At 64.9% G+C, this 113,040-nt stretch carries 101 protein-coding genes and 1 tRNA gene (2 of these 102 only partly in view); 58 read left to right on the top strand and 44 right to left on the bottom strand.

Features of this window, described 5'->3' with window-relative positions; genetic code table 11:
• The 4 genes from ileS to ACG0Z6_RS16100 all read left to right on the top strand — a co-directional run.
• On the top strand, positions 1-1,869 hold the 3' portion of the coding sequence (gene ileS, locus ACG0Z6_RS16115) for an isoleucine--tRNA ligase (RefSeq protein ID WP_394463275.1). 981 nt of this gene lie to the left of the window's left edge; only the last 1,869 of its 2,850 coding nucleotides appear in the window; the start codon falls outside the window, past its left edge; its stop codon occupies positions 1,867-1,869.
• Positions 1,869-2,363: a signal peptidase II gene (lspA, locus tag ACG0Z6_RS16110; protein ID WP_394463273.1), complete on the top strand. Its 495-nt coding sequence runs from the start codon at positions 1,869-1,871 to the stop codon at positions 2,361-2,363. The genes ileS and lspA overlap by 1 nt, the downstream gene beginning before the upstream one ends.
• A gap of 84 nt (positions 2,364-2,447) precedes the next feature.
• Positions 2,448-3,302: a DUF2189 domain-containing protein gene (locus ACG0Z6_RS16105; protein ID WP_394463272.1), complete on the top strand. Its 855-nt coding sequence runs from the start codon at positions 2,448-2,450 to the stop codon at positions 3,300-3,302.
• Between the two features lie 46 nt (positions 3,303-3,348).
• A complete protein-coding gene (locus tag ACG0Z6_RS16100) occupies positions 3,349-4,893 on the top strand; it encodes a hybrid sensor histidine kinase/response regulator (RefSeq protein WP_394463270.1) in 1,545 nt (514 codons plus the stop codon).
• On the opposite strand, the gene ACG0Z6_RS16095 is transcribed toward ACG0Z6_RS16100, so the two are convergent.
• Positions 4,873-5,859: a quinone oxidoreductase family protein gene (locus tag ACG0Z6_RS16095; RefSeq protein WP_394463268.1), complete on the bottom strand. Its 987-nt coding sequence runs from the start codon at positions 5,857-5,859 to the stop codon at positions 4,873-4,875. The genes ACG0Z6_RS16100 and ACG0Z6_RS16095 overlap by 21 nt on opposite strands.
• 250 nt (positions 5,860-6,109) lie before the next feature.
• On the opposite strand from ACG0Z6_RS16095, the gene ACG0Z6_RS16090 reads away from it, so the two are divergent.
• Both ACG0Z6_RS16090 and ACG0Z6_RS16085 read left to right on the top strand, forming a co-directional pair.
• Entirely contained in the window at positions 6,110-7,129 is a 1,020-nt protein-coding gene (locus ACG0Z6_RS16090; RefSeq protein WP_394463266.1) for a GGDEF domain-containing protein, read from the top strand.
• A 141-nt stretch (positions 7,130-7,270) separates the two neighbouring features.
• Positions 7,271-8,839 carry a sensor histidine kinase gene (locus ACG0Z6_RS16085; RefSeq protein ID WP_394463264.1) on the top strand — a complete coding sequence of 523 codons (1,569 nt, stop codon included), beginning with the start codon at positions 7,271-7,273 and terminating at the stop codon, positions 8,837-8,839.
• A gap of 87 nt (positions 8,840-8,926) precedes the next feature.
• On the opposite strand, the gene ACG0Z6_RS16080 is transcribed toward ACG0Z6_RS16085, so the two are convergent.
• The 4 genes from ACG0Z6_RS16080 to ACG0Z6_RS16065 all read right to left on the bottom strand — a co-directional run bounded on the left by ACG0Z6_RS16080 (position 8,927) and on the right by ACG0Z6_RS16065 (position 13,225).
• Positions 8,927-9,142, bottom strand: coding sequence for a hypothetical protein (locus ACG0Z6_RS16080; RefSeq protein WP_394463263.1), 216 nt, complete (start codon positions 9,140-9,142; stop codon positions 8,927-8,929).
• Positions 9,143-9,309: 167 nt separating this feature from the next.
• A complete protein-coding gene (locus ACG0Z6_RS16075) occupies positions 9,310-11,079 on the bottom strand; it encodes an MFS transporter (protein WP_394463261.1) in 1,770 nt (589 codons plus the stop codon).
• Between the two features lie 170 nt (positions 11,080-11,249).
• Positions 11,250-12,800 (bottom strand): methyl-accepting chemotaxis protein, encoded by a 1,551-nt coding sequence (locus ACG0Z6_RS16070; protein ID WP_394463260.1) that lies wholly within the window; start codon positions 12,798-12,800, stop codon positions 11,250-11,252.
• Positions 12,801-12,973: 173 nt separating this feature from the next.
• On the bottom strand, positions 12,974-13,225 hold the full coding sequence (locus tag ACG0Z6_RS16065; RefSeq protein WP_394463258.1) for a DUF1289 domain-containing protein: 252 nt from the start codon (positions 13,223-13,225) through the stop codon (positions 12,974-12,976).
• 58 nt (positions 13,226-13,283) lie between these two features.
• On the opposite strand from ACG0Z6_RS16065, the gene ACG0Z6_RS16060 reads away from it, so the two are divergent.
• The gene (locus ACG0Z6_RS16060) at positions 13,284-13,760 is read left to right on the top strand and encodes a protein-tyrosine phosphatase family protein (protein WP_394463256.1); all 477 of its coding nucleotides are present in this window, start codon (positions 13,284-13,286) and stop codon (positions 13,758-13,760) included.
• 12 nt (positions 13,761-13,772) lie between these two features.
• Here ACG0Z6_RS16060 and ACG0Z6_RS16055 read toward each other — a convergent pair whose 3' ends face one another.
• Positions 13,773-15,137, bottom strand: coding sequence for a Gfo/Idh/MocA family protein (locus tag ACG0Z6_RS16055; RefSeq protein ID WP_394463254.1), 1,365 nt, complete (start codon positions 15,135-15,137; stop codon positions 13,773-13,775).
• Positions 15,138-15,361: 224 nt separating this feature from the next.
• On the opposite strand from ACG0Z6_RS16055, the gene ACG0Z6_RS16050 reads away from it, so the two are divergent.
• On the top strand, positions 15,362-16,006 hold the full coding sequence (locus tag ACG0Z6_RS16050; RefSeq protein WP_394463252.1) for an RluA family pseudouridine synthase: 645 nt from the start codon (positions 15,362-15,364) through the stop codon (positions 16,004-16,006).
• An 18-nt stretch (positions 16,007-16,024) separates the two neighbouring features.
• Positions 16,025-16,795, top strand: a complete 771-nt coding sequence (locus ACG0Z6_RS16045; RefSeq protein ID WP_394463249.1) for an SDR family NAD(P)-dependent oxidoreductase — start codon at positions 16,025-16,027, stop codon at positions 16,793-16,795.
• A gap of 21 nt (positions 16,796-16,816) precedes the next feature.
• On the opposite strand, the gene ACG0Z6_RS16040 is transcribed toward ACG0Z6_RS16045, so the two are convergent.
• The 6 genes from ACG0Z6_RS16040 to rpsP form a co-directional block, all read right to left on the bottom strand.
• Positions 16,817-17,806: a CobD/CbiB family protein gene (locus ACG0Z6_RS16040; RefSeq protein ID WP_394463247.1), complete on the bottom strand. Its 990-nt coding sequence runs from the start codon at positions 17,804-17,806 to the stop codon at positions 16,817-16,819.
• 34 nt (positions 17,807-17,840) lie between these two features.
• A complete protein-coding gene (locus ACG0Z6_RS16035) occupies positions 17,841-18,560 on the bottom strand; it encodes a CoA pyrophosphatase (protein WP_394463245.1) in 720 nt (239 codons plus the stop codon).
• Between the two features lie 162 nt (positions 18,561-18,722).
• Positions 18,723-19,076, bottom strand: a complete 354-nt coding sequence (rplS, locus tag ACG0Z6_RS16030; protein WP_394463243.1) for a 50S ribosomal protein L19 — start codon at positions 19,074-19,076, stop codon at positions 18,723-18,725.
• A gap of 71 nt (positions 19,077-19,147) precedes the next feature.
• Positions 19,148-19,933 (bottom strand): tRNA (guanosine(37)-N1)-methyltransferase TrmD, encoded by a 786-nt coding sequence (gene trmD, locus ACG0Z6_RS16025; protein WP_394463241.1) that lies wholly within the window; start codon positions 19,931-19,933, stop codon positions 19,148-19,150.
• 50 nt (positions 19,934-19,983) lie between these two features.
• Positions 19,984-20,589, bottom strand: a complete 606-nt coding sequence (gene rimM / locus ACG0Z6_RS16020) for a ribosome maturation factor RimM (RefSeq protein ID WP_394463239.1) — start codon at positions 20,587-20,589, stop codon at positions 19,984-19,986.
• Between the two features lie 13 nt (positions 20,590-20,602).
• On the bottom strand, positions 20,603-20,854 hold the full coding sequence (gene rpsP, locus ACG0Z6_RS16015) for a 30S ribosomal protein S16 (protein WP_394463237.1): 252 nt from the start codon (positions 20,852-20,854) through the stop codon (positions 20,603-20,605).
• Positions 20,855-21,159: 305 nt separating this feature from the next.
• Between rpsP and ACG0Z6_RS16010 the strand changes: the two genes are divergently transcribed.
• The 17 genes from ACG0Z6_RS16010 (at position 21,160) to ACG0Z6_RS15930 (ending at position 41,959) form a co-directional block, all read left to right on the top strand.
• Positions 21,160-21,588 carry an NINE protein gene (locus tag ACG0Z6_RS16010; protein WP_394463235.1) on the top strand — a complete coding sequence of 143 codons (429 nt, stop codon included), beginning with the start codon at positions 21,160-21,162 and terminating at the stop codon, positions 21,586-21,588.
• A 204-nt stretch (positions 21,589-21,792) separates the two neighbouring features.
• On the top strand, positions 21,793-23,067 hold the full coding sequence (locus tag ACG0Z6_RS16005; RefSeq protein WP_394463233.1) for a capsule biosynthesis protein: 1,275 nt from the start codon (positions 21,793-21,795) through the stop codon (positions 23,065-23,067).
• Positions 23,064-23,876 (top strand): ABC transporter permease, encoded by an 813-nt coding sequence (locus ACG0Z6_RS16000; RefSeq protein ID WP_394463231.1) that lies wholly within the window; start codon positions 23,064-23,066, stop codon positions 23,874-23,876. The genes ACG0Z6_RS16005 and ACG0Z6_RS16000 overlap by 4 nt, the downstream gene beginning before the upstream one ends.
• 7 nt (positions 23,877-23,883) lie before the next feature.
• Positions 23,884-24,549 carry an ABC transporter ATP-binding protein gene (locus ACG0Z6_RS15995; protein WP_394463229.1) on the top strand — a complete coding sequence of 222 codons (666 nt, stop codon included), beginning with the start codon at positions 23,884-23,886 and terminating at the stop codon, positions 24,547-24,549.
• Positions 24,546-25,658, top strand: coding sequence for a KpsE/RkpR family capsule polysaccharide export protein (locus ACG0Z6_RS15990; RefSeq protein WP_394463227.1), 1,113 nt, complete (start codon positions 24,546-24,548; stop codon positions 25,656-25,658). The genes ACG0Z6_RS15995 and ACG0Z6_RS15990 overlap by 4 nt, the downstream gene beginning before the upstream one ends.
• A gap of 189 nt (positions 25,659-25,847) precedes the next feature.
• On the top strand, positions 25,848-27,332 hold the full coding sequence (locus tag ACG0Z6_RS15985) for a polysaccharide biosynthesis/export family protein (protein ID WP_394463225.1): 1,485 nt from the start codon (positions 25,848-25,850) through the stop codon (positions 27,330-27,332).
• 54 nt (positions 27,333-27,386) lie between these two features.
• Complete coding sequence (locus ACG0Z6_RS15980; protein ID WP_394463224.1) at positions 27,387-29,669, top strand: glycosyltransferase family 2 protein; 2,283 nt, start codon at positions 27,387-27,389, stop codon at positions 29,667-29,669.
• 459 nt (positions 29,670-30,128) lie between these two features.
• Positions 30,129-31,193 carry a dTDP-glucose 4,6-dehydratase gene (gene rfbB / locus ACG0Z6_RS15975; protein ID WP_394463223.1) on the top strand — a complete coding sequence of 355 codons (1,065 nt, stop codon included), beginning with the start codon at positions 30,129-30,131 and terminating at the stop codon, positions 31,191-31,193.
• Between the two features lie 8 nt (positions 31,194-31,201).
• Positions 31,202-32,101 (top strand): dTDP-4-dehydrorhamnose reductase, encoded by a 900-nt coding sequence (rfbD, locus tag ACG0Z6_RS15970; RefSeq protein ID WP_394463221.1) that lies wholly within the window; start codon positions 31,202-31,204, stop codon positions 32,099-32,101.
• Between the two features lie 65 nt (positions 32,102-32,166).
• Positions 32,167-33,054: a glucose-1-phosphate thymidylyltransferase RfbA gene (gene rfbA, locus ACG0Z6_RS15965; RefSeq protein WP_394463219.1), complete on the top strand. Its 888-nt coding sequence runs from the start codon at positions 32,167-32,169 to the stop codon at positions 33,052-33,054.
• 20 nt (positions 33,055-33,074) lie between these two features.
• Complete coding sequence (gene rfbC / locus ACG0Z6_RS15960) at positions 33,075-33,635, top strand: dTDP-4-dehydrorhamnose 3,5-epimerase (protein ID WP_394463217.1); 561 nt, start codon at positions 33,075-33,077, stop codon at positions 33,633-33,635.
• Positions 33,628-34,884 carry a glycosyltransferase family 2 protein gene (locus ACG0Z6_RS15955; RefSeq protein WP_394463215.1) on the top strand — a complete coding sequence of 419 codons (1,257 nt, stop codon included), beginning with the start codon at positions 33,628-33,630 and terminating at the stop codon, positions 34,882-34,884. Before rfbC ends, ACG0Z6_RS15955 begins: the two co-directional genes overlap by 8 nt.
• A 21-nt stretch (positions 34,885-34,905) precedes the next feature.
• Positions 34,906-35,925: a UDP-glucose 4-epimerase GalE gene (gene galE, locus ACG0Z6_RS15950; protein WP_394463213.1), complete on the top strand. Its 1,020-nt coding sequence runs from the start codon at positions 34,906-34,908 to the stop codon at positions 35,923-35,925.
• Between the two features lie 8 nt (positions 35,926-35,933).
• The gene (locus ACG0Z6_RS15945) at positions 35,934-38,348 is read left to right on the top strand and encodes an alginate O-acetyltransferase AlgX-related protein (RefSeq protein WP_394463211.1); all 2,415 of its coding nucleotides are present in this window, start codon (positions 35,934-35,936) and stop codon (positions 38,346-38,348) included.
• 39 nt (positions 38,349-38,387) lie between these two features.
• Positions 38,388-39,185, top strand: coding sequence for an SGNH/GDSL hydrolase family protein (locus ACG0Z6_RS15940; protein ID WP_394463209.1), 798 nt, complete (start codon positions 38,388-38,390; stop codon positions 39,183-39,185).
• A gap of 17 nt (positions 39,186-39,202) precedes the next feature.
• Positions 39,203-41,227 (top strand): capsular polysaccharide biosynthesis protein, encoded by a 2,025-nt coding sequence (locus ACG0Z6_RS15935; protein ID WP_394463207.1) that lies wholly within the window; start codon positions 39,203-39,205, stop codon positions 41,225-41,227.
• A gap of 228 nt (positions 41,228-41,455) precedes the next feature.
• A complete protein-coding gene (locus tag ACG0Z6_RS15930) occupies positions 41,456-41,959 on the top strand; it encodes a hypothetical protein (protein ID WP_394463204.1) in 504 nt (167 codons plus the stop codon).
• Positions 41,960-41,971: 12 nt separating this feature from the next.
• Here the strand turns inward: ACG0Z6_RS15930 and pcp are convergent, their stop codons facing one another.
• Positions 41,972-42,628: a pyroglutamyl-peptidase I gene (gene pcp / locus ACG0Z6_RS15925; RefSeq protein ID WP_394463202.1), complete on the bottom strand. Its 657-nt coding sequence runs from the start codon at positions 42,626-42,628 to the stop codon at positions 41,972-41,974.
• Positions 42,629-42,857: 229 nt separating this feature from the next.
• On the opposite strand from pcp, the gene ACG0Z6_RS15920 reads away from it, so the two are divergent.
• From ACG0Z6_RS15920 to ACG0Z6_RS15910, 3 genes are all read left to right on the top strand, one after another.
• Positions 42,858-45,371: a GspE/PulE family protein gene (locus ACG0Z6_RS15920; protein WP_394463200.1), complete on the top strand. Its 2,514-nt coding sequence runs from the start codon at positions 42,858-42,860 to the stop codon at positions 45,369-45,371.
• A gap of 106 nt (positions 45,372-45,477) precedes the next feature.
• The gene (gene mfd, locus ACG0Z6_RS15915; protein WP_394463198.1) at positions 45,478-48,942 is read left to right on the top strand and encodes a transcription-repair coupling factor; all 3,465 of its coding nucleotides are present in this window, start codon (positions 45,478-45,480) and stop codon (positions 48,940-48,942) included.
• 26 nt (positions 48,943-48,968) lie between these two features.
• Positions 48,969-49,193 (top strand): nitroreductase family protein, encoded by a 225-nt coding sequence (locus ACG0Z6_RS15910; RefSeq protein ID WP_394463195.1) that lies wholly within the window; start codon positions 48,969-48,971, stop codon positions 49,191-49,193.
• 93 nt (positions 49,194-49,286) lie between these two features.
• Here ACG0Z6_RS15910 and ACG0Z6_RS15905 read toward each other — a convergent pair whose 3' ends face one another.
• From ACG0Z6_RS15905 to ACG0Z6_RS15875, 7 genes are all read right to left on the bottom strand, one after another.
• The gene (locus ACG0Z6_RS15905) at positions 49,287-49,964 is read right to left on the bottom strand and encodes an OmpW/AlkL family protein (protein ID WP_394463193.1); all 678 of its coding nucleotides are present in this window, start codon (positions 49,962-49,964) and stop codon (positions 49,287-49,289) included.
• A gap of 23 nt (positions 49,965-49,987) precedes the next feature.
• Positions 49,988-51,136: an SGNH/GDSL hydrolase family protein gene (locus tag ACG0Z6_RS15900; protein WP_394463191.1), complete on the bottom strand. Its 1,149-nt coding sequence runs from the start codon at positions 51,134-51,136 to the stop codon at positions 49,988-49,990.
• 143 nt (positions 51,137-51,279) lie between these two features.
• Positions 51,280-52,320 carry a patatin-like phospholipase family protein gene (locus ACG0Z6_RS15895; protein WP_394463190.1) on the bottom strand — a complete coding sequence of 347 codons (1,041 nt, stop codon included), beginning with the start codon at positions 52,318-52,320 and terminating at the stop codon, positions 51,280-51,282.
• 20 nt (positions 52,321-52,340) lie between these two features.
• A complete protein-coding gene (locus ACG0Z6_RS15890) occupies positions 52,341-55,550 on the bottom strand; it encodes an efflux RND transporter permease subunit (protein WP_394463188.1) in 3,210 nt (1,069 codons plus the stop codon).
• A 17-nt stretch (positions 55,551-55,567) separates the two neighbouring features.
• Positions 55,568-56,761 (bottom strand): efflux RND transporter periplasmic adaptor subunit, encoded by a 1,194-nt coding sequence (locus ACG0Z6_RS15885; protein WP_394463186.1) that lies wholly within the window; start codon positions 56,759-56,761, stop codon positions 55,568-55,570.
• Positions 56,762-56,894: 133 nt separating this feature from the next.
• A complete protein-coding gene (gene aroC, locus ACG0Z6_RS15880) occupies positions 56,895-57,995 on the bottom strand; it encodes a chorismate synthase (protein WP_394463184.1) in 1,101 nt (366 codons plus the stop codon).
• 160 nt (positions 57,996-58,155) lie between these two features.
• The gene (locus ACG0Z6_RS15875) at positions 58,156-58,611 is read right to left on the bottom strand and encodes a CBS domain-containing protein (protein ID WP_394463182.1); all 456 of its coding nucleotides are present in this window, start codon (positions 58,609-58,611) and stop codon (positions 58,156-58,158) included.
• A gap of 185 nt (positions 58,612-58,796) precedes the next feature.
• Between ACG0Z6_RS15875 and ACG0Z6_RS15870 the strand changes: the two genes are divergently transcribed.
• Positions 58,797-59,645, top strand: coding sequence for an alpha/beta fold hydrolase (locus ACG0Z6_RS15870; protein ID WP_394463179.1), 849 nt, complete (start codon positions 58,797-58,799; stop codon positions 59,643-59,645).
• Here the strand turns inward: ACG0Z6_RS15870 and ACG0Z6_RS15865 are convergent.
• From ACG0Z6_RS15865 to kbl, 3 genes are all read right to left on the bottom strand, one after another.
• Positions 59,639-60,505, bottom strand: coding sequence for a MipA/OmpV family protein (locus ACG0Z6_RS15865; RefSeq protein ID WP_394463177.1), 867 nt, complete (start codon positions 60,503-60,505; stop codon positions 59,639-59,641). The genes ACG0Z6_RS15870 and ACG0Z6_RS15865 overlap by 7 nt on opposite strands.
• Positions 60,506-60,643: 138 nt before the next feature.
• Complete coding sequence (locus tag ACG0Z6_RS15860) at positions 60,644-61,594, bottom strand: NAD-dependent epimerase/dehydratase family protein (RefSeq protein ID WP_394463175.1); 951 nt, start codon at positions 61,592-61,594, stop codon at positions 60,644-60,646.
• A gap of 40 nt (positions 61,595-61,634) precedes the next feature.
• A complete protein-coding gene (gene kbl / locus ACG0Z6_RS15855) occupies positions 61,635-62,840 on the bottom strand; it encodes a glycine C-acetyltransferase (protein ID WP_394463173.1) in 1,206 nt (401 codons plus the stop codon).
• A 96-nt stretch (positions 62,841-62,936) separates the two neighbouring features.
• Between kbl and ACG0Z6_RS15850 the strand changes: the two genes are divergently transcribed.
• Positions 62,937-63,515 (top strand): helix-turn-helix domain-containing protein, encoded by a 579-nt coding sequence (locus ACG0Z6_RS15850; protein WP_394463171.1) that lies wholly within the window; start codon positions 62,937-62,939, stop codon positions 63,513-63,515.
• A 26-nt stretch (positions 63,516-63,541) separates the two neighbouring features.
• On the opposite strand, the gene ACG0Z6_RS15845 is transcribed toward ACG0Z6_RS15850, so the two are convergent.
• On the bottom strand, positions 63,542-64,705 hold the full coding sequence (locus ACG0Z6_RS15845; RefSeq protein ID WP_394463168.1) for a YihY family inner membrane protein: 1,164 nt from the start codon (positions 64,703-64,705) through the stop codon (positions 63,542-63,544).
• Positions 64,706-64,909: 204 nt separating this feature from the next.
• Here ACG0Z6_RS15845 and ACG0Z6_RS15840 point away from each other — a divergent pair, with 204 nt between their 5' ends.
• Positions 64,910-65,281, top strand: a complete 372-nt coding sequence (locus ACG0Z6_RS15840) for a DUF2069 domain-containing protein (RefSeq protein ID WP_394463166.1) — start codon at positions 64,910-64,912, stop codon at positions 65,279-65,281.
• A gap of 59 nt (positions 65,282-65,340) precedes the next feature.
• Complete coding sequence (locus ACG0Z6_RS15835) at positions 65,341-66,753, top strand: FAD-binding oxidoreductase (RefSeq protein ID WP_394463164.1); 1,413 nt, start codon at positions 65,341-65,343, stop codon at positions 66,751-66,753.
• Here the strand turns inward: ACG0Z6_RS15835 and ACG0Z6_RS15830 are convergent.
• The gene (locus tag ACG0Z6_RS15830) at positions 66,731-67,693 is read right to left on the bottom strand and encodes a LysR substrate-binding domain-containing protein (RefSeq protein WP_394463162.1); all 963 of its coding nucleotides are present in this window, start codon (positions 67,691-67,693) and stop codon (positions 66,731-66,733) included. The genes ACG0Z6_RS15835 and ACG0Z6_RS15830 overlap by 23 nt on opposite strands.
• Before the next feature lie 89 nt (positions 67,694-67,782).
• On the bottom strand, positions 67,783-70,146 hold the full coding sequence (locus ACG0Z6_RS15825; protein ID WP_394463160.1) for a GH92 family glycosyl hydrolase: 2,364 nt from the start codon (positions 70,144-70,146) through the stop codon (positions 67,783-67,785).
• Between the two features lie 136 nt (positions 70,147-70,282).
• Here ACG0Z6_RS15825 and ACG0Z6_RS15820 point away from each other — a divergent pair, with 136 nt between their 5' ends.
• The 3 genes from ACG0Z6_RS15820 to ACG0Z6_RS15810 are packed head-to-tail and all read left to right on the top strand — an operon-like array spanning position 70,283 to position 74,096.
• Complete coding sequence (locus ACG0Z6_RS15820) at positions 70,283-71,065, top strand: basic secretory protein-like protein (protein ID WP_394463158.1); 783 nt, start codon at positions 70,283-70,285, stop codon at positions 71,063-71,065.
• Positions 71,065-72,867, top strand: a complete 1,803-nt coding sequence (locus tag ACG0Z6_RS15815; RefSeq protein WP_394463156.1) for an ABC transporter substrate-binding protein — start codon at positions 71,065-71,067, stop codon at positions 72,865-72,867. The genes ACG0Z6_RS15820 and ACG0Z6_RS15815 overlap by 1 nt, the downstream gene beginning before the upstream one ends.
• A gap of 59 nt (positions 72,868-72,926) precedes the next feature.
• Positions 72,927-74,096 carry an ATP-binding protein gene (locus tag ACG0Z6_RS15810; RefSeq protein WP_394463154.1) on the top strand — a complete coding sequence of 390 codons (1,170 nt, stop codon included), beginning with the start codon at positions 72,927-72,929 and terminating at the stop codon, positions 74,094-74,096.
• Between the two features lie 8 nt (positions 74,097-74,104).
• Here the strand turns inward: ACG0Z6_RS15810 and ACG0Z6_RS15805 are convergent, their stop codons facing one another.
• The 6 genes from ACG0Z6_RS15805 to ACG0Z6_RS15780 all read right to left on the bottom strand — a co-directional run bounded on the left by ACG0Z6_RS15805 (position 74,105) and on the right by ACG0Z6_RS15780 (position 81,757).
• The gene (locus tag ACG0Z6_RS15805) at positions 74,105-74,422 is read right to left on the bottom strand and encodes a type II toxin-antitoxin system RelE/ParE family toxin (protein ID WP_394463152.1); all 318 of its coding nucleotides are present in this window, start codon (positions 74,420-74,422) and stop codon (positions 74,105-74,107) included.
• Positions 74,419-74,670, bottom strand: a complete 252-nt coding sequence (locus ACG0Z6_RS15800) for a type II toxin-antitoxin system ParD family antitoxin (protein WP_394463150.1) — start codon at positions 74,668-74,670, stop codon at positions 74,419-74,421. Before ACG0Z6_RS15800 ends, ACG0Z6_RS15805 begins: the two co-directional genes overlap by 4 nt.
• 63 nt (positions 74,671-74,733) lie before the next feature.
• Positions 74,734-76,134: a TolC family protein gene (locus ACG0Z6_RS15795; protein WP_394463148.1), complete on the bottom strand. Its 1,401-nt coding sequence runs from the start codon at positions 76,132-76,134 to the stop codon at positions 74,734-74,736.
• Between the two features lie 106 nt (positions 76,135-76,240).
• Positions 76,241-77,449 (bottom strand): HlyD family type I secretion periplasmic adaptor subunit, encoded by a 1,209-nt coding sequence (locus ACG0Z6_RS15790; protein WP_394463146.1) that lies wholly within the window; start codon positions 77,447-77,449, stop codon positions 76,241-76,243.
• Between the two features lie 33 nt (positions 77,450-77,482).
• On the bottom strand, positions 77,483-79,852 hold the full coding sequence (locus tag ACG0Z6_RS15785) for a type I secretion system permease/ATPase (protein WP_394463144.1): 2,370 nt from the start codon (positions 79,850-79,852) through the stop codon (positions 77,483-77,485).
• Between the two features lie 18 nt (positions 79,853-79,870).
• Entirely contained in the window at positions 79,871-81,757 is a 1,887-nt protein-coding gene (locus tag ACG0Z6_RS15780; protein ID WP_394463141.1) for an O-linked N-acetylglucosamine transferase, SPINDLY family protein, read from the bottom strand.
• 438 nt (positions 81,758-82,195) lie between these two features.
• Between ACG0Z6_RS15780 and ACG0Z6_RS15775 the strand changes: the two genes are divergently transcribed.
• The 4 genes from ACG0Z6_RS15775 to ACG0Z6_RS15760 all read left to right on the top strand — a co-directional run bounded on the left by ACG0Z6_RS15775 (position 82,196) and on the right by ACG0Z6_RS15760 (position 85,047).
• Positions 82,196-82,711, top strand: coding sequence for a hypothetical protein (locus ACG0Z6_RS15775; RefSeq protein ID WP_394463139.1), 516 nt, complete (start codon positions 82,196-82,198; stop codon positions 82,709-82,711).
• A gap of 118 nt (positions 82,712-82,829) precedes the next feature.
• Positions 82,830-83,837 (top strand): D-2-hydroxyacid dehydrogenase family protein, encoded by a 1,008-nt coding sequence (locus tag ACG0Z6_RS15770; RefSeq protein ID WP_394463137.1) that lies wholly within the window; start codon positions 82,830-82,832, stop codon positions 83,835-83,837.
• A 44-nt stretch (positions 83,838-83,881) separates the two neighbouring features.
• The gene (locus ACG0Z6_RS15765; RefSeq protein WP_394463135.1) at positions 83,882-84,433 is read left to right on the top strand and encodes a chromate transporter; all 552 of its coding nucleotides are present in this window, start codon (positions 83,882-83,884) and stop codon (positions 84,431-84,433) included.
• Complete coding sequence (locus ACG0Z6_RS15760; protein ID WP_394463133.1) at positions 84,430-85,047, top strand: chromate transporter; 618 nt, start codon at positions 84,430-84,432, stop codon at positions 85,045-85,047. The genes ACG0Z6_RS15765 and ACG0Z6_RS15760 overlap by 4 nt, the downstream gene beginning before the upstream one ends.
• A gap of 12 nt (positions 85,048-85,059) precedes the next feature.
• On the opposite strand, the gene upp is transcribed toward ACG0Z6_RS15760, so the two are convergent.
• The 7 genes from upp to ACG0Z6_RS15725 all read right to left on the bottom strand — a co-directional run bounded on the left by upp (position 85,060) and on the right by ACG0Z6_RS15725 (position 90,482).
• Positions 85,060-85,692, bottom strand: coding sequence for a uracil phosphoribosyltransferase (gene upp, locus ACG0Z6_RS15755; RefSeq protein ID WP_394463131.1), 633 nt, complete (start codon positions 85,690-85,692; stop codon positions 85,060-85,062).
• 44 nt (positions 85,693-85,736) lie between these two features.
• A complete protein-coding gene (gene rlmB / locus ACG0Z6_RS15750) occupies positions 85,737-86,474 on the bottom strand; it encodes a 23S rRNA (guanosine(2251)-2'-O)-methyltransferase RlmB (protein WP_394463129.1) in 738 nt (245 codons plus the stop codon).
• 72 nt (positions 86,475-86,546) lie between these two features.
• The gene (locus ACG0Z6_RS15745) at positions 86,547-87,275 is read right to left on the bottom strand and encodes a heparan-alpha-glucosaminide N-acetyltransferase (protein ID WP_394463126.1); all 729 of its coding nucleotides are present in this window, start codon (positions 87,273-87,275) and stop codon (positions 86,547-86,549) included.
• 159 nt (positions 87,276-87,434) lie between these two features.
• Positions 87,435-87,525 (bottom strand) — tRNA-Ser (locus ACG0Z6_RS15740).
• A gap of 115 nt (positions 87,526-87,640) precedes the next feature.
• A complete protein-coding gene (gene serS, locus ACG0Z6_RS15735) occupies positions 87,641-88,936 on the bottom strand; it encodes a serine--tRNA ligase (protein WP_394463124.1) in 1,296 nt (431 codons plus the stop codon).
• A gap of 122 nt (positions 88,937-89,058) precedes the next feature.
• Positions 89,059-90,030 (bottom strand): 4-hydroxy-3-methylbut-2-enyl diphosphate reductase, encoded by a 972-nt coding sequence (gene ispH, locus ACG0Z6_RS15730; RefSeq protein ID WP_394463122.1) that lies wholly within the window; start codon positions 90,028-90,030, stop codon positions 89,059-89,061.
• Positions 90,030-90,482: an FKBP-type peptidyl-prolyl cis-trans isomerase gene (locus tag ACG0Z6_RS15725; RefSeq protein ID WP_394463120.1), complete on the bottom strand. Its 453-nt coding sequence runs from the start codon at positions 90,480-90,482 to the stop codon at positions 90,030-90,032. Before ACG0Z6_RS15725 ends, ispH begins: the two co-directional genes overlap by 1 nt.
• A 93-nt stretch (positions 90,483-90,575) precedes the next feature.
• Here ACG0Z6_RS15725 and radC point away from each other — a divergent pair, with 93 nt between their 5' ends.
• Positions 90,576-91,250, top strand: coding sequence for a RadC family protein (radC, locus tag ACG0Z6_RS15720; protein WP_394463118.1), 675 nt, complete (start codon positions 90,576-90,578; stop codon positions 91,248-91,250).
• Positions 91,247-91,948, top strand: coding sequence for a Smr/MutS family protein (locus ACG0Z6_RS15715; RefSeq protein WP_394463116.1), 702 nt, complete (start codon positions 91,247-91,249; stop codon positions 91,946-91,948). The genes radC and ACG0Z6_RS15715 overlap by 4 nt, the downstream gene beginning before the upstream one ends.
• 3 nt (positions 91,949-91,951) lie before the next feature.
• On the opposite strand, the gene ACG0Z6_RS15710 is transcribed toward ACG0Z6_RS15715, so the two are convergent.
• Together ACG0Z6_RS15710 and ACG0Z6_RS15705 are read right to left on the bottom strand one after the other, a co-directional pair.
• Positions 91,952-92,734 (bottom strand): MinD/ParA family protein, encoded by a 783-nt coding sequence (locus tag ACG0Z6_RS15710; protein WP_394463114.1) that lies wholly within the window; start codon positions 92,732-92,734, stop codon positions 91,952-91,954.
• On the bottom strand, positions 92,731-93,441 hold the full coding sequence (locus tag ACG0Z6_RS15705) for a GGDEF domain-containing protein (RefSeq protein WP_394463112.1): 711 nt from the start codon (positions 93,439-93,441) through the stop codon (positions 92,731-92,733). Before ACG0Z6_RS15705 ends, ACG0Z6_RS15710 begins: the two co-directional genes overlap by 4 nt.
• Before the next feature lie 235 nt (positions 93,442-93,676).
• Here ACG0Z6_RS15705 and ACG0Z6_RS15700 point away from each other — a divergent pair, with 235 nt between their 5' ends.
• The 3 genes from ACG0Z6_RS15700 to ACG0Z6_RS15690 are packed head-to-tail and all read left to right on the top strand — an operon-like array spanning position 93,677 to position 96,346.
• The gene (locus ACG0Z6_RS15700) at positions 93,677-94,525 is read left to right on the top strand and encodes a CheR family methyltransferase (protein WP_394463110.1); all 849 of its coding nucleotides are present in this window, start codon (positions 93,677-93,679) and stop codon (positions 94,523-94,525) included.
• Positions 94,526-94,567: 42 nt separating this feature from the next.
• Positions 94,568-95,233, top strand: coding sequence for a chemoreceptor glutamine deamidase CheD (gene cheD / locus ACG0Z6_RS15695; RefSeq protein WP_394463108.1), 666 nt, complete (start codon positions 94,568-94,570; stop codon positions 95,231-95,233).
• A gap of 30 nt (positions 95,234-95,263) precedes the next feature.
• Positions 95,264-96,346 carry a protein-glutamate methylesterase/protein-glutamine glutaminase gene (locus tag ACG0Z6_RS15690; protein ID WP_394463106.1) on the top strand — a complete coding sequence of 361 codons (1,083 nt, stop codon included), beginning with the start codon at positions 95,264-95,266 and terminating at the stop codon, positions 96,344-96,346.
• A 31-nt stretch (positions 96,347-96,377) separates the two neighbouring features.
• Here ACG0Z6_RS15690 and hslO read toward each other — a convergent pair whose 3' ends face one another.
• Both hslO and ACG0Z6_RS15680 read right to left on the bottom strand, forming a co-directional pair.
• Entirely contained in the window at positions 96,378-97,337 is a 960-nt protein-coding gene (gene hslO, locus ACG0Z6_RS15685) for an Hsp33 family molecular chaperone HslO (RefSeq protein ID WP_394463104.1), read from the bottom strand.
• Between the two features lie 6 nt (positions 97,338-97,343).
• A complete protein-coding gene (locus ACG0Z6_RS15680; protein ID WP_394463102.1) occupies positions 97,344-97,889 on the bottom strand; it encodes a gamma carbonic anhydrase family protein in 546 nt (181 codons plus the stop codon).
• A gap of 75 nt (positions 97,890-97,964) precedes the next feature.
• Here ACG0Z6_RS15680 and ACG0Z6_RS15675 point away from each other — a divergent pair, with 75 nt between their 5' ends.
• Both ACG0Z6_RS15675 and ACG0Z6_RS15670 read left to right on the top strand, forming a co-directional pair.
• A complete protein-coding gene (locus ACG0Z6_RS15675) occupies positions 97,965-98,762 on the top strand; it encodes a ferritin-like domain-containing protein (protein WP_394463100.1) in 798 nt (265 codons plus the stop codon).
• A 68-nt stretch (positions 98,763-98,830) separates the two neighbouring features.
• On the top strand, positions 98,831-99,739 hold the full coding sequence (locus tag ACG0Z6_RS15670) for a DMT family transporter (RefSeq protein ID WP_394463099.1): 909 nt from the start codon (positions 98,831-98,833) through the stop codon (positions 99,737-99,739).
• A gap of 7 nt (positions 99,740-99,746) precedes the next feature.
• On the opposite strand, the gene ACG0Z6_RS15665 is transcribed toward ACG0Z6_RS15670, so the two are convergent.
• A complete protein-coding gene (locus ACG0Z6_RS15665) occupies positions 99,747-100,205 on the bottom strand; it encodes an Lrp/AsnC family transcriptional regulator (RefSeq protein ID WP_394463097.1) in 459 nt (152 codons plus the stop codon).
• A gap of 146 nt (positions 100,206-100,351) precedes the next feature.
• On the opposite strand from ACG0Z6_RS15665, the gene aptA reads away from it, so the two are divergent.
• The 11 genes from aptA to ACG0Z6_RS15610 all read left to right on the top strand — a co-directional run.
• The gene (aptA, locus tag ACG0Z6_RS15660; RefSeq protein WP_394463095.1) at positions 100,352-101,677 is read left to right on the top strand and encodes an omega-aminotransferase AptA; all 1,326 of its coding nucleotides are present in this window, start codon (positions 100,352-100,354) and stop codon (positions 101,675-101,677) included.
• Between the two features lie 26 nt (positions 101,678-101,703).
• Complete coding sequence (locus ACG0Z6_RS15655; RefSeq protein ID WP_394463093.1) at positions 101,704-103,014, top strand: NAD(P)/FAD-dependent oxidoreductase; 1,311 nt, start codon at positions 101,704-101,706, stop codon at positions 103,012-103,014.
• A complete protein-coding gene (locus ACG0Z6_RS15650; protein WP_394463091.1) occupies positions 103,011-103,841 on the top strand; it encodes a gamma-glutamyl-gamma-aminobutyrate hydrolase family protein in 831 nt (276 codons plus the stop codon). The genes ACG0Z6_RS15655 and ACG0Z6_RS15650 overlap by 4 nt, the downstream gene beginning before the upstream one ends.
• Complete coding sequence (locus ACG0Z6_RS15645; protein WP_394463089.1) at positions 103,825-105,192, top strand: glutamine synthetase family protein; 1,368 nt, start codon at positions 103,825-103,827, stop codon at positions 105,190-105,192. The genes ACG0Z6_RS15650 and ACG0Z6_RS15645 overlap by 17 nt, the downstream gene beginning before the upstream one ends.
• A gap of 46 nt (positions 105,193-105,238) precedes the next feature.
• Positions 105,239-106,660 (top strand): aspartate aminotransferase family protein, encoded by a 1,422-nt coding sequence (locus ACG0Z6_RS15640; protein WP_394463087.1) that lies wholly within the window; start codon positions 105,239-105,241, stop codon positions 106,658-106,660.
• 122 nt (positions 106,661-106,782) lie between these two features.
• Positions 106,783-107,910 (top strand): polyamine ABC transporter substrate-binding protein, encoded by a 1,128-nt coding sequence (locus tag ACG0Z6_RS15635; protein WP_394463085.1) that lies wholly within the window; start codon positions 106,783-106,785, stop codon positions 107,908-107,910.
• A 47-nt stretch (positions 107,911-107,957) separates the two neighbouring features.
• Complete coding sequence (locus ACG0Z6_RS15630; RefSeq protein ID WP_394463083.1) at positions 107,958-109,061, top strand: ABC transporter ATP-binding protein; 1,104 nt, start codon at positions 107,958-107,960, stop codon at positions 109,059-109,061.
• 11 nt (positions 109,062-109,072) lie between these two features.
• Positions 109,073-110,023, top strand: coding sequence for an ABC transporter permease (locus ACG0Z6_RS15625; RefSeq protein WP_394463081.1), 951 nt, complete (start codon positions 109,073-109,075; stop codon positions 110,021-110,023).
• The gene (locus ACG0Z6_RS15620; RefSeq protein ID WP_394463079.1) at positions 110,023-110,877 is read left to right on the top strand and encodes an ABC transporter permease subunit; all 855 of its coding nucleotides are present in this window, start codon (positions 110,023-110,025) and stop codon (positions 110,875-110,877) included. The genes ACG0Z6_RS15625 and ACG0Z6_RS15620 overlap by 1 nt, the downstream gene beginning before the upstream one ends.
• A 36-nt stretch (positions 110,878-110,913) precedes the next feature.
• Complete coding sequence (locus ACG0Z6_RS15615; RefSeq protein ID WP_394463077.1) at positions 110,914-112,296, top strand: DUF3138 family protein; 1,383 nt, start codon at positions 110,914-110,916, stop codon at positions 112,294-112,296.
• A 9-nt stretch (positions 112,297-112,305) separates the two neighbouring features.
• Positions 112,306-113,040 carry the 5' end (the start) of an aldehyde dehydrogenase gene (locus tag ACG0Z6_RS15610; protein ID WP_394463075.1) on the top strand. Its footprint extends 771 nt past the window's final position, so only the first 735 of its 1,506 coding nucleotides appear in the window; the start codon lies at positions 112,306-112,308; its stop codon lies beyond the right edge, outside the window.

Raw genomic sequence — 113,040 nt, 5'->3', positions numbered from 1 at the left:
TATCTTGCCGATTACGCCACCGCCGACGACGGCACGGGCGTGGTGCACTCGGCCCCGGCCTATGGCCTGGACGACTTCCAAAGCTGCGTGGCTCACGGCCTGGCCTTCAAGGACATCCTGAACCCGGTGCAAGGCAATGGCACGTATGAGGCCAGCCTGCCCCTGTTCGGCGGCATGCACATCTGGAAGGCCAACCCGGTCATTGCCGAGACTCTGCAAAACGCCGGCCGCCTGCTGGCCCACAGCAAGATCACCCACAGCTACCCGCACTGCTGGCGCCACAAGAGCCCGGTGATCTACCGCGCCGCAGCGCAGTGGTTTGTGCGCATGGACGAAGGCGATGGCGTCTTCACCGTGGACAAGGCCGAACAGACGCTGCGCCAGACCGCGCTGCAAGCCATTGAGCAAACCAGCTTCTACCCCGAGAACGGCCAGGCGCGGCTGCGCGACATGATTGCCGGGCGCCCGGACTGGTGCATCTCGCGCCAGCGCAGCTGGGGCGTGCCGCTGCCCATCTTCCTGCACAAGGACACGGGCCAGCCCCACCCCAACACGCTCGAGTTCATTGAACGCGCCGCACAGCTGGTGGAGGCCCGGGGCATCGAAGCCTGGGCCAAGCTGGACCCGGCCGAGTGGCTGGGCGCCGAAGCTGAGTTCTACAGCAAAGGCCAAGACATTCTGGACGTGTGGTTCGATTCCGGCTCCACCTTTGAGCATGTGCTCAAGGGCAGCCACGCCGGTGCTGCCCACGACAGCGGCCCCGAAGCCGACCTCTATCTGGAAGGCCACGACCAGCACCGCGGCTGGTTCCACTCCTCGCTGCTGATTTCCTGCGCGCTCAACGGCCGTGCGCCCTACAAGGGACTCTTGACCCACGGCTTCACCGTGGACAGCAAGGGCCACAAGATGAGCAAGTCCAAGGGCAATGGCGTGGACCCGCAGGACACCAGCAAAAAGCTCGGTGCCGAGATCATCCGCCTGTGGGTGGCAGCCTCGGACTACTCGGGCGATATCGCGGGCGACGACAAAATTCTGGCGCGCGTGGTGGACGGCTACCGCCGCATCCGCAACACCTTGCGCTTTCTGCTGGCCAACACCTCGGACTTTGACGCTGCCAGCGACGCCGTGCCGCTGGATCAGCTGCTCGAAGCCGACCGCTACGCGCTGGCGCGTGCGGCCCAGTTCCAGGCCGATGTGCTGGCCCATTACGAGCGCTACGAGTTCCACCCCGTGGTGGCCAAGCTGCAGGTGTATTGCTCCGAGGACCTGGGCGCCTTCTACCTGGATGTGCTCAAAGACCGCCTCTACACCACCGCGCCCAAGAGCCTGGCGCGCCGCTCGGCCCAAACCGCGCTGTGGCACATCACGAACGCCATGCTGCGCTGGATGGCGCCTTTCCTGAGCTTCACGGCAGAGGAAGCGTGGAAGGTGTTTGCGAACAAGAGCGCCGCTGACACCCTCTTCACCGAAACCTTCTGGGCCCTGCCCGAGGCCGATGGCGCGCTCATCGCCAAGTGGGAGCGCATCCACGAGATCCGCGACGCGGTGAACAAGGCCATTGAAGCGGTGCGCGTCACGGGCGCCATCGGTTCCTCGCTGCAGGCCGAAGTGGCGCTGGGCGTCAACGCCGAGGACTTGGCCCTGCTGCAAAGCCTGGGCGAGGACTTGAAGTTTGTGCTCATCACCTCCGCGGCCAGCATCAGTGCGGCCGAAGCTTTCAGCGTGCAGGTCAGCCCCTCCAGCCACGCCAAGTGCGAGCGCTGCTGGCACTACCGCGCTGACGTGGGCGCCAACGCCGAGCACCCGGGTCTGTGCGGTCGCTGCGACAGCAATCTGCATGGGGCCGGTGAAACCCGGAAGGTGGCCTGATGGCACGCGCGCGCAACAACGGCGGCTCCCGCCTGGGCTTGTGGCTGGGCATTGCTCTGCTCATCGTGCTGGCTGACCAGCTCACCAAGACGCTGATCATCAAGACCTTTGCCTACGGCGACAGCCACACGGTGACGAGCTTTTTCAACATCGTGCGCATGCACAACACCGGCGCGGCCTTCAACTTTTTGGCGGGCGCTTCCGGGTGGCAGCGCTGGTTCTTCACCGCCATTGGCCTGGCGGCAACGGTGTTCATCACCTGGATGCTCAAGCGCCACGGCCACCAAACGCTGTTCTCCTGGGCGCTGACGCTGATCCTGGGTGGCGCGGTGGGCAATGTGGTGGACCGCCTCATGCACGGCTATGTGGTGGACTTCATCCAGGTGCATTGGGCCGGCTGGTACTTCCCCTCCTTCAACATCGCGGACTCGGCCATCACTCTGGGCGCAGCGCTGCTGATTTGGGACGAACTGCGCCGCGTGCGCAAGGGCTGAGCGTTTGTCTGTCGCCGCCGCACGGTGTCGCTACAGGCAAACACCGAAACCATGCAGGCCCGGGCTGACTTAGCCTAGGCCTCCATGGACACAGCCACCGACACCCCACCTCCCGGCGGCGCTCCCCGTCCGCTCACAGAAACCCCACCGAACCCCGCGCCAACGCCGCAAGCCGCTGCCGAGCAGGAGCTGCGCGCGCTCACCCCAGAGTTGGCGCAGCTGCGCTGGTCCTCGCCCTTTCGCTGGTTGCGCCTGGGCTGGCAGGACTTCCGGCGCGAGCCCGGCATTGGCTTGTTCTTCGGCGCCTGCTTTGTGCTGATGGGCTGGTTGCTGCTGGTGGTGTTTCGCCATGCGCCGGCTTACACGCTGGCTTTATCGGCGGGCTTTTTGCTGATGGGCCCGTTTCTGTGCCTGGGCCTTTACGAAGTGAGCCGCCAGCTGCAGTTTGGCCGCTCACCGCGCATTGAAGACGCGCTGGGGGCGTGGACGTCCCACCGCGGACAGCTGGCCATATTTGGCGGCGCTTTGCTGGTGCTGGAACTCATTTGGGGACGGGCCTCGCTGGTGGTGTTTGCCGTCAGCTTTGAAGGCGTGCCCGATTTCTCAGGCTCGCCGCTGGCCCTCTTCAGCGAAGAGAACTTGGGCTTTTTGGTGGCCTATTCCCTGGTGGGTTCGGTGTTTGCAAGCCTGATCTTTGCCAGCTGCGTGATCTCCATTCCCATGATGCTCGACCGCGAGGTCGACGCCATCACTGCGGCCCTCACCAGCATCAAGCTCACCTTGACGCAAACCGGTGTGATGCTGCTGTGGGGCGGCATCGTGGCCTTGCTGGTGGCCCTCGCCATGCTGCCCTTCTTTCTGGGCCTGCTGTTGATTGGGCCGCTGTTGGGTCACGCCAGCTGGCATGCGTATCAAGAGGCCGTTGGGTCTGCTGAGTAAATCGCCACAGTCAGCGGCAGCTCTAAGGGAGAGAATACGCAGCGCCATGCTTGACTTTTCCTGCCTCACCCACTACGAGTGGTTGGACGTGCCCATGTGGGTTTACGACCAAGAAAACCGCCGCAATCTCTGGGCCAATGCCGCGGCCCTGCAGTTTTGGAGAGCCGAAAGCGCCGAGGAGTTTCTCGGGCAGCACGATGAATTGAACGGCGCCGTGAGCGAGCGCTTGGCCGTGGCCACGGCCGATCACGCGCAGGGCAAGGTGGTGCGCGAGCAGTGGACGCTCTACCCCAAGGGCCAGCCCGTCACGGTGATGCTGGCCTCGCGCGGGCTGCTCACCCCAGACAAGCGCCAGGTCACGCTGTTTGCGGCCGATGCCATCGTCAACGGCCTGGACAAAGACCTGCTGCGCGGTGTTGAGGCGTTGCAGCACACCTCCGTGCGCATCGCTATTTTTTCCCTGCGCGACGGCAGCACCATCATGCGCAACGCCGCTGCGGCGCTGTGTTTTGGCGGCCTGCGCCACACCCATGGCGGCAGTGATTTTTCAGCACTCTTTGCTGAACCCGATCTGGCGCGGCGTGTGCAGTCCCAGGTGCAGCGCGGCCAGACCTTCGCCGCCGAGGTGGAACTCAACACCACCGCTGGCACGCGCTGGCACGCGCTGGATGCCCGGCCCATGCGTGACCCCGTTAGCGGCCAGGTGGTGCTGCAGTTCAACGCCCGCGACGTCAGCGATTTCAAAGCCACGCAGGCGCAGCTGGAAGCCGCCAAGCTCGAGGCCGAAGCGGCCAGCCAAGCCAAGAGCGCTTTTCTGGCCAATATGAGCCACGAAATCCGCACGCCCATGAATGGCGTGCTGGGCCTCACCCAGCTGGTGCTGCAGACGGAGCTCAATGAGCGGCAGCGCAAATTCGTGGAGCTCGCGCACAACTCGGCCAAGGGTTTGATGGTCATCATCAACGACTTGCTGGACGTGGCCAAGATCGAGGCCGGGCGCGTGGTCATCGAGCTGGCCCCCTTCACGCTCAACACCGTCTTGCGCGAGGCCCTGCACCCGCTGCTGCTGCAAGCCCACGAAAAGGGCTTGTCGCTCAACGCGCGCATCCAGCCCGGCGTGCCGCAGCACCTGCTGGGCGATGCGCTGCGCCTGCGTCAGGTGCTGGTGAATTTGGTGGGCAATGCGCTGAAATTCACCGAGACGGGTGAAGTGCGCGTGGAGGTCCACAGCGTCAGCGAGGCCGAGGCGCAAGACGCTCCGCTGCGCCTGCGCTTTTCCGTGCACGACACAGGCATTGGCATGACGCGCGACCAGATCGACCACATCTTCAACCCCTTCTCGCAAGCCGACACCAGCATCACGCGGCGCTACGGCGGCACGGGCCTGGGCCTAACCATCGTCAAGCGACTGGTGGAGTTGATGGAGGGCACGGTGCTGGTCGAGAGCACGCCCGGTGTGGGTTCGTGCTTCAGCTTCGAGCTGCAGCTCACGCGCGCGCGCGGCGCCGCGCCAGAGCCCACACCCCCGGCAGTGAGCGCTGGCAGCGAGCAACCCAGCGCCGCACCCAGCTCAGACGAGCAGCACGCCTGAGCCCGTGGTGGCCCTGGCTTCCATGTCACGGTGGGCTTGCTGCACATCGGCCAGTGCATAGCGCTGGCCCATGGGAATGCGCACACTGCCAGAGAGCACCATGCTGAACAAATCCTCAGCCATGGCTGCTGCGGCGCCCGCTTGGTTCAAATGGGTGAACAAGGTCGGGCGGGTCAGGTAGACCGAGCCCGCGGCTGCCAGCTGGCCCAAGGCCACGGGCGGCACAGGCCCTGAGGCATTGCCAAAGCTCACCAACAAGCCCAGCGGTGCAAGGCTGCGCAGCGAGCCCTCCCAGGTGCTGGCCCCTACGGAGTCGTACACCACCTTCACGCCACGGCCGTCGGTGAGTTCGCGCACGCGCTGGGCGAAGTCTTGCTGGCTGTAGAGAATCATCTCGCTGGCGCCGTGCTCCAGGGCCAGCGCGCATTTGGCCTCGGTGCTGGCCGTGCCAATCAGGCGCAGACCCATGGCTTTGGCCCATTGGCAGGCCATCAAACCCACGCCTCCTGCCGCCGCGTGGAACAACACCGCGTCCCCGGCTTGCAGCCCGCCTTGGGGCTGGGTGCGGCGCAGCAGGTACTGCACGGTCAAGCCTTTGAGCATCATGGCCGCACCTTGCTCAAAGCTCAGCGCATCAGGCAGGCGCACCAGCTCGCGCGCGGCCAACACGCGCGCCGTGGCATAGGCCCCGGTGGCAGCGCTGACATAGGCCACGCGGTCGCCCACCTTCAGGTGCGTCACGCCCTCGCCCACGGTTTCCACCACGCCGGCTGCTTCCAAACCCAGCCCGCTGGGCAGCGGCAGGGGGTACAAGCCACTGCGGTGGTAGATGTCGATGTAGTTCAGGCCACACGCGTGCTGGCGCACCCTCACCTGCCCAGCTCCGGGAGCTTCCAGGCTGATGGAGTTCAGCGTCATCACCTCAACACCACCCACTTCTGACATGCGCACCGCTTGCTCGCTCATGGCTCCATCCTCTGGCTCTGATCGATGTGACGGGTGAGTCTACTGGCGCATGCGCACCGGTGCTTGACTGGGGCTTGTGCAGTTGCGGCATGTGAATTTCTGCCCAGCTTCCAGGCCTGCATTGCCTCACCCCTCATTCAAGCGGGTTCGCCCTCAGTCCTGAAGGCCGAACTAGCTGACAGGACTGCGAGGAGGAGCCCAGCGCCGCCCCAGCAAGAGGGCGGCGCTGTGGGCCGAAAGGGGGATAGAGATGACTTACGAACACACCATTGCACAAACCGCGCAGTACTTGCGCGAGGCCTTGCCGCTGATGTCGCGCCAACAAGCAGGCTTGCACCCGTGGAGCTACGCCATTTGGTACGAGCATGTGGCGGGCTGCAATTCGGCCTTGAGCCGAGACTTGGCTGAACACACGCGCGACGGGGCGCGGCTGGACGAGGCAGCGACTCAGAAGCTCTACCGCAAGCACATTGCAGAATTGGATGTCGATCAGTCCCAGCGCCTGCACGACGGCTTGGTTCAAACGTTGGAAACGCTGGGCGAAGGCAGCCAGTGCGCCACCACCGAGGCCAGTCAGTTCGAACGCTCGCTGGGGCGCTGGCAACAAGAGCTGACGCAGGCTGCGCCGGGCGAGCATGCCAAAGTGCTCAGCGCCATGGAGCAAGGGGCCAAAGCGATGCAGCACAGCATGCAGGCGCTCAGCCACAAGCTTGCGCATTGCCGTCAAACGCTCGCCGCCTTGCATGATGAAGTCAACCGCGCACGCGCCGACACCCTGCAAGACGCCTTGACCGGGCTGCTCAACCGGCGTGGCTTCGAACAGGCGCTGGGCCAATGCCTGGCCAGCAACCCCATAGGCACGCCAGTCAGCCCTTGCTTGCTGTTGGGGAATCTCGATGAATTCGAATCCTTGCGCGAGCACCTTGGTGCAGCGGGTTTGAGTGATTTGATCAGCATGCTTGGCAATGCCCTGCGCCAAGTGGCTCAAAGCCACCACGTCACTGCACGGCTGAACGACCACGAATTTGCTCTGCTCATGCCCGAAGCAGGTTTGCATGAGGCCAATATGGTGGCCGAGCAATTGCGCATGAGTGCAGCCTCACTGGCCCCGGCAAACATGGGCTGGAGTTTGTCGATTGGCGTCACCCAGGCCGGTATCAGCGACAACCCAGCCGCACTGCTCATGCGCGCCAATCAAGCCCTGCTGGCCTCGCGGCGCCAGGGGCGCAACAGGGTCACTGTGCTGGCTGCAGATGACGCCGCAGCGTAAAGCGCTAGACATGCAAAACACCACCCGCGCGATCCGAATGCTCCCATAATCACCGCCAGTGCTCGGCCCAGCTGCTGCGCCTCAGTTGCGCCCGCCTTTGGGCGGCCGCTGTGTCGCAATCCCAGCCCATCAAGCGGTACGGTGTTGGTTCAACGATCCCTACGCTATGCAGTTGTCACAGCCCTCACCGTAGGGCTGGCACTGCCTACGTCGGTAGCTCTGGTGCTGGACTGGAGCAACAGCCGACGCGAAGCCATGGCGGACTTGCGTGCCGAGCTCGACCGCACCAGCGAGGTCATGGCCTATTCCCTGGCTGAGCCCATCTGGCTGTATGCGCCCGAGTTGGCTGCCCCACTGATCAAGGCGCAGGTCAAAGACCCCCGTTTCATTGCGGTGCGCATCGTCGAAGAGGCTCAAAACCAGCTGTTCTTCGAGTTCAAACGCCCCGACCCTAACCCTCAGTGGACGCTGACGCGAACCCGTGTGGTGCAGCGCGATGGCCGCGACATCGCCAAGCTCGAGGTGATGATGAGCGCCGAGCCTCATCTGCAGCGCAAACGCGACGAGCTGCTCGCCAGCGTGTGGCGCAGCCTGGCCACGCTGACGGTGTCGCTGGTGCTGATTTTGTTCGTGCTGCGCAGGCGCATCTTGCAGCCCATGGAGCAGCTCAGCCGTACAGCGGCCAAGTTGGCTGACGGCGATCTGATCCACCCACTGACGCCCAGCGGAGATGACGAAATCGCCCATGTGGGCCAAGCCATGGAACATATGCGCCGCGCGCTGCTCAAAGCCTTTGACGAATTGCGCAGCCATGCCCAGATGCTGGAGCATCAAGTCGGTGCGCGCACCCAGCAGCTCACCGATACCAACCAGGAACTCAGCCAAACGCTGGACCGCCTACGACTCGCACAACGTGAGTTGGTTGAGTCAGAAAAGCTAGCTTCGCTGGGACGGCTGGTTGCGGGCGTAGCCCATGAGCTCAACACACCGCTGGGCAACGCCATGACGGTGGTGACGGCGTTGGATGACCGATGGCGTGACCTCGACCGCATGTTGCGAGACAACATCCCCATGCGCCGCAGCATGCTCGACGAGTTGGTGCGCGATACGCGGCGCGGCCAAGACATTTTGCTGCGCAATGTGCAAAAGGCAGCCAATCTGGTGCGGGACTTCAAGCAAGTCGCCATTGATCAAACCAACGATGTGCGGCGCGACTTTGACTTGGCCCATGTGATTGAAGACGTACTGGTCATGGTCGAACCCAGCTTCAAGCACAGCCCTTACCGCATCGACACTGAGCTAGAACCTGGCCTTGCCATGAACAGCTTTCCCGGTGCACTGGGTCAGGTGCTGACGAATCTGCTCATGAACTGCTTGCTCCACGCCTTTGACGGGCGCGACCACGGCGTGGTGAACCTGCGCTGCGCACGCACTGGCGCGGATTGGGTTCACCTCAAAGTCAGCGACGACGGCTGCGGCATGGACCCGGGCGTGGTGAAGCACATTTTTGACCCCTTCTTCACCACCAAGCTGGGCAAGGGCGGTTCGGGACTGGGCTTGCACATCGTGCACAACATCGTGTGCAATGTGCTGGGTGGCCAAATCGAAGTGGCCAGTGAGCCCGGCCGCGGCACCACCATGCTGCTGCTGCTGCCTTGCCATGCACCTGAGCGGGCCGTCAACGCGGCCAGTGAAGCCCTGGCGGGCTGAAGCCTAGGCGGTAGCTTAAGACTCATCCGTTGGCTGCAACGACAAGGGGCGCATGGCGCCCCTTGTCCGCCCACCGTGCATTGGTGCTTATTGCGATGCGCCTGACGCTGCCGCCGAAGCCGGTGCTGTGAGCACAGCGGCCGAGGCCGCCGGTGCTTCTGTGGCAGCGGCACTGGCAGCTTCGGTATGCCCGCCACTGACGTCGTGCTTCTCACCGCCTATGTCAACGGCCACATCGCTGCGCGACATCACATACAAAACCACAGCCGCGAAGGCCACAAAAGCTACCGCAAGTTTCCACATGATTGACTCCCTCTCTCCAAGGTCGAATGACGAACAGATGCCCGCATTCTCTTCAAGCTCGCTGACAGCGGCCTGATCAGATACGCGCATAAAAAAGGGCCCCGACTTGTGCAGGGCCCCTGGGCTCCAGGCTCGAACTGCCACAGGCAGTCCGAGGCCTAGCGGTTTCAGTCGTTCCCGTAGATGTCGGTGTCTTTGGTTTCTTTGACGAACAGCAGTCCGATCACCAAAGTTACACCCGCCACGATGATGGGATACCACAGGCCGTTGTACATATTGCCGGTCTGGGCCACGATGGCGAAGGCCGTGGTGGGCAGCAAGCCCCCAAACCAGCCGTTGCCAATGTGATAGGGCAAGCTCATCGAGGTGTAGCGAATGCGCGTGGGGAACATCTCCACCAGCATGGCGGCAATGGGACCATAGACCATGGTCACATAGATCACCAACACCGTCAGGATGGCAATGATCACCGGCTTGTTGATCTTGGCCGGGTCAGCCTTCTCCGGATAGCCCGCGGCCTTCAGGGCAGCCTTGAGCTTGGCAGTGAAGACGGCGTCCTTGGCCTTCTTCTCGTCGTTCAAAGCCTTGAGCTGATCCTCAGTGGCTTTGATGGCCTTGGCGTCGGGCGTTGCCGCAGCCTTCAGGCCCGCCAGCTTGGCTTCCGCAGCCACCTTGGCCGCAGCGATGTCCTCAGGCGTCACCGTCACGGGGATCACCGTCTCGCCCACCTTCACCGTTGCGGGCTGGCCTGGCGTGGCTTCGTTGTCGTAGCTCACCGAGGAAGACGACAGCTTTTGCTTGGCAATGTCGCAAGTGGTGGTGAACTTCGCAGTGCCCGTGGGGTTGAACTGGAAGGAGCACTCTTTCGGATCAGCCGTCACCACCACACTGGCGTTGGCTTGCGCCTTGGCCAAGTCGGGGTTGGCCGCCTGCGTAAGTGCCTTGAACAGAGGGAAGTAGGTGAGGATGGCCAGCAGCAGGCCGACCATGATGATGGGCTTGCGGCCAATCTTGTCGGACAGCGTGCCAAACACCACGAAGAACGGCGTGCCAATCAGCAGCGAAGCTGCCACCAGCAGGTTGGCCGTGGTGCCATCCACCTTGAGCTGCTGTGTCAGGAAGAACAGCGCGTAGAACTGCCCCGTGTACCAGACCACCGCCTGACCGGCGACCACGCCGACCAGGGCCAGGATGACGATCTTGAGGTTCTTCCATTGACCGAAAGACTCCGACAGCGGTGCCTTGGAGGTCTTGCCCTCGGACTTCATCTTCTGGAAGGCTGGCGACTCATTCATCGCCAAGCGAATCCACACGCTGATGGCCAGCAGGGCGATGGAGACGATGAAGGGAATACGCCATCCCCACTCAGCAAATGCCTCTTCGCCGGTGGCGGTGCGCACGCCCAGAATCACCAACAACGACAGGAACAAGCCCAAGGTTGCGGTGGTCTGAATCCAGGCCGTGTAAGCGCCGCGACGCCCTGCCGGTGCGTGCTCTGCCACATAGGTGGCCGCACCGCCGTACTCGCCGCCCAGCGCCAAGCCTTGCAAGAGGCGCAGGCCGATCAAGATCACCGGAGCCGCAACACCAATGCTGGCGTAGCCCGGAAGCAAGCCGACGATGAAGGTCGACAAGCCCATGATCAGGATAGTCACCAAGAAGGTGTACTTGCGCCCGATCATGTCGCCCAAGCGACCAAACACCAATGCGCCAAAAGGCCGCACGATGAAGCCTGCGGCAAACGCCAGCAGCGAGAAGATCATCTGCGACGCAGGGTCCAGCGCCGAGAAGAAGTGTTTGCCAATGAATACAGCCAAAGAGCCGTAGAGGTAAAAGTCGTACCACTCGAACACCGTGCCCAGGGAAGAGGCGAAGATCACCTTCTTCTCTTCCCGGGTCATCGGGGTGTTGGTGGCCACAGCCTGTGCAGTTGCCATGGGGTTGTCTCCGTGCAAGGTCTAAAAGAAACATCGACCGATGCTCCTTGGCCGCGACTATCTGCCCCCCCTCTGACCGTGTTCTGACGCCCAGCTTTCGCCGGACTGACGGAATCGAAAGCAACCCTTGCTCGGTATTTCATGAAGTGAAATTTGGGCAGGATCTGCCCCTAACAGCGGGTAACTCCTGACGGCCCCGAAGTGAAATAGGCCACCGTTTGCTGGAGCGTCTGCGCCTGGTCTGACAAGGCTTGGGCGGCAGCTGCGGACTGCTCCACCATGGCAACGTTGTTTTGCGTACCCTCGTCCAGGCTACCAATGGTGCTGTGCATGCCTTCGATGTCACTGCGAACTTGCTGGGCGTTTTCAGTCAACGACTGCACCAGCGACAGCACCTCGCGCATATTGCCAATCAGGTCTTGCATGCCCGCACCGGCTTTGTTGGCCTGGTCCGTACCGGTGCGCACATGTTGGGCGCTGACGGTGATCAAGTCGCGGATCTGATCCGAGGCCTGTGCGGCACGCTGGGCAAGCCCCCTGACCTCACCGGCCACCACAGCAAAACCACGCCCTTGTTCGCCAGCACGGGCTGCCTCGACCGCCGCATTCAAAGCCAGCAAATTGGTTTGAAACGCAATGGAATTGATCAAGGAAGTGATCTCGCCGATGCGCTCGCTGGACTTGAGAATGTCGCTCATGGAGCGCACCACCTCCTGCACCTGCTGGGCGTTGATCTCGACGCTTTGCTCCACGCTGCGCGCTCTGCTACGGGCCTGATCGGTGAGCGAGCTGTTGTGCGCCACCAGCTGAACCACTCTTTGCACCGCAGCGGTGGACTGCTGGAGCTGATCGGCCTGCTGCTCAGTACGCACGCTCAAATCCTGATTCCCGCGGGCAATTTCTGAGGCCGCGCCGGCCACCATGCCAGCGGCTTGGCTGATTGTGCCGATAACCTCGCGCAACTTGCCTTGCATGCGCTGCATGACGGCCATGACGCTTTGCTCAGCCATGGGCTTTGCGCTGTGTGCGGTGTCCAGGCGGCCTTGTGCTACCTCTGCGGCATGCCTTGCCACTACCTCGGGCTCGTCACCCAAAGTCCGCACCAACCAACGCACAATCCATTCCGCACAAGCGATGCCGCACAGCACGGCCAGCACCATCAACACCAGCTGCTGCTGTGACGCGCGCGCAAAGCTGTCACTGCCGCGTTGGTACTCCTGCTTGGCCACCCGCAGCTGCAAGGTCACGAGCTTGTCGATCTCATTTGACAAGGGATCGATGCGTGGGTAGAGCTCGGTGGCACGAAAGGCGTTGAGCGCGTTCATGTCCTGCGACTTCATCAGCCGCTCTAGCACTGTCAGCGCCACATCTGCGGTCTTCATGGCTTGTTCAACGCGGGTAGCCTGGGCAAGCTCTTGGTCATCCATGGCTGTGGCCCGGTAGGCCTGCCAGTTGTTTTGCACATCACGCCTTGCCTGCTCAATATCGCGCAAGTTCTCTGACGCCGACTTGGTGCCCAATGCCACTTTGTGCGCGCCATCGACCACGCGCACAGAATAGGCGTCCGCCACACTCTTGAGCTGTTGCAGGGGCACGACCCGGTCGTCGTAGACCGTTCGCAAAGCGTCTCGCAAATGGCTCATGTGCAACCAGCCCACCACCATCAAGGCTACGGTCAGGCTTGTCAGTAAGGCCACCAGGGAGCGCATACGTGCTCTCATTCCGAATTGCCGCATAGGTCCTCGCTGTGCTGGTAGTTCCAATCTGGACGCTGATCTTGATTCAAGTCAGCGCCAGCTGGTCGGCGCAAAAGCTCAGACCCAGACAGGCAAATACATGAATGATTTGGCTTGGCAAGACATGGCGCCAATGGCGCTCATGGCCAACAGCAACCTCAGCCCAGGCGAACCAGAGCCTGTCTTGCCAACAAGTCGTCCAAAATGGCTTGGCGTTGCGCGCTGGAGGCCGTGCGCCACACGGCGATTTCGTCGAGCGTGCGCACGCAGCCCTCACACCAGCCGGTGCAGGGGTCGATCCGGCACACACCGGTGCAGGGTGAAGCCACTTCTGCAGGTTCCGGTGCACGCAGCGCTGCTGTGCTCAGATCAGCACAAGAAGCAGGGGGTACAGCATGCAAGTTGCTCATGGTGGGCCGATTATGCTGTGTACCTGCGCCCAGCTATTTGCAGTTCGGAGTTCCGTCCATGCCGTTTCGCCCACTCGCTCTGCCCGATACCTGCCCCGGCCACTTGTGGTTGCACGCCATGCCTGCGCGCCTGGAATCGTGGAGTGCGTTTCTGGACTTGGCCCGTGAGTACGCGCTGGTGCGTGTAGTCTGCCTCAACCCCTTGGAAGAAGTCGCGCGCATCTCACCGGCCTATCACAAAGCCATTTGTGAAGGACGGCTGCCCTTTCGTTGGCAGCATTTGCCCATGCGCGACTACGGCGTGGGCACGGACCCGCTAGTGTTTCGCCAGGGGGTCGAGCACATCGTCGACGGGCTGCGTCTGGGTGAGTCCATCTTGCTGCACTGTGCCCATGGCATGGGGCGCACAGGCACGGTGGCGGCCTGCGTGCTCAAAGCGCTGGGGCGAAGCAGCGAGGCCGCGCTGCAGGCGGTGCGCGCTGCGGGCTCCAACCCGCAATCCGCCGTGCAGTCGGGCTGGATCGAACAGTTTTGAGGTTAAACGACCTCAGGCCACGATGCCCAGTGGCTTGGTGGTTTTCCAGGCGCCGCGGGTGAAATCCGGGAAGTCCTTGGCATTGCCACGATCGGCCACCGAGTCGCAGGACAGCGGGAACACCGCCGACCAGGACGCTGCGTCGTAAACGTCCTGGTCCATGGCCTCGCCGTGAATCAGGCTGTAGACCACGCGCCACATCATCACGTAGTCCATGCCACCGTGGCCACCGTTGCGCTGCGCTTCCTGGGCCAAACGCTTCCATAGCGGGTGGTCGTAACGGTCAAACCAAGGCTGCATATTGCCATCCCAGTGGTGGAAGGCTTCTTGCTTGCCGCTGGCATCCATCAAGGTCTTGCCGTCCAGGGTCTCCAGCGCAATGCGGTTGGGAAAGCCGCCAAAACTGCCGTTGGTGCCCACCACCGTGTTGAGCCGCGAATAGGGTCGCGGTGTGTTGGTGTCGTGCTGGACCATGATGGTGCGGCCGCTGGCGCACTTGATCAGGCTGGTGTTGATGTCGCCGTTGATGTAGCGCAGCTGGTTGCGTGGATGGTCCGCCGGGAAGTTCTTCCGCGAGTACTCCGCAAAAGTACGGGCGGGCGAGCTTTGCGAGTTGATGTAGTCAAAGCGGTCACCGCGGTTGATGCCGAAGTACTGGGCGATGGGCCCCAGGCCATGGGTGGGGTAGAGGTTGCCGTCCCGCCGTGCATGCCACAGCGTGCGCCACGAACCCGTGGAGCGGGTCAGCTCCTTGATTTGCCAACGCAAATCGTGGATGTAAGCCCCTTCAGCATGCAGCAGCTCGCCAAACAGCCCCAGGCGCACCATGTGCAGCACCATCAGCTCTTCGCGGCCATAACAGCAGTTCTCCAGCATCATGCAATGGCGCTGCGTGGCCTCGGCGGTATCCACCAGCTGCCAGGCTTCGTCCACGCTCACTGCTGCGGGAATTTCCACAAACGCATGCTTGCCCGCGCGCATGGCGGCCACAGCCATGGGCGTATGCAACTCCCAGGGCGTGACGATGAGCACGGCGTCGATGTCGTCGCGGTCAAGCATGCGCTGCCAGGCACCGCTGGAACCTGTGATGACATCGGGCTTGGGTCGACCGGCTTTGGCAATCAGACCCAGGGTCTTGTCAATGGCCTGGGCATCAGTGTCAGCAATGGCCACCACGCGCGCGCCTTCAATTTGACACAGCGTCTTGGTCAGAAAGCTGCCGCGCTGGCCCACCCCAATCACGCCAAAACGCGCCACGTCCAAGGGCCGAGAGCGCAGTCCCATGACCGACTTGGCCGTGCTGGCACGCTCCAACACACCCGAGCCACTGGCGCAGCCTGCCAGCCCCGCCAGCGCGCCGCCAAGCAGTGACCCCAATACAGTGCGCCTTGCTGTCAGGGGCAAGGTGTCTTGTGTTTTTGACGTGTCGAAGTTGTCGTCGCTACTCATACGCTGGTTATTCAGTGGTCTAAGCAATGGGGCCAAGCCGATTCGCGCTGCGCGCGTGCAAGCGGTGAATCATAAGAAGGGATTGGCTCGTTCGGCAGGTTGTGCGAGCAGGGAAAATGCGGGGCGACCTCGCGCTTGCCGAACACCCCCACATGCCTGCCCTGCCCTCACCACCTCACCAGCCCCTGCAGTTGGTGCATGCCGACGAACGGCTGTTGGTGCTCAACAAGCCGCCGGGCCTGCTGGCCGTGCCGGGGCGTGGTGCAGACAAGCAAGATTGTTTATGGCACCGGGTGCTGGCTCAGTACCCTGATGCACTGGTGGTGCACCGGCTCGATCAAGCCACATCAGGGCTGTTGCTATTCGCACGTGGCGCGCAAGCCCAGCGTGAACTCAGTGCCTGTTTCGCTCAGCGGCGCGTGCGCAAACACTATGTAGCCGAACTCAGCGGGCGCTTCGCCCACCCGGGCGCCACGGGCAGCGTTGACCTGCCATTGCGGGCAGACTGGCCCAACAGACCTCGCCAGATGGTCGATGTGGACGCAGGCAAACCGGCGCTGACCCATTGGGAGGTGCTGAGCCAAAGCTGCGATCGCACACGCGTGAAACTCGAACCCCACACCGGGCGCAGCCATCAGCTGCGCGTGCATATGCTCAGTCTGGGCCACCCCATCGTGGGTGACGCGCTCTATGCTCCGCCATCAGCCAGCAGCGCCAGCCCGCGCCTCTTGCTGCATGCTTGCGCGCTGGAGCTGCTCGACACGCAACAGCGCTGGCAATGCCCCGCCGATTTCTAAACCCGCCTCAGGCTCGACATGAAACGCCATCTCTACGTCATCACCGGCTCCTCCCGTGGCCTGGGCCATGCCCTGGCACAGCAGCTGCTGGCGCCACAGAACCTGGTGCTGGGTATCGCTCGCCAGGCTTGCCAAGCTCTGCAGGAAGAAGCCCAAACCAAAGGCACCGAGCTGCTGCAGTGGCGACTTGATTTGAGCCAACCCGTGGCTGCCGCGCAGGCCTTGCAGCAATGGCTTACGGCGCAAAATGCCGACGACTGGCTCAGCGCATCGCTCATCAACAACGCTGCTTTGCTCACACCGCCTGGCCCTATGGAATCTGTCCCCTTGGAATCACTCTCGAGCGCCATGCGCGTGGGTTTGGAGGCCCCGGCACTGCTGAGTGCCGCGTTTTTGCAGGCCACTCAAAGCTGGGCCGCACCGCGCAAGGTGTTGAACATTTCATCGGGCCTGGGGCGTTACGCCATGGCGGGCAGTGCGCCCTACTGTGCTGTCAAAGCCGGCCTCGACAACCTGAGCCGCGCCATGGCCCTGGACGAGGCCCACAAGCTGACGCAAGGCCGCAGCAGCGCAGGCGTGGTGTCGCTGGCCCCAGGCATCATCGATACCGACATGCAGCAACAATTGCGCGGCGGCAACCCACAACACTTTCCCGACCAAGCGCGCTTTGCCGAATTCAAGCAGCAGGGCCAGCTGGCTAGCGCTGAGCAAACTGCCAGCCGGGTGTTGGCCTTCTTGGCTCGAAAAGATTTCGGCCAGCAGGTGCTGGCCGATGTCAGAGAGGCGTGAGGCCCTCAGGGCTGGGTCTTCTCAACCCACCAAATTCGCCAAGGTCAGCAGCGCCAGCAGCAGCATCCAAAGCACCATAGAGCGCCAGACCAGCCCCACAATGCTTTGCAGATGCGCCAGCTGCGGCTCATCCCCATCGGTGGAACCCTGGGCGCTGAGCTGCTGGGCCGCGTCGCCAGAGTCAAAGGTCTTGCTGCGGTCTGGGGTCACGCCTGGCGCGGCACTACCGCCCAACTGCACGCCCACGGCCCCAGCCGCAGCCGCCAGAATCACGCCCTCGTTGCTATGCGCCCAGAGCGTTGAGAAGCGCCGCCAGCTGCTCACTGCCTCTTCAAAGTTGCCCACGATGGCAAAGCCTGCGGCCGTCAGCCGCGCTGGGAGATGGTCAATCCAGCCGAAGAAGTCGCGCGAAATCTGCATCAAGCGCTGGTTCGTCGGCGCGTCCAGGGTGTGGCTCTTGTAGGCCCAATAGCGCGCCGCGAACTCAGCCATGCGGTAAACCACGGCACCCGCGGGTCCCAAGCCTAGGGTGGACAAGACCACAAACCAAAAGAACACGCCAAACACATGGCGGTGTGCGGCCAGCAGCGAGTGTTCCACCACATGCCGCAGCAGCTCAGTGCGGGGCAGCTCGCTGGCGTCTAGGTGGCGCCACTCTGCCAACAGGCTGCGTGCCTGCATTTCGTCCCCACGCTCCAGCGTGTCGCGGATATCGGTGAAGTAGTGACTGAACTGCCGAAAGCCCAGCGTCAGATACAAGATCAGCACGTCCAGCGCCAGCGCCAACAGCACGCTGAACTGACGCAAGCCCAAGTAAATCAGGGCCACCAAAAGCCCTGGCCCCAGCACCGTGATGAGCCACACGACCAGGGCATGGTGTTCACGCCCTGCATCGAAATTGCGCCCCGTCCAGCGCACCCAGTGGATCATGCCCTGATGCACAGGGTTGGGGTGGCGCAAAGGCTTGAGCTGCTCACACAGCAGGGCGAACAAGACCGCAAAGAAGTTCATGGCTCGGGATGATAGCCCGCTACTGGGCCAGTCCTCATTGGCTGAGCACTTCGTAGAGGTTGCGCAGCATGGCTGCCGTTGCGCCCCAGATGAAATAGCGCCCCGCATTGCCATCTTCAGGTCGGGACTCCACGTCAGTATCGACCCATGGCATGGCCAAAAAGCGCCGCTCCCAACCCTGCACCGTGATGGCACGCTGCTCATGGTGCGCCGGGTTCATCAAATAGGCCAGCGGCACTTCAAAAGCCTCTTGGACCTCACTGGGCTGTGTCTGCCAAATGGCAGGAGGCTGAGCCACCAGCGCCAGCACGGGTGTCACCTCATAGTCGGTCACCGTTCGGTAGCTCGGCAAGCAGCCCAGCACTTCTCCCACAGAGGGGTCCAAGCCCACTTCTTCTTGTGCCTCTCGCAGCGCGGTGTGGATGGCACTGGCATCTGTCGCGTCTTGGCGTCCGCCGGGAAAACTGATTTGCCCGCCATGCGATCGCAGGCCCTGGGCGCGCCGTGTCAGCAGCACTGTCAGTCCTTGTGAACGCTGGACCAGCGCAATCAATACCGCTGCGGCGGTGAGTGTGGGCTGAGGCAAATCGGCTGCATCACCACGGTGAGACACCGGCATGGTCGCCGCCACGGCCAAGCGTTGGCGCAAAAATGCGGGCGCCAGGCGATGTGCCTCCAGGGCAGGCAGATGCCGATCCACAGCAAGCACCGTGGCCGCTGTGGGGTTCGTGATGGCTGGGGCTCTGATCGCCATAAATTCACTCGATTGATACCGCTTGGCGCGGCTCGCCACTTGATTTCAATCAGACAAGAAAAAACCGCCTGGGCGCGAGCCGGCAGGCGGTTTTCTTGAGCGGGCACAACAAAGCACCCGCCGCGACAGCGGCGCCCAGAGGGGCCGCTGTGGACCTGAACATCAGGCCAGCTTTTCCTTGATGCGAGCCGACTTGCCCGAGCGCGAGCGCAGGTAGTACAGCTTGGCACGACGCACATCACCGCGACGCTTGACTTCGATCGAAGCGATCAGCGGGCTGTACAGCTGGAACGTACGCTCCACGCCTTCGCCGTTGGAAATCTTGCGCACGATGAAACCGCTGTTCAGACCACGGTTACGGCGGGCAATGACCACGCCTTCGTAGGCCTGCACGCGCTTGCGGGTGCCTTCCACCACGTTGACGCTCACGATGACCGTGTCGCCAGGTGCGAATTCAGGAATGGTCTTGTTCAGGCGAGCAATTTCTTCTTGCTCAAGGGTACGGATCAAATCCACGAGTTTCTCCTTGTGATCATGCCGACGCTCGGGCACGAATTGCCCCGCCCAGTAGAGGATCGAAAAGCCGACTATTGTAGCTCAGATTTCGCGCCAACCAATGCGGCCAGGTGTTTTTCGTCTGCGCGACTGAGCAGGCCTTTGGCGCGAGCTGCGGCAATGAGGTCAGGCCGCCGCCGCCAAGTCAGCGCCAACGACTGTTCACGCCGCCAGCGCGCAATGTCCGCATGGTGACCGGACAACAGCACTCCCGGCACGGGCAAGGCTTGCCCATCAAGCTCCAGAAGCTCCGGACGGCTGTAATGTGGGCAATCCAGCAGCCCATCGGAAAAGCTGTCTTGCTGGTGTGAGGCTGCGTCATTGAGCACCCCCTCTTGCAGGCGCGTCACCGCGTCCAACAGCGCCAAGGCGGGCAATTCGCCGCCTGAGAGCACAAAGTCACCCAAGCTGACTTCCATCGTGACATGGCGATCTAAAAATCGCTGATCAACGCCCTCATAGCGACCACACAACAAAACTGCGCCCTCAGACTGCGCCAACTCCTGCACCAAGGCTTGATCAAGGCGCCGCCCGGTGGGCGAGAAGTGGATCAGCGGAGCAGGCGCGCCCTGCCCTTCCGCGCTGCGCTGCGCATGAACTGCCGCCAATGCGCGCTCCAATGGCTGCACCAGCATCACCATGCCGGGCCCGCCACCATAGGGCCTGTCGTCGACGCGACGGTAGTTGTCCAGCGCATGCTCGCGCAAGGGCCAGAGCCGCACATCAACCTGGCGGCTTTCATAGGCGCGGCGCGTCACGCCCACCTTCAAAAAGGGCTCGAAGAGTTCGGGAAAGAGGGTGATGACATCAAATCGCACGCGTGGCCTCCCTACCCTCTGCGCCCAGGCTCCAGCAAAGGCTGCAGCACTCAGTAGTCGAGTCCCCAATCCACCGTGATGCGCTTGTCTGGCAAGCTGACATCCAGCACGAATTGCGACACGAAGGGAATCAAGCGCTCTTGCTCAGGCTTGATGGGGGCCACCAAGCCAGGCGGGCAGATGCGCAAAACGCAGTGCGGCCCGGTATCGATGAGGTCAAGCACCTCACCCAAGGGCTCACCTGCGCGATTGACCACAACAAGACCAATCAAATCAACCCAGTAGAACTCATCATCGGAGACGGGTTGAGGGAATTCTGCGCGGGATACAAAGATGCGGGCGCCTTTGAGGGCCTCTGCACCATTGCGATCTACAACCCCATCGATATGCGCCACGATGCCGTCACCGTGATCGCGGATGGAGAGGATGTTCAGCACCGGCGGCACGGCCGCGGGCTTGCCCGGCAGCGCACGCTCACTGGGCTTCAAATACCAGCGGCGCGCAGCAAACAGGGCCTCGGCATCCGTAGAGTGGGACAAAACCTTGACCCAACCCTTGATACCCCAGGCATCCAGCACCCGACCGACCTCAATCGCATCCTCCGGCCAAGCCGCAGCCTGCGGGGCAGCTCGATTCAAGTCAGTCGGTACTGTCATACGTGTTCCAAGCTCAGGCAGCAGCCTTCTTGGCAGTCTCGACCAGACGAGCCACGGCGTCCGAGGGTTGTGCGCCCACGCCCACCCAGTAGCTCACGCGGTCTTGTGCCACGCGCAGCGTCTCAGCAGCGCCGGAAGCCACGGGGTTGTAGAAGCCCACGCGCTCGATGAAGCGGCCGTCACGGCGCTCACGGCTGTCAGCCACAACGATGTTGTAAAAGGGGCGCTTCTTGGAGCCGCCACGTGCAAGTCGAATCACGACCATGATCAATTCCTTCAGGGTTCTCTAGCGTTCCACCGCACCAGGGACACGACAGGTCAGCAGATCGTCATTTCGGCAGCGCCAAGACATGGCTCCACCGGCGGCTTGGCGCTGTAGATACGCCGCCCCAAAGGCACTTCCTTTGCGTCTTGCCACGGCTCAGACCGCTAACAGACGCACTCGAAAACCTCTAAGGCGACCAGCACCAAAACCGGGCATTATAGACCGATATGCGGGAGCGCTGGCGTTATCGCCAAAGAGGCGAATTTGCGCTCCCTTCGCTACACATGAAATGTTGCATCACCCCCATGAGCACGACCCGCATGAAATCAAAAACTATCGCCACCTGGTTGGCTCTTGGCGGGGGCGCACTGGGGGCGCACCGCTTCTATCTCTATGGCTGGCGAGATGCCTTGGCTTGGATGCATTGGCCCATTGCTATTGCCGGCCTGCTGGGCCTGGCGCGCGCTCACAGCCTAGGGCAGGACGACAGGGTTGCCTGGGCACTTCTCCCTTTGTTAGGCCTGATGCTGACCCAAGGCATGCTATGCGGCATTGTGTACGGCCTTCGCCCCAATGATCGCTGGGATGCGCAGCACAATCCTGGCCGGACCAGCCCAAGCACCCATTGGGGGACGGTGGCGGGCGTGATTCTGTGCCTCATGCTGGGGGCTGGTTTCCTGATGAGCACTCTGGCCTTTTGTGCGCAGCGGTATTTTGAGTTGCAAGCAAGCTAGGGCCACTGCATCAACGCAAAACTACCGCGATGACCTTCCTCAACCGAAGACTCCGCTATCACGCCAATCACCCCGCAACCCCCACCAAAGGGGTGAGTGAATTCGCTATTCGCACAAAAGATGTAAGTAAATCCCTCAACTCGGGGGTTCATGGGAGGTGAAAAGTTAAACTAGGCGAAAACCCTCAGGGAGGGGGTGCCACACATGACGCCCAGTTCACTTGCCGCGCTGCAGCGGCAGCGCCGCGTATTGCTGCTGCAAGGCCCAATGGGGCCATTTTTTTCAAAGCTTGCGGACTTCCTGCGAGGCAACGGCGCGGACGTTTTCAAGCTTAACTTCAACGGCGGCGACCGGCTCTATTACCCTGCCGGCGAAGATTTTGTGGATGACCCGCGGGCGTTGACCGCTGAGTTGCATCGACGTGTCGATAGAGATCGCATCGACGCGATTGCGCTCTTCGGACAAAGCCGACCCATTCACAAAGTTGCGATTGAAGCCGCGAAAGAACTGGGCATAGAGATTTACGTCTTCGAAGAGGGTTACTTGCGCCCGAACTTCATCACCTTAGAGCGAGGCGGTGTCAACGCGCTCTCGCTGATGCCAAGAGACGATGCCTACTACCGTGCAAGGGTAGGAGAACACCTGCCCAAAACCCATAGTGCTGGGCAAACGTTTTGGCGCACAGCTGCGATCGCCATGCTTTACGCGATCGCCCGACATCTGCACCGCAGCCGCTATCCCAAAGAACAGTTCCATCGGGATTTGCATCCCCTTCGCGAAGGCCTGCGTTGGCTGCGCGGCGGGCTGAGAAAAGTTCTGCACTCAGTGACGGAGCGCAACGTGCTTTGGCGCTTGTGCCGCAGCGAGCAACGCTTTTTTCTATTGGCTCTGCAAGTTCATAACGACGCGCAAATTCAGCACCACTCGCCCTTTGACGATGTGCACGACGTGATTGCACACACCATCGAGTCGTTTGCAACATGCGCGCCCAAGGATGCTGCGCTGGTCATCAAGCACCATCCAATGGATAGGGCCTATCGACACTACGGCGCCTACATCCAGGAGCAAGCCCGCAAGCACGGCGTTGCCGACCGCGTTATTTCTCTGCACGACGTGCACCTCCCCACCCTGCTGCGACTGTCTCGGGGCTTGGTCACGGTCAACAGCACCACCGGGCTGCAAAGCCTGCACCATGGCACGCCCGTCTTCCTCCTTGGTGAAGCTCACTACAACATTCCCGGACTGGTGCATCAGGGCGATCTTCCAAGCTTTTGGTTGCACCCTGATCCGGTAGATCCGGGCCTGTACCGGGCTTACCGCAAGATCCTGATGCGCACCAGCCAGATCAACGCCAGCTTCTATGCCGACACGCCCGCCTTGAACAAGGCTGGCGCAAGCAGAACGCTGCAGTTGCATACCACAGCACCAAAGCCTGCCCGTCCGGCAGCAACTCAGACTAACGAACGGTTGCGTGCATGACCGCTTTGCCCACACGACCGCGGGCAAAGCGCAGTTCCTGGCAAATCCAAAAGGCTGTGCTGTTTGCCCTGTTTTTACGTGAACTCAAGACGCGGCTTGACGGCCGCTGGCTTGGAGTCCTTTGGCTGTTTTTCGAACCCTGTGCCATGCTTGGCTTGCAGATCTTGATGTTCTCAGCCTGGCATCAAGTCAGTTTGCCCTCCATCGAGTACCCCGTGTTCCTGATTACAGGGATGCTGCCCTACTTCATTTTCCAAAGCGTGGCACTCAAGCTGATGGACGCGATTGATGCCAACCGCGGCCTGTTCGGCTACCGGCAAGTCAAGCCCATCGACCCCTTGATTGCACGCGCGGCACTGGAGGTGACGATCAAGCTGGGGGTGTTTGCCATCTGCATGGCCTTGATGTCTGCCTTGTTTGGCCTGCATGCGGCGCCGTCACGCCCGCTGGAACTGCTGGGCACGCTCACCGTGCTGCTGTTGCTGTGCTTTGGCCTGGGCCTGCTGTTGGCTGTGGCCACGGCGCGGCTGCCGAAATCGCGTGTGTTTGTGCGCTTGCTGAGTTTTCCGCTATACCTGATTTCGGGTGTCATGTTTCCCCTGCAAATGGTGCCCCCGGCCTACCAGGAATGGCTGCTACTGAACCCCCTGCTTCACAGCGTGGAGTTGACCCGCTCGGCTTTTTTCCCAGGCTATGTCTTGCACAGCGGCATCAGCGCGGCCTATTTGGCCTTGTGGGCCTTGGTGGTGTTGACCGTGGCCATGGCGCTTTACCGGGTGCGGCGCGAGCGCCTCATCACCGTGATGTGAGGCGCGCATGATCCGCCTAGAACGTCTCACCAAGTCCTACCCCACACCACGCGGGCGACGCTATGTCTTTCGCGACTTGGACTTCACCTTCCCCAGCGGCAAGAGCATTGCCCTGCTGGGCCACAACGGCGCGGGCAAAAGCACGCTCATGCGATTGCTCGGGGGGATTGACACCCCCGACAGCGGCCGCGTGGTCACCCAATCCAGCATTTCCTGGCCCATGGGCCTCTCAGGAGGCTTTCAAGGTTCTCTCACTGCACGCGAAAACGTGCAATTTGTCTGCCGCATCTATGGCAGCAGCAATGAAGACACCAAAGCGCGCGTGCGCTATGTGCAGTACTTTGCGGAGATTGGCGACTACTTCGACCTGCCCATGAAGACCTTGTCCTCGGGCATGCGCTCGCGCGTGAGTTTTGGCCTGTCCCTGGCCTTTGACTTTGACTACTACCTCATCGACGAAGTCATGTCCACGGGCGACCCCAGCTTCAAAGCCAAAGCCAAAGAGCACTTCAAAGCCCGCATGGCCCAGTCCCAAATGATTCTTGTGAGTCATTCCATGCCCGATGTCCGGGAGTACTGCCAGCTCGTGGTGCACCTGCACCAGGGGCAGGCCACCCCCTACGAAGACATCGAGCAAGGCATCGCCGCCTACCAACAAGCCAAGCGCTCATGAAAAGTATTTTGAAATTTCTCAAACGAAGTCGTTCAGCCCTGTTGGTGTTGGTGCTGCCCTTGCTCGTGGTGCTCATCTACAACCTGGGCATGGCCCGCGACCGTTTCACCAGCGAATCGGTGGTCACCATCAAACAGGCCGCGCACTTTGGCGGTGAACGCTCGGGCATGGCCGCCATGCTCATGCCGGGCGTAAGCCCCCTGCTGCGCGAAGACGTTTTGTACCTGCGCACCTTCATCCATTCGCAAGGCTTGCTGGGCACCTTGGACCGCGAACTGAAGCTGCGCGAGCACTTCTCGAGCTCCATGCGAGACCCGCTGCACTACCTGCCCACCAGCGCAAGCCGTGAGGACTTTCTGGAGTTCTACCGCAAGCGTGTCGAGATCGTGCTGGACGACATTTCGGGACTGCTGACGCTGCGCACACAGGGCTTCGAGCCCGAGTACGCGCGCCGCCTCAATGCGACCATCCTTCGCGAATGCGAGGCCTTCGTCAACCGCATGTCTCAAAACCTGGCCGCGGAGCAGCTGCGCTTCACAGACGCTGAGGTGGGCAAAACCACCGCGCGTCTGGAAGACGCGCAAGCACGCCTGGTGCAGTTCCAGGCACAGCACCGCGTGCTGGACGCCGCCGCTCAAGCCAGCGCCGCGGGTGCCATCACCAACGAGCTGCAAGCCCAACTCAGCAAGCTCGAGGCCGAGCACAAAACCCTGCTGGGCTACCTGCACCCTTCGGCACACCAGGTGCAGGCGCTGCAAAACCAGATCGCTGCCATCAAGAGCCAGCTGCAGAGCGAGCAAAACCGCGGCACCCAAGCCGCAGACGCCAGCAAAAAGCTCGGTGCCATCGCCCTGCAATTCGAGCAGCTCAAGCAACAAGTAGGCCTCGCCCAAGAGTCGCACAAAGCCGCGCTGGCTGCGGCTGAAGCCATGCGGCTTGAGGCCACGCGCAAGCTCAAAAGCCTGGTGGTGGTGGAGGCCCCGACCCTGGCTGAAACCGCCGAATACCCCCGCCGCCTCTACAACCTGTTCGCAGCCCTGGTTGTGCTGCTCTTGTTGTACGCCGTTGCTCAGCTGACGCTGGCCACCATTGCCGAACACCGCGACTGACCCACCATGCTGACTACACACCGCTCACCATTCAAGCTCTCCCTGTGCGCATTGGCTTTGGCGTCAGTGACGGCTCTGCACGGCCCGTTGAACGCCCAAACGGCACCGCAAGTCGTGCCAGCAAGCGGCTCAGCAACGCCTGCTGGCGCGCCCCCCACACAACAGGCTTCCAGCACTGAGCCACGCAGCATGGTTTTTGGTGCCCACCTCTTTCAAGGGCATTTCGCCAAAGAGAGTTTTGCGGGCTTCAATCCCATGCACCAAATCACCCCAGGTGACCGCTTGACGGTGCGCTTGTGGGGTGCATTCACGCACGACGGGGTCGTCACCGTCGATGCTCAAGGCAATGTTTTTCTGCCCCAGGTCGGGCCCGTGCGCGTGGCCGGTGTTCGCAACGGCGAGCTCAACGCACATGTCGAAGCGCAGGTGAAACGCACCTTCCGCGCCAATGTCGGTGTTTACGCCTCGCTGGAAGCGGCGCAACCCGTGCGCATTTACGTGACCGGCTATGTGCGCGCGCCCGGCCTCTATGGTGGTGTTTCCTCAGATTCCGTGCTCGCCTATCTGGACAAGGCCGGAGGCATCGACCCTGAACGCGGCAGCTTTCTGAATTTGGACGTCATGCGCGGCGGCCAAACCCGTGCGCAAATCAACCTCTACGACTTTTTGCTGCACGGCCAAATGCCCGCGCTGCAGCTGCAAGACGGCGACACGCTGGTGGTCAAACCCAGGCAACACAGCGTGCAGGTCTCGGGGGCGGCCTTCAATGCCTACACCTTTGAGTTCAGCAAAGCCACCCTGAGTGCCGCAGAGCTGATCGCCGTGGCCCGCCCTCGCCCCGAGGCCACTCACATGGCCATTGTGCGCAAGACCGGCAGTCAGCGGCGCAGCGAATACCACGCCCTCAGCAGCGTCGGCCAAAGCCCTAAAGTCGAAATTCAAGACGGCGACGAAGTCACTTTCTCTGCCGACAAATACCCCGGCACCGTGCTGGTTCGCATTGAGGGCGCGCACCTGGGTGAGCGCACCCTCGTCATGCCCTACGGCAGCACTTTGGCTGACGCCATCAAGCGCATTCGACCTGCCCCACAGGCGCAAATGCAAGCCATGCAGCTCATGCGCCGCTCGGTGGCGGTGCGCCAAAAAGAGTTGCTCGAAACCTCGCTGCGCAGCATGGAAGCCTACGCGCTGACGGCTCGCTCCAGCACCAGCGAAGAGTCTGCGCTGCGGGTGCGTGAGGCGGAGCTGATCACCCAATACATTGCGCGCGCGCGAAGCGTCCAGCCCACCGGTCAAGTGGTGCTGGCGCAGTCAGAAGCCTCAGGCGCCATGCTGCTGGAAGACGGCGATGTGCTGCGCGTGCCTGAGCGCACGCACCTGGTCACCATCAGCGGCGAGGTCAACATGCCCAGCGCGCTGGTTCACGAGCCTGGTATGAACGCCAGCGCCTATATCGCCCGCGCCGGAGGCCACACCCAAAGCAGCGATGGCGCGCGCATTCTGGTCCTGCGCCAAGACGGCAGCGTCAGCGAGAACCCACGCGGCGCGCTGCAACCCGGCGACGAAGTGCTGGTGCTGCCACGCATCGACACCAAGAACATCGAAGTGGCTCGGGGCCTGACGCAAATCATTTACCAGGTTGCAGTCGCTGCGCGAGCTTTGCTGGCGCTCTAAGTCCTGTCTCTGATTTTCTTTTCCAGCCCCTTGCCGGGGCTGGTGCCCATCTAAATGCCCCAATCACCCCAAGCAAGTTCCCTCATCGGCGACGCCCGCGACGCCCTGGCCGTGCTGCATGCCCACCTCAAGGGCAGCGTGGATTTGAGTCACTTTGAAATCGCCCACGACCTGCAAGCCACGGACACACCGGGCCACTACCTCAGCACCGGCGCTGACCCCCAGCTGCGCTGCCGCCGCAGCGTCCCCGCTGGCTGGTACATGCTGGAGCTGCAATGCGAGCTGCCCGCAGGCGCAGCCATGGCCCGGCTCTTTCACAACACCGGCCAGGGCTATACCGACCAGCAATGCCACCTGCTGCCGCTGCGCAACCGACGCATGGCCAAACGCCTGGTCTACCTGCCCCAGGCCGCCAAGCTGCGCCTGGACCCCATGGAATGCGAGGGCGCGCTGCACGTCAAGCACCTGCGCCTGCAGCGCCTGTCGCAATCGTTCGCCCTCAAGCGCCTGCACGACAAGCTGCGCCGCGCCCATGCTGCGTACAAGGGCGCCACGTCCTTCGAACTCACGCTGCTCACTGAGCACTGGAGCCACTACAACGAGTTGTTTGCCTCTCTGCACCTGCTGCAGTTGACTTACAGCGCCTGGATGGAATGGGTGGAGCAACCCGCCATCCCGAGCACAGAGGACCAGCAGACGCTGCATGCCATGTGGGCCCAACCGCCCCAGCTGGGCCTGGTGCTACCGGTGGATGCAGGCACCGACACCGCCGCGCTGGCCACCACGCTGGACAGCCTGCAGCAACAGCACTACCTGCACTGGGCCTTAGCCCTGCTGGTGCCCGCCGCCCAAGCCGCCAGCGTGGAGCCTCTGCTGGCGGCTTTGCGCTCCGTCGGACGCACGGTGCGCGTCATCCCCCACGAGCAGCCTCACAGCGCCGATGCCTACAACCTAGCTTTGGAACTCCTGCCCGTACAGCACCTTGCTGAGGTGGGTGCGGGCGACCGCCTGGCCCCCCACGCCCTGCACACCGTGGCCGCCGAATTGCACTCCCACCCGGCCTGCACCGTGTTGTATGCCGACGAAGACGAGTTCAGCCCTGAAGGCCAGCGCTGTGAACCCTACTTCAAGCCCGCCTGCTCCCCCGACCTGCTTTACGCCCAGCCCTATTTCGGGCCCTTCACTTTTATTCAGCGCCAATTGGCGCAAAGCGTCGGTGGCCAGCGCGATGACCACGCTCCCGCACAAGGCTTTGACCTTCTGCTGCGCTGCTTGGCCCGCACCCCCATGAGCCAAGTGCGGCACATTGCCCAAGTCCTTTACCACGCTGCCCAGGGCCAAGCCCGCAGCGCCAGTGCCCGGCTAGGTGATGAAGCTGCCTGCACCGCCGCCCGACACGCCCTGCAGCACTACTTTGGTAGCTTGAACCGCCACGTGCGCGTCAGTACCGTGGAGCCCGGCTTGTACCGCGCCCATTGGCCACTGCCCAGCAACCCGCCCTTGGTCAGCCTCATCATCCCGACGCGTGACCGCATGGACGTGCTGCGCCCTTGCGTCGAATCCATCCTGCAACGAAGCAGCTACCGGCACTTTGAAATCCTCATCGTCGACAACGGCAGCTCCAGTTCCGACACCCTGACTTACTTGCAGGTGCTGCAAGTCAGCCACCCCGAGCGTATTCGCGTGTTGCGCGACGACCTGCCTTTCAATTTCAGCCGCCTCAACAACCTGGCCGCGCGCCAGGCCCGGGGCGATTTGATCGGGCTCATCAACAACGACATCAAAGTCATCAGCCCCGACTGGCTTGAAGAAATGGTCAGCCTGGCGCTGCGCCCTGAAGTGGGCTGCGTCGGCGCCACGCTCTACTACCCCGACGACACCATCCAGCACGCCGGCGTGGGCGTCGGCATGGGCGATGCGGGCGGCCACCTTTACCGCTACGCCGCTCGGGGCGACACAGGCCACCACCGAGCGCTGCGCTGCACGCGTGAGGTCAGCGCTGTCACCGCCGCCGCCCTGCTGGTGCGGGCCGATGTCTACGCCGCCGTGGGCGGTCTGGATGAAGGCCTGGCCGTGGCCTACAACGACGTGGACTTTTGCCTGCGCGTGCGCGACGCTGGCTACCGCAACCTCGTCACCCCCTGGGCCGAGCTGTACCACCACGAGTCCAAATCTCGCGGCATGGACGACACGCCCGAGAAAGCCCAGCGCTACCGCGCCGAAGTGGCCTTCATGGCAGCGCGCTGGGGTGCGCCAGCGGCAGACCCCTACCTGAACCCGAATTGGAGCCGCCACCGCGAAACCCTGACTTTCCGCGCCGAGGCAACCCACGCATAGTCGCCAACACATTTGTCACCACGGCCACCCGCATAGCTGCGGATTTCCTTCTGCACTTGGCGATCGCCTCTCTACGCGCCGCCACCTTGACCGTTGCCACCGTATCGGCACGGTGTGGCAATTGGCGGGCTGCGCAGCTGATTCCATTCGAGTCGTATTGGTTCATCCCTCCGATCCTGGCTGTAGTTACAGGCGCTGTTCCCTTCTACGTCGAGTCTGGAAGCTGGGTGTGTAAGGCAGCGAAGTTCGGGCGGCCGATATTGCAGTGCATCAATGCTGACAGTCAGACGTTCAGATGTCTGAGTTGAGGTATCCAGACGCAATGGCGTTGCACTTGAGCTTTGAAACCACTAGGTAAACTTCACCAACCATCACATGAAGTGCAATGGACGCGGACTTTCAAGCCGCTCAGTTAGTGCACTTCTGGCTAAACACCAAATTCGGAAGATTTATCCCACCATGACCATCCTCATCACCGGCGGCGCCGGCTTCATCGGCAGTAACTTCGTTCTGGATTGGTTCAAGCACAGCGACGAGCCTGTGGTGAACCTGGATGCCCTGACGTACGCGGGGAATCTGGAGAACCTGGCATCGCTCAAGGGCAACACCCGGCACACGTTTGTGCAGGGGGACATTTGTGACCGCGCCTTGCTGGACCAGTTGCTGGCGCAGCACAAGCCGCGCGCCATCGTGCACTTTGCGGCGGAGAGCCATGTGGACCGCTCCATCCATGGCCCTGGCGCCTTCATGCGCACCAATGTGGAGGGCACGTTCGCGCTGCTAGAGGCTGCGCGGGCGTATTGGGTGGGGCTGGAGGCTGAGGCCAAGGCGGCGTTTCGCTTTCACCATGTGTCCACGGACGAGGTGTACGGCTCGCTCAAGCCGACCGACCCGCCGTTTGCCGAGACCAACCCCTACGAGCCCAACAGCCCCTATTCGGCCTCCAAGGCGGCCAGCGACCACTTGGTGCGCGCGTGGCACCACACCTATGGCTTGCCGGTGGTGACGACGAATTGCTCGAACAACTACGGGCCCTATCACTTCCCGGAGAAGTTGATCCCGCTGATGATCGTCAACGCCCTGGCGGGCAAGCCGCTGCCGGTGTATGGCGATGGGCAGCAGATTCGCGACTGGCTGTACGTCACCGACCACTGCAGCGGCATTCGCGCGGTGCTGGCTGGCGGCCGCTTGGGCGAGACTTACAACATCGGCGGCTGGAACGAGAAGGCCAATATCGACATCGTGCGCACGGTGTGCGCTTTGCTCGACGAACTGCGCCCCAGCAGCGAAGGCTCTTACAGCCGCTTGATCACCTACGTGGCTGACCGCCCTGGGCATGACCGCCGCTACGCCATTGACGCCCGCAAGATCGAGCGCGAGCTGGGCTGGCGCCCTGCCGAGACGTTTGAGACGGGCATTCGCAAAACCGTGCAGTGGTATCTGGACAACCCCGAGTGGGTGGCGCGCGTGCAGTCTGGCGCCTACCGTGAGTGGCTGGACACGCAATACGGCGCGAAGGCTTAAGGCGCAGCATGAAGATTGTTCTGCTGGGCAAAAACGGCCAGGTGGGTTGGGAGCTGCAGCGCGCCTTGGCGCCGCTGGGCGAGGTGGTGGCGCTGGATCGGCGTGACGCCGGGGGCGATGTGGGCGACTTGGCCGCGCTGCGGCTGCGCCTGCAGCAGGAGCAAGCGCAGGTGATCGTCAACGCCACGGCCTGGACGGCAGTGGACGCGGCCGAGCAGCAGGCTGAAGCCGCGCGGCGCATCAACGCCGAAGCCGTGGGCGTGATGGCCGAGGTGGCCCAGGCCAGCGGCGCGCTGCTGGTCCATTACTCCACAGACTATGTGTTTGACGGCAGCGGCAGTGCGCCCTGGGTGGAAGACGCGCCCATCGCCCCGCTGTCGGTGTACGGGCAAACCAAGGCGGAGGGCGAGGCGCTCATCCGCGCCAGCGGCTGCCAGCACCTGATTCTGCGCACCAGCTGGGTGTATGCCGCGCGCGGTGGCAACTTCGCCAAAACCATGTTGCGCTTAGCGCGCGAGCGCGATCAGCTGCGGGTGATTGCCGACCAGTTCGGCGCCCCCACAGGCGCGGAACTGCTGGCCGATGTGGCGGCGCAAATCATCCCCGCCACGCGTGCGCGGCCCGAGCTGGCCGGCACCTACCACCTGGCCGCAGCCGGCGAGGTGAGCTGGCACGGCTACGCCCAGCATGTGCTGGCCTTTGCCCAGCCCTTGCTGCAAGCACGTGGCGAGGCGCTGAAGGTGCAGCCCGAAGCGGTGGAGGCCATCCCCACCACGGCCTACCCCACGCCTGCGCAGCGCCCGCTCAATTCGCGGCTCGATTGCAGCAAGCTGCAGGCGGCTTTTGGCCTGCGCCTGCCGCCCTGGCAACACGGCGTGCAGCGCATGCTGACGGAAGCCTTGGGCTGAAGCAAGAATTTGCCACGCTGGCTGAACAACAATGCCTGCATCTATCAGGCTGACCGAGGGACACCATGACCACTCAACGCAAAGGCATCATCCTGGCCGGGGGCTCCGGCACGCGGCTGCACCCGGCCACGCTGGCGCTGTCCAAGCAGCTGCTGCCGGTGTACGACAAGCCCATGATTTACTACCCGCTGGCCACGCTGATGCTGGCGGGCATGCGCGACATCCTCATCATCTCCACCCCCCAAGACCTGCCGCGCTTTGAGGCCCTGCTGGGCGACGGCGCGCGCTGGGGCTTGAACCTGAGCTACTGCGTGCAACCCAGCCCGGATGGTCTGGCGCAGGCCTTCATCTTGGGCAAGAACTTCATTGGCGGCGCACCCTCGGCCCTGGTGCTGGGTGACAACATCTTCTACGGCCACGACTTCCAGCCCCTGCTGCAGCGTGCCGATGAGCGCACCGAAGGCGCCAGCGTGTTTGCCTACCACGTGCACGACCCCGAGCGCTATGGCGTGGTGGCGTTTGACGCACAACAACGTGCGCTCTCCATCGAAGAGAAGCCCGTTGCACCCAAGAGCAGTTACGCGGTGACAGGTTTGTACTTTTACGACCAGCAAGTCTGCGACATTGCGGCCTCCATCAAACCCAGCCCGCGCGGCGAGCTGGAAATCACCGATGTCAACGCGCGCTACCTGGAGCAAGGCCAGCTCAGCGTTGAGATCATGGGCCGCGGCTACGCCTGGCTGGACACGGGCACGCACGACAGCCTGCTCGAAGCCGGTCAGTTCATCGCCACGCTGGAAAAGCGCCAGGGCCTGAAGGTGGCCTGCCCCGAGGAGATCGCCTTCCGCCAGGGCTGGATTGGTGCCGAGCAGCTGGAGCGCCTGGCGCAGCCGCTGCTGAAAAACGGCTACGGCCAATACCTCAAAAAGTTGCTCAACGAGCGCGTGTACTGAAACGCCCCAAGGCCCCGCCCATGCAAGTCACCCCCACCCGCCTGCCTGAAGTCATGATCATCGAGCCCCGCGTCTTTGGCGACGCGCGCGGCTTCTTCATGGAGAGCTGGAACCAGCAAGCCTTCAATGCCGCCACCGGCAACACCCTGCCCTTTGTGCAGGACAACCACTCGCGCTCGGCGCGCGGTGTGCTGCGTGGGCTGCACTTCCAACTGCCCCCGCATGCCCAGGGCAAGCTGGTGCGCTGCACCGCTGGGCGTGTGTTTGACGTGGCCGTGGACATGCGCGCAAGCAGCCCACGCTTTGGGCAATGGGTGGGTGTGGAGCTCAGCGGCGAGAACCACCGCCAGCTGTGGATTCCGCCGGGCTTTGCGCACGGCTTTTTGGTGCTGTCAGCGTCGGCCGACTTCCTCTACAAAACCACCGACTACTACGCCCCGCAGGCCGAAGGCTCGGTGCGCTGGGACGATCCGAGCATCGGCATCGAGTGGCCGCTGGCCGACATCGGTGGCCTAGCCCCCCAACTCGCGGGCAAAGATGCCGCGGCACCGCTGCTGGCACAGGCCCAACGTTTTGACTGAACCCGCCGTGCAGCCCCCCACGCCACCGTGCGCGCCGCTCTTGTTGTGCGCCATTGCCAAAAACGAACGCAGCGCCGTGCTGGAATGGGCCGCTTGGCATTTGATGCAGGGCTTTGACCAGCTGCTGGTGGCGGACAACGGCAGCAGCGACGGCACGGCCGAGTTTTTCGAGGCCATGAGCCAGCTTCAGCTGGCCACGGTGCTGCACCGGGGGGACGAAGCCCAGTTTCAAACCAGAGCCTACGCCGCCATGCTGGCCCAGCCCGTGGCCAAAGACGCGCTGCTGTGCTTTGTGGACCTGGACGAGTTTCTGGTGGGCCAGCCAGACCAGCCGCGCGCGGGCGATGTCTTGCGCACGGCCTTTGCCCCGGCCGATGTGGGTGCCGTGGCCTTGAACTGGCGCTGTTTTGGCAGCGCGGGCCAGCGCCAGGCGCTGGAGCTGCCCGTTACCCAGCGCTTTGTGCAGGCCTGCGATGACCACAAACGCGGCTTCAACCGCCACATCAAAACGGTGGTGCGCCAAAGCGCGGTTGAGGTCATGCACATCCACCACGCCACGCTGGGCACGGCCTGGCGCTATGTGGATGCCGATGGGCAAGCCGTGCGCTTCAGCAGTTCGCTCACCCAACCCGCCGCCACCGAAGGCTCCAGCCCCTTCACGCTGCAGCCCACGGGCTCGCTGCGCGTGCACCATTACGTGCTGAAATCCGCCCAGGAATTCCAGGACAAAGTGGCGCGCCGCCAGCCCAAGGGCGCCAACCCATTGCCGCTGGACGCGCAGAAGTACTTCAGCATCCACGACACCAACGACCTGCCCTGCACGCACGCGCAGGCGCAAGGTGCTGCCCTGCTGCAGGCCATGCAGGGGCTGCAGCAGCGGCTCAGCACCGAAACCGATTGGGACAAACCCATTCGCGGCGTGGTGGATGCCATCACGCCCACCCACACCTTTGGCTGGGTGGCCGACCTCTCGCCGCGTGCGCAGTGCCTGCGGGTGAAGGTCTATGTCAACGGGCAGCTGCGCGCCATCACCGAAGCGCAGCGCCACCGCCCTGATTTGCAGGCCGCAGGTATTTGTGCCCACGGCAAGGCGGGCTTTCGCCATGACTTTGACCCACCACTGAACCCCGGCGACACCGTGCAAGTGCGCGTGTTCGCCAACCCCACGGAACTGGCCAACGCCACCCAGCGCGTGAAGCACCCTGCCCAAGCACGGTGGCGCAAAGTCTTGCGCCGTTTGACGACTTGATCCTTTGAATTCAGACACACCATGACCCCCACCGTGCTGCTGACCGGCGCTACCGGCTACATCGCTTCTCACACCTGGCTGGCCTTGCAGGCCGCAGGTTTTCGCGTGGTTGGCGTTGACAACTTCGCCAACAGCTCGCCCCAAGTCTTGCAGCGCCTGCGTGAACTCAGCGGCCAAGAGCCCGTGTTTGAGCAGGCCGATGTGACCGACCTGGCCGCCATGCAGGCGGTGTTTGAGCGCCACCAGCCGCAGGCCGTGGTGCACTTTGCGGCGTACAAGGCGGTGGGCGAATCCACCGCACAGCCCCTGGCCTACTACCGCAACAACATCGGCGGCTTGCTCACCATCTGCCAGGTCATGCAGCAGCAGGGTTGCAAGCGCATCGTGTTTTCCTCCAGCGCCACCGTTTATGGCGCGCCCAAGACCCTGCCTATCGTGGAGAGCTCTCCCACCCAGGCCACCAATCCCTACGGTGAGACCAAGCTCATGGGCGAGGCCATTCTGCGCGACCTCGGCGCGGCCGACGCGCAATGGCAAACCGCCTGCCTGCGCTACTTCAACCCAGTGGGCGCCCACCCCAGCGGACGCATCGGTGAGGACCCGCGCGGCACGCCCAACAACCTCATGCCCTATGTCGCTCAAGTGGCGGTGGGGCGGCGCGCGCGGCTGTCGGTCTTCGGCAACGACTACCCCACGCCAGACGGCACGGGCGTGCGCGACTACATCCACGTGGTGGACTTGGCCGAAGGCCACGCCGCAGCCCTGCGCCGCTTGTTTGCCCACGAGGGCTCGTTCACGGTGAACCTGGGCACGGGGCAAGGCTATAGCGTGCTGGATTTGGTGCGTGCTTACGAACAGGCCTCGGGACGCCCCATTCCCTACGACATCGTGCCCCGCCGCCCCGGCGATGTGGCCGCCTGCTACGCCGACCCCTCCGCTGCCCTGACCCTGCTGGGCTGGCGCGCCAATTTGGGCTTGGCGCGCATGTGTGAGGACTCCTGGCGCTGGCAGTCCATGAACCCCCACGGGTTCGAGATCTGAAGGAATCCATGCTACGAGCATTGATGCATTGGCTCACGCCAATCGCTGAGTCAGAGGCAGCACATCGCGCTGAGGCCACGCGGGCCTACTTCAGGTCGGTCCTGGGAGCGGGCACTTGGCGCGACGGTGCCTGGGTGTCTGAGGGGCGCGCCGTCTTGGTGCGCTACGCCGACCCCGCCGCCCGCCGGTGCTGGGCGCGCGAGAAGCGCGGCCCCGTGCATCTGGTGTACTTCATGGACGACGACCTGCTCGACGAGCAGTCCCTAGGCACCCTGCCACCGCGCTATGCCGCCAAGATCAAGCGCTTTGCAACTGATCAGAAGCAATGGCTGCGTACCCATGTGGACGAGTTCTGGGTGGCCACGCCCGCCTTGGCGCGCAAGTACGCTGACCTCAAGCCCTGGGTGCCCCCCCTGGCCCCCACGCCCGATCTGCGCCAGGGCGCACAGGCCAGCGCGGTGCGGCTGGTCTACCACGGCAGCGCCTCACACGCAGCCGAGCACGCCTGGCTCAAGCCCATCTTGGCCGAAGTGCTGACTCAATGCCCCCAAGCGGCCTTGGAGGTGATTGGCGATGCCCAGCTGAACCGGCTCTGGCGCGATGTGCCGCGCACACGCGTGATGCACCCCATGCGCTGGCCGCAGTATCTGGACCACACCAAAACCAGCACCGCAGATATCGGCCTCGCACCGCTGCTGCCCACCCCATTCAACGCCGGGCGCGGGCCTGTCAAGTTCTACGACTACGCACGCATGGGCGCCTTTGTGGTGGCCAGCGACGTGCCGCCTTTCCAGGGGTTTATCGAACACGACCAGGACGGCCTGCTGCTGCCCAACGACCCAGCCCTGTGGGTGCAGCGCCTGGTGGCCTTGGTGCACGACAGCGTTCAACGCCGAAGGCTGCAAAGCGCGGCACAGGGCCGGATTGCGTTTACTGAGGCAAAACCTGCCCCTACGCCAGCCAAAACCACCTCAGTAGCCCAATTCAAAGTACACGCGCTGGCGCGGGTTGGTGGCGAAGGCGGTTGGCGCTGGGCTTTTGACTGCCCCAGCCCCAGCACAGAACGCTCGCCAAGCAATACGCTGGAGATTCAAGCCTGGGCGCTGCCCCCCCAGGCTGACGCCAACACGGTGGAAAAGCTGGAGCTTTGGCTCAAGCCCACAGGGAGCGCACAGGTGGCGCTCAAAGTGCCATTCAACCGTGATCGGCCCGACGTCATCCAACGTGTGCTGCAAGCCCAAGCCCCTGGACATGCGCTACTGCGCTGCGGCGTGGGCGTGCACCTGCCGCTGGCAGGTGGGCACTGGGATGTGGGTTTTGCCTTGGCTGGACAGTGCTTCTGGGTGGCCAGTTGGGAGCTGCCAGACAGTGCCCAGCAGGCGACTGAGCCCAGCACGACTGAGCAGCCCGAGCTCAGCACCGCCCCCCCGGTCAAGCCAGCGGCTGCAGCCACATCCAAAGTGATTGTTGGCCAAGAGGGTTGGCTGTTTTTGGACAACGACACCAACCGCAGCGTGGATCAATTCACCGGCCAGTTGAAGCTCGACGCAGCAGGGCTCAAACAGTGGCGGGATTACCTGGCTCAAGCCGCCGCCCTGTGCGCATCGGGGCGCCCCCGCTGCGCGCTGGTGATTGCGCCCTCCAAAGAATTTGTGCTGCCGCATCTCTACCCCCACACGCGAGGGGCAGTGACCACGGTCGACCAGGTGCTGGGCCTGCCAGGACCACGCCCCGTCACGGTGGACGGAGGTGCCGTGCTGCGCGCCCAGCCCGACCCGCGCCTGGGCTTTATGCAGACCGACACGCACTGGAGCAACCGCGGTGCGATGTGGACCGTGCTGGCCACACTCGAAGCGCTGGGTTTGGACGCCCAGGCTGCGCAAGCGCACTTCGCGCAAGACCGCTACGCGGCACACAAAATCGCCGGGGACTTGGGCAGCAAGCTCAACCCGCCACAAATCGCCGCCACGGACTTTCTCTGCGGCACCGACCCCGAAAAGCTCACCGTCTTTGACAACCTGCTGCCCAATATCGGGCGCGTGCAAATCTTCGAAAGCCCAGGCGCCCTGTGGCCACAGAAGCTGCTGGTGTTTGGTGCGTCCTCCAGCTACCCCATGCTGCGCTACTGGCACCGGCTGTTTGCCCGCTGCGTATTTGTGCACAGCGCTGCGCATGTGGACCCAGCGCTGCTGGACATTGAGCAAGCCGATGTGCTGGTGCTGCAGTCCAACGGGCGCTTCCTGATCGAGCCGCCCAACTTCGAGTTTGATTTGGCCCGTCAGGTTCAAACCAAGTACGCCCAGTGCCCGCCCGAACGCCGGCGCCAGGTCTGGGCACAGGGCCAGCGCGAGGACTGGCGCAGCTCCGTAGCCCCCTATGCCGCCATGCTCAGCGCCTTGCCGCCACCGCCAGCAGCGGACTGAAGTTTTTTACCCCCCTCGTATCACCCTTCTATCTCCGTCATGAGCAGTACCTTGTTTGCACCCTTGAGCCGTTTGGTCTCACTCCGTGGTCGCGCGCTGGCGGCGGCTGGCGTTTTGGCGCTGTGTGCAGCTTGCGGCGGCGGCGGTGCTGAAGGGAGCGGTAGCGAGGCCGCAGCCCCCGGCCCCAGCCAGCCAGCCAGGTTGGCCAGCGGTGATTGGGTGTTGATGGGCTCCTCCACGGCCGCAGGTGCAGGCGCCAGCAGTGGGCGCAGCTTTGCCGCCTTGTTGGCGCAAGGCATGGGCAGCGGCGGCATGTTGGCAGCGCAGCAAGGCCGCTTGCAAAACATTGCCCTGGGCGGCACCACCACTTACCAGGGCTTGCCTGCGCTAAGTCCACGCGCAGTCGACCGCCCGGCCTCATTGCCCAACAACAATCTCGACAAGGCGCTGAGCCTCAAGCCCGCGCTGCTCATCATTGCCTACCCCAGCAACGACACCGCCATGCGCTACACGGTGCAGGAGACGGTGAGCAACATCTTGCTCATGGTGCAAACCGCCAAACAGCAAGGCGTGCCCAGCATCGTGCTCTCCACCCAACCTCGCGACATGCTGCCCGCCTTGCAAGAGCAGCTGGTGCAAATCGACGCGCAGCTCGAGGCCGCGTTGGGCGCTTGCCTGGTGCGGGTGCGCGAGGCTCTGGCCGGCCCGGACGGGCGCATTGCCCCGGCTTACGCCTTTGGTGACGGCGTGCACCTGAACGACGCCGGTCACGCCCTGCTGCACGGGGCCTTGCTCAAACGACTGCAGCAAGGCAGCTGCGTGCGCCTAGCCCAGTGAGCCCCAGCCGGTCACCCATGCCGCAGCTGCCCGACAGCTTTGCGCTGACCAGCCGCGGCCTGCAAACCCTCAGCACCCTGCCCGCCCTGTTGGACCACCGCCCGCTGCTGGCGGGCTGGCGCGCACGGCAGGCACAGGCCGTTTTGGCCTGGGGGCGCAAGCCCACAGCCGCCCGTGCCGAGCGGCTGGCCCAGCGGCATGGCCTGCCGCTGTGGCGCGCTGAGGATGCATTTGTACGATCCATCGGCCTGGGGCATGCTTGCCCGCCTTGGGGCATCGTGCTGGATGACTTGGGCATCTACTACGACGCGCACACGCCCTCGCGCCTGGAATTGCTCATTCAAGAACCGCTGCAGGCCGAGCAGCTCAGCCGCGCCCAAGCCCTGCTGCAGCTGTGGCGCAGCAGCGGGGTCTCGAAATACAACGGCGCACGCGATGCGCTACCTGCGCAGTGGGCGGCCGGTGCACAGGCGCCCGTGCTGTTGATCGACCAAACGGCCGGCGACGCCTCCATCGCCTTTGGCCAGGCCGATGCCAGCGCTTTTGCCCGCATGCTTGAAGCCGCCCTGGATGAGCACCCTGAGCGCACGCTGTGGCTGAAGGTTCACCCCGATGTGCTGGCGGGCAAAAAGCGTGGGCACTTCAGCACCCTCAGCCCCGGCCAGGCCAGCCGCGTGCAGGTGCTGGCACACGACACACACCTCAGCGCCCTGCTGGCACGCGCCCACGCACTCTATGCCGTGACCTCGCAAGCCGGTTTTGAAGCGCTGCTGTGGGGCCTGCCAGTGCGAGCCTTTGGCATGCCGTTTTGGGCAGGTTGGGGCTTGAGTCAAGACGAACTGCCTCCGCCCACGCGGCGCAGCCCAGCCACGCTCGAACAACTGGCTCATGCCGCCTTGCTGCGCTACGCGCGCTATATCGACCCGCTCACGCAGCAGCGCTGCGAGCTCGAGCCCCTGCTCGCTTGGTTGGCCCTGCAGCGCCGCGAACGCCAGCGCTACCCCGAACACATCCACGCTCTGCAGTTCTCGCGCTGGAAGAAGCCCATTGCGCGCGCATTTTTTGGCGGCAGCACCGTGCAGTTTCACCGCCACCCCCACACCGTGCCTGAGGGCGCTTGCGTGGCCGTTTGGGGACGGCGCGCAGCCCCTGCGCAGGCCGGCTCGGTGCTACGCCTGGAAGATGGTTTTTTGCGCTCTGTCGGCCTGGGCGCTGACCTGGTACGGCCGCTGTCTTGGGTGGTGGATGACATGGGGCTTTACTACGACGCCACGGCGCCCAGCCGCCTGGAACACTTGCTTCAACACCACCAGTTCAGCGCCGACGAACTGGCTCAGGCTGAGGTCTTGCGTCAGTCGCTGGTGAACAGCGGCATCACCAAATACAACGTGGGTTCGGCCGCTGTCTGGCGCAGCCGACAAGCGGCCAATTGCAACCGCCCCCCCGTGCTGGTGGTGGGCCAGGTCGAGACCGATGCGGCCATTGCCCTGGGCACTACCGAAATCCGCGGCAATCTGGCCTTGCTACGCGCAGCGCGCCATGCCGAGCCAGAGGCTTGGCTGATCTACAAACCACACCCCGACGTGGTGGCGGGCTTGCGCAAGGCCGGAGCCCAGGAAGACGAGGCGCAGCGCTGGTGCGATGAAATCGTCACCGACGCCCCCATCAACACGCTGCTGGCGCAGGTGCAGCGCGTGCATGTGATGAGCTCCCTGGCTGGTTTTGAGGCGCTCATGCGCGGGCTGCAAGTGGTGTGCTGGGGCCAGCCTTTCTACGCAGGCTGGGGGCTCACGCAAGACAAGCACCTGCCGCCTGCCGTGCGCCAGCGCCGCCAACGCCGCTTGAGTTTGGACGAGCTTTGCGCTGCCACGCTGATGCATTACCCGCGCTATATCGACCGCATGGGTCTTGGCTTTGCCGATGCAGGCAGCACGCTCAAAACACTGCAGCAGTGGCGCACCCAGGGCACCACCCGCATGCCGGTTTGGCGCCAGATGCTGCGCCGTGTGCTGGGGACTTGGGCGCGCCTGACCAGGCGTTGAGCTCCACCCGGCCGCCTGCTGGCGCGAACTGACCCCCAGTTCGCCGCTTCATCCAACGATCGCTGAACAGGCCTCCAACCAAGAATTCAGTCACCCCCTTGGTGTACTGAAAGGTTGGAAATGTCGAGCAGTTTTCAGGCATTTGCCCGCGCAGCAGCGCGTCGCGCAACCCCACGCACCTGGGCGGCGTTAGCTGCAAGTGCGCTCGCAGGATCCTATGCAAACCCTGTGCAAGCCCTCCCCCCGTTGCAAGAGCTGATCGCCTCGTCAAGTGACGAATCTCCTGGCACCTGGCTGTTGGTAGGCCCCAGCGTCACCCACCACCAGCAGCGCACGCATGCCAAACGCCCTTACAACGAAAACAACCCGGGCTTGGGCATTGAATACCGCCGTCCCCTGAGCGACCCTGCTTGGCGTGCCTGGGATTGGGGCGTTCAAACCTATGCCGTTAAAGACAGCTTTGCGCAGCCGGCGCTGTTTGTCATGGGCAGCCTCACCCGCGAAGTGGTGCGTATCGGCCCGCTGCAATTTCGGCTCGGCGCACAGGCCGGACTGGCCTACAAGCATGTGGACTGGCAGAGAGCGAACTTGGTTCCTGTGGCTGCTTTGCTCGCCAGCATGAAATGGCGCGATGGCTTGACACTCAACCTCAGCTACGCCCATGCCACCAATGCCACCACTGGCCGCGCCAAAGGCGTGACCGCCTTGCAACTGGCCTACCAGTTCAAGTAGGCCGAGGGCTGATCAGTCCTCAGCCCCACCCACGGCCTTGATGTCGTGAGTGTGCGCAAGCGCCGCGCGCAGTGCGGCGCGCGTGCCCTGCACCATCAGCGCCAATGGCATGCTGGGTTTGCCAGGAAGGCGCACAGCTTGTTCAGGCAGCAGCGGGATGTGCATGAACCCGCTGCGCACACCGCTCGCGACACAGCGATGCTGCAAGCCATAAAACACGTGGTTGCATACATAGGTGCCTGCCGTCTGAGAGATGCCCGCAGGAATGCCCTCAGCCTGCACCGCAGCGGCCATGGCTTTGATGGGCAGCGTCGTGAAATAGGCCGCGGGGCCCGCCGTAAGAATGGGCTCGTCGACGGGGCTTTGGCCCGCGTTGTCCGGGATGCGGGCGTCGTCGACGTTGATGGCAACGCGCTCCAGCGACAACTCACTGCGCCCGGCGGCCTGCCCAATGGCCAACACCATATCGGGTTTGAACTGCGCCAAGGCCAAATCCAGCATTTGCAAAGAGCGCCCAAACACACAGGGCAGCTGTACCGCATGCACCGCTGCCGTGAAGTATTCCTCGCTCCAGTGAGATGTCGCCAAGGCCTGCGCCAGTTCCCAGGACGGATTGATGGGTTCCCCGCCAAAGGGTTCAAAGCCAGTGAGCAAAATTTTTGTCTTCATAGACGCATGCCAAATGCCGAATAGGGGGCATTGTCGTTGTGCCGAAGCCGCCAGCAGCGCACACCGCATTGCGGCAGGATCGTGGCGAGCAACACCCAAATGCAGGGACTCTATTCCTTCAGCCATACTCAATCCCGCCCTGCGCGCCAGCTAGCATGCGGGGCGCGCCCGGCAATCTCAACAGTGCAGCCGGGCCCTATGCCGTTTTGCAGCCCACCAGGTTCGCCCTATGTCAGACCCTTCAGCCCGTTTTGCACCCAAAAGTTCGACGCAGCTGCACTCCACCGCGACACTTTTTCGCTGGCCTGTTCCGCCGTTCCCTGATTACGCCGAGTCTCTGCCGCAGCTCAGCGTCTATCCCTGCGAAATTCTGGGGCTCAATGGCAGCCGCATGTCGGGCACATTGCTCAAGACCTCGGCCGAAGAGCGCACGCTGCAAGTGTTGGTGCCCCCGGCGCGCAGCCCGCTGGTGCTGCGCTTTGCACAGTTCAAAGCGCTCAAGCTGCTCACGCCAATCCCCGCGCGCAAGGCCACTGAGCCGCCCAAAAACGACCCCTTCGCCACCAATCCACGGCCGCGCACACGCTTTCAGGTCGCCTTGCCTGGCAAGGACGTGTTTGAGGGCGAGACCATCGGCCATCATCAAACCAGCCTGGGCCTGTTTTTCTTTGAACCCCTGGGTGAGCAAGACGACACGGTGCAGTGCGTGTTCATCCCCCACGAGTCGGTGGTGGACTTTGACGTGGGCGAGCGCATCGGCGACTTGCTGATCAAAGACCTTGCGGCCACGGCAGACCAGATTGAGGCTGCAGTTCGAGAGCAGACGGAGCTGCGCAATCGACGCGTTGGCGACATTTTGCGGCTGCGTCAGATCGTCACGGCCGAGCAGCTCATGGTGGCGATCGAACAGCAAATCAAGATGCCCATGGTGCGCATCGGCGAGGCACTGCTGGCCATGGAGCTGGTAACGGTCGAGCAGCTCGAAGAATCCCTGCTGCAGCAAAAACAAGACCGCACCTTGCCGCTGGGTGAGTTGCTGGTGCGCAAGGGCGTGGTCACGCGCGCACAGCTGCAGTCGGCCCTGGCTCGCAAGATGGGCTACCCCGTGGTGGATGTCGACAAATTCGACGTGGACGCCGAAGCCCTGCGCAAGCTGCCCCTGAGCGTGGCGCGCCGCTTAGAGGTGCTGCCGCTGGTGCTGCGCGAAGGCCGCGTGGTGGTGGCCATGGAAGACCCCAGTCGGCGCGACTGCATTGACGAAATCGAGTTCGTCACGCAGCTCAAGGTCTCGCCCGTGCTGGCCCGCGTGGGGGTGTTGAAGTTCGCCATTCCTGCGGTGTATGACCGCATGGGGCTGACCCATGCAGAGCTCAACCCGGCCTCGGGCTCCGACAGCGAAGCCCCCATGAGTGCGGACAAGCTCATTCAGACGCTGGAGCGCGAAGAACTCGAGCTGGTGGGCATGGACGGCGGCCCGCCCGAAGAAAACGCGGTCGAGCAGTCAGACAACTCGCTGGTGCGCCTGATCAACTCCATGATCAGCGAAGCCTATGCGCAAGGCGTCTCCGACATCCACGTCGAGTCCTACCCCGGCCGCGAGAAGGTCAAGATCCGCTTTCGCAAAGACGGGCAGCTGCAGCCCTATCTGGAACTGCCCCACACCTACCGCTCGGCCCTGGTGGCACGTATCAAGGTGATGTGCGATCTGGACATCTCCGAGCGCCGCAAGCCCCAAGACGGCAAGATCAACTTCGCCCGCTTCATGTCCAGCATCAAACTGGAGCTGCGGGTGGCCACCATTCCCACCTCCAACGGTTTGGAGGACGTGGTGCTGCGCTTGCTGGCCTCTGCCAAGCCCCTGCCCATGGACAAACTGGGGCTGTCGCCCTACAACTTCAAAGAGCTGCAAAAAGCCGTGGGGCGCCCCTATGGCATGGTGCTGTGTGTGGGCCCCACGGGTTCGGGCAAGACCACCACGCTGCACTCCGTGCTGGCCCACATCAATACCCCAGACCGCAAGATTTGGACGGCCGAAGACCCGGTAGAAATCACCCAGGCCGGGCTGCGCCAGGTGCAGGTCAATCCCAAAATTGACTGGACCTTTGCGCGTGCGCTGCGCGCGTTTTTGCGCGCCGACCCCGACGTGATCATGGTGGGCGAAATTCGCGACCAGGAAACCGCCGAAATTGCCGTGGAAGCTTCGCTCACCGGCCACTTGGTGATGTCCACACTGCACACCAACAGCGCGCCGGAGACCATCACGCGCTTGCTGGACATGGGCATGGACCCCTTCAACTTTGCCGACTCGCTGCTGGCCGTGCTGGCCCAGCGCTTGGTGCGGCGCCTCTGTAGCGACTGCGTCAGCGCCAGCCCCATGGACAAAGAAACGCTGGAGGAGCTCGCGGGGGACTACCGGCACATCTTCCCCGAAGCGCTGCGCCCCAGCATGGAGAGCATCGTGGCCGATTGGCGCAAAGCCTATGGCAAGCCCGGTTTGATGCACTACCACAGCAGCGGCTGCGCCAAGTGCGAGCACACGGGCTACCGCGGCCGGGCGGGTTTGCATGAGCTGCTGGTGGTCTCCAAAGACCTGCGCCGCATGATTCAAACCGGCGGCCGCGCCGAGCAAATCCAGCACCAGGCCATGAGCGAGGGCATGCGCACGCTGCGCCAGGACGGCATCACCAAGGTGCTACAGGGCATCACCTCGCTGGCCGAGGTGCGCGCCACCAGCAACCAGTAGCGGCGCAGCAGCCACAACACAGGCCCTCTGACACAGTGGCCTTGCCGCGCTGCCTACAATCCCGAGCAGCCCCGTTTTGGGGCTGTTCTTGTTTGTGAAATCACCCATGCAGCTGGCCCCCATCACCCCTGGCAAAAAACACACTTGTGCCCGCCCCCTGGGCTCAGCCGACGCCTTGCTGCTGGCGCAGTTTGTGCAGCAGCAGCGCGAGGCCGGACGGCTCAGCGCCGTGATCTGCGCCGAACCGGCCGATGTGCAGCGGCTCGAAGACGAGCTGCGCTTCTTCGCCCCCGAGCTGCGCGTGGCCGTCTTCCCCGACTGGGAAACCCTGCCCTACGACAGCTTCAGCCCGCACCAGGACTTGATCTCTGAGCGGCTGGCCACGCTGTGGCGCCTGCAGCAAGCGCGCGGGCAAACCGCGGCGCAGCGCGATGTGGACGTGGTGCTCATGCCCGCCACCACCGCGCTGACCCGCCTGGCGCCGCCGAGCTTTCTGGCCGCCACCACCTTTAACTTCAAGCAAAAGCAGCGCCTCGACGAAGCCGCGCTCAAAGCCCAGCTGGTGCTGGGCGGCTATAGCGCTGTCAGCCAGGTGGTGCAGCCCGGTGAATTCGCCGTACGCGGAGGCCTGATCGACCTCTTCCCCATGGGCTCCCTGGTGCCCTACCGCGTGGATTTGTTTGGCGACGAGGTGGATTCCATCCGCACCTTCGACCCCGACAGCCAGCGCAGCCTCTACCCCGTGCCCGAGGTGCGCTTGCTGCCCGGGCGCGAGTTCCCCATGGACGAAGCCGCGCGCAAAGCCGCGCGTGCGCGCTGGCGCGAGAAGATGGAGGGTGACCCCTCGCGCTCGCGCATCTACAAAGACCTCGACAGCGGCATTGCCACGGCCGGTATTGAGTACTACCTGCCGCTGTTCTTCGACCAGCTCGCCAGCGTGTTCGACTACCTGCCCGAGGCCGCCGCCCTGGTGCTGCATGGTGAGGTGGACGAGGCGCTGACGCGCTTTTGGACCGAGACGCGCGAGCGCCACCGCTTCTTGCAGCACGACCCCGAGCGCCCCATCCTGCCGCCCGAAGAAGTGTTTTTGCGCACCGAAGACTTCTTCACCGCCACGCGGCCCCACGCCGTACTAGCCGTGCGGGGGCAAGAAAGCGTGGCCTGGGCGCGGCCCCTGCCGGACGTGAGCGTGGAGCGCGGCGCCCAGCAGCCGCTGGCACGCCTGGCGCAGCACCTGCAAAGCACACCGCACCGCGTGCTGCTTCTGGCCGAAAGCGAAGGCCGGCGCGAAAGCCTGCTGGAGCTGCTGCGCGACAACCAGATCGACCCGCCCTCGGTGGCGTCGCTGGCCGAGTTCTTGGCCGGCACCGAACCCTTTGCCATGGCCGCCGCGCCCCTGGCCCAGGGCTTTTTCTGGCACGAGCCTGAAGCCAACATCCAGCTGCAGCTGCTCACCGAAACCGAGCTTTTTGCCACCGCACCGGCCACCCGCCGGCGCCGCAAGCAAGAGCAGGTCTCGGACGTCAACGCGCTCATCAAAGACCTCTCCGAGCTCAAGGTGGGCGACCCCGTGGTGCACACCAACCACGGCATCGGCCGCTACCTGGGGCTCATCCACATCGACCTGGGCGATGGCCCCTCCGAGTTCCTGCACTTGGAATACGCTGACAAGGCCACGCTCTACGTGCCCGTGGCGCAGCTGCACCTCATCGGCCGCTACATGGGCGTGAGCGCCGAAGAAGCCCCGCTGCACAAGCTGGGCTCGGCGCAGTGGGACAAAGCCAAGCGCAAGGCCGCCGAGCAAGTGCGCGACACCGCCGCCGAACTGCTCAACCTCTACGCACGGCGTGCCGCACGCGAAGGCCATGCCTTCCGCTACTCCCCCCACGACTACGAGGCCTTTGCCGCCAGCTTTGGCTTTGAGGAAACGCCGGACCAGCGCGCCGCCATCCACGCTGTCATTCAAGACATGATCAGCCCCCAGCCCATGGACCGCCTGGTCTGCGGCGATGTGGGCTTTGGCAAAACCGAAGTGGCCATGCGTGCGGCCTTTGTGGCAGTGATGGGCGGCAAGCAAGTGGCCCTGCTGGCCCCCACCACGCTGCTGGCCGAGCAGCACTATCAAAACATTGCCGACCGCTTCGGCAAGTGGCCGGTGAAGGTGGCGGAGATAAGCCGCTTTCGCTCGACCAAGGAAATCAAGGCCGCCATGGAAGGCCTGGCCGACGGCAGCATCGACATCGTCATCGGCACGCACAAGCTCCTGTCCTCAGACGTTCAATTCAAACGCCTGGGCCTCTTGGTCATTGACGAAGAACACCGCTTTGGCGTGCGCCACAAAGAGGCCATGAAGGCGCTGCGCGCCGAAGTCGATGTGCTCACGCTCACCGCCACGCCCATCCCCCGCACCCTGGGTATGGCGCTGGAAGGCCTGCGCGATTTGAGCGTCATCGCCACCGCGCCACAGCGCCGCCTGGCCATCAAGACCTTTGTGCGCAACGAGCACAGCAGCACCATCCGCGAGGCCGTGCTGCGCGAGTTGAAGCGCGGCGGCCAGGTCTACTTCCTGCACAACGAAGTCGAGACCATCGAAAACCGCCGCCAAAAGCTCGAAGAGCTGGTGCCCGAAGCACGCATCGTCGTGGCCCACGGCCAGATGCCCGAGCGCGAGCTTGAGCGCGTGATGCGCGAGTTCGTGGCCGGGCGGCACAACGTGCTGCTGTGCTCCACCATCATCGAGACGGGCATTGACGTGCCCAGCGCCAACACCATCGTCATCAGCCGCGCCGACAAATTCGGCCTGGCCCAGCTGCACCAGCTGCGCGGGCGCGTGGGCCGCAGTCACCACCAAGCCTATGCCTACCTCATGGTGCCCGATGTGCAAGGCCTCACCAAACAAGCGGCACAGCGGCTGGAGGCCATCCAGGCCATGGAAGAGCTGGGCTCCGGCTTCTACCTGGCCATGCACGATTTGGAGATTCGCGGCGCGGGCGAGGTGCTGGGCGAAAACCAAAGCGGCAACATGATGGAAGTCGGCTTTCAGCTCTACAACGAGATGTTGGCTGAGGCCGTGCGCTCCCTCAAAGCCGGGCGCGAACCCGACCTGCTCTCACCGCTGGCAGCCACCACCGAAATCAATCTGCACGCCCCGGCCCTGCTGCCCAACGACTACTGCGGCGACGTGCACACACGGCTCTCGCTCTACAAGCGCCTGGCCACGGCGGACAAGAGCGAGCACATCGACACCCTGCTCGAAGAAATCACCGACCGCTTTGGCAAGCTGCCCGCGCAAGGCCAAACCCTTTTCGACACGCACCGCCTGCGCGTGCTGGCCAAGCCCTACGGCGTGCTCAAAATTGACGCCGCCGCCTCCGTCATCAACATCCACTTCCGCGCCAACGCCCCCATTGACGGCATGCGCGTGATCGAGCTGGTGCAGAAGAACAAAAACATCAAACTCGTGGGCAACGAAAAGCTGCGCATCGACAAACAGCTCAGCGACCCCAAAGATCGCGCCCACGCCGTGCGCGAGGTCCTGCGCCTGCTGGGGCAGCCGCTCAAGCAGGACTAGGGTTAGCGTTCAGTGACCAGGACACGGTGGAGCGCACGGCGACGGCAGGTTTTTTGATTGCAGCGCTGCACCACGCGGGCTTGGCCACCCTCACCCACACGCCCAGCCCGATGAATTTCCTCAACGAGCTGTTGGGCCGCCCTGCGCACGAAAAGCCCTATATCCTGCTTGTGGTGGGCCATCCTGCCCCAGGCTGCCAGGTACCCAATATCAGCAAGAAAACTTTGGCCGAAATGAGCAGCTTCATCTGAATCAGAAGCACCGAGGCACGAACCACATCGACACCGTGGTCATGGCCGCCGGTAAGCCCCCGCGGCTGCTTAGGGCCGCGGGGTGTTGGGACTTTAGAAGCTGTAGCCCACAGACAGGCTGTAGCTCCAGGGGTCCAGCGCAATGTCCATGTGCTGGCCCGTGGAGAGCTGGGTGCGGGTTTTGAGCTTGGTCTTGAGCACCGAGACGTCCAGGGACCAGCGCGGCGCCAGCTGCACGCTGGCCCCGAGTTCACCGGTCAGACCCCAATGCGACTGCACTCGCAGCGTGGTGGGCGTGGTCGGCGAACCGCCGGTCACGCCCGTCAGCGCCATGGTGCTGCGTTCGCCGTAGAAGCGCGCATAGGTAGGCCCCACGCCCACGTAGGGGCGCACGCGGGCATCTGCCGCCCCAAAGCGGTACTGCACCAGCAAAGTCGCAGGTAGCACCTTGGCCGTGCCGAGCTTGCCCATGCCCGCAATGGCGCCGTCGCCCGTCAGCTCGTGCTCAAAGCCCAAGGCCAGGGGCAGGTCCAGCGAGATGTTGTCGCGCCAAAACCAAGTCACACCCGCGGTGGGGCGGGTGCTGGCGCCCACGGCGGCTTTGGTGCCAGTGAACGCGGGCGCGCTGAGATCGCCGCTGTTCACATCGGGCTTGATTTGCGTCACGCCCAGGCGCACGACCAAGTCGCCTGCGTGTTGCGCCGAGGCCAGGCCTGCGGCCAGACAACAGGCCGACAGCACGCTGCAGGCACGGATGGTTTGAAAGTTCATGGCAATGCCTCCTCGTCCTTGACTCACAGCCAGGCCGCCTGTGCCAGGCGACGGGAAATCAGCTGATAGACCAGCTTGTGCCCGTAACCCGTGGGGTGAAAGCTGTCAGAGAAGGCCCAGGTCTTGTACCAATCCGGCCCCGCGCCGCTGGGTGCTGCTGCAGCCAGGGCGGCCTCGGTGCAGGTGGCGAAGGTGTAGGTCGGCAGTCCGTCAGCGCCCTTGCCAGTGACCGGGCAGGCCGGGGTTTTGACGTTGCTCAGCCCGAACTGCTCAGGGGTGGCCACCTGGTCGTTGAAGGCCGTGTAAAAGTCCACCAAGGCCACGCGTGACTCACCAGCAAAGCGCGTTTGCAGTTGCGCGTTAAAGGCTTCCATCCAACCCTTGAACAAGGCTTCGCTTTGGGTGCGCGCCGCCGCACCTGCACTGCCACCGCCAGAGGCTGCGGCGATGCCGTCGAGCACCATCTGGAAGCGCGGCGTGTTGGTAATGCCCGGCATATTGAGCAACACCACGCGCTGCGCGCCTTTGGCCAGCGCCTGCGTTTGCACCAGATCAGCCATCTGGTTGGCCAGTGCCGTCATGTAGGTGGCGCCAGCCTGGGCCAACCCTGCGGCGCCGCCCGCTGCGGCAGCCTGCACTTGTTGAGCGCTGAGCAAGGTGCCCAGCAAGGTGGTGTAGGCCACACCGCCGTCCCGCGCCGCCAGCAGGTAGTCGCCCACCAGCTTGGCTGCGTCATTGCCACCGCCGTCGACGATGAGCAAATCGCCCGCTGCGAAGTTCCCCCCTGCCGTAGCGGCTGCAAACTGTGCTGCCAAACCACGTGGGTCTTGCGCCACATAGCCACTGCCTGCAGCGTTGATCACACCACCACCCACCGCAAAGTTGCCGCAACCGGCCTTGGCATTGGGGGCAAAGCCGCTGCCAGTAAAGGCAAAGAAGTTGCAGCCTTTGTCCAGCCCATAGGCTTGGCTCACCAGCTCAGGGTACATGTCGTTGCCCTGGATGGTGGCGCGCACACCACCGAAGGTGCCCACATCTGCCAGGCTGTCGCCCATCACTTTGACCGCACTGATGTGGGCACGGGGCGTGGTGTCCGCCTCGCCCCCGCCCCCACAAGCGGCCAGCATGGCCAGCATGGCCAGCGCCAGCGTGTTGCGTCTGTTCATTCCCATTGACGTCTCCGATGAAAACCGAACGACCGTTCGATTTATTCAACGTCAATGTAAGACCTCACCAGCATCAACAGTAGTATGGAAATACCCTGACAGGGAGAGCGCGGCTTGCCTTGCGGCAATTCTTCACGCAGCCGTGCCCTTCACTGGCGGGGCGCCAGATAGGTTTGGCGGACGTCCATGCTTCCGCGCCGCCCCACCTGGGCTGCGTCATCGGCCAACCAGCGCTGAGCTGCGGCTCGGCCCAAGTTGAAGAGCTGCTCCAGCAGCCGCGCGTCATTGTTGAGTTTGCTAGAGGCATCCAGCGGCGCCAGCCCCGCCTCGTCGGCCACGCGGTGCAGACGCACGGCGGTGTACTGCTGGGGGTCTAATTGGCCGGCCTCGAGCAAGCGCCGCACAAAGTCGATGGCGCGCAGCTCCGCCACCAAGCTGGCGTTGAAGGTGATTTCGTTGACCCGGTCGGCAATCTCCGCGGCCGTGGTGGGAATGCCAGGCTGCTCGCGCGGGTTGATTTGCACCAGCAGCACGTCAGCACAGTCGGTGCCGTAAATCAGCGGCCACAGCGCCGGGTTGCCGGAGAAGCCGCCGTCCCAGTAGGGCTCACCGTCAATCACCACCGTTTGCGCTTGTTGCGGCAAGCAGGCCGAGGCCATCAAGGCGTCATGGCTCAAGGCTGCCGCGCTGAACACCCGGGGCTGCCCGGTGCGCACCGAGGTGGCGGTGATGAAGAGCTGCAGCGGCCCTTCGCGCAGCGCCTGCTCGCTCACATGCTTGCGCACGAGCTCGCGCAGCGGGTCCACATTGAAGGGGTTGAGCTGATAGGGACTCCACTGCTGCAGCCAGGACTGCCACAGGGTGAAGCCCGGCCACAGGTCGCGGTTGAACATCCAGCCCGGCCAGTGCCCACCCGTGGGCAAGCCCCAGCCGCCAAAGCACTCAGGCGTACCGCTGACTTCGTGCCAAAACTCGCTCAGTGCCTCGCGCGCGGCAGGGGCACCACCGCGGGCCCAGCCGCTGGCCAGCACGGCGGCGTTCATGGCCCCGGCACTGGTGCCGCTCACGCCCACCCACTCAAAGCGGCCATCTTCGAGCAGCGCATCCAGCGCTCCCCAGGTGAAGGCCCCGTGCGAGCCCCCGCCTTGCAGTGCCAGATTGAGCCGCTGCGGGCTGCGTTTTTTGGCCATACACCCTCCCCCGAAACATGTCAGTCAGCGAGTCCGGGCTCTCCTTCAGCGCGTGTGGACAGTGCGGCTTGGGCCTGGGGCCGTCGCTCTCTGACCAAGTAGGAGTAAATCACCGGCACCACCACCAGTGTGAGCACCGTGGAGGTGATCACACCGCCGATGATGGCACGGCCCATGGGCGCTTGCAGCTCGCCGCCATCATTCAGGGCCAAAGCCAGAGGCAGCATGCCAAACACCATGGCAGCGGTGGTCATGATGATGGGCCGCATGCGCGTGAGCCCGGCCTGGCGCAGCGCCTCGTGCACGCTGGCACCGGCGCGGCGCATCTGGTTGGCATAGTCCACCAGCAAGATGGCGTTTTTGGTGACCAGGCCCATCAACATCACCAGGCCAATCATGGAAAACACGTTCAGCGTGGTGCGCCACAGCAGCAGGGCCAGCATCACGCCGATGAGCGCCAAGGGCAGCGAAGCCATGATGGCAATGGGCTGTACAAAGCTGCCGAACTGGCTGGCCAACACGATGTAGATGAACACCACCGCCAAGCCCATGGCCCACAGCAAACCAGCGAAGGCCTCGGCCTGCTGCTTGCCCGCGCCGTCCACCACCACGCTCACGCCCGGGGGCAGCTCTATGGACTTGAGGAGCTTTTTCACATCGTCATTGACCTCACCGGCGCTGCGGTCCTTCACGCCGGCAAACACGGTCTCGCGGCGCTGCAGGTTTTGGCGGCGAATCACCTCGGGGTTGAACACCGGCTCGAGCGTGGCCACGTCCTCCAAAGCAATGGGGGTGCCGTCTTTGGCAAAGGCCACCGGCAAGCGGCGCATTTGCTGCACGTGCTGGCGCTGCTCCTGCGGCAGGCGCAGCAAGACCTCCACCTGGTTGCCCTCGGGGGCCGTCCAATAGGTGGCCACTTCACCGTTGACATAGGCGCGCAGCGTGGAGGCCAGCTGCGGCCCGGACAGGCCCAGCTCACGCGCCGCCGATGTTTTGACGCGCACGGCATAGGCAGGCAGCCCCTGTTTGACGGAGGTGTCCACATCCACCGTGCCGGGGATTTTGCGGATGCGCGCGGCCAGGTCTTGAGCCGCACGGGCCAGGGCCTCGGGTTCGCTGCCGCGCAGCGTGATCCACACCGGGCGGTTGCCACCGCCCACCGTCAGCTCAATGCCGGGAATGCGCGAGAGGTCTTCGCGGATGGCATCTTCGATTTGCTTTTGGCTGCGCTTGCGCTCTTTGCTGGGCACCAGCGCCAGCGCCAGCGTGGCCTGGTTGCGCCCGGTGGCGTCGCTGTCGCCCAGCCCAATGACGGTAGAGACGCTGCGGATTTCTGGGTAGCCCTTCAGAACTTCTTCCACCTGCGCCACTTTGGCGTCACCGCGCGCCAAGCTGGTGGCCACGGGCAGGCGCAGCTGAATTTGCGTGAAGCCCTGGTCGGTTTGCGGCACAAACTCACTGCCCACCAAAGTCGACAGCCCCAGCGCCAGCACAAAGCTGCCCAGGCCGCCGGCGAGCACCACGCCGCGCGGTGTGAGCGTGGTCAGCCGCCAGGTGCGAGGCTGGCTGCGGTCGCGCTGGCCCTGCGCATCAAATGGACGCGCATAGACAGCCAGGGGCAACCACAGGCGGTAACGGCGCGGCGAAAACACCCAGTCAATGGTGCGCTCGTAGACGCGGTGCAGCCCATCCATGGCGCGGTCGGTGCCGCGCAGCAGTGCGCCGAGCACGGGCAGCCGCTGCAGGCGTTGGCTGGGTGGGTCGTGCCAGACGCTGGAGAGCATGGGGTCCAGCGTGAAGCTCACAAACAGCGACACCAGCACCGCCACCGCCACCGTAATGCCAAAGGGGTAGAAGAACTTGCCGATGATGCCGCCCATGAAGGAGATGGGCACAAACACCGCGCAAATGGCAAAGGTGGTGGCCATCACCGCCAGGCCAATTTCCTGCGTGCCTTCCAGCGATGCCTGTTGGTGGCTCTTGCCCATGGCGACGTGGCGCACGATGTTCTCGCGCACCACGATGGCGTCGTCAATCAAAAGCCCGATGCACAGGCTCAGCGCCATCATGGTCATGAAGTTCAGCGTGAACCCAAAGGCATAGACCGCGATAAAGCTGGCAATCACGGCAATGGGCAGGGTCAGCCCCGTGATGATGGTGGAGCGCCAGCTGTGCAGGAACAGAAACACAATGGCCACCGTCAGCAGCGCCCCTTCGACCAAGGTGTTGCGCAGGCCGTCGAGTGAGCCGCGCACCCAGTCGCTGTTGGCGTACATCAGCTCCAGCTTCACATCGGGCGGCAGTTGCTTGCGCAACTCCTCCATCGCCTCCTTGACGGCATCACCAGCGGCCACGATGTTGGCGTCTTGCTGCTTGTGCACATAGATGCTGATGGCCGGCTTGCCGTTGATGCGGGCAATCGAGTCGGGCTCACGCTCACGCTGGCTGAGAGTGCCCAGATCACCCAGGGTAAGCGCCAGGTCGCCCCGGCGGGCCACCACCACTTGCGCGAATTCGCGCGGATCGCGCACCCGGCCTTCCACGCGCAGCATGGCGTCGCTTTGCGGGTCGGACAGCAGGCCCACGGGCTGGTCACTGTTGCTGGCGCGCAGGGCTTCGGCAATTTGCGCCGGCGTCACGTTGTAGGCGCGCAGCCGGTTCACATCCAGGTCGATGCGCACCTCACGGCTGCTCAAGCCCCCCAAATCCACACGCGCCACGCCTTCCACACGTGTCAAGCGCTTGGAGACCACCTGCTCAGCCAGCACCGACAGATCGCGCGGGCTGCGCTGCTCGCTCAGCAGCGAGGCCACCACCATGGCTTGCGAGTTCTCCTGTGCCCGCATCACCAGGGGCGCGCGCACCTCGCGGGGGAAGCCGGACTGTGCCTGCGCCACGCGGTCGCGCACCTCCTGCATGGCGCGGTTCATGTCGGCGTTGAGCCCAAACTCCACATAGGCTTGCAGCCGGCCCTCAAAGCTGCGGGAGTTGATCTTCTCCACCCCGGCAATGCCATTGAGCACTTCTTCAAGCGGCTTGGCCAGCTCGCGCTCCACCGCGTCTGGCGATGCGCCGGGGTAGCTGACTTGAATGTAGGCACCAGGCAGGCTGACGTCGGGCAGCTCCTCCACGCCCAGCTTGCTGTAGGAAAACAGCCCCAGCACACACAAGGCCACCATCATCATGGTGGCGAAGACCGGGTTTTTGATCGATATGCGCGTGATCAACATCTGCAGCTCCTGGCGCTTTAGCGCGTGCTGTTGGCGGCCGAGGCGCCAGCCACTTGGGCCGAGGCAGACGCAGCCTTGCGCTGCACGATTTGCACAGGGTCGCCCTCGCGCAGGTTGTCAAAGCGTTGGGCCAGCACTTGCTGCCCGGGCTGCAAGCCCGAGAGGATTTCAATGCGGCCGTTGACCGCGTCATGCCGCCCGGTGGTGACGCTGCGGCGCTGCAGGCGTTGCTGCTCAATCACCCAGACCTGATCTTGCCCACCGGCGCTGAGCACAGCAGCGCTGGGCAAAGTCTGGCGCTCAGTGGTGTCTGCCAGTTCGATGCGGGCCACCGCGTACTGGCCCGCACGCAGCCGCTCGCCGGGGTTGTCCAAGGCCAGGGCCACACCAATCGAGCGCGTGCCAGGTTCGGCCGCCGGCGCAATGCGCACCAAGCGAGCGGGCACGCGCTCGTCCACACCTTCAACGCGCAGTTGCACCTTCATGCCAGCTTGCAGGCGGCCCACCTCATGCGTGCCCACCTGGGCCAGCAATTCCAGCTGCGCCAAATCGACGATGGTGAGCACGGCTTGCTCGGCAGCCAATTTCTCGCCGGGTAAGGCATGGCGTTTGGCCACCAGACCGCGTATGGGCGACACCAGCGCGGCCTGACGCACCTGCACCTGCGTGCTGCCCAGCTGAGCCTGGGCTTGGCGCAGCTGCGCCCGCGCGGCCTCCAGGGTCGAGCGCGAGTTGTCCAGTGCCGTGCTGGCAATGAAGTTTTGCGCCGCCAGTTCTTCATTGGCGCGGTGCTGGCGCTCGAGCTGCGCCAAATGCGCTTGCGCCGACGCCACGGCGGCCTGGCGCTCGTCCACGCGGTGGCGCAAGTCCTCCATGTCCACCTGACCCAAGGCTTGGCCTGGCGTCACGCGACCACCCTCGCCCACGGCCAGACTCAGCAAAGTGCCTGGCGCTTTGGAGCGCACCACCACGGTGTTGGGTGCCACCAAGGCCCCGGAGATTTCCACCGTCATGGGCATGGTCGCCGCCCGGGGCTGCACCACTTCGCTGCTGAGGAACTCCAGCGTGGGTCGCTTGTCCCCTTCGCTCTTTGTCGCGCTTTGGGCCGATTTGCTGCCACTGGCCACCACCGCAGCCACTGCCACCAGCAATACCAAGGCCCCTCCGACCAAGACCCAACGGCCCCGTCCATGCTTCAGTTGGATGTGCACGATCTGCCCTCTTTTGCGCTTGTTGTCTGGGGGCAGTGTAGACAGCGCCCAAGACAAACCTCTGCGTCTGCGATGAAACGCAAAAGCGAGGTAATGAGCTGCACTCTGCCCAGGTCGGGCAGCGTGCGGGGCTTCAGGCCCGTGCGCCGGGGATGGGGGGCTGATCCAGCTGCACGTCACCGCACTGCGCGCGGTGGCGCAGCACATGGTCCATCACCACCAGGGCCAGCATGGCCTCGGCAATGGGTGTGGCGCGTATGCCCACGCAGGGGTCGTGGCGGCCAAAGGTTTCCACGGCATTGGGCTGGCCCGCGCGGTCGATGGAGGGCTTGGGCACGCGGATGGAGCTGGTGGGTTTGATGGCGATTTCGGCCACCAAATCCTGCCCGGTGGAAATACCGCCGAGCACGCCACCGGCGTTGTTGCTGGCAAAGCCCTCGGGCGTGAGTGCGTCGCCATGCTCGCTGCCGCGCTGGGTGACGCAGCCAAAGCCCGCGCCAATTTCCACGCCTTTGACGGCGTTGATGCCCATCAGCGCGTAGGCAATGTCGGCGTCGAGCTTGTCAAACAGCGGCTCGCCCAAGCCCACGGGCACGCCCGTGGCCTCGACGCGGATGCGCGCGCCGATGGAGTCACCGTCGCGCCGCAGCTGGTCCATATAGGCCTCCAGCTCGGCAATCTGGCTGGTGTTGGCGGCAAAGAAGGGGTTGTGGTGAACATGCTCCCAACCCTCAAAGGCAATGGCAACAGGCCCGAGCTGCGTCATGCAGCCCCGGAATTGCGTGCCGTGGTGCTCGCGCAGCCATTTGCGCGCCACCGCACCGGCGGCCACCATGGGCGCGGTCAGGCGCGCCGAGGAGCGGCCACCGCCGCGCGGGTCGCGCAGGCCGTATTTGCGCCAGTAGCTGTAGTCGGCATGGCCGGGACGGAAGGTGTCGAGCAGATTGCCGTAGTCTTTGCTGCGCTGGTCGGTGTTTTCGATCAGCAAGCAGATCGGGGTGCCGGTGGTCAGGCCCTCATAGACGCCGCTGAGGATGCGCACCTGATCGGGCTCGTTGCGCTGTGTGACGTGGCGGCTGGTGCCGGGGCGGCGGCGGTCCAGCTCGGGCTGGATATCGGCCTCACTCAGCGCCAAGCCCGGCGGGCAGCCGTCGATGACGCAGCCAATGGCCGGCCCGTGGCTCTCACCGAAATTCGTGACTTGGAACAAAGAACCGAAACTGCTGCCAGCCATGTCGACCTGCTCTGTTGACCCCCGCGCTGCGCCAACACAGCCAGCGCGGTGTGCGCGGCTGCTGCGCCCGAGGAAAGTGCCGATTTTATGAGGGCAGCAAGCCCGCACCCCTGGGCCAACACCACCCGCTTCCGGGGTGGCTGTGCGGCATAACCAGCGCTCAGTTGCCCGGTGCGCCGTCGGCGCTGGGCCAATCGCGGATGTAGGCCTTGAGCATGCGGTTTTCGAAGTCTTGCGCGTCCACCACGGTCTTGGCCACGTCGTAGAAAGAAATCACGCCCATGAGGTTGCGGCCGTCGAGCACGGGCATGTAGCGCGCGTGGCGACCCAGCATCATGCGGCGCACTTCGTCGATTTCGGTGCCGGGCGTGCAAGTCAGCGGGTGGTCGTCCATCACGCTGCGAACCAGCGTGGTGCCCACCGCACCGCCGTTTTTCACCACGGCCGCAATGACTTCGCGGAAGGTGAGCATGCCCACGAGCTCGCCGAACTCCATCACCACCAGCGAGCCGATGTCGTGCGCAGCCATGGTCTGAACCGCATCCCACAGCGGCTGATCGGGTGAGGATGCAAACAGCGTGCTGCCTTTGATACGCAGGATGTCAGAGACTTTCATAGGGGAGGATTGGCCGAGGCCGAGCGTGGCAATGTATAGCGTCCAACATAGCACACAATGCCCTGAGCGACGCCGGGATGACCGTGGCAAACGCCCCCCAGAATGCGGCTTTGACACCAACTCGCCACAGCGCTGAACTTCCCCTGCACCGTCACAACAGCGCGCCCAGAGTCGCGCACGCCCTCATGTCCAAACCCACAACGCCCGAGGCCAGCAGCACCCCGCTCGCCCCACCTGCCCCCCTGCTTCTGACAGTACAAGGCCGCGCCAGCTTTGCACTGGCTACGCCAGAGGCCCAAGCCCCCTTGCACCTGCTGCTGCACGGCGCAGGGCACGACCACGCCGTTTGGGCCGACGTGCAGGCGGGCATGGCGCAGCAGGGCATGAGTTGCGCGGCGCTGGACCTGCCGGGCCATGGCCGCAGCGAAGGCCCGCCCCTGCCCAGCATCGAGGCGCTGGCGCATTGGGTGCTGGCGTGGCTGGAGGCCGCAGAGGTGCGCCAGCCGGTGTGTTTGATTGGCCACTCCATGGGCTCCTTGGTGGCGCTCTCTGCCGCGGCCCTGCTGGGCTCGCGCTGCCAGGCCTTGTGGCTGGTGGGCACGGCCTACCCCATGCGGGTGTCGGGCAAGCTGCTGGCCCTGGCGCACGACACCCCCGCAGAAGCCATGGCCCTGGTCAACCGCTATTCCCACCACGCGGACTTGCCGGGGCTGGCCGAGCGCCTGGAGCGCAATATGGCCATGATGCAGCGCAACGAAGCACTGGCCCCCTCACTGCCCCTGCTGCACCACGACCTGAGCCTGTGCAAACACTATGAAGCCGCGCCTGCGGCCATGCCCCTGGTGAGTGCGCCCAGCGCCGTGGTGCTGGGCGAGTTTGACCAGATGACCCCGCCAGAAGCCGCACAAGCCCTGGTGGACGGCCTGGGAGCCGCCCGCCACGTGCTGCCCTGCGGGCACGCCCTGCCCGACGAAATGAGCCAAGCCCTGGTGGGCTTGCTGGCCCGTGGGCTGCCCCGCACGCAGGCTCAGTAGCGGTAACCCAGTCCCATGCTGACGCTCCAGCTGCTGGGGCGCTCCACCATAGGGCTGTTGGCCGCGGGGCCCAGCAGGCGCGTCACACCCGCACCGGTGGTGAGCACCACATCCGGGCGCAGCAGCACCAGCCAGCCAACACCGGCGTTGGCTTGGCGCAGGCCCGCGCCGGGCTGGTAGGTCGCCCAGCGTGCATGCCCCTCAGGCACGCCGAAATAGCTGTTCATGTAGGTGGCATTGCCCGCACTGAGGCCTGCCCCCAGGCTGACTTCCTGCGTGGCGGTGCGCAGCAGCAGGCGCGAGATGTCCGTGCTGAACTGCATGCCGCCGCGGCGACCGAGGATGTCGGTGCTCACAGCACTGGTCCAGTTCCACTGCGGGCTCAGCGCCCAGCTGCCGTAGAGACGCAGGCGTGCGGTGGAGCGCACATCCGACAGGCCCGCTGTGTTGGCACTGTCGGCGCTCTTGCGCCCGGAATCCATGCGCAGGCCCAGACCCAGGCGTACGTTGTCGCGCCGGAAAAGTTCGGTGCTGGCGCCAGGACCCGCCTCACCGCGGCCAAAGCCCAACATCCCACCCGCTGACGAGGACGAGATGCGCCAGCGCCCCCAGCGCAGCGCCACCAGGGGTTTGAGGGAGCCAGAGTTGGCCTCGGCGCCCGGCGCAGTGGGGCCAAAGCGCCAAACCGCGCCCACCAGGAACTGCAGCTTGAGCGTGGATTCGGGGTCAGCTGGGGCAGCCGTGTCTGTGCTCGAGCTGGCTTGCACCGGATCGGGCGCAGAGCTTTCAGCAACAGGACTCTGTACCGCTTGCGCAGCAAGGGGCAACAAGGCCAGCAAAGCCAGGGGACGCAGCAGCATGGAGCCATCCTTTTCGCCAACGGGCGTCTTGGTTGACGCAAGACTAGCACCGTCGACGAGACACGCTGCGCACAAACGAGGCGCGTTTAGGCGCCAATCAAATATCGACCCCACTGGCCATGCGGCCCGGCCCGGAATTCAGGTCTTGAGCAGCGGGCGCAGGTTTTGCAGCATGTCCTGCACCATGGCGCTGAGGTCGTACTGCGGCTTCCAGCCCCAGTCGCGCGCGGCCACGCTGTCGTCGATGGACTGGGGCCAGCTGGCCGCGATGCTCTGGCGGAAATCCGGCGCGTAGCTGATTTCAAACTCAGGGATGTGCTTGCGGATCTCGGCCGCGATTTCTGCGGGCGTGAAGCTGCAGCCCGCCAGGTTGTAGGAGCCGCGCTCAGCAATGTGCTGGGCCGGTGCGTGCATGAGCTCCACCGTAGCACGGATGGCGTCTGGCATGTACATCATGGGCAGACCTTGGTCCTGCTCCAGGAAGCAGCTGTAGCGGCCTTCCTTGATGGCGCCATAGAAGATGTCCACGGCGTAGTCGGTGGTGCCGCCGCCCGGGGGCGTTTTCCAGCTGATGAGGCCGGGGTAGCGCAGGCTGCGCACGTCCACGCCGTGCTTGGCGTGGTACCAGGCACACCAGCGCTCGCCCGCCTGCTTGGAGATGCCGTAGATGGTGCTGGGGTCCATCACCGTGTCTTGCGGCGTGTGGTGTTTGGGCGTGGTGGGGCCAAACGCAGCAATGGAGCTGGGCCAGAACACGCGCTCGAGCTTGTGCGTGCGCGCCAGCTCCAGCACATGGAGCAGGCCCTTCATGTTCAAGTCCCAAGCCCACATCGGGTGCTTCTCGCCCGTGGCCGACAGCGCTGCGGCCAGCAAGTAGATCTGCGTCACGCCGTGGCGCTCCACACAGGCCGTGAGTGCGGCCGCGTCCGTCACGTCCAGCGACTCGTGGCGCAGCTGGGGCACGCGGCCTTCGGGTGCCAGGTCGGAGGTGATGACGTTGTGGTCGCCGTGCAGGCGCGCCAGCTCGGTGGCCAGCTCGGTGCCGATCTGGCCATTGGCGCCGATGATGAGGATCTTGGGGCTGCTCATGGGGAGGTACTGCAAAAGATAGAGAGAAAGCGGCTCGTGCTCAGGCCGGAATCAAGCCCAGCTCGCGGCCGGCTTGGGTGAAGGCGGCCACGGCTTGTTCGAGGTGGTGGCGCTCATGCACGGCAGAAATCTGCGTGCGAATGCGCGCCTGGCCCTTGGGCACCACGGGGTAGAAGAAGCCCACGGCGTAAACGCCCAGCTCCAGCAAGCGCGCGCTGAGCTGCTGGGCCTTGACGGCGTCATACACCATCACCGGGGTGATGGGGTGGGTGCCGGGCTTGATCTCGAAACCCGCGGCCTGGATGGCCTCACGGAAATAGGCGGTGTTGGCTTCGAGCTTGTCGCGCAGCTGCGTGGAGCCTTCCAGGATGTCGAGCACCGCCAGCGAGCCGCCCACGATGCTGGGCGCGACGGTGTTGCTGAAGAGATAGGGGCGCGAGCGCTGGCGCAGCAGCTCGATCACCTCGCGCTTGCCCGTGGTGAAGCCGCCCGAGGCGCCGCCCAGCGCCTTGCCCAGCGTGCCGGTGATGATGTCAATCTTGCCGAACACGCCGCGGTGCTCATGCGTGCCGCGGCCGGTCGCGCCCAAAAAGCCGCTGGCGTGGCACTCGTCAATGCCCAGCAGCGCGCCGTAGCGATCGCACAGCGCGCGGATTTTGTCGAGCTGCGCAATCGTGCCGTCCATGGAGAACACGCCGTCGGTGAACACCAGCTTGAAGCGTGCGCCTGCGGCCTCAGCAGCCTGCAGCTGGGCTTCAAGGTCAGCCAGGTCGTTGTGCTTGTAGCGAAAGCGCTTGGCCTTGCACAGGCGGATGCCGTCGATGATGGAGGCGTGGTTGAGCTCGTCGCTGATGATGGCGTCGGCCTCGCCCAGCAGCGGCTCGAAAAGCCCGCCGTTGGCGTCAAAGGCTGCGGCGTAAAGGATGGTGTCTTCGGTGCCCAGAAAGCGCGCGATGCGGGCTTCGAGTTCTTTGTGAATGTCTTGCGTGCCGCAGATGAAGCGCACACTGGAGAGGCCATAGCCATGCGTGCGCAGGGCTTCGTGAGCGGCTTCAATGACTTGCGGATGCGAGGACAGGCCCAGGTAGTTGTTGGCGCACAGATTGATCACTTCGCGCCCATCACGGGTGCGCACCACCGCACCTTGAGGGCTGGTGATGATGCGCTCGCCCTTGAAGAGGCCGGCCTCGCGGATACCGTCTAGCTCTTGGCGGACATGCTGGTAGAAATCTTGAATATTGGCCATGCTGCACTCCGTGGGGCACAATCCGTTAAATCGAACTTGTTCACTATATCGAACAGGCGTGCAGTATTCAGCAAGTACCGAGGCAGGTCAAGCAGCATGACGGTTACCACCCCCGAAAGCCTGGAGCCCCCGCGCGTGGGCGCCACCTTGCAGAGCCTGCGGCAAAGCCAAGGGCTGTCGCTGGACGAATTGTCGCGCCGCGCCGGGGTTTCCAAGTCCATGCTCAGCCAAATTGAGCGCAATCAGGCCAACCCGACGGTGGCCGTGGTGTGGCGCTTGGCCAATGCCCTGGGGGTGGAGCTGGCCGAGCTGCTGGGCGGCGAGCGCGCACCCAAGGCCGCCATCGAGCACGTGCCCTCGCACGGCACACCCGCGCTGAGCAGCCCCGACGGGCTGTGCCAACTGCGCATCCTGGGGCCCATCGACCTGGCGGGGCAATTCGAGTGGTATGAGCTGGAGATGCAGCCCGGCGGCGCGCTGGAGTCTGATGCGCACGAACCCGGCTCGCGCGAACACCTGAGCGTGCTCAGCGGCGCGCTGGAAGTGCACGCCGCTGGCCTGAGCCGCAAAGTCAAAGCGGGTGAAACCGCGCGCTACGGCGCCGACGGGCCACACGCCATTCGCAATGGCGGCAAAGGCGTGGCCACGGCGCTGCTGGTGGTGCTGCGCAGCTGAAGGCGCGCAGAGCCCACCGCAGCGCTTCAGCGAGGGCTGTCGGGCAGGATTTCGGCCAGCGTCAACGCGGCCATGCGTGTGGAGCGCCACAAGGGCTCCAGCGCCCCGCGCGGTGCCACCAGCAGCTGCGCCAGCAGCGGTCGCGCCAGGGTGTTGTGCGGGTCCACCAGCAACACCAGGCGCTGCGAACCCGATTCGTCCAGCCGCCCCACCCAGTCCAGCGCCAACAGCGTCTCTAAAGTAGGCTCCAGCTGCAGAGGGTTGACATGCAGCCTGCGCGCCAGCGCGTGCTGCCCCAGCCCGGCTTGACCGTCGCGCTGCGTGCGCGCCAACACCGACAGGCACTGCAGCGCCAGCTCCAGCGGCTGCCCTGCCCCGCCCGCGCTGGCGCGCGCCAGCAGGCGCGAGGCGCTGCCCAATGCCGGCGCATTGGCCGCCAGAATGGCCCCCAGCAGCACGATGGTCCAGCCCATGTACATCCAAATCAAAAAGATGGGCACGGTGGCGAAAGCGCCGTAGAGCGTGGAAAAGGTGGTGACTTGGCGCACATACCAAGCCAGCCCCATCTTGGCCAGTTCAAAGGCCAAGGCTACAAAGGCCGCGCCAAAGAGCGCATGGCGCCAGCGCACCTCGGTGTTGGGCACAAAGCGAAACAGTGCAGCCATGCCCGCGCCCAGCAACAGCAGGTCCACCACACTCCACAGCGCCAGTGGCGGGCGGGTGCTGGGCTCGCCCAGCCAGCTGGCTCCGGCCGTGAGCACACCGCTGGTGAAGGCCAGGCTCGCGCCCAGCAGCAGCGGCCCCAGCGTGAGGGCCGCCCAATACACCAGCACGCGCTGCGCCACCGGGCGGGGGCGGCGCACGCGCCAGATCTGGTTGAGCGTCTGGTCTATGGTCAGCATCAGCAGCAGGGCCGAGGCCCCCAGCGCCACCAAGCCCACTGCACCCAAGCCCTTGGCCTTGGCGGAGAACTGGGTCAAAGACCCCAGCACCGGCTTGGCGATATTGGGAGGCACCAGGCTCTTCAAAAAGTACTGCTCCAGCGCGCGCTGGAAGTCCGAAAAAATCGGAAATGCCGTGAACAGGGCCAGGGCCACAGTCAGCAGTGGCACCAGGGAAATCAAGGTCGTCAGCGTCAAACCGGCGGCATTGAGACCCAGGTGCTCTTCGGCAAAGCGCTTGCGAAACACCGCAAAGGTTTCACCCCAAGGCCAATGCAATAACTGACCCCCCGCATATGCGGGCCATTCTTTCCATCCCCGAGGCTCGGGCGTCTGCGTCAAACTCATGCTCGCTATGATGCCAGCATGTCTCGAACCCCCTCTGTGCAGTCGACAGCGCGTTCGACCCCGGATTTCCCTGCCCCCCACACCCCAACACCTGAGGCCCAAGCTGTGCGCACCGCCCCCAGCAGCGCCGAGCGCTTGACCCGCAATATCGCCCTGGGCGGCACGCTGGCCCTGGCCCTGCTGTGCCTGGGCTGGGAACTGTGGTGGGCGCCCATAGGCCGGGGCACGCTGGCCATCAAGGCCCTGCCGCTGTTTGTGCCCCTGCTGGGGCTGTGGCGCTACCGGCTCTACACCTTTCGCTGGCTGAGCCTGCTGGTGTGGGTTTATGTGGCCGAGGGTGCCGTGCGCGGTAGCTCTGACAGCGGGCTTTCGGCCTGGCTGGGCTGGGCCGAACTGCTGCTGGCCGTGGCCATATTTGCCGCCTGCGCGGCCCATGTGCGCCAGCGCTTGGCCGCGGCACGCAAGGCCGCTCTTTAGCGCCAGCGGCGCGCAGGCCGCGCCACGCTTGAAATCTCAATGTTGTCCAGGAACATCCCATGAGTGATTCTTTGCTGCAGGCCCTGCGGGGCATCGTGGGCGATGCGCATGTGCTGCGCCCGCAAGATCAAGACCTCAGCGCCTATGAGCAAGACTGGCGCCGCCGCTACCACGGCCGCTCGCTGGCGGTGGTGCGCCCGGCCAGCACGGCTGAGGTGGCGGCCGTGATGCGCCTGGCTCACGAGCAAGGCGTGCCCGTGGTCACGCAAGGCGGCAACACCGGCTTGGTGGGTGGCAGCGTGCCCGACGCCAGCGGCACGCAAATCTTGCTCAGCCTGCAGCGCATGAACCGCCTGCGCGGCGTGGACCCGGCCAACCTCACCCTCACGGCCGAGGCGGGCATGGTGCTGCAACTGGTGCAGCAGGCTGCGGCACAGGCCGAGCTGCTCTTCCCCCTGAGCCTGGCCGCTGAAGGCAGCTGCACCCTGGGCGGCGTGCTGGCCACCAACGCTGGCGGCACGCAAGTGCTGCGCTACGGCAATGCGCGCGACCTGTGCCTGGGCTTGGAAGTGGTGACGGCCGATGGCCAGATCTGGGAGGGACTGTCAGGCCTTCGCAAAGACAACACCGGCTACGACTTGCGCCACCTCTTTGTGGGCTCGGAGGGCACGCTGGGCGTCATCACCGCCGCCACCATGAAGCTCTACCCACGCCCGCGCGCCCGCATGACGGCGCTGGCGGCTTGCGCCAGCCTGCAAGCAGCGGTGGATTTGCTCAGCCTCGCGCAGCAGCACTGCGCCTCGGCCCTCACGGGGTTTGAGGTGATGAACGAGCTCTCGCTGCAGCTGGTGGCGCGCCACTTCCCTCACCTCACCCAACCCTTGAGCGGCCATGCCTGGACGGTGTTGCTGGAGCTCTCGGACGCTGAAAACGAGGCCCATGCCCGCGCCCAGTTCGAAGGCATGCTGGAGCAAGCCCTGGAGCAAGGCTTGATTGACGACGCCGCCATTGCCGAGAACCTCACGCAAAGCCACGCCATGTGGCACTTGCGCGAGTCCATTCCGCTGGCGCAGGCCGAAGAGGGGCTCAACATCAAGCACGATATTTCGCTGCCGGTGTCGCGCATTCCTGAGTTCGTGACGCAGTGCGACGCCGCCCTGGCCCAGGCCTTCCCCGGCGCGCGGCTGGTGAACTTCGGCCATCTGGGCGATGGCAATTTGCACTACAACCTGCAGGCCCCCGAGGGGGTGAGCGCCGCCGAGTTCCTGGGCACGCACGAGCACGCCGTCAACCAGCTGGTGTTCGACCACGTGCAGACCCATGGCGGCAGCTTCTCGGCTGAGCACGGCATTGGCGCACTCAAGCGCGATGAGCTGGCCCAGCGCAAGAGCCCTGTGGCTTTGCAATTGATGCGCGCCATCAAGCAGGCGCTGGACCCCAAAGGGCTGCTCAATCCGGGTCGGATGTTGTGAGCGCCGCAGCGCGCAGCCCCTGCAGCAGCTCGGCCACGCCGGTGCGCTGTTGAGCGCTGCGCCGCCACACCAGGTGGTAGGTCTGGCGCTGCGCCGCCACCGGCGGGCAGGCCAGCACCAAGCGGCCTTGCTGCAAGTCTTGCCCCACCAGTGCGCGCGGCGCCAGCGCCACGCCCAGGCCTTGGCACGCCGCTTCCAGCGCCATGAGGCCGTTGGCAAAGCTCAGCGCGGGCTGGCGCTCCAGGTCTTGCTCCACACCCAAGGCCTGCAGCATGGCCAGCCAGTGCGGGTAGTCGGCCACGCCTTGCAGCGGGCGGTCGTGCAGCAGGCGCAAGAGGCGCCAGTCCGCCGCAGCATCCAGCGCTTGGGCTGACAGGCCCAGCCCCGCCAGATAGGCTGGCGCGGCCACCACCACCACGCTGCTGGTGAACAGCGGCTCGCTGCAGAGGTCTTCGCCCTGTGCGGGCAGGTAGTCCAGCCACACGGTGTGGCGCTGGGGGTCGCGGTCCAGCTCGGTTTCCAGCTCCACATGGCAGTGCGGTAGCGGTGCGAGCAAGGCGTTGAGGCGCGGCAGCAACCAGCGCTGCGCCAACAGCGGGCGTGCTGCGAGGTGGATGGTGTCGAGCTGGCGCCCGCGCAGCCCCTGCGTGGCCTGGCGCAGCCGCGCAAAGGCCTCGGCCACCAGCGGCAGGTAGCGCTCGCCCTCGGCGGTGAGGCGCAGGCCCTTGCTCTCGCGCACGAAGAGGCGCACTTCCAGATAGTCCTCCAGCTGCTTGACGTGCAAGCTCACCGCACCGGGGGTGACGAAGAGCTCGCGCGCGGCAGCGGCAAAGGAGCGCTGGCGTGCTGCCACCTCAAAAGCGCGCAAGGCGTTGAGCGGAGGCAGGCGTTCTTTCAGGGCTGGGCGCAGGGGCTCCAACGGGGCACGGGGCGTGGACATGGGCGGCAAAGCCAGAGGGCAACTTGCGAAGGCCTGATTGTCGGATCAGACCCCCGCCGCTGCGCTGGCCGCGTGGCCTTGTGTGTGCGCTAGCGCGCTGCTTCGTAAGGCGTCTGGCTCAGGGGCCGTGCCGCAGGTGCTTGGCCCCAGTCGGTGTTGGCGTGCTCGCCCATCACAAAGAGCAGCTCGCCCCCGGCGGCCAGGTCGGCGTGGCGCAGCACTGGCCCGGGCAGCGGCACGCCGTTCAGGCGGGCTTCTTGCACGTAGATGGCGCGCTCGCTCAGGCCTTCGGTGCGCACATGAAAGCGCTGGCCGTTGGGCAGGTTCAAAGTGGCGCTCTCCACAAAGGGCCGGCCGATGACGTACTCGCCGCTGGCCGGGGCCACGGGGTAAAAGCCCAGGGCGGTGAAGACCAGCCAGGCCGACATCTGGCCCAGATCGTCGTTGCCCGCCAAGCCTGCGGGCCCGCACTGGTACTGGCGCGGCACGATGGCCGAGAGGCGCTGCTGCGTCTTCCACGGCGCACCGGCGTGGGCGTAGAGGTAGGCAATGTGGTGGCTGGGCTCGTTGCCGTGGGCGTAATGGCCCATGAGGCCGGAGATGTCCTCCATATGCCCGTACATCTTGGCGTTGGTGTCGGCCTCGAAGATGGCATCAAGGCGCGCCACCAAACCCGCGTCGCCCCCCAGCATGCCCACCAGCGCAGCGCCGTCATGCGGCATGTACCAGCTGTACTGCCAGGCGCTGCCCTCGGTGTAGTCGCTGCCATAGCCCGCGGCGGTGGGGTTGAAGGGCTCGCGGAAGCGGCCGTCGCTGCCCTTGCCGCGCGCAAAGCCCGTGGCGGGGTCCAGCAGGGCGCGAAAGCCCTGGGCGCGCTGCTCGTACTGGGCGGCGATATCGGCCTGCCCCATGGCCTTGGCCATGCGCGCCAGCGTCCAGTCGTCGAAGCAATATTCCAGGGTTTTGGAGACGCCCTCGCCCTCGCGGTCCCAGGGCACATAGCCGTGCTCCATATAGGCCTGCACGCCAGCGTAAGCGCCGTACTGGCTGCTGGCCAGCATGGCTTGCAGCGCGGCTTGTTCGTCAAAGCCGCGCACGCCTTTGAGGTAGGCGTCGGCAATCACCGGCAGCGCGTGGTAGCCGATCATGCACCAGGTCTCCAGCCCATGGAAACTCCACACCGGCAAGATGCCGTGCGGGCTGTGCTGCTGGCTGGCCAGCAGGCTGTTGACGAAGTCGGCGTTCTTCTTCTCGGGCTGCACCAGCAGCAGCAGCGGGTGCAGGGCGCGGTAGGTGTCCCACAGCGAGAAGGTGGAGTGGAATTCAAAGCCCTCGGCGCGGTGCACCTCGCCGTCGGGGCCGCGGTACTGGCCGTCGCGGTCCATGCACAGGCTGGGCGCTTGCAGCGCGTGGTAGAGCGCGGTGTAGAGGCTTTGGCGCATGGCCGGCTCGGCCTGCAGCTCCAGCGCGCCCAGGGCCTGTTGCCACTGCGCGCGCGCCGCTTGGTGGGTGGCCTCAAAGTCCCAGCCCTCGATGTCCTGGAGGTTGTCCAGCGCACCTTGCTCGCTCACGGTGGACAGCGCCACCTTGAACTGCAGCTGGCCCACGGCGCCAAATTCAAAAGCCGCCACCAGGGCGCGGCCCTCCAGCGCCTTGCGGCCCACGGGGTTGGCGTGGCCCGGCGCGCGAAAGCCGCGGTAGGGCACGTCGGTCTCGGTGTTGTGCAGCTCGTGCAGCGTGGGTGCTTGCTGGAACTCAATGGCGAAATAGAGCTGGCGGGCTGGAGCCCAGCCGCGCGTCAGGCGCATGCCGGTGAAACGGTGGGCGCTGCGCTGGCGCAGCTTGCTCCAGAGCACTTTGCCGTTGTGGTCGTAAATGCTGCTGCGCAGGTCCAGGATGAGCTTGGCGTTTTCGCCCGCGGCGTAGCGGTAGCGATGCAGGCCCACGCGTGTGCTGCAGGTCAGCTCCACATCCACCTCGTGGTCCAGCACACGCACGGCGTAATAGCCCGGCGAGGCGCGCTCTTGCTCGTGCGAAAAACGCGAGCGGTAGCCGCTGAAGGGGCGCTCGGGGTAGCCCGGTTCCAGCCGCGTGGCGCCGGTGATGGGCATGAAGAGCACATCGCCCAAATCGCCATGGCCCGTGCCCGAGAAATGCGTGTGCGAGAAGCCCAGCAGCGAGTCGTCCTCCCAGCGGTAGCCCGCGCACCAGGGGTAGGCCTGGCGGTGGCTGCGGTGCTGGGTGTCAGGGCCCAGCTGCACCATGCCAAAAGGCAGCGTGGCCGCCGGGGTGCAGTGGCCATCGCCCCCGGTACCGATGAAGACGTCGACGGCATCCAGCGCGCTGGAGTCTGCGGGGCGAGGCGGGGTTGAGGTCATGGCGTGAAAGAGGGGCAAATGCAAAACACAAAGAAGTCGGCCAAGCGTGGCGGCTGCCGCGATGCTAGCCAGCACCGCGCGCTGCGGCGCGCGAGCAAAGCTGGGGCTGCGCTGCAGCTTTTCTCCATGGTTGGCGCTGCTGGGGTGTCAAACAATGCCGCCCAGATTCACACCCCCTGCCCCATCAACCAGACCTCGCCCCCCCCCGGATATGCCCTTGCGCCAGACTTTGCTTCTTTGGGCCGCCCTGCTCGGCCCCCTGCCCAGCCTTGCACAAAGCCCCGCGGCCACGCCCGCCGCATGGGCCGCGGTGAGCACGCCCGAGGTCGTTTACAAAAACGACGGATCGCCCGGTGCGGAGTTGTTCAAGCAGCTCGTGCCCGATGCGCAGGCCTACATCCTGGCCATTGGCAGCCAGGTGGTGCAAACGCTCTACCGCCACCCCTCGGAGGTACCGGCCTTTGGCCGCATGGAGCTGCGCATTGAGCGCTGGCAGGACGAACCCAAGGGCATTGCCTGGAAAGCAGGCAGCCCGGCTGAGGGCATTGTGGTCAACGTCAACGCCTTCTACCTGGAGCGCTACGCCGCCAAAGGCGGCAATGTGGCGCAAGAGGTGCGCGGCATCCTCTTTCACGAGATGACCCACGCCTACCAGCACTACGAAGGCATGGCCGGTGCGGCGCTGGAGGGCGTGGCGGATTGGGTGCGCTTCAAAGCGGGCTACCAGCCCGAGAGCCTGCGCAAGCCCGGCGGCCACTGGACGGACGGCTACAAAACCACCTCCTTCTTTTTTGCCTGGCTGGAGACGCACCGAGGCCACGCGGACTTTGCCCCATGCTTTAACGCCACGGCCAAGCCCAGTGGGGCACGGCAAGTCAGCCCCTGGAGCTGGGAAGCCGCCGTGGCCGCCTGCACGGGCGGCGCCGCACTGGGCACGCTGTGGCAGGACTACCAAGCCTGGCTGGCCGCCAACGCCGCCGGGGCCCAGCGCTGATGCGCCGCCGCCAATGGCTGTGCAGCCCGGCCCTGGGTCTGGGGTTGGGCAGCATGGACGCTGCGGCCGCGGCTGCGCCGGACAAAACCCTGCGCATCGCCTTCAAAGCCGCTGAGACGGGCTTTGACCCCGCGCGCATCTCGGACGGTTACTCGCGCGCAGTCACGGCCCATATCTTTGAGGCCCTCTACGACTACGACCCGCTGGCGCGCCCGGTGCGCATTCGCCCGCTCACCGCAGCGGCCCTGCCCGAGGTGCGGGACAACTTCCGCCACTACACCATCGAGCTGCGCCGGGGCATTTTCTTCACCCCCGACCCGGCCTTTGGCGGCCGTGCGCGCGAGCTGGTGGCGGCGGACTACGTCTACAGCTTCAAGCGGCTGATGGACCCGGCCCTGCGCTCGCCCATGATGCCCTTTGTGCAAACCGCGGGCATGCTGGGGCTGGACGCGCTGCGTGAGGAGGCGCTGCGCAGCGGCCACTTCGACTATGAGCGCGAGATCCCGGGCCTGCGCGCCACCGGGCGCTACACGCTGGAAATCCGCCTGGCGCAGCCGCGCCCGCGCCTGATCGAGCGCCTGGCAGGCAACGACATTTTTGGCGCCGTGGCGCACGAGGTGGTGCAGCACTGGGGCGAGGCCATAGATGCCCACCCCGTGGGCACCGGGCCTTTTGTGCTGGCGCGCTGGAGCCGCGGCTCGCGCATCCTGCTGCAGCGCAACCCGCACTACCGCGAGCGCTACCTCGACGCCCAAGCCGCCAGCGACGACGCCGAGGGCCAGGCCCTGGCCCGCCAGCTGCAGGGCCGCCGCCTGCCGCTGCTCGACGCCGTGGACATTCGCATCATTGAAGAGAACCAGCCGCGCTGGCTGGCCTTCTTGAAGGGCGAGCTGGACCTGCTGGGCCCACCGGGCGACGGCATTCCGGCGGACTTCATCAGCCAGGCCGTGCAGCACGGCGAGCTGAGCGCGCCGCTGCGCGCCCAGGGCCTGCAGCTCAAACGCCAGCTCAACGCCGACAGCGAACTCATCTTCTTCACCATGAGCCACCCCGTGGTGGGCGGCCTGCAGCCCGAACGCGTGGCCCTGCGCCGCGCCATCTCGCTGGGCATGGACGTGCCGCGCCACCTCGCGCTGGTGCGCAAAGGCCAGGGCGTGCCCGCGCACTCGCCCCTGGTGCCGCACACCAGCGGCTACGACCCCCACTTCAAAAGCGAGATGGGCCAGTTCGACCCGGCCCGCGCCCGCGCCCTGCTGGACGCCTGGGGCTGGCGCGACCGCGACGGTGACGGCTGGCGCGAGCAACCCGACGGCCGCCCCCTGGTCCTGGAAGTGGCCACCACCCCCACCCAAAGCGCCCGCCAGACCGACGAGCTCTGGCGCATCAACATGAAGCGCATCGGGCTCAATGTGCGCTTCAAAACCGCCAACTTTGGCGACCACCTCAAAGCCGCGCGCGCCGGACAGCTCATGATCTGGGGCTTTTCGGTCAGCAGCGATGTGCCCGACGGCCTGGCCGCGCTGGCGCGCTACCACGGCCCGCAGGCGGGCTCGCAAAACGTCGCCCGCGTGGCCCTGCCCGAGCTCGACGCCCTGTACGAGCAGCTCCAGGCCCTGCCCGACGGCCCCCAGCGCAACGCCCTCTTCCACGAGGCCAAGCGCCTGGCCGTGGCCTGGGTGCCCTACAAAATCGTCAGCCACTCGGTGAGCAACGACCTGGCCCAACCCTGGGTGCGGGGGTTCCGCCGCCCCTTGTTCGGCAGCGACTACTGGCAGTACCTGGACATGGTGCCTCGGGCTTGATTTGATGCCGATTTATTCGTGAGCCATAATTATGGAAATCACATAAATCCAGCCAAACCATGCCCCACAGCACCGAGCTCTTCCAGCGCAGCGCCTACGCCGCCGACATGGCCCAGCAGCTGCTGCGCCCCAGCGCGCTGCAGCTCAATCTGCGCTCGGGCGTCTTCCTCTCGGGCATACGGCGCGTGGGCAAAACCACTTTTTTGCGCCAGGATCTGGTGCCCGCGCTGGAAGCCCTGGGGGCGCTGGTCATCTATGTGGACCTCTGGAGCGACCGCAGCAAAAACCCCAGCGCCCTGGTGCTGGAGGCCGTGCGCCAAACCCTGGTGGAGCTGCAAAGCCCGGGCTCAGGCCTGCTGCAGCGCCTCAAAGGCTTGAGCCTGGGCGCGGTGGGCTTGAGCTTCAGCTTTCAGGTTGACGGCCTGGGCAGTCCCGGCGGTGCCACCTTGGCGCAGGCCGTGGTGGAACTGGTGGAGTTGGCCAAGGTGGATGTGGTGCTCATGGTCGACGAGGTGCAGCACGCCACCTTCAGCGACGACGGCATCCACCTGCTGCACGCCATCAAGGCCGCGCGCGACGCCGTCAACCCCCGGCCCGACATGCCCGGGCACTTCATCTTCTTGGGCACGGGTTCGCACAAATCACTGGTGACGGAAATGGCCTCGCGCCGCACCCAACCCTTTAGCGGCGCGGTGGCGGCGGACTACCAGGTGCTGGGTGAGGACTTTGTGAGCTGGCAGCTCGAGCGCATACGCGCCAGCACCCCCGGCGCACGCCTGCCCAGCCTGGCCTGCGCCAGCCGCGGCTTTCACAGCCTGGGCCACCGGCCCGAAGAGCTGCTCAAAGCCCTGGTGCAGCTGCAAAACACCAGCATGGCGCCCGACCCCGCTTTTGAACTCATCTGCCAGACCCTGGCCTCCACCGTGGCCGATGTGGAACTGCGCCAGCTCGACGAACTCGGCCCGCTGGCGCGCCTGCTGTTTGACCGCATTGCCGCCGCCCCCGAGCGCGGCGCCACCGGCCTGTTCCGCACCCAAGCCCTGGCGGACTACAGCGGCGCCATGCACGCCCGCGTGGACGCCCCGCAGGTGCAAGGCACGGTGGACAAACTCGTCTCCGCCCACCTCATCATGCGCGCCGGGCATGGTCTCTACCAAATCGCCGACCCGTTTTTGCGCCAGGTCTGGCGCGAACACAAAGCCTTGAGCAGCCACAAGGCCGCACCGTAGTTGGAGGCTCAGCCCCCATCGCCCAGCAGGGCCGCGATGTCCTGGCGGTCAAAGAGCAAACGCACCACATCCAGGTGGTCTGCAGCCTCGAAATACAGCCACTGCAGGGGGAAGCCGGTCAGGCGCCAAGCGCGCAGCCCGGGAATCTCGCAAAGCTGCCCCAGGCGCGGAGAGCCCATGGCGGGCATGCGTTCGAGAGGCTCAAGGGCTGCCAGCGCAGCGTCAAAAAACCGCTCGCCCAGGGCCACACCGCCCTCTGCCGCGTAATGCTCAGTGGCAGAGATCAGATCGGCCTCAGCCAGGGGGCGCAGCCGGGCGGCCTTCAACGCCGTGAACCCAAGGCCTGCGCTTTCAATTGCGCCCGAACCTGGGGGGTGAGCGGACGCGCCTCGCCGGATTCCAAGCCTTCGGCAATGAGCTCACGCAGGCGCTTCTTGGCTTGCTCTTCCTGGTCGCGCCGGATCAGTTCACGCAGGTATTCGCTGGTGTTGCCGTACTGGCCAGAACGCACGCGGTGGTCCACGTAATCGCGCAGGGCCTGCGGCAACGCAAAACTCATGGTGTTGGTGCTCATGCCCGGCATGATCCGGCAGACTATCAATAGTTGTCAACCGAAGCACGGCCACCCTGCAGCCCTTCAACGCAGCGGCGTCAACACACCGCGGCCTTGGGACCAGATCAGGGCAATGATTTGCTGGGCGTCGAACAGCGCGTTGACGTGGCTGACGCGGGTGCTGTAGTAGTCGCCCTCAGAGGCCATGACGTCAAACAGCGAGCGGCGGCCCAGCTGCTGCCATTGCTGCAAGGTCGAAGCGCGCACGCGGTCGCTGTTGCGCAGGATTTCAACGCTGCGCCGCGCACGGTCCAGCGCACTGGCGGCGGATTCGTGCATTTCCATCACGCGGTAGCGCTTGGCTTCCACGGTTTCATCACGCTGCAGCAGGGCCGCTTGGTAGCGGCGCTGCGCCGAGGTGAGCGCGGCATCGGCACCGGGCTGCAGCAGCGGCACGTTCAGGTGCACGGTGGCACCCACATCGCGCTGGCGCTGCGTGCCGCCGATCAAGGTGCTGTTGAAGCTCACGCTCACGCTGGGACGCTGCCCGGCCTGGACCGATTCGGCGTAGTGGCGCTGGGCTTGTGCGTTGGCGCTGGCCTGAGCCACTTCGGCGGAGCTGGCCACATCGGCCTGGGCTTGCGCCAAATCAGGCAGCTGGGTGAGCACAGCGCTCATGGACACGGGCGGCGGCAGCTCGTCGCCCACAAAGCGGCGCAGCTTGACCTCGGTTTGGCGCAGGGCCGACTGCGTCATCTCCAGCTGCAGCTCGGCTTGCTGCAAGCTTTTTTGCGCCTGCACGAGTTCGCTGGCGCGGCCTTTGTCGGCGCGCGTGATGCTCTCCAGCGCGTCAACCAAACAAGCCATCTTGCGTGCGTATTGCTGGTAGACCTGCCCTTGCAGCTGGTAGCGGCTGCGATCCAGGGCCAGAGACACGGTCTGCAGCGCCAGCTGCTCCTCGGCATTGCTGTGGCCCAGCCTTGCGGATTCGGCCAGTTGGCTGCGCCATTCGGTGAGCTTGGCCATGCGACCAAAGTCCCACAGCGAGGCGCTGGCTTGCAGCCCTACCTGGTGCTGTAAGCCCTTTTGCGTGGTGATGCCGTTTTGCTGCTGCCCCACCAAGCCCGTGCTGGCTTGCAAGTTGACGGTAGGCAGGCGCTGCTGGGCCTGGGCCTCGGCCACATCAGCCTGGGCCGCGAGATTGAGCAGCTGCAGCGCACCCAGTGTGCGACTGCGCCGCGCGCTGAGGTCCACCAGCTGCAGCAACTGGCTGCGCGGGTCTTGCGCTTGGGCCTCGGTTGCTCCTGCTTTGGGCGCGCTGGCGGCTGCTGGGCTGGCGGTGCTGTCGTCCGCGCAACGTGTGGCCACTTGAGCACCCACAGCCAGAGGGGCCGCGGTCAAACAGAGGGCCAAGGTCCAGCCTGAACCCGAGGGCACAGAGCGCCAAACCGCACGGCGCAAAGCGGTGGAATGAGCACGAGACATAGGGGGCAATGCGTTCGATGAGGACAGGCTTCATCTGAGCATGGACCCGCCTGGCGGGATGGGCCGAAAAGCCCGGGCTTGGCGGCCTTGTGTGAGCTTTGCGGGCCTAGCGCTCGCGCAGCGCTTCGCGCGACTTGAGCACTGGGCGCAGCAGGTAGTTCAGCACCGAGCGCTCGCCGGTGCGTATCTCCACCTGGGCCGTCATGCCCGGGATGACGGGCAGCGGCTTGCCATTGCGCACGATGGTGCTGACCTCGGTGGCGATGACGGCGCGGTAGTACTGCGCGTCCGGCCCGCGGTCGGCCTCGCCCAAGGCATCGGGGCTGATGTACTCGACCTTGCCTTCCAGCCCGCCGTTGACGTTGTAGTCGTAGCCCGCGAGCTTGACCACCGCGTGCTGCCCGAGCTGCACAAAGCCGATGTCGCGCGGCTTGATGCGGGCCTCCACCAGCACCCGCGGGCCCAGGGGCACGATTTCCATGATGGCTGCCCCGCTGGGCACCACGCCGCCAACGGTGTTCATGCGGATGTTTTTCACCAGCCCGCGCACGGGAGACTTGATGACGGTGTGTTTGAGTGCGTCCTGGCGCACCACCATTTGCTCGTCCATCTGTGCCAGCTCGGTTTGGGCGCGCGCCAACTCGCTGCTGGCTTCTTGGCGAAAGCGCGTCACGCGCTCGTTGCGCTGCTGCTCCAGCTCGTTGACCTGGCGGTTCAGGCGCATGACTTCCACGTCAGACATCAAGCCCTTGGCAGCCATATCCCGCGCCAGCTTGAGCTCGCGCCCGAGCAGGCCAATGCTGCGGTTGATGCTGGCGGCGGCTTCGTCCAGCACGCGGCGGCGCGCTTCATAGACTTCGATTTCAGTCTGGGTGAGGCGGGCGTTGGCCCGCACCTCGGGCGGGAAGGTCGGCGCCCTGCCCTGGGTTTCGGCCTGCAGCCGTGCCACCGTGGCGCGCAGCGCCAGATGGCGGGCTTCGCTTTCGTTTTGTGCGGCCTCGGCGCGTGTGGGGTCCAGCTCCACCAGCGCCGTGCCGGCTTCCACTTCCTGGCCTTCGCGCACCAGCAGCTTGCTCAGTGTGCCGGTCTCCAGCGAGGCAATGATTTGCTCTTTGCCATCGGGCACGATGCGCCCGTCGCTGCGCGTGACTTCGTCCACTTTGGCCACCGCGGCCCAGCTCAGGGCCACCACCAGCACGATGAAGAGCAGGTACAGCCCCCAGACGACACGCGGCAGCGGCTCGTCCAGCAGCGCCTGGTTGACGCTGGACAGCAGCCGCCCTTCGCTGGGTTTGATGGCAGAGGATGAGTTCATATCGCTTCTTGCTGCGGCCGGCGGGTCGGCGGCTTAGACCGAGGCCGAGCGCTGCACAGGCTGCGTGGCCGGGTGCATGTGCACGTCTGCCGCGCTGTCCGTGGGGGTGGCGGGTGCCGCGGCCTGGGCCGGGCGCACGCCCGAGAGTGCGGCCAGCACCTGGTCGCGCGGGCCGTCCATGACGAGCTTGCCCGAATCCACCACCACGATGCGGCGCACCAGCTCCAGCACCGCCGGGCGGTGTGTCACCACCACCAGCGTGCACTGCGAGGCAGCGTCTTTGAGCTGGCGCAAAAAGGCCATTTCTGACTGCGCGTCCATGGAGCTGGTGGGTTCGTCCATCAAGAGCACCTGGGGCTTGTCCACCAGGGCGCGGGCCAGGGCCACCAGCTGGCGCTGGCCGCCTGAGAGCAAGCCGCCCATCTCGCCCACGGGCAAATCCCAGCCCATGGGGTGCTGGGCCACCACGCGGTCCAGCCCCGTGAGTTGGGCCACTTCCACCAAACGCTGTGCGTCCACATGGCGGCCCATGAGCACGTTGTCGCGCAGCGTGCCCTGGAACAGGCGCGGCTCTTGCGAGACAAAGCCCACGCTAGCGCGGTATTCGGCCGGGTCGATCTGGCGCAGGTCTATGCCCTCCACCTCCACCATGCCCTCGGTGGGCTGGTAGAGGCCCGCCAGCAGGCGCAGCACGGTGGACTTGCCGCTGCCGATGCGGCCCAGAATGGCCAAGCGCTCGCCGCCTTGAATGCGCAGATTCACGCCCTTGAGCACCTTGGGCGATTGCTGGCCCGCTGCGGCCGGGTAGGCAAAGCCCACGTCGTTGAGCCCGATGCGGCCGCTGAACTGCTGCAGCGGCACATAGGCGCGCTGGGTGTCGCGTTCGTTGGGGGCATTCATGGCCTGGTCCAGCGAGCGCATGGCCGCACGCGCAGCCTGGTAGCGCGTGGCCAGCCCCACGATGCCTGAGAGCGGCATGGTGGCGCGCCCAGCGAACATCACCGCGCCCAGCAAGCCACCGGCGGTGAGCAGCCCGTCTTGAATGAGGTAGACGCCCCACACCAGCATCACCAGGTTGATGAGCTGCTGCATGGTCATGGCCACGTTGTTGCTCCAGCTCGCGTAATGGCGCGAGCGCAGGCCGGCCTCAGCCGCCATGGCGCTGGCGCGCTCGTAGCGGCGCACAAAGCGACCCTCGGCGCCCGAGGTCTTCACGTCTTCCAGGCCTTCGAGCACTTCCACCAGCGTGCCGTGCAAATCGGCGGTTTCGGCCAGCTGCATGTGCGTGGCGCGGCGCAGCTGGCCTTGAATGAGCACGCTCAGGCCCAGAATCAGCGGGATGGCCAGCACCAACACCCAGCCCAGTTGCCCGCCCACCATGAAAGTCATGGCCACGAACAGCACAACAAAGGGCAGATCGGTCAGCACCGACATGGTGGCCGAGGTGAAGAAGTCGCGCACGATCTCCACCTGAGCCAGGTAGTGCGCATAGGCCCCGGCTGAGGCGGGCTTGTGCTCCATGCGCACGCCCAGGGTCTGGCGAAACAGCTTGGCCGAGATGATGAGGTCGGCCTTGCGCCCGGCCAGGTCAATGAGGTGGGCGCGCAACTGGCGCGCAAACAAATCGAACACCAGCGCCAGCACGGCGGCCACGGCCAGGGTCCACAAGGTCACCAGGGCCTGGTGGGGGATGACCTTGTCGTAAATGATGGAGGTCACCAGGCCGGACACCAGCATCAGCACATTGCTGATGAGCGCGGCCAGCATGGCTGAGCGGTAGTAAGGCGTGAAGCGCTTGAGCGTGCCCCACAACCAGTGCTCGCCGTCTTGGGCCAGCAGCGCGCTGGGGTCGTTGGCGCCGCGCGCCTGGGGCTGTGCGCGGGGCGTGGCGGCCAGCAGGTAGCCGCTGTATTCGCCGTCGAGTTCAGCTGGCGAAGCCAAACAGGCCGCGGCCTCGGGGCCGGGGAAGACGACTTCAAAGCGCGCCTGGCCCGCGTCGTTCACCCGCCGCTGCAGCACGCAGGCGTCGCCGCCATTGAGCAGCAGCACCGCGGGCAGCAGCATGTCGTTGATCTCGTGCAGGCCTTTGCGCAGCAGTCCGGCGTTGTAGCCCGCCTCGCGCATGAGCTGCACCCCCTGTTGCGGGCTTATGGGGCCTGCCTCCAGCGGCGCACCGGCACGCAGCGACTGGGCCGAGCGCCCACGCCCGTGGTGCTGGGTCAGCCAGGCCAAGCAGGCCAGCAGCGGGTCGCCCGGCGGTGGCGCATCGGCGGTGGCCTCAGCGCTGGCTTGAGCCAGGGCCGGATCGGCAATCTGACCGTTTTGTGCGGCCAAGCGCAGACCCGCGCTCCCTGGGGGGGCGCTGGCGCTGCCTTCAAAGAAATCGTCGTGCCGCCGGGTCATGAGGAACTATGGGTCTGTTTATGAGGCAACTCCACGCGCCGCGAGCGCCAGGCGCTCGAATTCCTGCTCCATGGCGTGAACGATTTGGGGAATGTCGAACAAGGCGCTGCTGCGACCGTGCTCGCGCAAATAGCGCTTGTAGGACGCCGCCCGCGCGGGCGTGAGCCCGATCTGGATGGCGCGCTGCTCGTACTCGGCCAGGCTGTGCGTGATCAAGTCCGGCAAGCCCACGGCTGTGAGCAAGCTGCCGCACATGCGCGAGATGTAGCTGCGCCCGCTGCGCGTGAGGATGGGCGTGCCCATCCACAAGCAGTCGCTGGCGGTGGTGCCCGCGTTGTAGGGGAAGGTGTCCAGCACCAGGTCTGGCAGAGCAAAGCGCGCCAGATAGTCGGGCGGCGCCACGCGCGGCGCAAAGATCAGCCGCTGCGCATCCACCCCGGCAGCCTGGGCTTGCTGGCGCAGGTTCTCGCGCGCCCAATCGTTGTCCGCCAACAGCCACAGCACCGAGCCCGGCACAGCGGCCAGGATGCGCATCCAGCTGCCAAAGACCTCGGGCGTCATCTTGTGGTTGTTGTTGAAGGAGCAGTAAACAAAGGCGTCCTCGGGCAGGCCGTACTGGGCGCGTGTGGGCTCGGCACCCACTTCGCGCTGGCGGTCGCTGACCTGGTAGCAATGTGGCAGGTAGATGGGCTTTTCGGAGCAATACGGCAGGTATTGCTCGGGCATGACGTAGCGGTCGGCAATGATCCAGTCCACGCCCGGCAGCAGCGAGGTGGCAGGCAGGCCCAGATAGCTCACCTGCACCGGTGCGGGGCGGTAGGCCAGGATGTTGGGGCGCGCGCCGTTGGTGAGGCCCTGCAGGTCCACCAGCACATCAATGCCCGCGCGGGCGATCTGCTCGGCCGCCTGGCGGTCGTCCAGCGCGCCAATGCGCCAGACCTTGTCAAAAGACTGCAGCAAGCGCGCGCGCAGCGGCGTGCCGTCTTCCTTGCTCCAGCAAAAAGCGTGGACTTCAAAGCGCTCGCGGTCGTGCAGCGCGTAGAGCTCGGCAGTGAGCAAGCCCACGGCGTGCATGCACAAATCGCCCGACAAATAGCCGATGCGAATGCGGCCTGTGCGCGGCTGCAGCACCGAGGCCACCTCGTGCAGCGCCGGGCCTTTGTAGGCCAGCACTTTTTCATACACAAAACGCTGCGCGGCCAGCAGCTGCACGGCCGGGTCGTCGCTGGCCGAGAGTGTGGCCAGGAGCGAGGTGTTGACCAGCATCTGGTTGGGGGTGACCGCACCCACGCTTTGGTACACCGGCCACTCGCACTGCTTTTGGCGGATGTGCACATAGTGCTGCAGCACATCGCCCTGAGCCGCCTTGAGCTGCAGGCTTTGCACCATGCGCGCTTCGGCCTCGGGGTAGCGGCGTTGCTGCTCCAGCAGCCGCGCCATGTTGTTGATGGCATGCAGGCGCAGCTCCAGCGCGTCTGAACCCATCGGGTCTTGGGGGGAGCGCTCGTCGGCCACCTCGCCCCACTCCTGCAAAGCCTGCTCGGGCCGCTTGAGGTTTTCAAGCTGGTGACCGAGGTTGAGCCGCGCCTGTGCGAAATCAGGTTTGAGCGCCAGCGCTTCGCGGTACACCGCCTCAGCGCGCTCGGCCTGGTGCAGCTGGCCCAGCACCGTGCCCAGGTTGTAGAGCGCCACCACGCGTGCGGGGCTGCTGTGCGTGAGCAGCCAGGCCTCGTAGAGCTGCACCGCCGCGTCGAGCAAGCCGCGCAGCTGCAGCTCCTGGGCTGCACCCATGAGTTCACCCAGCGACATGCCGCCACTGCGGGCCTGCCCCAGCCATTGCTCCAGCATGGCCGACTGCGCTGCGGGAACGCTGAGTGTTTGTGGGCTTGGCGTTGCGATGTCCATAGGCACTTTGCACCTGTGTTTGATGTTGACGCGCTGCAAGGCGCGCGCAGCGGCAAGCACGCCGCCCGCTTTGGGCCAAGCGTGGTCTGTGACTGATGTTAGGAGCGCCCCCGCCCCCGCCATGGCCTCAAGTACAGGGCAAACACCGGGTTAATTGAAGTTTGCATTCGTGCGCCCCAGCACCTATGCCCAGCCCCTGCCAACTCTTCACGCCTTTGGCCACGCGCAGCGTCAAGCCATGCCCTTGCGTGCCGAATTAGCCGTTGGATGTGCCAGTTTTCACGGCTTTGCCACCCTCGGGTGGACTTGAAGATTCCGCCTCATGGAGCACCACAGCGAGTGCAACGGGTCCATGCAGCACAAGAGGCCCGTCCTGGTTAGCAGTCTGCCGCCATCCCGGTTGTCACAACCCCGAGGTCGAGAAGCGCCATGGAGCACATGAGGAACGCAGGATCACCCAGCCAAAGCGGCCCCGCCAGTTTGTGGGAGGGCAGCACCTTGATCGACGCCCTGCCCGAAGTCAGCAGCGTCTACGACACCGACCACGCCCTGGCCGAGGCCGCTGGCGCCGCCAAAGCCGGCTGGGCCGCGCCGTCCACGCCCCTGGGCATGGGCAGCAAGCGCCGCAGCGGCGACACCATCATCAGCAGCCTGCTGCGCTGGTTGCCCAGCGAACGGCGCAAAGCCTCAGGCACGGATGCCGCTGCTCAGAACCAGCACCTGATGGCGCTCAAGCAAGCCTGTCGTGACGCCCTGCAGGATGTGCCCCCGCATGAATACGGCAGCGTGCAAACCCTGCGCTGCAACATCACCCGTGCGCGTACAGCACAGGACTTGTGGCACTTGCGCACAGCGCTATACACCGAAATTGCGCGCGCCCACAGCCAGGGCGAAGCGCAGCGCCGCCTCAAGCAACTGCCGCGGGAACTCCAGCGCACCAGCCCACCCAACTGAGGGTGAAGGCGGCCAGCTTGTGGCGCCCGCACGGCAAGGCCTAGCACAAACCGCCAACACCAGGGGCACAGGCACCCAAGTGCGAGCACCGGGCTCGGGCACAATCTGGCCCGACGCCATGAACATCATCATCCTCGACGACTATCAGGATGCCGTGCGCAAGCTCGACTGCGCCCGCAAGCTGGAGTCCCTCAACGCCAAGGTCTACACCAACACCGTCAAGGGCATAGGCCAGTTGTCGGTGCGGCTGCGCGATGCCGACATCATCGTCGCCATCCGTGAGCGCACCCAATTCAGCCGCCAGTTGTTGGACAAGCTCCCCCGGCTCAAACTCATTGCACAAACCGGCCGTGTCGGCAGCCACATCGACCTGGAAGCCTGCACGCGCCTGGGCATTGCGGTGGCCGAGGGCAAGGGTTCACCGGCCGCACCGGCCGAGCTCACCTGGGCGCTGATCATGGCCGCCGCGCGCCGCCTGCCCCAGTACATCGGCAACCTCAAACACGGCGCCTGGCAGCAAAGCGGGCTCAAAGCCGCCTCCATGCCACCCAACTTCGGACTGGGCGTGGTGCTGCGCGGCAAGCGCCTGGGGGTGTGGGGCTATGGCCGCATCGGCCAGCTGGTGGCGGGCTACGGCCGTGCATTCGGCATGGAGGTGCAGGTGTGGGGTAGCGAGAGCTCACGCCTGCGCGCCCTGACTGACGGCTACCAAGTGGCCGAATCCCGCGAGGCCTTTTTTGCCGACAGCGATGTGCTGAGCCTGCACCTGCGCCTGTGCGAGGCCACCCAAGGCTGTGTCACCCAAGAAGACCTGGTGCGTATGAAGCCCACCGCCATCTTCGTCAACACCTCGCGCGCTGAGCTGCTGACTGAGGGCGCCTTGGTCAGCGCGCTCAACCGCGGTCGCCCGGGGCTGGCTGCCATCGACGTCTTCGAGGCCGAGCCCATCTTGCAAGGCCACCCGCTGCTGCGGCTGGAAAACGCCATTTGCACGCCCCACATCGGCTATGTGGAACGCGACAGCTACGAGCTCTACTTTGACGCCGCCTTCGACAATGTGCGGGCCTATATGCAAGGCCAGCCCAGCAACATCGTCAACCCCGACGCCCTGAAGGTCCTGCGCTGAACCCACCCGCCCCAGCCCCACAGCTACCGCGCCGCCCGGTCGATTTGTTCTGGGCCTGCACGCGGCTGGCGCTGCAGGGGTTTGGAGGCGTCATCGCCATCGCGCAGCGCGAGCTGGTGGAACGCCTGGGCTGGCTGACGCAGCAAGAGTTTGTCGAGCTGCTGGCTGTAGCTCAGGTGCTGCCCGGCCCCAACATCGTCAACCTGGCCATGATGATTGGCGACCGCTTCTTTGGCTGGCGCGGTGCCGCTGCCGCCCTGGGCGGCATGCTGGCCATCCCCTCCGTGGTGGTGCTGAGCTTGGCTGCCCTGGTGGGCCATGGCCTGCAGCACGGCGACAACGCCTGGCTGGCCGGTGCCCTGCGCGGCATGGGCTTGGTGGCTGCGGGCCTGGTGCTGGCCACCGGGCTCAAGCTGCTGCCCACGCTGCGCCGTCACCCGCTGGGCTGGGGCTATGCGCTGGCCCTGGGTGCTTGGGTGCTGCCGGCTACGCTACTTTGGCATGTGCCGCTGGTGCTGGTGCTGCTGGGTCTGGGCGGCCTGGGCATGGCGCTGACCTGGCGCGCCCTGGCCACGACCGGGGAGCCGCCGCCGTGAACGAACTGCTGCACACCCTGGGCCTGATTCAGCCCGACGGCGCCCAGCTGCAAGCGCTGTGGCTGCACTATCTGATGCTGTCCTTCCTCTCCATCGGCGGGGCCATCACCACGGCGCCAGAGATGCACCGCTTTTTGGTGCAAGAACGCGGCTGGCTCACCGACACCCAGTTCAGCGGCGGCATTGCCCTGGCCCAGGCCGCGCCGGGGCCCAATATCTTGTTCGTGGCGGTGCTGGGTTTTCAGGTGGCGGGCCTGCCCGGCGCACTGGCCACCATGAGCGGCATCATGCTGCCCTCGGCCACCCTGGTGCTCGTGGCCACGCGCTGGGCGCGCGAGCACCAGCAGCACATCGGCGTGCGCGCTTTCACGCTGGGCTTGCAACCCCTCACCCTGGGTTTGATGCTAACCACCGGCTTGGTGATGGCGCGGCCCTATTTCGCGGCGCATGGCCAAGCCCTGCTGACCCAAGGCAGCGCCGCACTGCGCCAGCCGCAGCTGTGGTGCGCGCTGGCCCTGCTGCTCGCTACCGTGGTGCTGGCGCTGCGCACACGGCTGAGCCTGCTATGGCTCATCGCCGTGGGTGGCGTAGTGGGAGCGCTGGGCTGGGTGTAGGCCGCGCGCGCTTCAGGCGTCTTTGGTGCCGAAGATTTTGTCGCCTGCATCACCCAGGCCCGGGATGATGTAGCCGTGCTCGTTGAGGTGCGAGTCAATCGCAGCCGTCCAGCAGCGCACATCCGGGTGCGCGCGCTCCAGCGCCGCCACGCCCTCGGGGGCGGCCACCAGCACCAAGGCGCGGATGTCTTGGCAGCCGCGCTTCTTGAGCAAGTCGATGGTGGCGATCATGGAGCCCGCCGTGGCCAGCATGGGATCGATGATGAGCGCAGTGCGCTCTTCGAGCTGACCAACAAACTTTTCGAAGTAGTTCACCGGCTGCAGGGTTTCGTGGTCGCGCGCCAGGCCCACCACGCTGACCTTGGCGTTGGGCATCATGTCCAGCACGCCGTCGAGCATGCCCAGCCCCGCGCGCAAGATGGGCACCACCGTGACCTTGCGCCCCGCAATCTGCTGCACCTCTACCGGCCCGCACCAGCCCTGCAGGCGCACGCCCTCCAGCGGGAAGTCGGCCGTGGCCTCGTAGGCCAAGAGCCGGGCCACCTCGCCGGTGAGCTCGCGGAACTTTTTGGTTGAAATGTCGGCCTCGCGCATGAGGCCGATCTTGTGTTGCACCAAAGGGTGCAGGACTTGGATGACAGGCATGGTTCAGAAAATAGACAAGACTCGCTGCCCTGGCAAGCGAAAATTCAGCAGCCCCGTTGGCGCCGCGCCTCGTACAAGCACACCGCCGCAGCCACCGAGACATTGAGACTCTCCACCGCGCCCTGCATGGGAATGCGCACCAGCTCGTCACAGGTCTTGGCCGTGAGCTGGCGCAACCCCGCCCCTTCAGCCCCCAGCACCAGGGCCACCGGGCCCTTGAGGTCCAGTTCGTAGAGCGTCTTCTCAGCCTGGTCTGAAGTGCCAACCACCCAGATGTCGCGCTCCTTGAGCTCGCCCAGCGTGCGCGCCAGATTGGTCACCATCAGGTAAGGCACAGTCTCGGCCGCACCGCTGGCCACCTTGGCCACGGTGGCGTTGAGGCCCACGGCATGGTCTTTGGGCGCCACCACCGCGTTCGCACCAGCCCCATCGGCCACGCGCAAGCAAGCGCCGAGGTTGTGCGGATCGGTCACACCATCGAGCACCAGCACCAGCGGCGGACCTTCCACGCCGTCCAGCACATCGTCCAGCGAATGCTGCTGCACCAGCGCCTTGCAGCGCGCCACCACGCCCTGGTGGCGCGGCGCCCCAGCCAGCTTGGTCAGCCGCGCGTCGTCAGACTCCACCAGCTTCACCCCAGCCTCACGGGCCTTGTCCAAAAAGCTGCGCATGCGCTGGTCGCGCCGCGTGGCATCCACATGCAACTCCAACACGGACTGCGGGGCGGTCTTGAGCCGCACGGTGACGGCATGAAAGCCGAAAAGAATCTGTTGAGCACTCATGGGGCGCGATTGTCGCAGCCAGGGCAGTCGCGCCCGGCTTGTTTTTTGGCTTGCCCCTGAGGCTACAGCGGCTCAGGGCCGCGCGCCCAGCTGCAACACCAGCCACAGCAAGCCCATGAGCAGCGGCTGGTGCAGCAGGTAGTAGCTCAGCGACCAACGCCCCAGCCCCGCCAGGGCGTGGCCAGCACGCGGCAGCGGTGCCGCCAGCCATGCCCGCACCCGGCCCTGGCGCGCCAGCACAAAGCCCAGCAGCAGCACAGACAGCCACGGCAGCACGGGCACGTAGTCCTCAGTCACGGGTTTGCGGCTGATGAGCCCCAGCGCATTCAGCCCCCGCCCGTCCAGGGCGGTAGTGCCCCAAGCCGCCCACAGCGGCGGTGCGAGCAGCGCGGCCAGCGCCAGCGCCAGCAGCACCGGTGTGGGCAGACGCAGCAGCCCCAGGCGCAACAACAGCAACATGGCCGCCATGCCATGCAGCACGCCGAAGTAGATGTAGGACTGCGGGAACACCCACCACGAGCCCACACTCACCAACAGCGCCGCTGCCGCAACCTGCGCCCAGCGCCGCGCAAAACGCGTCAGCGACTGCCCCTGCGCGACCGCAACGCCCTGCCCCAACCCGGCGCACAGCAAGAAGCTGCTGACAATGGCCACGCGCTGCCAAGTCCACAGCGGGTCTCGGTAAAAGTCCTGCCGCCACAACCCGAAGTGCACCAGGTCAAAGCAGAAGTGAAACCCCGTCATCCAAAGCATGGCCAGCCCACGCAAAGCATCCAACCGCTCAAAGCGCTGCCCCTGCATGCTCCCCTCCTTGATCGTTGCTGCCTTTGTAAGCGATATTCAAGCCGCAGCTCACGGCCACTCCACTGCCTCGCCACACCGCCGGGCAAAGCGCTGCGCCAGAAATGAAAAAACCCGCACTGGGCGGGTTTTGATGGCCTTGGTTCACAAGGCGCTTTTTGGCGGAGAGGGAGGGATTCGAACCCTCGGTACGTTATTCACGTACGCCTGATTTCGAGTCAGGTACATTCAACCACTCTGCCACCTCTCCTGATTCGGTGCTCGCGGCGGTTGCTTGCGAGTAAGCCCGCTAGTATAGCGGAACTTTTGAGGTCGCCAGCGAATTTGCGCGCAATGCGCCCAGTTCGCACTGAGCGCTGCTGCGCTTAGGCCTGCAAGCGCTCCACACCGCCCATATAGGGACGCAGCGCTTCCGGCACAGTGATGCTGCCGTCGGCGTTTTGGTAGTTCTCCAGCACCGCCACCAGCGTGCGCCCCACCGCAAGACCTGAGCCGTTGAGGGTGTGCACCAGCTCGTTTTTGCCCGCAGCGTTTTTGAAGCGCGCCTGCATGCGGCGGGCCTGGAAGTCGCCCATGCTGGAGCAGGAGCTGATTTCGCGGTAGGTGTTTTGAGCCGGCACCCAGACTTCCAGATCGTAGGTTTTGGTGGCGCCAAAGCCCATATCGCCGCTGCACAGCGCCATGACGCGGTATGGCAGGCCGAGTTTTTGCAGAATGGCTTCGGCGTGCTGGGTCATGTCCTCCAGGGCCTGCTGGCTGTGCTCGGGGTGGACGATTTGCACCATTTCCACCTTGTCGAACTGGTGCTGGCGGATCAGCCCGCGCGTGTCGCGCCCGGCGCTGCCGGCTTCAGAGCGGAAGCACGGGCTGTGCGCCGTGAGCTTGATGGGCAGCGCAGCGGCGTCCAGCACGCGCTCGCGCACAGTGTTGGTGAGCGAGATTTCGCTGGTGGAGATGAGGTATTGCTCGGCCGCGGCCTCGTCACCACCGCGCAGCACCCAGAACATGTCTTCCTTGAACTTGGGCAGCTGGCCCGTGCCTTCAAGGATTTCGCGGTTCACGATATAGGGCGAATAGCACTCGGTATAGCCGTGCTCGGTGGTGTGCACGTCCAGCATGAACTGCGCCAGCGCGCGGTGCAGGCGTGCCACGGGGCCCCTCATGAAGGTGAAGCGCGAACCGCTGAGCAGCGCGCCGGTTTCAAAGTCCAAGCCCAGCGGTGCACCCAGATCGACGTGGTCTTTGAGCGCGAAATCAAAGCTGGGCGGCGTGCCCCAGCGGCGCACCTCGACATTGCCGGTTTCATCAGAGCCCAGTGGCACGCTGTCGTGGGGCAGATTGGGCACGCTCATGAGCATGACGCTGAGTTCAGCCTGAATGGCCTCGAGCCGTTCTGCACCGGCTTTGAGCGCGTCGCCAATGCCCGTCACTTCGGCCATTTCGGCGCTGGCGTCTTCTTTCTTGCCCTTCTTCATGCCGATGAGCTTGGAGAGGCTGTTGCGGCGGGCTTGCAGCTCCTCGGTGCGGGTCTGCACGTCCTTGCGCTCGGCTTCCAGAGCTTGGTAGCGGGCCACATCCAAAAAGGCTTGCGGAGATTTGCGAGCGTTGAGGCGGGCAACGACGGCGTCCAGGTCTTTGCGCAGCAGCGTGATGTCCAACATGGCGTGGGGTCCTCAGATGTTCTTGGAGTCTTTTGGGGGGCGAACGTCAGGCTTGGCGTTCAGCCCGCGGGCAGTCAGGAAGTTGCACGGGCCATCAGGCCCGCGCCCAGCACTGGGAGGGCTCAAGATCGGTCGCTGGTGACCTCGGCCATGGACTTGTCGCCCAGCCCCAGCGGCAGCGGAAAGCGCACATGCTCTTCCACGCCGGGCAGTGTGCGCACGCTGGTGGCGCCGAGTTCGCGCAGCCGCGCAATCACAGCCTGCACCAGCACATCGGGCGCCGAAGCACCGGCGGTCAGGCCCACGCGTGCGCGGCCCTCAAGCCACTCGGGGCGCAAATCGTCAGCGGCGTCCACCATGTGCGCGGGCGTGCCCAGGCGCTGGGCCAGTTCGCGCAGGCGGTTGCTGTTGGAGCTGGTGGGGCTGCCGACCACGATGACCACATCCACCTGCGGCGCCAGCACCTTCACGGCGTCCTGGCGGTTTTGCGTGGCGTAGCAAATGTCTTGCTTTTTGGGCTCGCGAATCAGCGGGAAACGCTGGCGCACGGCCTGGATGATTTGCGCCGTGTCGTCCACGCTGAGCGTGGTTTGCGTGACGACGGCGAGCTTGCTGGGGTCATTCACGCGCACATGGGCAACGTCGGAGACCTCTTCGACCAGATAAATGCCATCACTGAGCTGCCCCATGGTGCCTTCCACCTCGGGGTGGCCCTTGTGGCCGATCATGATGAACTCGTAGCCCTCTTTGCGCAGCTTGGCCACTTCCACATGCACTTTGGTGACCAAGGGGCAGGTGGCGTCAAAGATTTGAAAGCCGCGCGCGGCCGCTTCCTGGCGCACGGCCTGGCTCACGCCGTGGGCCGAGAAGATGAGCGTGGCACCGGCGGGCACTTCGGCCAGGTCTTCGATAAAAATCGCGCCCTTGGCTTTGAGGTCGTTCACCACATAGGTGTTGTGCACGATTTCGTGGCGCACATAAATGGGCGCGCCGAACTTCGTGAGCGCGCGCTCCACGATTTCGATGGCGCGGTCCACCCCGGCGCAAAACCCACGCGGCTCGGCCAGCAAGATGTCTTTGTCAGGGGCCGTCATCACAGCACTCCGATCAGCTGCACTTCAAAGCGCAGCGCCTGCCCGGCCAGCGGGTGGTTGAAGTCAAACAGCAGGTCCTCGGCTTCCAGGCCGCACACCACACCGGCGTAGTGCCCCTGCCCGTCTGGCGTGGGGAACTGCACCACGTCGCCGAGCTGGTAGTCCTCGTCGGGGTCGCCCAGCTGGCGCAGCAAGCTGCGCGCCACGCGCTGCAGCATCTCGGGGTTGCGCGGGCCAAAGGCCTCGCCGGGCGCCAGATCGAAGTGGCAATGCGCACCTTCGGCCAAACCCAGCAGGCGCTGCTCCAGCGCTGGCGCAAGCTCACCACAGCCCAAGGAGAGCGTGGCGGGCTTGTCGCCAAAGGTGTTGATCACATCGGCACCGCCGGGCCCGCTGAGCCGGTAGTGCAGGGTTAGAAAGGAGCCTGGTTGAACGAGATTCACAAAAAGCATTCCCCGCTCAAAAGAGCGGCTGTCTGGGTTGAGGGCCGATTTTAGGCGGTGTCGCCCCACCCCGAACGCGGCAAACAGGAGGAGTTCCTTGCCATGCCCATCAGCCACATCCCCGAAGACGCGCGTCCGCGCGAAAAACTGCTGGCGCGCGGTCCCTCGGCCCTGGCCGATGCGGAGTTGCTGGCGCTGATTTTGCGCACTGGCATGGCCGGCCAGCCGGTGCTGCAGTTCGCGCAGGCACTGCTGGAGCGCTTTGGCGGCTGGAGCGGCTTGCTGCGCGCGGAGCACGAAGAGCTGGGGCGGGTCAAAGGCCTGGGCCCGGCCAAACGTGCCGAGATTGCCGCCGTGCTGGAAATCGCGCGCCGCGCGCTGCGCGAGCCCTTGACGCAGCGCACGGTGTTTGACTCGCCACAGACGGTTCAGCACTACCTGCAACTGCACCTCGATGCGCTGGACCACGAGGTGTTTGCGGTGATGTTTTTGGACGCCCAGCACCGCCTCATTGCCATGGAGCCCATGTTCCGCGGCACCCTCACCCAAACCAGCGTGTACCCGCGCGAGGTGGTCAAGCGCGCCCTGGCGCTGAGCGCTGCGGCGGTGATCTTGGCGCACAATCACCCCTCGGGCGTGGCCGAACCGTCGCGAGCCGACGAGGCCCTGACCCAGGCATTGCGCCAAGCACTGGCGCTGGTGGATGTGCGCGTGCTGGACCACTTTGTGGTGGGCTCAGGCGTGGTCACCTCCATGGCCGAACGAGGATTGTTGTGACCACCCCCGCCCCCAAGCACCGCTCCACCGCGATCAAAAGCCTGCAGGACCTGCGCCCGCTCAAGCAAGAACTGGCCACACGCCAGCGCTTGGCCCAGGAACGAGAGGCCGCCCTAGCTCGCGAGCGCGCGGCAGCTCTGCGCGAAGCGCGTTTGTTTGAGCACACGGTAGGGCCGGTGCAAGCCTTGGCGGTGAGCGCGCGCGTGCTGCACCGGCCCGAGCCGCCAGCGCCGCTGCCGCTGCAGCGCGAGGCGGATGAAAAGCAGGCTTGGCTGCAGGCGCTGTCTGACGACTTTGACGTGGACAGCCTGCTGGAGACGGACGACACCCTGTCTTACCGCCGCCCCGAGATCAGCGAGGAGACGCTGCGCAAGCTGCGCCGCGGCCACTGGACACGCCAGGCGCAGCTGGATTTGCACGGCATGCGCCGCGATCAAGCGCGCGAAGCACTGGGGCATTTCATCCAGGCCGCTACGCGCCAGGGCTTGCGCTGCGTGCGGGTGGTGCATGGCAAGGGCTTGGGCTCACCCGGGCGCCAACCTGTGCTCAAAAGCAAGGTGCAGCGCTGGTTGGTGCAAAAAGAAGAGGTGCTCGCTTTTGTGCAGGCCCAGGCCAGCGAAGGTGGCGCTGGCGCGCTGGTGGTCTTGCTGCAACTGCCCCCAGGGCGCAGCACCGGTGCACCACAGGCCGCACCTTAAGCCTCAAGCGTCGATCTTGGCCGCCAGTGCGTTGATGGCCTGAGCCGCCGCGCTGCCGGGGTACTGTTCCAGCAAGAGCTGGCGCTTGAGCACGGCTTGTTTGACCGAGGCGTCAGACGGCACTTCCCCCACCAGTTCCAGACGGAAATCAAAACCCGGTGTGCTGCCCACAAAGCGTTGCAGCACTTGCTGGAGCTGCCCACAAATCAAGCGGCCCTCGCCCGCACGCCCGGCCTGGTTGATGACCAAACGCACATGGTGGCGCTCTTGCTGTGTGGTCAGCACCTTGATGGTGGCGTAGGCGTCTGTCAGCGAGGTGGGTTCGGGTGTGGCCACCACCAGCACATCCGTAGCCAGGGAGATGGCGTAGAGCACCACATCCGAGATGCCCGCGCCGGTGTCGAGCAAGACCCAGTCATAGCGTGGCTTGACTTGGTCCAGCACGCTCAGCAGCCGGTCTCTGAGTTCAGGCGTGAGCCGTGAATACTCCACCATGCCCGAGCCCGCCAGCATCACCGAGAAGCCGCCGGGCGCTGGCAAGATGGCCTGATCCAGGGTGCACTTGTCGGTGAACACGTCATGCAGCGTGAGCTTGGGGTGCAAGTTCAACACCACGTCAAGATTGGCCAAGCCCAAGTCAGCATCGACCACCAGCACGCGGTGACCCCGCGCCGCCAGTGAGGCTGCCAAATTGGCCGTGACAAAGGTTTTGCCCACGCCCCCCTTGCCGCTGGTCACCGCCAGCGTTCGGGCAACGTTTGTTTTGGCCGCACGCACCGTCGTCATACTTGCTCGCTATCCTGAGGCAAAACTGCCAACAACATGCCTTTTTCCTCGGCGCTCACCAGAGTCTCGTGATGAACTTCCAGACATACGCGATTGCGTCCATCAGTCTTGGCGCGGTAGAGCTGGCGATCTGCACGCTCCATCCAGAGCAAGGGTGACGATCTCACCCACTGGGGTGCAAAAGCACCGCCCAAGCTGATGGTGACCGACAACTCGTCCTGAAATTGGCCGGTGGGGATGCGCAGCCGCGCCACACGCTCGCGCACGCGCTCGGCCACCGTCAGGGCAAAGCCGGCTTGGCAGTTGGGCAACATGATGCCGAACTCCTCACCACCGATACGCGCCACCGTGTCCATGGGGCGAACGGCTTGATTGAGCGCTGCGCCCACGGCCTGGATGACCAAGTCACCCACGCCGTGGCCATAGGTGTCGTTGACCGATTTGAAGTGGTCGATATCCAGCATCAGGAGCAGCGCTGACTCGCCCGTACGAGCCACGCGGTCGACCTCACGCGCCATGACCATTTCAAATGAGCGGCGGTTGGACAGCCCGGTCAGCGCATCGCGGCTGGAGAGGTCGCACAGTGCATCAACGATGCCTTGGAGCCAGGCCACGCTGCCGGGTTCGGCCTCGGGCAGCATGGCTCCCGCCTGCTGCAGCAGGTGCAGCGCGCGCTCCAGATGAAGCTGCTCAGCAGAAGATGGCATGCAAGGGATGTCCAAAGTTTGCGGTTCGCGAAATTTGGCCGCAGTCTACCGGCTGGCGAAGCCACCTAGATCGAGATATTTGCTGCGCCGAACGCAGCTTGTTCACACGATGGGTGTGCACGCGCTGTCTGCACACTTGCACTGACTGATCAAGCCGGGCAGTGTTCGCTCTTGCACATTTGCAATCGACGCACCTCCCGCCCCTTTCTGGCCTACAACCCTAAGAAACAGCTCCATGTCAGCACTTGCGCCGCCTCCCACGGAAACGCTGGATCATGAATTCAGCTTTAGCAAGAACGATTTCGACAAGGTCCGCCAACTCATCTACCAGCATGCTGGCATCAGCCTGCATGAGGGCAAGCGGGCCATGGTGTACAGCCGCCTGTCGCGCCGTCTGCGCGAGACCGGACACCGCTCGTTTGCCGACTACCTGAGCTGGTTGCAATCCATCAGCGGCGCCCAAGGGGAGCAGGAGTGGCAAGAGTTCGTCAACTGCCTAACCACCAATCTGACCTCCTTCTTCCGTGAAGAGCACCACTTCCATGCCCTCACGGAAGACTTGCGCGGCTTCAAAGACCGCCCCGTGCGCATCTGGTGCTCGGCCTCTTCCACCGGCGAGGAGCCCTATTCCATTTTGATGACCTGCCACGAGGCCATGGGGGGGCTCAACCAAGTCCAGATTGTGGCCAGCGACATCGACACCAATGTCTTGAATACCGCACGCCGCGGCGTCTACAACGCCGATGCACGCGGCCTGTCGGCGCAGCGACTCAAGCAGTACTTCATGCGCGGCACCGGCGCCAATGAAGGGCGCATCCGCATCAAACCGGAATTGGCCAAGGTGATTGACTTTCGCTCGCTCAACCTCATGCATGAGCAGTGGTCCTTGGGCGAGCCCTTTCATGTCGTGTTTTGTCGCAACGTCATGATCTATTTCGATGCACCCACCCAGCGCAAAGTGTTGGAGCGTATTCATCGCGTCATGAAGCCTCATGGCTTGCTGTATGTGGGTCACTCGGAGAACTTCACCGAATCCAAAGACCTCTTCAAGCTGCGCGGCAAGACCATTTACGAACGCGTCTGACGCCCGTCTCCACTGCGAACTGCCAAAACACCGCCACACATCATGAGCATTTCAACCGCGACGACGTCAGGCTCCTTGCTCAACGGAGGCGCAGGGGCTGCCCGCGTAGCGCAACTCAAGACCATTGCGCGCAAAACCGGCGAAGCCTCCTTCTTCTTCTACGACGCTCACTTCAAAAATGCTGCCGTCAAGGTCTTGCCGGGTGAGTACTTCGTGGACTCCGAAGACCTGTTGGTGATGACCACGCTGGGCTCCTGCATTGCAGCGTGCTTGTGGGATCGTCACGTCATGGTGGGTGGCATGAACCACTTCATGTTGCCCGACGGTCAGGGCGACTCCGGCCGCTACGGCACCTTTGCCATGGAATTGCTGATCAACGAGATGATGAAGCGCGGCGCCCACAAGTCGCGCATGGAAGCCAAAGTCTTTGGCGGCGGCGCCGTGATTGCGGGCATGAACAGCATCAATGTGGGCGAGCGCAACACCAACTTTGTGATGGACTTCCTCAAGACCGAACGCATCCCGGTCGTGTCCAAAGACGTGATGGACGTCTACCCGCGCAAAGTGTGCTTTTTGCCGCACAGCGGCAAGGCCATGGTCAAGCGCTTGGCGCCGACCAACACGGACGCTCTGGTGATGCAGGACAAGGTTGCGGCGCAAAAGGCTCAACCGGTGGCCAATTCCGGCGGTTCAGTGGAGCTCTTTTGAGCCGAAAACAATCAAAGCCTGGAGAACAAGATGGCCAAAACAAGCGTGGTGGTGGTGGACGACTCAGCGCTGGTGCGCAGCATCCTGACTGAGATCATCAATCGCCAATCCGATATGCACTGCATTGGCGCTGCCGCCGACCCACTGGCGGCGCGCGAGATGATTCGCGCCCTCAACCCCGACGTGATCACGCTGGACGTTGAGATGCCCAAAATGGACGGGTTGGACTTCCTCTCGCGACTCATGCGGCTGCGCCCCATGCCGGTGGTGATGGTCTCCACACTGACCGAGCGCGGCGCGGAAGTCACTCTCAAAGCGCTGGAACTGGGCGCCGTGGACTTTGTGGCCAAGCCCAAGATTGGTGTGGCCGACGGCATCCGCGCGCTGGCGCAGGACATCACCGACAAAATCCGCATCGCCTCGCGGGCCCACATCCGCCGCAGCCCCACGCCCGCAGCGGGCGGCACGGCTGCGCCACGGCCTGCCGTGAACATCCCAAGCCTGGGTCGACTCTCGACCGAGAAGATCATCTTCATCGGCGCCTCCACGGGCGGCACCGAGGCCACCAAAGACGTGCTGGTGAACCTGCCCGCCGACTGCCCGGCGGTGTGCATCACCCAGCACATGCCACCGGGCTTCACGCGCAGCTATGCCGCGCGCCTGGACGGGCTGTGCAAGATCAAGGTCAAAGAAGCACAAGACGGCGAGCGCATCCTGCCCGGCCACGGCTACATCGCCCCGGGCGGCATGCACTTCAGCATTGAACGCTCAGGCGCCAACTACATTGCCCGAGTGCAAGACGGCGACCCGGTCAACCGACACAAGCCCTCGGTGGAGGTGCTGTTCAATTCAGCGGCCCGCGTGGTGGGGCAAAACGCGCTGGCCATCATGCTCACGGGCATGGGCGCCGATGGGGCGCGGGCCATGAAGACCATGAAGGACGCGGGCTCCTACAACCTCGTGCAGGACGAAGCCACTTGCGTGGTGTTTGGCATGCCGCGCGAAGCCATTGCTGCCGGCGCCGCCGACGAAATACTGCCGCTGCAAAGCATTGCCCCGCGCCTGCTCGAGCGCCTGCGCAGCACTGCAGGCATGTCGCACAACCGCGTCTGACGGCCGCACAACAACCCAAACGAAAAGCCGCCTATTGCGGCGTTTCGTGCTGCGCAGCACCCGGTGTGGCGGTGAACAGGGCCGCCACGTCCACCGCGTCAAAGCGGTAGGTGGCACCGCAGAACTCGCAGCCCACCTCGACAGCACCCTGCTCGGCCACCACCTCTGTGGCTTCTTGCTCACCCAGGCCTTGAATCATGCGGCTCACGCGCTGGCGCGAGCAGCTGCAGGCAAAGCGGGGCTGCTGGGGCTCAAACACGCGCACCTGTTCCTGCCAGAAGAGCCGGCGCAGCACCTCCTGCGGCGCCAGGCCCAGCAGCTCCTCGGGCTTGAGCGTGGCCGCCAGCATGCTGATGCGGTTGAAGGCATCAAGACGCTCGATTTGTTCCGCTTCGCTCAGCCCCAGCCCTTCCAAATTGCCCTCACCCTGCAGCGGAATGCGCTGAATCAATAGCCCAGCGGCCACGCTGTCGTTGGCCGCCAGCACCAAGCGGGTCTCGAGCTGCTCGGACTTGAGCATGTAGTGCTCCAGCGCGCTGGCGATGTCAGTAAGAGGCTGACCTTCGTCGCTGCGCAGCGGCACGATGCCTTGGTAGGGCTGCTGCCCGGGCAGGCGGTCTTGTGGGTCCAGCGTGATGGCGCAGCGGCCCTGGCCGTGGGGGTTGATGAGCGCCGTCAGGTCTGAACCCGGCACCACAGCGCCCACCAGCGTGGCCGTGGCGCGAAAGCTCAAATCCGGCTGCACTTCGGCCACCGCCAGCTTGAGCGGCCCGTCCCCGGCCATTTGCAGCAGCAGCGAGCCCTTGAACTTGATATTGGCTTGCATCAGCGTGCTGGCCGCACTCATCTGGCCCAGCAGCTCGCGCACCTCAGGGGGGAATTCCTTCCCGGCACTGCGGCGCGACAGCAGCTCGTGCCAGCTCTGCTCCAGGCGCACCAACATCCCGCGCACCGGCAGGCCTTCAAACAAAAACTTGTGCAGCTCACTCATCTCACATCACTTCTTCTTGGCATCACAGGGGTCGATTCTTTGCAGTTCGGCTGCATAGCGTCGGGCGTTTTCTACGTAGTGCTGGGCACTGGTTTGCAGCGCGCTGATTTGCTCGGGGCTCAGCGGGCGCACCACCTTGGCCGGGCTGCCCATGATGAGGCTGCCGTCGGGGAATTCTTTGCCTTCGGTCACCAGCGAACCGGCGCCCACCAGGCAATGTTTGCCGATGCGCGCACCATTGAGTACCACCGCGCCGATGCCAATGAGAGAGTGGTCCCCCACCGTGCAGCCATGCAGCATGACTTTGTGACCCACCGTCACGCCCCGCCCCAAGCGCAGCGGGTAGCCGTCGTCCGAGTGCAGCACGCTGCCGTCTTGGATGTTGGTGTCAGCACCAATGTGCAGCTCATCGCTGTCGCCACGCAGCACGGCACCAAACCACACGCTGGCGCCCTGCTCCAGAGTCACCCGACCCACGACTTGGGCGCTCTCGGCCACCCAGACGTCGTCTGCCAGTTGGGGCTCATGCGCGCCCAGTCGAAACACTGCCATATCAGCTCCTGACCGCGCGCGCGGCTGCTTGTGTAAGGGGGATGGTGGGTCAAGCCCAAGGGGATAATTGTAGGGATGGAACTTCGCTCTGAGGCCCTGGCGGTGCTGCTGGTGGCCGACCCCGCCACCAAAGCCCATCAAGCCCGCTCTCTGTTCAAGCAGCGCCAAGCCTACACGCTGGAGCCGCAGGCGCCATTGCGCGCTCCGGCCGAAACCCCGCTGCCCGGGCGCCCCGTGCGCCCACGCCTGGTGGCGGCCTTGCAAGTGCCCTCACGCTCGCCCTTCACGCCTGAGGGCCGCGTGGCCTTGCTGCACGCCATTGCGCACATCGAGTTCAACGCCATCAATCTGGCGCTGGACGCGCTGTGGCGCTTTCCTGGCATGCCGCCGCGCTTTTATGAAGACTGGCTGCAGGTCGCGGCCGAGGAAGCCGAGCACTTCATGCTGCTGCGCGAACACCTGCAAAGCCTGGGCGCCGACTACGGCGACCACGACGCGCACGACGGCCTGTGGGCCATGGCCGAACGCACGCGGGATGACGTGCTCGCACGCATGGCCCTGGTGCCACGCACGCTCGAAGCCCGGGGGCTGGACGCCACACCGCCGCTGCAGGCCAAGTTCGCCAAGGCCGGCGATGCGCGCGCCGTGGCCATCTTGGACGTGATCCTGCAGGAGGAAATCGGCCACGTCGAGATCGGCAACCGCTGGTACCGCCACCTCTGCTTGGAGCGCGGGCTCGATCCGGTGGCCCTCTACCCCGAGTTGGTGCAGCGCTACCAAGCCCCCAAACCACGCCCACCGCTGAACGAGGCGGCACGCCAGGCCGCAGGGTTTACCGAGGCTGAACTGGCCTACCTGCGGGACGGTTTTTAGCCCCGCCACCACCACGGCCTCGCGCCGCACGCTGTCTTTGCGCCCCGCCCAAGCACCGAAAGCACACCTTGACCCGCATTCAAGCCAATCTCTTGCTCGTCTTCATTGCCTTCATCTGGGGCTCGGCCTTTGTGGCGCAAAGCCATGGCATGGACCACATCGGGCCCATGATGTTCACGGGCGTGCGCTTTCTCATCGGCGCCATGGTGGTGCTGCCGCTGGCCTTGCGCGAGCACACTGCTTTGAGCCGCCGGGGCGCTGCCCCCACGGCCAGCGACTGGCGCCACATCGTGTTGCTGGGTGGGCTGATGCTGATGGGCGCGGCGCTGCAGCAAATCGGCATTGTCTCGACCTCCATCACCAACGCAGGCTTTTTGACGGCGCTCTACGTGCCCTTGGTGCCGCTGCTGGGCTGGCTGATGCTGCGCCAGCTGCCGCACTGGTCGGTGTGGCCGGGTGCTGTGGCCTGCGTGGTCGGGGCATTTTTGTTGTCGGGCGCCCACGAACTGCGCCTGAGCCTGGGGGATGCCTGGGTGCTGGCCTCCACCCTGCCCTGGGCCCTGCATGTGTTGTTTGTAGGCCGCTGGGCTGACCGCATGAATGCGCCCTTCACCGTGGCCTGCGGCCAGTTCTTCGTCTGCGGCGTGCTGGCGCTGGCCTGGGCACTGTGGGCCGAGCCCTGGAGCTGGGCTGGGCTGCAGGCGGCCAGCGGCGCCATCTTGTACGCAGGGGTGTTGTCGGTGGGCGTGGCCTTCACCGCGCAGGTGCTTGCACAGCGCCATGCACAAGCATCCGACGCGGCCATCATCCTGTCCTCCGAGATGGTGTTTGCTGCCGTCTTTGGCTATGTGCTGATGGGCGACCGCCTCAGCCCCATGGGCTGGTTGGGCTGCGGCCTGATTCTGGTGAGCCTGCTGGCCGTACAGCTGCTGCCCGCAAGGCGCGTGGCCACCCCACCTCCTACAGGCCACCCCTGAGGCGGCCTTACACAGGCAGGGACGTGGTGCGCTTGATGGTACGCAGCACCAGCATGGAGTTGGAGCGCGCCACCTCGGGCAGCTGCATCAACACCTCGGTGTGGAAGCGCTCCAGATCCTGCGCGTCACGATAGGCGTAGCGGATGAGGTAGTCGTTGCTGCCCGCCACGTAAAAGCAATCCAGGATCTCGGGGTTGTCGCGCACGGCTTGCTCAAAACCGAGCAAGGCGTTGGTGGTCATGCGCTCGAGATTGATGATGGAAAAGCATGTGCCTGACTTGCCCACAGCCGCTGGATTGAGCAAAGCTGTGTAGCCCGCGATCACGCCACCGTCCTCCAGCATCTTGACGCGGCGCAAGCAGGCCGAGGGCGAGAGATGAATGCGCTGCGCCAGCTCCACATTGCTGAGCCGACCTTGACGCTGCAGCGTGTCCAGGATGGCTCGATCGATAGCATCGAGTTGCATGGTTTTTCCCAACATTGATTGTTTATGCGGTCAACATCCTATGGCGTCGCATAAGGTTTCATAAATGGGGGTTTCTCACGGTCAAGGCTGAAAGCACATTGCGCAAGAGCCTGACTAGACTGGCTGCATCAAAGGAGACGCAATCCATGAGCAGCACCCCCGACGCCAAGCCATCGACCAGTGCGTACTGGATGCCTTTCACGGCCAACCGGCAGTTCAAGAAGGCGCCGCGCCTCTTGACCCAGGCCGATGGCATGTACTTCCGGGACGAGCAAGGTCGGCAGGTGCTCGACGGCATTGCAGGGCTGTGGTGCGTCAACGCTGGTCACAACCGCCCGCGCATCGTGCAAGCCATCCAGCAACAAGCCGCGGAGCTGGACTTTGCCCCGCCCTTCCAGATGAGTCACCCCAAGGCCTTTGAGCTGGCCGAGCGCCTGGTACAGCTCACCCCGGCGGGGCTCAACAAGGTGTTTTTCACCAACTCGGGCTCAGAGTCCGTGGACACGGCGCTGAAGATGGCGCTGGCCTACCACCGCGCCCGCGGCGAAGGGCACCGCACACGGCTGATTGGGCGCGAACGCGGCTACCACGGCGTGAACTTTGGCGGCATCTCTGTGGGGGGCATGGTGGCCAACCGCAAGATGTTCGGCACCATGCTCTCAGGCGTGGACCACCTGCGCCACACCCACGACCCCGCACGCAACGCCTTCAGCGTGGGCCAGCCCCAACACGGCGCGGAGTTGGCCGACGACCTCGAGCGCTTGGTGGCGCTGCATGACGCCAGCACCATTGCTGCCGTCATCGTCGAGCCCGTGGCGGGCTCCACCGGCGTGCTGCTGCCGCCCCAGGGCTATTTGCAGCGCTTGCGCGAGATCTGCGATCGCCACGGCATCTTGCTCATCTTCGACGAAGTCATCACCGGCTTTGGCCGCACTGGCCAGCCCTTTGCGGCGCAGACCTTTGGCGTCACGCCCGACCTGATGACCGTGGCCAAGGGCATGAGCAATGGCTGCGTGCCCATGGGCGCGGTGTTTGCGCACCAGCGCATCCACGACACCTTCATGACCGGGCCCGAGCACCTCATCGAGTTCTTCCACGGCTACACCTACTCCGGGCACCCGCTGGCCTGCGCCGCGGCGCTGGGTACGCTGGACACCTATGCCGAAGATGGGCTGCTCACCCGCGCCAGCACGCTGCAGAGCGCCTTTGCCGAGGCCGTGCATTCGCTGCGCGACGAGCCGCATGTGATTGACATCCGCAACATCGGCCTGGTGGCCGGCATTGAGCTGGCACCGCGCGCCCAAGAGCCAGGCAAGCGTGCGTTCGATGTCTTCCTCGACTGCTGGGAGCAAGGCGTGCTGGTGCGCACCACGGGCGACACGGTGGCGCTCTCCCCCCCGCTGATCATCGAGCCCGAGCACATCGATCGCCTCGTCAACACCCTGCGCCAAGCCCTGCGCCGCGTGGCCTGAAGCCCTTCACAAAACCAAGCCTGCCTATGCGTTTGCTGCAACTGGACCAGGAACTGCAACGCGGCAGCTACTACGCCGCCACGGCAGCGCGCGAGGCGGCACAGCCACCGCTGCAGGGCCTGCACGAAGCCGATGTGGCCGTGGTGGGCGGTGGGCTAGCTGGTCTCAACGCAGCCCTTGAGCTGGCCGAACGCGGCATGGATGTGGCGTTGCTCGAAGCCGATTTAGTGGGCAGCGGCGCCTCAGGGCGCAACGGCGGGCAGGCGCTACATGGCCTGGCCTGCGACCACAGCGTGATCGAAGGCCAGCTCGGGCCGGAGGGCGCGCGCCAGGTGTGGGACATGAGCTTGGAGGCGCTCGCGCTCATCCAGGAGCGCTGCGCGCGCCACCACATCGACGCCGAGTGGCGCAGCGGCTACCTCTGCTTAGCCACCTCGCCACGCAAGGCCCAAGCGCTCAAGCTATGGACCGAGCACATGAACCAGCGCTACGACAGCCAGCTGCGCTGGATCTACCCCGCAGAGCTGGACCAGTGGATCGACAGCCCGCGCTACCACGCTGGCTTGCACGACCCGCGCAGCGGCCACCTGCACCCGCTCAAATACTGCCTGGGGCTGGCGCGTGCTGCGCAGGCCGCTGGTGTGCGCGTGTTCGAGCACAGCCCCGTTACCGCGCTGGAGCACGGCCGCAGCGTGCTGCTGCGCACGGCCTTTGGGCAGCTGCGCGCACGCCAAGTGCTGCTGGCGGGCAACGCCTACCTGCCGGCCTTTGCGCCGCAGCTGGCGCCCGAGCTCAGCGCCCGCATCATGCCCGTGGGCACCTACATCGTCTGCACCGAGCCGCTGCAGCCCCAGCGCCTGCAAGCGCTCATGCCCAGCGGCAGTGCAGTGTGCGACAGCAACTTTGTGCTGGACTACTTCCGCCCCACGGCGGACCACCGGCTGCTCTACGGCGGGCGCGTGAGCTACTCCACCGCCACCCCGCGCCGCCTGGTGGCCAGCATGCGCCAGCGCCTGGTGCAGAGCTTTCCCTCGCTGTGCGATGTGGAGCTGCCCTACGCATGGGGCGGCTTTGTGGACATCACCATGAACCGCGCGCCGGACTTCGGGCGCCTGGGTCAGGCCCAAAACGTTTACTACCTGCAAGGCTTCAGCGGCCACGGCGTGGCGCTGACCGGTCTGGCAGGGCGCGTGGTGGCCGAAGCCATGCATGGCGACGCCGCGCGCTTTGACACCTTTGCCCGGCTGCGCCACCGCGCCTTTCCTGGTGGCGCGCTGCTGCGCACCCCAGCCTTGGTGCTGGGCATGACCTACTACCGTTTGAAGGATTTGCTGTGAAGTTGCCGGAAGCCTCCGCCCCCACCGAGCGCAAGCCCGTGGTGTTGATCCCCAGTTGCAACCGCATGGTGGGCGAGCACCCCTTTCACATCGCCGGGCAAAAGTATGTGCAGGCGGTGCGCCTGGCCGGCTGCCTGCCACTGATCGCCCCGCCCACCGACGCACACAGCCTGCCCGAGCTGCTGGCACTGGCCGACGGCGTGCTGCTCAGCGGCTCGCCCTCCAATGTGCACCCCGACCATTTCGGTGAGGCGGTGCTGGACCCCACACTGCCGCTGGACCCCGAGCGCGACGCCCTGACCCTGCCCCTGGTGCGCGCCGCCGTGGCCATGGGCCTGCCGCTGCTGGCCATCTGCCGCGGCTTGCAAGAAACCAATGTGGCCCTGGGCGGCAGCTTGCACCAGGCCGTTCAAGAGCAAGAGGGCATGGCCGACCACCGTGCCCCGCCCGGGCAGCCGCCGCAGGTGGCCTATGCCGAGCAGCACGAGGTGGAAATTCAAGCCGGCGGCCGCTTGGCAGCGCTCTTCGGGGCCGGACAGCGCGTGGCGGTGAATTCGCTGCACGGCCAGGGCGTCAAAACCTTGGCGCCGGGCTTGCATATCGAAGCGCTGGCGCCCGACGGCTTGGTGGAAGCCTTCTCGGTGCGCAACGCCAGCGGCTACACGCTGTGCCTGCAATGGCACCCCGAGTGGCTGGCCGAGCAAAACCCAGTCTCCATGGCCATGCTGCGCGACTTCGGCGCGGCATGCCAGGCCTACCGCGCACGCCGTGCGCTGGGGCTCTCCCCCCTTTCCAACCCTAAGGTGATGCATGCTCAACCGCAATGAACTGACGTTTGCCGAGCTGATTCAATGGTTTCGTGAGCAGCGCGTGACCGAGGTCGAATGCCTGGTGCCTGACCTCACCGGCGTGGCCCGCGGCAAGATCCTGCCGCGCGAGCGCTTCACCGAAGACCGTGGCATGCGCCTGCCCGAGGCCGTGGTGGCCATGGGCGTGACGGGCGAATTCCCGTCCGAGGGCCCCTACTACGATGTCATCAGCCCCACCGACACCGACATGCACCTGCGCCCCGACCCCAGCTCGGTGCGCCTGGTGCCTTGGGCGGTGGACCCCACGGCGCAAATCATCCACGACTGTTTTGACCGCGATGGCCGTCTGGTGCCTTTCGCACCGCGCTCGGTGCTGCGCCGGGTGTGCGACTTGTTCGCCGCCAAAGGCTGGGAGCCCGTGGTGGCCCCGGAGCTGGAGTTCTACCTGGTGGCGCGCAACACCGATCCGGACATGCCGCTCAAGCCGCCCATTGGCCGCAGCGGCCGCGCCGAGACCTCGCGCCAGGCCTACTCCATCGACGCCGTCAACGAGTTCGACCCGCTCTTTGAAGACATCTACGACTACTGCGAGAAGATGGAACTCAACGTGGACACCCTGATCCACGAAATCGGCGCGGGCCAGATGGAGATCAACTTCTTCCACGGTCACCCCCTGGCCCTGGCCGACGAGGTGTTCTTCTTCAAGCGCACCGTGCGCGAAGCGGCGCTGCGCCACGACATGTTTGCCACCTTCATGGCCAAGCCCATTGCGGGCGAGCCCGGCAGCGCCATGCACATCCACCAAAGCGTGGTGGACAAGCGCACGGGCCGAAACATCTTCTCCAACGAAGACGGCTCGCCCAGCAAGGAATTCCACTGGTATATCGGCGGGCTGCAGCGCTACATCCCCGCCGCCATGGCGCTGTTCGCGCCCTATGTGAACAGCTACCGGCGCCTGGTGCGCTTTGCCGCAGCGCCCATCAACATCCAGTGGGGTACGGACAACCGCACCGTGGGCATTCGCTCGCCCATCGCCCCGCCTCAGGCGCGACGGCTGGAAAACCGCGTCATCGGCGCCGACGCCAACCCCTATGTGGCCTTGGCTGCCACGCTGGCCTGCGGGTATCTGGGCATCGTCAACCGCATCGAGCCCACGCCCGAGTGCAAGGGCGACGCCTACCTGGGCGACTTCCAACTGCCGCGCAGCCTGGGCGAGGCGCTGGAGCTGCTGCGCGCCGAGGCTGACCTTGCTGAGGTGCTGGGCAAGTCTTTCATCACCGTCTACAGCGAGGTCAAAGAGATCGAGTACGCGGAGTTCATGAAGGTCATCTCCCCCTGGGAGCGCGAGCACCTGCTGCTGCACGTCTGATCCCCGACACCCCGCCGCCACGACCCCATTTATCGGAGCGCCCCCCATGAGTCAGCTCACCCCCACACCAGCCGCCGCCTATGCGGCATCACGCGCCCAGTCGCGCAGCACGCGGCAATGGCAGCAGGCCGACAGCGCGCACTTTCTGCACCCCTTCACCGACCACGCTGCGCTGGCGCGCAAGGGCGCGCGCATCATCACGCGCGCCGAAGGCATCTACCTCTGGGACAGCGAGGGCCACAAAATCCTCGACGCCATGAGCGGGCTGTGGTGCGTCAACACCGGCTATGGGCAACAAGGCCTGGTGGACGCAGCCACGCGCCAGATGCAGGAGCTGCCCTTCTACAACGCCTTCTTCCAGACCAGCACGCCCCCGGCCATCGAGCTGGCCGAGTTGCTGGCGGAAGTGACACCGCCGCAGTTCGACAAGGTGTTCTTCACCTGCTCGGGCTCTGAGGGCAACGACACCGTGGTGCGCATGGTGCGCCACTACTGGGCCAGCCTGGGCCAGCCGCAGCGGCGCATCCTCATCAGCCGCCACAACGGCTACCACGGCTCCACCATGGCCGGGGCTTCGCTGGGCGGCATGAGCGGCATGCATGCCCAGGGCGGCCTGCCCATCCCCGACATCCACCACATCCAGCAGCCGCATTGGTTTGAGCACGGCCAAGGGCAAAGCCGCGAGGACTTTGGCCTCACCGCCGCACACTGGCTGGAGGACAAGATTCTGGAGCTGGGCCCCGAGCGCGTGGCCGCCTTTATCGGCGAGCCCGTGCAGGGTGCGGGTGGCGTCATCGTGCCGCCCAGCACCTACTGGCCCGAGATCCAGCGCATCTGCGACAAGTACGGCATCTTGCTCGTCAGCGACGAGGTGATCTGCGGCTTTGGCCGCACCGGCCAGTGGTTTGGCTGCGAGACCATGGGCACGCGCCCGGACCTCATGACCTTTGCCAAGGGCGTGACCTCGGGCTATGTGCCGCTGGGCGGCGTGATGGTGTCGCAGCGCGTGAGCGATGTGCTGGCCAGCCACGGCGAGTTCAACCACGGCTTCACCTACAGCGGCCACCCCGTGGCCTGCGCCGTGGCCACGGCCAATATCCGGCTCATCCAGCAGATGAACCTGGTGGCCCATGTGCGGCAAAACATCGGGCCCTATTTGGCACAGCGCCTGCAAGACGTGGCAGCCCACCCGCTGGTGGGCGAGGTGCAGAGCTGCGCCATGATGGCCGCGGTGCAGCTGGTGCAAGACAAAGCCAAGCTGCAGTGCTTCAAGCCCGAGCTGGAAGTGGGCATGCTTTGCCGCGCCCACTGCTTTGGCAACGGGCTGATCATGCGCGCCGTGGGCGACCGCATGATCATCGCGCCGCCGCTGGTGATGTCGCGCGCGCAGGTCGACGAGATGGTGAACCTGATCCTGCACTGCCTGGACTTGAGCCTGCAAGAGCTGCAGCAAAAGGGCTGGGTCTGATGCGTCGCCACCTTGCCACTGGGGTTCATGGGTATGCCCCCACCGCGCCCCCACTTCTAGACTGAACCTCAACAGCAGTGCCTTGTAGTGACCCCGTCGACATTCGCCATGGAGAGCCTCGCATGACCACCACTCTGTCTCACCGCATCGGAAGCACCCTGGCGGTGCTGGCCCTGGCCACCTCGGCCCTGTGGAGCCCGCCCGCACGAGCGCAGGAAGAAGACAAGGTACTGAACATCTACAACTGGTCCGACTACATCGCCGAAGACACGCTGCGCAACTTCGAGAAAGAAACCGGCATCAAGGTCCGCTACGACAACTTCGACAACAACGAAATCGTCCATGCCAAGCTCGTGGCGGGCAAAACGGGCTATGACATCGTGGTGCCCTCCTCCTACTGGGCCAAGCTGCAAGCCGATGGCGGGCTGCTGCGCAAAATCGACAAGTCCCTCATCCCCAATTACAAAAACCTAGACCCCAGTCTGCAGGCTCAACTCGCCAAGCTGGACCCGGGCAACGAGTTCATGGTGAACTGGCTCTGGGGCTTCACCACCGTGGGCATCAATGTGGACAAGGTCAAGGCCGCGCTGGGCAGCCTGCCCATGCCCGACAACGCCTGGGACCTGGTGTTCAAGCCGGAGTACATCTCCAAGCTCAAGGGCTGCGGCGTGAGCTTTTTGGACTCAGCCACCGAAATCGTGCCCGCTGCGCTGCACTACCTGGGCAAGCCCGCCTACAGCCGCAACCAGGGCGACTACAGCGCCGTGCCTGGCCTGCTCAAGAGCATCCGCCCCTATGTGACGCTGTTCAGCTCCTCGGGCTATATCAACGACTTGGCCAACGGCAGCCTGTGCGTGGCACTGGGCTGGTCGGGTGACATCAACATCGCGCGCCAGCGCGCCATTGACGGCAAGACCGGGCAAAAAATCCAGGCCTTGATCCCCAGGACCGGCGGCATTGTGTTCATGGACGTGATGGTCATCCCCGCCGATGCGCCGCACCCCGGCAACGCGCACAAGTTCATCAACTACATCCTGCGCCCCGAGATTCATGCCGGCCTGAGCAACAAGGTCTTCTACGCCAACCCCAACAAAGAGTCGCGCCCCTTCGTCAAGCCTGAAGTGGCCAGCAACCCCTCGGTGTTCCTGAGCGACGCGGACATGCGCCGCATGGCCACGCCAGACGCCATCAACAACGACATGCGCCGCAACATGACGCGCATGTACACCGCCTTCAAGACGGGCCTCTGAGCGCGCACACACACAGCCCGCACACAAAAACTCTGGAGGGGTGAGCCATGCAAACACCGCAGGCGGCAGCGCCATTTCTGCAAATTCAAGATGTGGTGAAGGACTTCGGTGCCGGCGCTGTGGCGGTGGACCATGTCAGCCTGGACATTGCGCAAGGCGAAATCTTTGCGCTGCTGGGCTCCTCGGGCTGTGGCAAGACCACCTTGCTGCGCATGCTGGCGGGCTTTGAAACCCCCAGCAGCGGGCGCATTGTGCTGGGCGGGCAAAACCTGGTGGGCGTGCCGCCGCACCAGCGCCCCATCAACATGATGTTCCAGAGCTATGCGCTCTTCCCCCACCTCAGCGTGTGGGACAACATCGCGTTTGGCCTGCGCCGCGAGGGCCTGCCGCGCGACGCGGTGAACGAGCGCGTGCAAGCCATGCTGGCGCTGGTGCAGCTGGGCAGCTACGCCAAGCGCAAGCCCCACCAGCTCTCGGGCGGGCAACAGCAGCGCGTGGCGCTGGCTCGCAGCCTGGCCAAGCGCCCCAAGCTTCTGCTGCTGGACGAACCCCTGGGAGCCCTGGACAAAAAGCTGCGCGAGCGCACGCAGATCGAGCTGGTCAACATCATCCAGGAGGTCGGCGTGACCTGCGTGATGGTGACTCACGACCAGGAAGAAGCCATGACCATGGCCAACCGCATTGCCGTCATGAGCGAGGGGCGGCTGCTGCAAGTGGGAGCCCCCGCGGAGATTTACGAAACCCCGGCCAACCGCTTTGTGGCGGACTTCATCGGCAGCGTCAACCTCATGGAGGGGCGCCTGAGCTGCGACAACCCCGACCACGTCATCATCGACTGCGCCGACTGCCAGCACTATGTGGGCCACGGCATCAGCGGCAGCGAGGGCATGAGTTTGGCCGTGGGCCTGCGGCCCGAAAAAATCCAGCTCAGCAACACCGAGCCCGAAGGCGCTTACAACAAGGCGCAGGGCGTGGTGCAAGAGCTGTCTTACTTCGGTGCCTACACGCTCTACCACCTGCGCTTGGCCAGCGGGCAGATGCTGCGCGTCTCGCAGGCCAATGCCCAGCGCCACCGCGACGGCGAGCTGCGCTGGGGCGATTCGGCCTGGGCGCACTGGAGCGACTCGGCCCAAGTGGTGCTCACCCATTGAGGCCGCCCACCATGAGTGCCACCACCCGACTTCAAAGCGCCGCAGCACGCCTGCGCCCCAGCGGGCGCAGCTGGGTCATCGGTCTGCCCTATGTGTGGCTGCTGGTTTTCTTCGCGCTGCCTTTTGCCATCGTGCTCAAGATCAGCGTCTCCGAAATGGAGACGGTGCACTTCAAAGACCTGCTGCGCTACGCCGACGGCGTGGTGCTCTTGGCGCTGAAGCTCAGCAACTACGAGTTCATCGCCCAAGACCCGCTCTACCTGCAGGCCTACCTCAACAGCCTGAAATACGCCGCAGCCACCACGCTGGGCTGCTTGTTCATTGGCTACCCCTTTGCCTACTTCATGGCGCGCTCGCGCGCCAGCTTGCAGCCCGCACTGGTGATGCTGGTCATGCTGCCGTTTTGGACCTCCTTCCTGCTGCGGGTCTACGCCTGGAAGGGGCTGCTGACTGAGCAGGGCTGGGTGGCTCAGGCGCTGACAGGGCTGGGTGTGGACAGGCTTTTGGCCAGCGCCGGGTTGATCGAGACCGCAGGCAAGTTCATGAACACCCCCTTCTCGCTGTGGGTGGGCATGGTCTACACCTACCTGCCCTTTATGGTGCTGCCGCTCTACGCCAACCTGTCCAAGCTCGACGGCCGCTTGCTGGAGGCCGCCGCCGATTTGGGCGCCACACCCTGGGTGGCGTTTTGGCGCATCACCGTGCCGCTGTCCAAGGCCGGGGTGATTGCGGGCTCCATGCTGGTGTTCATTCCCTGCGTGGGCGAGTTCGTCATCCCCGAACTGCTGGGCGGGCCGCAGACGCTGATGATCGGCCGCGTGCTGTGGGATGAGTTCTTCAGCAACAACGACTGGCCCATGGCCTGCGCGGTGGCGGTGTTGATGATTCTGCTCATCCTCGTGCCGCTGGCCTTGTTCAACAAATACCAAAGCCAACAGCGCGACGCGCGGGGGAGCCACTGATGCAGGCCAGCACCACTGCCACCACGGGCGCGCGGTTGCTGGGCCGCAGCTGGTTGGCGCTCTCCTTCGCCTTTCTCTACCTGCCGATTTTTTCGCTGGTGCTGTACTCCTTCAACGCCGCGCCCTCGGGTGTGGCCTGGGGCGGCTTTTCAATGCGCTGGTATGCCGCGCTGGGGCAAGACCATGAGCTGCTCTCAGGGCTGTGGCTGTCGCTGCGCATTGCGCTGTTGACGGCCTGCGGCTCCGTGCTGCTGGGCACGCTGGCGGCACTGGCCTTGGTGAAATACCGGCGCTTTCGCGGACGCACCTTGTTTGCCGGCATGATCAACGCGCCCCTGGTCATGCCCGAGGTCATCATCGGCCTGTCGCTGCTCTTGATGCTGGTGTCCATGCAGCGTGCGCTGGGCTACCCCGAGCGCGGTTGGCTCACCATCTGGCTGGGTCATTTGCTGCTGGGCATGGCCTATGCCACGGTGGTGATTCAGGCGCGGCTGACCGAACTCAACCCGCAGCTGGAAGAGGCCGCGCTGGACTTGGGGGCGCAGCCGCACCAGGTGTTCGCGCTCATCACCCTGCCCCTGATTGCGCCGTCCATGGCCTCGGCCTGGCTCTTGACCTTCACGTTGTCGCTGGACGATGTGGTGCTCTCGGCCTTTTTGTCAGGCCCCGGCGCCACCACCATGCCGCTGGTGATTTTTTCGCGCGCCCGGCTGGGCATTTCACCCGGCATCAACGCCGTGGCCACGCTGATGGTGGCCGTTGTGAGCATTGGCGTGGTGCTGGCCAGCTGGGCATTGGCCCGCGCCGAGCGCCGTCGCACCCAAGAGCTGGCCGCAGCCCAGCGCAATCCGTAGTCCCGCTGCCCCGACCACCCACGACACGAGGACCCGATGAACAAGCCCCCACACCGTCTTGCAAAGCGCCTAGCGCTGACCCTCACCCTGGCCGCGGCCCTGGCCCCCGCCCAGGCCCAAAGCAATGAAGAGCTGCTCAAAGAGCTGCGCGCGCTCAAAGCCCGCATCAACCAGCTCGAAGAGCGGCTCAAAGCCAATGAGCAATCGGCGGCCGAGAAGCCCGCGGGCATGACCGCCCAGCAGCAGCAAGACTTCAACCGCATTGCCATCAAAACCGAGGCGCTGGAGGACAACCAGGAGTCTGCCGGCTTCAAGGGCCTCAAGATCAGCGGCTATATGGAGCCCGCCTACGTGGCCAACCGTGCGCAAAACCGCGCGGGCTTTCAGTTCATCAACAACGTCTCGTCGGACGGCTACAACTACGACAACTCCTACCTCGGCACCGCCGTGCTGGACTTCCTGAAGGAAACAGACTCCGGCACGCGCTACCACCTGGTGCTCTCCCCCAACCGCGGCACCGACTCGGTGATCGGCAATGGCGGCATCGTGCAAGAGGCCACCGTCTCCATTCCCCTGGGCGATCTGCAAACCCGCTTCATCGCGGGCCACACGCCGGACTGGTCGGGCTACGAGATGCTGCAGCCCACGCTCAACAAGCTGCTCACGCACAACCTGCTGTTTGACTTCACGCTGCCCACGGCCTACACCGGCGCGGGGCTGGAGCTCACACGCGGCAAGTGGCTCACCAAGGTGATGCTGGCCAATATGAACGCCTCAGAGCTGGCGCCAGGGCAAAAGTCCCCCGTGCTGGCCTACCGCGTGGACTATGCCAAGGGCGAATTCCAGGGCTTTGGCTTTGCGGGGGTGCATGGCAAGGCCGCCAACCCCGTGGGCGGCACAGCGGCCACCACGCTGCACTTGCTGGAGGCCGATGCCTACTTCATTCGCGGCGACCTGACCTTGCAAGGGCAAGTCAGCTATGGCCGTCAGGCCAAGGCCTCCATCACGCCTGACCCCGACACTGGCGCGCTGCGCACCGCACAGTGGTGGGGCGTGTCGGCCCTGGGCGCGTACAAGCTCACGCCGCGCTTTGAAGTGGTGGCCCGCGCAGACTATCTGAACAACCACAAAAACGGCGGTGGCCTGCTGGGCTATGGCAGCGATGCGCGCAACGGCATTGGCCCTGCATTGCTTGGGCGCGACGCACAAGGCGGGCTGGTTCTGGGCGACAACCCCAGCCGCGGCGCCAACCGCATGGCCCTGGCCTTGGGGGCCAACTACGCCTACAACTTGGCCACCACCTTCAAGCTGGAATATCGCTTGGACCGTGCCGACCAGACCGTGTTCGAATACGTCACCGACGGCAGCATGCGCAAGCAAAACAGCGTGCTGGGCACATCTGTGGTCGTGAAGTTCTGAGGTTTAACCATGTCCCAAGCATCTGCATCCCCTTCTTGGCACGAACGTGCCGCCCAGCTGCGCCCCGATGGCCGACTGCTCATCAACGGCCAGCGCCGCGCCGCGCATGATGCAGCCGTGTTCACCAACACCTCGCCCATCGACGGCCGGGTGCTGGGCGAAGTGGCGCGCGCCACCGCGCCAGATGTGGATGCTGCTGTGGCCAGCGCACGCGCCGCCTTTGCCGATGGGCGCTGGGCAGCACGCGCACCGGCGCAGCGCAAGCGCGTGCTGCTGCGCTGGGCCGAGCTCATCCTGGCCGCCAAGGAAGAGCTGGCGCTGCTCGAGACCTTGGACATGGGCAAGCCCATTCAATATGCACTGAGCGTGGACGTGCCCGCCACCGCGCGCTGCATCCAGTGGTATGCCGAAGCCGTGGACAAGGTCTACGACGAAATCGCCCCCACAGCACCGGGTGCACTGGCCCTGATTCAGCGCGAGGCCATGGGCGTCATCGGCGCCATCGTGCCCTGGAACTACCCCATGATCATGGCCGCCTGGAAGCTCGGGCCCGCCCTGGCCATGGGCAACTCCGTGGTCTTGAAACCCAGCGAAAAATCCCCGCTGACGGCCCTGCGCCTGGCCGAGCTGGCACTGCAAGCCGGCCTGCCCGAGGGCGTGCTCAACGTCGTGCCCGGCTATGGCCACGAAGCCGGTGAGGCTCTGGCCCTGCACATGGACGTGGACGCCGTGGGCTTTACCGGC

Source organism: Roseateles rivi (genome assembly GCF_043555845.1).
Taxonomy (GTDB): domain Bacteria; phylum Pseudomonadota; class Gammaproteobacteria; order Burkholderiales; family Burkholderiaceae_C; genus Roseateles; species Roseateles rivi.
This window is presented reverse-complemented; position numbering and strand designations above follow the sequence as displayed.

Excerpts from the sequence above, each read along its gene's own strand:
- lspA (WP_394463273.1), top strand. The coding sequence starts at position 1,869 with ATGGCACGCGCGCGCAACAACGGCGGCTCCCGCCTGGGCTTGTGGCTG.
- ACG0Z6_RS16105 (WP_394463272.1), top strand. The coding sequence starts at position 2,448 with ATGGACACAGCCACCGACACCCCACCTCCCGGCGGCGCTCCCCGTCCG.
- ACG0Z6_RS16100 (WP_394463270.1), top strand. The coding sequence starts at position 3,349 with ATGCTTGACTTTTCCTGCCTCACCCACTACGAGTGGTTGGACGTGCCC.
- ACG0Z6_RS16095 (WP_394463268.1), bottom strand. The coding sequence starts at position 5,859 with ATGAGCGAGCAAGCGGTGCGCATGTCAGAAGTGGGTGGTGTTGAGGTG.
- ACG0Z6_RS16090 (WP_394463266.1), top strand. The coding sequence starts at position 6,110 with ATGACTTACGAACACACCATTGCACAAACCGCGCAGTACTTGCGCGAG.
- ACG0Z6_RS16080 (WP_394463263.1), bottom strand. The coding sequence starts at position 9,142 with ATGTGGAAACTTGCGGTAGCTTTTGTGGCCTTCGCGGCTGTGGTTTTG.
- ACG0Z6_RS16075 (WP_394463261.1), bottom strand. The coding sequence starts at position 11,079 with ATGGCAACTGCACAGGCTGTGGCCACCAACACCCCGATGACCCGGGAA.
- ACG0Z6_RS16070 (WP_394463260.1), bottom strand. The coding sequence starts at position 12,800 with ATGAGAGCACGTATGCGCTCCCTGGTGGCCTTACTGACAAGCCTGACC.
- ACG0Z6_RS16065 (WP_394463258.1), bottom strand. The coding sequence starts at position 13,225 with ATGAGCAACTTGCATGCTGTACCCCCTGCTTCTTGTGCTGATCTGAGC.
- ACG0Z6_RS16060 (WP_394463256.1), top strand. The coding sequence starts at position 13,284 with ATGCCGTTTCGCCCACTCGCTCTGCCCGATACCTGCCCCGGCCACTTG.
- ACG0Z6_RS16050 (WP_394463252.1), top strand. The coding sequence starts at position 15,362 with ATGCCTGCCCTGCCCTCACCACCTCACCAGCCCCTGCAGTTGGTGCAT.
- ACG0Z6_RS16045 (WP_394463249.1), top strand. The coding sequence starts at position 16,025 with ATGAAACGCCATCTCTACGTCATCACCGGCTCCTCCCGTGGCCTGGGC.
- ACG0Z6_RS16040 (WP_394463247.1), bottom strand. The coding sequence starts at position 17,806 with ATGAACTTCTTTGCGGTCTTGTTCGCCCTGCTGTGTGAGCAGCTCAAG.
- ACG0Z6_RS16035 (WP_394463245.1), bottom strand. The coding sequence starts at position 18,560 with ATGGCGATCAGAGCCCCAGCCATCACGAACCCCACAGCGGCCACGGTG.
- rimM (WP_394463239.1), bottom strand. The coding sequence starts at position 20,589 with ATGACAGTACCGACTGACTTGAATCGAGCTGCCCCGCAGGCTGCGGCT.
- rpsP (WP_394463237.1), bottom strand. The coding sequence starts at position 20,854 with ATGGTCGTGATTCGACTTGCACGTGGCGGCTCCAAGAAGCGCCCCTTT.
- ACG0Z6_RS16010 (WP_394463235.1), top strand. The coding sequence starts at position 21,160 with ATGAGCACGACCCGCATGAAATCAAAAACTATCGCCACCTGGTTGGCT.
- ACG0Z6_RS16005 (WP_394463233.1), top strand. The coding sequence starts at position 21,793 with ATGACGCCCAGTTCACTTGCCGCGCTGCAGCGGCAGCGCCGCGTATTG.
- ACG0Z6_RS16000 (WP_394463231.1), top strand. The coding sequence starts at position 23,064 with ATGACCGCTTTGCCCACACGACCGCGGGCAAAGCGCAGTTCCTGGCAA.
- ACG0Z6_RS15995 (WP_394463229.1), top strand. The coding sequence starts at position 23,884 with ATGATCCGCCTAGAACGTCTCACCAAGTCCTACCCCACACCACGCGGG.
- ACG0Z6_RS15990 (WP_394463227.1), top strand. The coding sequence starts at position 24,546 with ATGAAAAGTATTTTGAAATTTCTCAAACGAAGTCGTTCAGCCCTGTTG.
- ACG0Z6_RS15985 (WP_394463225.1), top strand. The coding sequence starts at position 25,848 with ATGGTTTTTGGTGCCCACCTCTTTCAAGGGCATTTCGCCAAAGAGAGT.
- ACG0Z6_RS15980 (WP_394463224.1), top strand. The coding sequence starts at position 27,387 with ATGCCCCAATCACCCCAAGCAAGTTCCCTCATCGGCGACGCCCGCGAC.
- rfbB (WP_394463223.1), top strand. The coding sequence starts at position 30,129 with ATGACCATCCTCATCACCGGCGGCGCCGGCTTCATCGGCAGTAACTTC.
- rfbD (WP_394463221.1), top strand. The coding sequence starts at position 31,202 with ATGAAGATTGTTCTGCTGGGCAAAAACGGCCAGGTGGGTTGGGAGCTG.
- rfbA (WP_394463219.1), top strand. The coding sequence starts at position 32,167 with ATGACCACTCAACGCAAAGGCATCATCCTGGCCGGGGGCTCCGGCACG.
- rfbC (WP_394463217.1), top strand. The coding sequence starts at position 33,075 with ATGCAAGTCACCCCCACCCGCCTGCCTGAAGTCATGATCATCGAGCCC.
- galE (WP_394463213.1), top strand. The coding sequence starts at position 34,906 with ATGACCCCCACCGTGCTGCTGACCGGCGCTACCGGCTACATCGCTTCT.
- ACG0Z6_RS15945 (WP_394463211.1), top strand. The coding sequence starts at position 35,934 with ATGCTACGAGCATTGATGCATTGGCTCACGCCAATCGCTGAGTCAGAG.
- ACG0Z6_RS15940 (WP_394463209.1), top strand. The coding sequence starts at position 38,388 with ATGAGCAGTACCTTGTTTGCACCCTTGAGCCGTTTGGTCTCACTCCGT.
- ACG0Z6_RS15935 (WP_394463207.1), top strand. The coding sequence starts at position 39,203 with ATGCCGCAGCTGCCCGACAGCTTTGCGCTGACCAGCCGCGGCCTGCAA.
- pcp (WP_394463202.1), bottom strand. The coding sequence starts at position 42,628 with ATGAAGACAAAAATTTTGCTCACTGGCTTTGAACCCTTTGGCGGGGAA.
- ACG0Z6_RS15920 (WP_394463200.1), top strand. The coding sequence starts at position 42,858 with ATGTCAGACCCTTCAGCCCGTTTTGCACCCAAAAGTTCGACGCAGCTG.
- mfd (WP_394463198.1), top strand. The coding sequence starts at position 45,478 with ATGCAGCTGGCCCCCATCACCCCTGGCAAAAAACACACTTGTGCCCGC.
- ACG0Z6_RS15905 (WP_394463193.1), bottom strand. The coding sequence starts at position 49,964 with ATGAACTTTCAAACCATCCGTGCCTGCAGCGTGCTGTCGGCCTGTTGT.
- ACG0Z6_RS15900 (WP_394463191.1), bottom strand. The coding sequence starts at position 51,136 with ATGGGAATGAACAGACGCAACACGCTGGCGCTGGCCATGCTGGCCATG.
- ACG0Z6_RS15895 (WP_394463190.1), bottom strand. The coding sequence starts at position 52,320 with ATGGCCAAAAAACGCAGCCCGCAGCGGCTCAATCTGGCACTGCAAGGC.
- ACG0Z6_RS15890 (WP_394463188.1), bottom strand. The coding sequence starts at position 55,550 with ATGTTGATCACGCGCATATCGATCAAAAACCCGGTCTTCGCCACCATG.
- aroC (WP_394463184.1), bottom strand. The coding sequence starts at position 57,995 with ATGGCTGGCAGCAGTTTCGGTTCTTTGTTCCAAGTCACGAATTTCGGT.
- ACG0Z6_RS15875 (WP_394463182.1), bottom strand. The coding sequence starts at position 58,611 with ATGAAAGTCTCTGACATCCTGCGTATCAAAGGCAGCACGCTGTTTGCA.
- ACG0Z6_RS15870 (WP_394463179.1), top strand. The coding sequence starts at position 58,797 with ATGTCCAAACCCACAACGCCCGAGGCCAGCAGCACCCCGCTCGCCCCA.
- ACG0Z6_RS15865 (WP_394463177.1), bottom strand. The coding sequence starts at position 60,505 with ATGCTGCTGCGTCCCCTGGCTTTGCTGGCCTTGTTGCCCCTTGCTGCG.
- ACG0Z6_RS15860 (WP_394463175.1), bottom strand. The coding sequence starts at position 61,594 with ATGAGCAGCCCCAAGATCCTCATCATCGGCGCCAATGGCCAGATCGGC.
- kbl (WP_394463173.1), bottom strand. The coding sequence starts at position 62,840 with ATGGCCAATATTCAAGATTTCTACCAGCATGTCCGCCAAGAGCTAGAC.
- ACG0Z6_RS15850 (WP_394463171.1), top strand. The coding sequence starts at position 62,937 with ATGACGGTTACCACCCCCGAAAGCCTGGAGCCCCCGCGCGTGGGCGCC.
- ACG0Z6_RS15835 (WP_394463164.1), top strand. The coding sequence starts at position 65,341 with ATGAGTGATTCTTTGCTGCAGGCCCTGCGGGGCATCGTGGGCGATGCG.
- ACG0Z6_RS15830 (WP_394463162.1), bottom strand. The coding sequence starts at position 67,693 with ATGTCCACGCCCCGTGCCCCGTTGGAGCCCCTGCGCCCAGCCCTGAAA.
- ACG0Z6_RS15820 (WP_394463158.1), top strand. The coding sequence starts at position 70,283 with ATGCCCTTGCGCCAGACTTTGCTTCTTTGGGCCGCCCTGCTCGGCCCC.
- ACG0Z6_RS15815 (WP_394463156.1), top strand. The coding sequence starts at position 71,065 with ATGCGCCGCCGCCAATGGCTGTGCAGCCCGGCCCTGGGTCTGGGGTTG.
- ACG0Z6_RS15810 (WP_394463154.1), top strand. The coding sequence starts at position 72,927 with ATGCCCCACAGCACCGAGCTCTTCCAGCGCAGCGCCTACGCCGCCGAC.
- ACG0Z6_RS15800 (WP_394463150.1), bottom strand. The coding sequence starts at position 74,670 with ATGAGCACCAACACCATGAGTTTTGCGTTGCCGCAGGCCCTGCGCGAT.
- ACG0Z6_RS15795 (WP_394463148.1), bottom strand. The coding sequence starts at position 76,134 with ATGTCTCGTGCTCATTCCACCGCTTTGCGCCGTGCGGTTTGGCGCTCT.
- ACG0Z6_RS15790 (WP_394463146.1), bottom strand. The coding sequence starts at position 77,449 with ATGAACTCATCCTCTGCCATCAAACCCAGCGAAGGGCGGCTGCTGTCC.
- ACG0Z6_RS15785 (WP_394463144.1), bottom strand. The coding sequence starts at position 79,852 with ATGACCCGGCGGCACGACGATTTCTTTGAAGGCAGCGCCAGCGCCCCC.
- ACG0Z6_RS15780 (WP_394463141.1), bottom strand. The coding sequence starts at position 81,757 with ATGGACATCGCAACGCCAAGCCCACAAACACTCAGCGTTCCCGCAGCG.
- ACG0Z6_RS15775 (WP_394463139.1), top strand. The coding sequence starts at position 82,196 with ATGAGGAACGCAGGATCACCCAGCCAAAGCGGCCCCGCCAGTTTGTGG.
- ACG0Z6_RS15770 (WP_394463137.1), top strand. The coding sequence starts at position 82,830 with ATGAACATCATCATCCTCGACGACTATCAGGATGCCGTGCGCAAGCTC.
- upp (WP_394463131.1), bottom strand. The coding sequence starts at position 85,692 with ATGCCTGTCATCCAAGTCCTGCACCCTTTGGTGCAACACAAGATCGGC.
- rlmB (WP_394463129.1), bottom strand. The coding sequence starts at position 86,474 with ATGAGTGCTCAACAGATTCTTTTCGGCTTTCATGCCGTCACCGTGCGG.
- ACG0Z6_RS15745 (WP_394463126.1), bottom strand. The coding sequence starts at position 87,275 with ATGCAGGGGCAGCGCTTTGAGCGGTTGGATGCTTTGCGTGGGCTGGCC.
- serS (WP_394463124.1), bottom strand. The coding sequence starts at position 88,936 with ATGTTGGACATCACGCTGCTGCGCAAAGACCTGGACGCCGTCGTTGCC.
- ispH (WP_394463122.1), bottom strand. The coding sequence starts at position 90,030 with ATGACGGCCCCTGACAAAGACATCTTGCTGGCCGAGCCGCGTGGGTTT.
- ACG0Z6_RS15725 (WP_394463120.1), bottom strand. The coding sequence starts at position 90,482 with ATGCTTTTTGTGAATCTCGTTCAACCAGGCTCCTTTCTAACCCTGCAC.
- radC (WP_394463118.1), top strand. The coding sequence starts at position 90,576 with ATGCCCATCAGCCACATCCCCGAAGACGCGCGTCCGCGCGAAAAACTG.
- ACG0Z6_RS15710 (WP_394463114.1), bottom strand. The coding sequence starts at position 92,734 with ATGACGACGGTGCGTGCGGCCAAAACAAACGTTGCCCGAACGCTGGCG.
- ACG0Z6_RS15705 (WP_394463112.1), bottom strand. The coding sequence starts at position 93,441 with ATGCCATCTTCTGCTGAGCAGCTTCATCTGGAGCGCGCGCTGCACCTG.
- ACG0Z6_RS15700 (WP_394463110.1), top strand. The coding sequence starts at position 93,677 with ATGTCAGCACTTGCGCCGCCTCCCACGGAAACGCTGGATCATGAATTC.
- cheD (WP_394463108.1), top strand. The coding sequence starts at position 94,568 with ATGAGCATTTCAACCGCGACGACGTCAGGCTCCTTGCTCAACGGAGGC.
- ACG0Z6_RS15690 (WP_394463106.1), top strand. The coding sequence starts at position 95,264 with ATGGCCAAAACAAGCGTGGTGGTGGTGGACGACTCAGCGCTGGTGCGC.
- hslO (WP_394463104.1), bottom strand. The coding sequence starts at position 97,337 with ATGAGTGAGCTGCACAAGTTTTTGTTTGAAGGCCTGCCGGTGCGCGGG.
- ACG0Z6_RS15680 (WP_394463102.1), bottom strand. The coding sequence starts at position 97,889 with ATGGCAGTGTTTCGACTGGGCGCGCATGAGCCCCAACTGGCAGACGAC.
- ACG0Z6_RS15675 (WP_394463100.1), top strand. The coding sequence starts at position 97,965 with ATGGAACTTCGCTCTGAGGCCCTGGCGGTGCTGCTGGTGGCCGACCCC.
- ACG0Z6_RS15665 (WP_394463097.1), bottom strand. The coding sequence starts at position 100,205 with ATGCAACTCGATGCTATCGATCGAGCCATCCTGGACACGCTGCAGCGT.
- aptA (WP_394463095.1), top strand. The coding sequence starts at position 100,352 with ATGAGCAGCACCCCCGACGCCAAGCCATCGACCAGTGCGTACTGGATG.
- ACG0Z6_RS15655 (WP_394463093.1), top strand. The coding sequence starts at position 101,704 with ATGCGTTTGCTGCAACTGGACCAGGAACTGCAACGCGGCAGCTACTAC.
- ACG0Z6_RS15645 (WP_394463089.1), top strand. The coding sequence starts at position 103,825 with ATGCTCAACCGCAATGAACTGACGTTTGCCGAGCTGATTCAATGGTTT.
- ACG0Z6_RS15640 (WP_394463087.1), top strand. The coding sequence starts at position 105,239 with ATGAGTCAGCTCACCCCCACACCAGCCGCCGCCTATGCGGCATCACGC.
- ACG0Z6_RS15635 (WP_394463085.1), top strand. The coding sequence starts at position 106,783 with ATGACCACCACTCTGTCTCACCGCATCGGAAGCACCCTGGCGGTGCTG.
- ACG0Z6_RS15630 (WP_394463083.1), top strand. The coding sequence starts at position 107,958 with ATGCAAACACCGCAGGCGGCAGCGCCATTTCTGCAAATTCAAGATGTG.
- ACG0Z6_RS15625 (WP_394463081.1), top strand. The coding sequence starts at position 109,073 with ATGAGTGCCACCACCCGACTTCAAAGCGCCGCAGCACGCCTGCGCCCC.
- ACG0Z6_RS15620 (WP_394463079.1), top strand. The coding sequence starts at position 110,023 with ATGCAGGCCAGCACCACTGCCACCACGGGCGCGCGGTTGCTGGGCCGC.
- ACG0Z6_RS15615 (WP_394463077.1), top strand. The coding sequence starts at position 110,914 with ATGAACAAGCCCCCACACCGTCTTGCAAAGCGCCTAGCGCTGACCCTC.